Genomic DNA, 113,603 nt, shown 5'->3' with positions numbered 1-113,603 from the left:
AGACCACGGAGAAGACCGCCTGGAGCATGCCCACGTTCCGGGTCGCGGGCAAGATGTTCGCCACCCTGCCCGAGGACGAGACCTCGATCGCCGTGCGCTGTCCCGCGCAGGAGCGGGACGAACTGGTCCTCGCCGAACCGGAGAAGTTCTGGATCGCGGACCACGAGGCGAAGTTCGCGTGGGTCCGTGCCCGGCTGGCGGCCCTGGAGGACGAGGACGAACTGCGCGTCATCCTCGCCGACTCGTGGCGCCAGGCCGCCCCGCCGCGGCTCATCGAGGCGCACCCCCGTCTGGGGCTGCCGCCCGGGACGTGACCGCCCGGGGCCGCCACCGGGGACGGCGTGCCGGGCGGCGCCGGCCCGGGCCGTACCGTCCGCACGGGCGGCACGGGAAAGGCGTGCGCGATCACCGTCCCGAGTGCGGTATTGTTTCCGTGCGCGTCCGGCCGGGGGAAGCCCAGGTCAGACGGGCAACGGGACGTGGCGCAGCTTGGTAGCGCACTTGACTGGGGGTCAAGGGGTCGCAGGTTCAAATCCTGTCGTCCCGACCAGCTTCACGCAGGTCGCAGGCCGTCTTCTCAGCGATGGGAAGGCGGCCTTCTTCGTGTCCGGACGTCCGGCAGGATCCACCCGGAACAGGGTGAATGCCCGATACGCAACTTCCGGCGGCGAATGTCCTTGATGTTGCCCCTTGTGCTGCTTAATGTTCCCCGGGACACAGACCATCGCGGGCCGCAGACCCGCGCCACCGTCCCGGAAGCGAGGTGTGCAGCGCGTGCGCGTGACGTGCGGGTGCCGACCGGTTTCGGCGAGCACCAGGAAGCGCCGGCGCCCCCGGGGAGCGCGGCGGACGCGGGCGGTGGTCGCGCTGGCGCTGCTGGCGTCGACGCTGGCCGCCTGCGGCGACGACGGCGGCTCCGGCCGCCCCACGCTCAACTGGTACAACTTCCCCGACGACTCCGGCGCCCTGCAGTCGGCCGCCGACCGGTGCAGCGAGGCCTCGGGCGGCCGCTACCGGATCAACTACAGCAAGCTGCCCCGCGGCGCCGACGACCAGCGCCAGCAGCTCGTGCGCCGGCTCGCCGCCGAGGACGAGTCCATCGACATCATGGGCCTCGACGTCACCTGGGCCGCCGAGTTCGCCGAAGCCCGCTGGATCCGCGAGTGGACGGGCGAGAACAAGCGCCGCGCCACCGAGGGCACCCTGGACGTGCCGCTGCAGACGGCCACGTGGAAGGACAAGCTCTACGCGGTCCCGTACAACACCAACACCCAGCTGCTGTGGTACCGCACGGACCTGGTGCCCACCCCGCCGAAGACCTGGGCGGAGATGCTGGAGATGGCGGGCGAGCTGGCCCGGCAGGGCAAGCCGCACTACGTGGAGATCCAGGGCGCCCAGTACGAAGGGCTCACCGTCTGGTTCAACTCGCTGGTCAACAGCGCGGGCGGCTCCATCCTCAACGAGAGCGCCACCGAACCCTCCCTCGGCCCGCCCGCCGTCCGGGCCGCCACGATCATGCGCGACCTCGCCAACTCCCCGGCGGCGGACCCCTCCCTGCCCAACCAGATGGAGGACCAGAACCGCCTCGCCATGGAGTCCGGGGTGGCCGCCTTCGAGATCAACTACCCGTTCGTCTATCCGTCGATGAAGGCGAACAACCCCGAGCTGTTCAAGAACTTCCGCTGGGCGCCCTACCCGCGCGTCGACGCCGACCGGCCCTCCCGGCCGACCATCGGCGGCATCGACCTCGCCGTCAGCGCCCACTCCCGCCACCCCGACCTCGCGTTCGAGGCGGCCCTGTGCCTGCGCAACCGGGAGAACCAGCTCACCGCCGCGATCGACGGCGGACTGCCCCCCACCCTGCGCTCGATCTACGACGACCCGGCCTTCATGAAGGAGTACCCCTTCTCCAAGGAGGTGCTGGCGGCGCTGGAGTCCGCGAGCGTCCGGCCGGTCACCCCGGCCTACCAGAACGTGTCGATCGTCGTCTCCCACACGCTGTCCCCGCCGGCCGACATCGAGCCGGAGAGCTCGGTCGCCACCATCGAGGGTCAGATCCACGATGCCCTGGAATCCGAGGGTGTGATCCCGTGAACCACCGCCCCCCGCAGCACTCCACCGCCCCGCGCCCCGCCGCGCCGGCCCGCCGGCCGGGTGGTTCCGCATGAGCACCATGGCCGGCCCGGACGGGGCCCCGCCGCCCGCCGGCGGCACCAGGACCGCACCGGACGACAAGGGCAAGGCGGCCCTCTCGGCCGGCGCCCGGCAGGAGAGACGGCTGGGCTGGCTGCTGTGCGCGCCCGCCGTCGTCGTGATGATCGCGGTGACCGCCTACCCCATCGGGTACGCCATCTACCTGTCCCTCCAGCGCTACGACCTGCGCTTCCCCGCCCAGGCCGAATTCGTGGGCCTGAGCAACTACGGGGCGGTCCTGTCCTCCCCGTACTGGTGGGAGGCGTTCTGGGTCACCCTGTTCATCACCGCGGTGTCCGTCACCATCGAACTCGTGCTGGGCATGGGTCTCGCCCTGGTCATGCACCGCACCCTCTTCTGGCGCGGCACGGTGCGCACCGCGGTGCTCATCCCCTACGGCATCGTCACCGTCGTCGCCGCGTTCTCCTGGCAGTACGCCTGGACACCCAACCTCGGCTACCTCGCCGAACTGCTGCCCGCCGGGGACGCCCCGCTCACCGAGCAGTGGCCGGCGCTCTGGCTGATCATCCTCGCCGAGGTGTGGAAGACCACCCCGTTCATGGCCCTGCTGCTGCTCGCCGGCCTCGCCCTGGTCCCCGAGGAGACCCTGAAGGCGGCCATGGTGGACGGTGCGAGCGCCTGGCAGCGGTTCGTCCGGGTGGTGCTGCCGCTGATGAAGCCGGCCATCCTCGTCGCGCTGCTGTTCCGCACCCTGGACGCGTTCCGGATCTTCGACAACATCTACATCCTGACCTCGGGCGCCCAGGGCACCGGCTCGGTGTCGATCCTCGGCTACCACAACCTGTTCACGGCGCTGAACCTCGGCATCGGGTCGGCGATCTCGGTCCTGATCTTCATCTGCGTCGGGATCATCGCCTTCACCTTCGTCAAACTGTTCGGTGCCGCCGCACCCGGCGCGGAGGTGAAGCGCTGATGGCCGCCGCAGGCAGCACGCACGCGACCCGATGGGGCGTCATCAACATCGTGGTGGTGCTCTACGCCCTGTTCCCGGTGTGGTGGATCGCCGCACTGTCGTTCAAGGACCCCAGCACCCTCACCGACGGCAACTACATCCCCACGGACTGGACCTGGGAGAACTACAAGGGGATCTTCGCGACCTCCGAGTTCACCCGGGCGCTGATCAACTCCATCGGCATCGCCCTGATCTCCACCGCGATCGCGGTGGCGCTGGGAACCATGGCGGCCTACGCGGTCGCCCGGCTGCGGTTCCCCGGCAAGCGCCTGCTCATCGGGATGTCGCTGCTGATCGCGATGTTCCCGCCGATCTCGCTGGTGTCGCCGCTGTTCAACATCGAGCGGATCATCGGCATCTTCGACACCTGGCCCGGCCTGATCGTGCCGTACATGACCTTCTCACTGCCGCTGGCGATCTACACCCTGTCGGCGTTCTTCCGGGAGATCCCCTGGGACCTGGAGAAGGCCGCCAAGGTCGACGGGGCGACCCCCGCGCAGGCCTTCCGGATGGTCATCGTCCCGCTCGCCGCACCCGGCGTGTTCACCACCGCCATCCTCGTCTTCATCTTCTGCTGGAACGACTTCCTGTTCGCGATCTCGCTGACCTCCACGGAGTCGGCGCGGACGGTGCCCGCCGCCATCGCGTTCTTCACCGGCAGCTCCCAGTTCCAGCAGCCCACCGGGTCGATCGCCGCCGCAGCCGTGGTGATCACCGTCCCGATCATCATTTTCGTCCTGCTCTTCCAGCGGCGCATCGTCGCCGGACTGACCTCCGGGGCGGTCAAGGGATGAGCGCGGACGCACCGCGCCGCCCGCGCCGCGGCCGGACCCGGCAGGCCTGAGGCAAGGAGGAACCACCCATGGCCGAGATCGTCCTCGAGGGCGTCACCAAGCGTTTTCCCGACGGGTCCGTCGCCGTGCGGGACGTGGACCTCGCCATCGCCGACGGCGAGTTCGTGATCCTCGTCGGCCCGTCCGGATGCGGCAAGTCCACCACCCTCAACATGATCGCCGGGCTGGAGGACATCACCGAGGGAACCCTGCGCATCGGGGGTAAGGTCGTCAACGACCTCGCGCCCAAGGAGCGGGACGTCGCCATGGTGTTCCAGAGCTACGCCCTGTACCCGCACATGAGCGTGCGCGAGAACATGGGCTTCCCGCTGCGGCTCGCCAAGGTCGACAAGGAGACCATCGACTCCAAGGTCGAGGAGGCGGCCCGGGTCCTGGACCTCACCGAGTACCTGGAGCGCAAGCCCGCCAACCTCTCCGGCGGGCAGCGCCAGCGGGTCGCCATGGGCCGGGCCATCGTCCGCGACCCCAAGGCGTTCCTGATGGACGAGCCGCTGTCCAACCTCGACGCCAAGCTGCGCGTGCAGATGCGCACCCAGATCTCCCGGATCCAGCGCCGTCTGGGCACCACCACCGTGTACGTCACCCACGACCAGGTGGAGGCCATGACCCTCGGCGACCGGGTGGTGGTCATGCGGCAGGGGCTGGTGCAGCAGGTGGGCTCGCCCGCCGAGCTGTACACCATGCCGCGGAACCTGTTCGTGGCCGGCTTCATCGGCTCACCGGCGATGAACTTCCTCAACGCCACCCTGGAAGGGGGCGGGCTGCGCTCGCCGTTCGGCGACCTGCCCCTGGACGACCGCACCCGGCAGGCGCTGGAGCGGCACAACGCCCCCCGCGACGTCATCATCGGGCTGCGCCCCGAGGCCTTCGAGGACGCCGAACTGGCCCGGGAGGACGGGGGCGCCGAGATCACCGTCACCGTGGACGTGCTGGAGTCGCTCGGTTCCGACGCCTACGTCTACTTCAGCGCCGAGGGAGGGCCGGCGAGCACCGCCGAACTGGAGGAACTGGCCACCGACTCGGGCCGGGGGGAGACCGGCGCCACAGACGCCCAGCAGATCGTGGCACGGCTGGACGCGGCGACCCGCGCACGCGAGGACGAACCGGTGCGGCTGCGGGTCGACATGAGCAAGGTCCATGTCTTCGACCCGTCGACGGGCAGGAACCTCACCCACCCGCAGGCGGACGACTGACCCGCCGGTCCCGTGTCCGGGCCGCAGGGACGCGGCCCGGACACGGGACCGGACGGCCGGTCAGATCACACAGCCCGCGTGGGCCAGTGCCTGCTTCAGCAGGACCCCGTGGCCGCCCGGCATCTCGCTCTGGACCGCCGCGGACAACGCCTCCTGCGGACTGAACCACACCAGGTCCAGCGCGTCCTGACGGGGCCGGCAGTCACCCGCCACCGGCACGATGTAGGCCAGCGACACCGCGTGCTGCCGGGGGTCGTGGTACGGCGTGATGCCGTGCGTCGGGAAGTACTCCGCGACCGTGAACGGCTGCAGCGACGCCGGGACGCGGGGGAGCGCCACCGCCCCGAGGTCCTTCTCCAGATGGCGCAGCAGCGCGTCACGGACCCGCTCGTGGTGCAGCACCCGGCCGGAGACCAGCGTCCGGCTGACCGTTCCGTCGGGTCCGATGCGCAGCAGCAGGCCGACGCTGGTGACTTCGCCGCTGTCGTCGACCCGCACGGGAACGGCCTCGACGTACAGGATCGGCATGCGGGCGCGGGCCATCTCCAGGTCGTCCGTGGAGAGCCAGCCGGGCGTGGTCTCGGTCATGTCTGACATTGCTTGATCATACTTTCAACCGTGCGGGCGGGGGGAGGAGCCGCACCGGACGGCTCCGGCCGCGGCCACGCCCGCGGCCCGTCCGGCCGTCCGCCGCTCATCCCTTGAGCGGGTCGTGCCCCAGCGTCATCAGCCGGTGCCGCCTGCGGGTGTCACCGGCCGCGGGCTCGTTCTCCAGGTCGGTCTGCGCGCCGACGGCCTCCACCACCTCGCTCATCACCCGCAGGTCGTCCTCGGTGAGGTCGGTGCGGCGCTTCTGCAGGATGGCGAGGACGTGCTGCCCGGTGGCGGTGCCCGCCTGCTCGGGCAGCGGTTCGCTCTCCTCCTCGGCGTCGCGGACCCGCAGCCAGGCCGAGAGTTCCGCGGAGGTCATGTTCACCGCACGGTGGAAGTCCTCCCACAGCGCGTCGAGTTCGAGGGGATCCGTCATCGTGTGGCCTCTTGCGTACGTCGGGTGCGGCCGGATCCGGCGGGCGCCGGGGCCGCCGTGCTCGGGTGCCGCGCCGGGCGCGGCAAAGGCGCGGTCAGGACTCGGGGTAGTTCTCCGCCTCGAACATCCAGCGCTGCTTCTCCAGCTCCGCCGTGATGGCGATCAGCAGGTCCTGGGTGACCGGGTCCGCCGTCTCCGTCGCCTCGATGCGCCCGCGCAGCCGCTCGACCGCCGCGCCCAGCGCTTCGGTCAGAACCCGCACGGCCTCCGTGTCGCGCAGCCAGCCCTCCTGCGGGGCCGGCAGCGAGAAGGTCTTGGCGACCGTCTCCGGGCGGCCGTCCGGGGAGATCCCCAGGGCGGCGGCCCGCTCCGCGACCGTGTCGGCGTGGCCGCGCGTGGCCGAGACGACCTCGTCCAGCTGGAGGTGGACCGAGCGGAACCGCGGGCCCACGACGTTCCAGTGCGCCTGCTTGGCGATCAGCGACAGGCCGAGAAGATCCACCAGCGTGTCCTGGAGCGCCTCGCCGGCGGTCTTGCGGGCGTCGTCGGGCAGGGGGCTCTTCACAACGGTCATGGGTGACTGCTCCTTCTCGGGTTCGTCGTGTCACGGAGGGGGAGGCGCGGGGCGCGGGGGCGCTCCGGGCCGCTTCCCCAGACGCGCGGGTGCCCCGGCCGCCCTGCGGCAAACGCCCTCGTCAAGGTCCCCGCGGACCCGCCGGTTCTGCTTCCCAGCGGACCGCGCGGCGGTCTATAGTCCCGAAACTAGCGGTGCTAATCAGCGGTGCCCATCCCAGAGGCCGCCGGTGACCCGGCAGGGGCCGGCGTCCGGACAGGAGTTCTCTCGTGCGTCCCGTCCACTTCGCGGCCGCCCGCCGCACCCCCATCGGCCGGCTCCGCGGAGCCCTCTCCACGGTGCGGCCCGACGACCTGGCCGCGGCCGTCATCCGCGGCCTGGTCACCGACGTGCCGGCGCTGGACCCGGCGCGCGTGGACGACGTCTACTGGGGTGCCGCGAACCAGGCCGGTGAGGACAACCGCAACGTCGCCCGCATGGCCGCGCTGCTCGCCGGGCTCCCCGAGTCCGTCCCCGGCGCCACCGTCAACCGGCTGTGCGCCTCCGGCCTCGAGGCGGTCACCACCGCCGCCCGCACCATCGCGGCCGGCGAGGCCGACATCGTCGTCGCGGGCGGCTCCGAGTCGATGAGCCGTGCCCCCTTCGTCCTGCCCCGCCCCGACGAGGCGCTCCCGCACCGCATCGAGACCGTCGACACCCGCCTCGGCTGGCGGCTGGTCAACCCCGCGATGAAGGAGCTGCACGGCCTGCTGTCCATGGGGGAGACCGCCGAGGAGGTCGCCGAGCGGCACGGCGTCACCCGCGAACGCCAGGACGCGTTCGCCCTGCGCAGCCACCAGCGGGCCGCCGACGCCCGCAAGAACGGCCACTTCGACGACGAACTGCTGCCGGTGCGCCGTCCGGACGGCGTGGTCGTCGACACCGACGAGTGCGTCCGCGAGGACACCTCGCTGGAGAAGCTGGCCCGGCTGAAGCCGGTCTTCCGCGCCGGCGGCTCCGTCACCGCCGGCAACGCCTCCCCGATGAACGACGGTGCCGCCGGACTGCTCCTCGTCAGCGAGGAGGCACTCAACGAGCTCGGCCTGGAGTCGCTGGGCCGCTACGTCGCCGGGGCGTCGGCGGGCGTCCACCCGGACGTCATGGGCCTCGGCCCGGTCCCCGCCACCCGCAAGGTGCTGGCCCGCGCGGACTGGACCGTCGAGGACCTCCAGGAGGCCGAGTTCAACGAGGCCTTCGCGGCGCAGGTGCTGGCCTGCGTGGACCAGCTCGGCATCGACGAGGACCTGGTCAACCCCAGCGGCGGCGCCATCGCCCTCGGCCACCCCCTGGGCTGCTCCGGTGCCCGCATCCTGACCACGCTGCTCCACCGCATGCGGCGCACCGGCGCGGAACGCGGGCTGGCGACCATGTGCGTCGGCGTGGGACAGGGCAGCGCGCTGCTGGTGGAGCGGCACTAGAGGTCCTGTCGTCACATTCCCGTCGTCCGCCCGCAGGGCGGCGCACGGCAGACGGGAATGTGACGACAGGGCCTGGACCCCCCGGCCGCCGGAGGGCCGGCGCCCCGCCGCCCCGGGCCCGGTGTCTCGGGCGGGCGGCGCCCCGGAGCGCCCCCGCGGCCGGCCGGGCCTTGTCCGGACATAGCATCGGTTCCCTGATGAACACGATGACGCTCTGGCACCTCACCGGCTGGGAGTTCGCCGCGCTCGCCTTCGCCGCGCTGCTCGTCGGCTTCTCCAAGACCGCCGTGAGCGGCGCCAACACGGTCAGCCTGGCGGTGTTCGCCGCGGTGCGGCCCGCCCGCGCCTCCACCGGCGTCCTGCTGCCCATCCTGATCGCCGGGGACGTGATCGCCGTCCTGGTCTACCGCCGGCACGCCCACTGGCCCACCCTGTGGCGGCTGTTCCCGGCCGTCGCGGTGGGCGTCGTCGTCGGCACCGTCTTCCTGATGTGGGCGGACGACACGATCGTCCGGACGTCCATCGGGGCGATCCTGCTGCTGATGACCGCGATCACCGTCGTCCGGCGGCGGAAGGCGGCGGCGGAGGACGAACCGCCCCCGGTCACCACCCGGGCCGGCCGCGTCAAAGCCCGCTCCTACGGGGTGCTCGGCGGGTTCACCACCATGGTCGCCAACGCGGGCGGCCCGGTGATGTCGCTCTACCTGCTCTCCGCGGGCTTCCGCAAGCTGGGCTTCCTCGGCACCTCGGCGTTCTTCTTCCTCATCGTCAACGTCGCCAAGGTGCCGTTCAGCGCCGGCCTGGGCCTGATCGACGCCGACTCCCTGCTGCTCGACGCGGCGCTGGTGCTGTTCGTGGTGCCCGGGGCCCTCCTCGGCAAGTGGGCCGTGGACCGGATCAACCAGCGCCTGTTCGAGCAGATCGTCATCGTGGCAACTGTGGTGGGAGCACTGCAGTTGCTTCTGCGCTAGGACGGAACCGGCTCGGTGCCGCGGTGCGGCCGACGGTCGCCGCCAGCTTGCGCAGCCGCCGCCAGTCCAGGCGCGGCGGTGCCTGCGCCACCCCGGGCCGCTTGCGCGGCACCCGGACCCGCAGCGCGCCCGGCGCGATGCGGCAGCGCACCGGGGCCGGCAGCACCAGCGCCTCCCCGTCGACCCCGGCCTCGACCTCGTCGCGGTCCGCCTCGACGACCGCCTCCCGGGCGGTGAGGATGGTGAGGCCGCTCGGCTCCGGCCCGAGCAGCAGGGCCGCGGCGTCCACCGCGCCCTCCACCTTCACCCCGAGCACCCCGAGCACCCCGGTGTCGATCCGGTCGCGGCGGCCGAGTCCGAAGGGGTCGTCGGTGCGGTACGGGTTGTTGCTGATCAGCACGGCCTGGGGCGCGGTGATCGTCGTGTCACCGGCCCGGGCCACCAGCCGCGGGCCCTGCTGGCCGGTGAGCAGGTCGGGCAGCAGCTCCAGGCTGGTGCCGATCTTGTCCTCGCGGTAGGCGGGGCTCTGCACGATCGCCGCGTAGGCGCCGAACGAGGCGTTGTTCACGAACGGCCGGTCCCCGGCGAACCCGAGGTCCACCCGGATCTCCACCCCGTCCGTCAGCGCGTCCAGACAGGAGGCCGGGTCGTCGCGGTCCAGCCCGAGGTCCAGCGCGAAGTGGTTGCGGGTGCCCGCGCTGATCACCAGGAACGGCAGGCCGTGCTCCGCCGCGACGGCGGCCACCAGGGCCTGCGTCCCGTCGCCCCCGGCGGCCCCCAGCAGGTCCGCGCCGTCGGCCACGGCGCGCCGGGCCAGCTCGGTGACGTCCACCGGCCGGTCCGGGTCGAGCAGGATCACCCGCGCCCCCAGCCGCTCGGCCTTCTCCCGCAGCCCGAAGCGGTCCACCTTGCCGCCCCCCGAGCGGGGATTCATGATCAGCACCGGCTGCCGGGGCGGCGGGGTCCGGCGTTCCCGCTCCCGCCGGGGCTGCCGGCCGTCCGCGGTGCCCCGCAGCGCGTACCGGCCGCTCCACACGGCCAGGCCCCACAGGGCCAGCGACACCGGCAGCGACCAGAACAGGGTGACCGCGAACAGGACGAGCACCGCCACCGGGACGCCGACCGCCACCAGCGCGGCCATCCAGCGCAACGGGCCGCGCAGCGTCAGCGTCCACCAGATCGCCGCCGCGCTCACCGCCAGGGCCGCGGCGCCGCACAGGAGCAGCAGCAGGCCGCGCAGCCCGCCGTCGAGCAGCGGGACCAGCACGGCGGACGTGGCCGCGGCCAGTGCGGCGCGCGCGGCCCACCGCTGGGCACGGTAGGCCCGCCTGCTGAGGTCCACGGCCATCTCTCCTCCACTCGACCGCGTCATCGTAGGGTCTGTGGGAGTGGCGCGGCGGCATCCACGGGTGCCGGCCGTCACGCCGGAGGCCGGGGGCGACGCGCAGCCGGCCGCGGCACGCAGGCGTGGGCGGACCGGAGCGCGGTCGTCACCCCGCCGGTGTCGGGGCCGTGCCGTCCGCGGACCGTCCCGGAGCACGGTGCACCGGTCAGGCGGCGCCGCGCAGCCGGGGTGCCCGTGCCCGCGGATCGACCGGCTCGCCGGACTCACAGCCGGAGTCACCCTCCACCTCCGTGGCCAGCTCGCGGGCCCAGGCGGTCACACCGGCCAGGTCCAGCCCATGGGGGCGGGGACCGCCGCCCGGTCCCGCCGCCCACTCCTCCACCGCGCCGGCGCCGCGTCGCAGCAGCCGGGCGCCGCCGGTGCGGTTGCCGCGGGCCGCGTGGGTCAGGCCCACGGCGAGCTGGGCGAGCCCGCGCCACAGCTCGCGCTCCTCGTCCGGGCCCGACTTCCAGGCGTCCTCGAACACCTCGTGCGCGTGGAAGGGCTTGCCCTCGTCCAGCAGCCGCTGGGCCTCGGCGACACTCTGCGCCGGCGGCCGCACGATGCCCTCCGGCTGCCGCGGCACCCCCTCGGTGCCGTACGGCAGGGGGCGTCCGAGCCCGTCCCGCGGCCGCGCGTTGCGCGCCCGTCCCTCGCTGTCGCGGTCCCGCGCGGTGTCCGTCCGGCCGGTCGCCGCGCCGTCCGTGCCGATCTCCCTGCCCGTTCCGTCCATGGTGCCCATGCGGCCATTGTCCCGCGCCGGTGCCGTCTTCGGTCCGGTGCCGGGTGTGGGGTAAAGTGCTGTCGGCGCGATCACGTGGCAGGGCCACAGGATCGCGCACCGGGACGTGGCGCAGCTTGGTAGCGCACTTGACTGGGGGTCAAGGGGTCGCAGGTTCAAATCCTGTCGTCCCGACGGTACATGGGGCTCATCGCCCCCGAGAGGGCTGTGCGCCATCGCGAGATGGAGCGCGGCCCTCTCGGCATGCGGTCCGTCTCCGCGAGCGGTGCGCGGGGGCCGGGGTTACTCTGATGGTCATCGCCTGAACGGGCCCGCAACGGAAGATCCGGCGTGCTCACCCCAGATTTCCGTGATGTCTGTTTCCTGTGGTGCCCGGTGCGCAGGTTCCTTTTCCCTGACGGAGGGAGCAGCCATGCGGCGCAGGCTTTCCGGAACACTTCTCTCCGTCGTCCTCCTCGCCGCTGCCCCGGTGTTCGCGGGGTGCAGCTCTTTGGACGACGGCGGCGGCAGCGGGGCGAGTTCCGAGCCCGCACGGACGACGGGAACCCCCCAGAAGCAGGTGGATCAGGGGGAAAGTCCCCAGGGCGGCCGCGAGGAGAAGAGCGAACGCGACGACCTGGTCGACTTCGGAATCGACGACCGTTCGCAGAGCGGGATCACCGACATCTGGGTGACGTGGACGATCAAGAACAACAGCACCGAGAAGTCCAACTACACCTGGGAATGGGAAGCGGTGGACGCGAACGGTACCCGGGTCGCCAATTCCACGGAGTTCGTGACCGACGTACAGCCGGGACAGACCACGACCGGCGAGATGTTCACGACCCTCAAGGACGCGGACGTGATCCTCACGGTCACCGAGTTCGACCGCACGAAGTCCTACTGACCGCACGCTCCCGCCCCGGTCTGGTAGAAGCGAGCATGACCACCGTGCCGCTGTGTCCTCCCGCCCCCGTCCACCTCGTCCGCCCGGGCGGTCCCCGGTGACCGCCGGGATCGACACCCCCGACCGCCGGGGGCGCACCGGGCTCGACCGCACCGGCCGGGACCTCACCGGCAACCCGCGGGTGAAGGTGCGGGACGTGCGGCTGCTGTCCAGCCACTGGTACGTCGAGCGGACCACCACCTTCGACTTCCGGCACGCCGACGGGACGTGGACCACCCAGGAACGCGAGACGCACGACCGCGGCAACGGCGCGACGATGCTGCTGTACGACCCGGAGCGCGAAACCGTGCTGCTGACCCGCCAGTTCCGCTTCCCGGTGTACGTCAACGGCCACCCCGACGGGATGCTCATCGAGACCCCGGGCGGCCTGCTCGACGACGAGGACGAGCACCCGGAGCTCGCCGTGCGGCGGGAAGTGGTGGAGGAGACCGGGCACACCATCGGCGCCGTCCGGCACGTCTTCGACGTCTACATGAGCCCCGGATCGGTCACCGAACGCGTCAGTTTCTACGCGGCCGTCTACGGCTCCGCCACGCGCACGCACGCGGGCGGCGGCCTCGGAGAGGAGGGAGAGGACATCGAGATCCTCGAACTGCCTTTCCGCCGGGCCCTGGAGATGATCCGGACCGGGGAGATCAACGACGCGAAGACCATCATGCTGCTGCAATGGGCGGCCCTGGACGGTCCGTTCGCGCGCTGACCCCGCGTCAGGCGAAGCGGTCCAGCAGCGCGTCCAGCCCGGCCGCGAGCCCCTCCGGTCCGCCCCGCTCCGCCAGCGCGGGGGCGGTCTCCCGCAGCCGCGGCAACTCCTGGGCCGGCATGCGGTGCAGGCCGAGCCGGAACGCCGGGTCGGGCTCGTCCGGCGCGTCGACCACGGGCTGCACCTCCACGGACACGTAGCCCAGGAGCCAGGCGGTGAAGGCCCGGAAGACCACGGCCGCGCGCGTCTCGTCGAGGCCGGACCCGCGCAGCAGGGCGAGGACCCGTTCGTGGTTGCGCAGGACGGCGAGCGGCCTGCGGGCCAGCGGGACCGCGAGCATCCGGGTGGCGAGCAGCGGCACGGCGCGGGGGTGGTCGAGGCAGACGTCGTAGGTCGCCCTCGCGATCCGGTGCAGCCGTTCCCGGACCGCCGCGCCGTCCGCCGCCGGTTCGCCGGACGCCGGCCTCGCGGCCCCGGAGCCGCCCGCTTCCTGCCCCACGCCCTCCGTGCCGGGGGCCGGTGCGGAGTCCAGGCGCTCCTCCAGCTCCAGGTACAGCGCTTCCACCAGGCCGTCCAGCAGGGCGTCCTTGCTCGCCGCGTACCGGTACAGCGCCATGGCCTCCACGCCCAGCTCCGCGCCCAGGCGGCGCATGCTCAGCGCCGAGAGCCCCTCCTCGTCCACCAGGGCGAGGGCCGCGGCCAGCACCCGCTCCCGGCTGAGTCTGCCGTAGCGCCCCCGGTCGCTGGCGCGCCGTGCGGGGCCGGTACCCGAGCTGTTCGCCATGCCGCCTCTCCTCCTCACCGCGCGGCCGCCCTGTCGCGCCACCGCACCGCCGCAGCGCACCCGGAGTCCCGGACGCGCCGCGTATACGAGGTAAACACGGGCGGGGCCTCCTGGCTCCGGGGACGCGCTTGAACGTACGCCCTTCCGGGTCAACACTGTACGTGTACATCGTAAATATCGTGTCCGGTCCTTCACCGAGGCCCCGGCCGCGGTTCCGTTCGCGGGTGCTGCGGCCGGGGCCGCCGCCGTCCGCCGGGCGGCTGGATGCCGGATCCGGTTCCGGCGGTCCGGCCAGCGGGAACGCGGCGACCCGCGCGTCTTGACCATTCGGACATATGGGTGCAATCTGGTGTCCGTATACGTCGTAAGTTTACGTACTTTCGGCACCGGTGACGGGCTTCACGCCCACGACGCACGGGATGTCCGATGAGGCCGACCGCACAGACCCTCACGCCACGCGGCCCGCTGGTTCTCCTCGCCCTGGCGGTCGTGGGGATCATCCCGCTGCTCATCACCCTCGGTGTGGCGCCCCCGGGAACCGGCCGCCAGGCCGCCCTGGCGGAGAACGCCGTTCCGCCGCAGCCGACCGTCCCGGCCAAGCAGCTGGTGCCGGTCCGCGGTGAGGCTCCCGCCGACCGGCCCGCGCGCCCGGGGGAGCAGGTCGCGCTGCGGCAGCTGGTCGTCGCCACGGACGAGAAGGACTTCGGCCTGGCGGCCTGGCGTTCCGTGCTGGACCGGATCGGCACCCCCTACGACGTCCTGCTGACCCGCGACGACCCGATCGACCGGGACGCCCTGGTGCGCGACGACGGCACGGGCAAGTACAACGCGATCCTCCTGAGCAACGGCACCCTGACCGACGCCTCCGGTTCGTCGAGCGGCGTCAGCCAGGCCGAATGGGACCGGCTGTGGCAGTACGAACGCACCTACCGGGTGCGGCAGGTGTCGCTGGACGCCTCCCCGGACGGCGTGCCGTGCCTGCGGGCCGGGTCCGGCGAACCCGTGGGCGAACGGCCCGTCGACGTCCGGCTGACGGCCGAGGGACGGCAGATCTTCGACTACCTCGCCCCCGGAGCGAAGCTCCCCCTGTCGGAGAGCTACGTGTACCGCTCCCGGCCGGAGGCCGGATGCCGCGCCGAGCCCCTGCTGACGCTCGGCTCGTCGGTGGTCGGCCACGTCGACCCGGACGGGGGCCGGGAGGAACTGGACGTGGGCTTCTCCGTCGGCCCGGACGACATGATGAGCAAGCTGCTCGGCTTCGGCCTGGTCCGCTGGGCCACCCGGGGCGTCTTCCTCGGCGAGCAGCGGCACTGGCTCAACGTCGACGTCGACGACTGGTTCCTCACCACGCAGCGCGGCCCGACCCCGGAGACCGGGCCGGTCCCGGGCTACCGGGTCACCGGGCCCGAGGCGCTGGCGCTGAGCCGGGAGCAGCGGGCCTTCCGCGAGCGGTACCCCCTGGCCGGGGACTTCCGGCTCAACCTCGCCTACAACGGCAGCCTGCTCCACCCCGACGCGCCCGCGACCTGCGACCCGGACGGCTCGCCGGACGGCCTGACCAGCTACAGCCTGTGCCTCAAGGACGAGTTCCGGTGGATCAACCACACCCTGACCCACCCCCAGATGAACACCACGCCGTACGAGCGCGACTACGACGAGATCAACGACAACCTCGCGCGCGCGGCGGAGGTCGGCCTGCCGGTGCCGACGACGGTGCTCAAGACCCCCGAGTACTCGGGGCTGGGCGTCTACGCCGACCGGCCGGACACCCTCGACCCCCCGGTCGACCACGGCCTGGAGGCGTCCAACAAGGACCTGCTCCGCGCGGCCTCCGACCTCGGCGTCGACTACGTGCACGGCAACCTCGGCTTCCCGAGCCACCGGCCCTCCTGCTTCAACTGCGGCATCCGCCATCCGTTGCAGCGCGACGTGATGGTGGTGCCGGACTGGCCGACCATGGTGGCCTTCCAGGCGACCGATCCGGCCGAACAGGTGGCGCTGTACCGCGACGCCGCCACGGTGCCGGAGGACAGCCCGTCCGTCCGCGCCGCGTACCGCCGCACCATCGGCCAGGAGGCGGACCTCGCCCTGGCCCACCTGATGAGCGGCTCGGTCTACAGCCACACCCTGCACCAGGGCAACGCGCACGCCTACGAGCCCGGCCACAGCCTCACCTTCGACTGGCTCGACGCCCTGCTCGCCCGGTACAGCCGCTACTACGACGTGCCGCTGCGGAACGTCGACTGGGTCACCCTCGCGGCCTACGTCGACGACCGGACGCGGCACTTCGCCGAACTCGACCACGACGAGGACGCGGTGTGGAACCGGGTCACCGGCGCCGTCACCTACACCCCGAGCGGCGACGGGTCCCTGTTCGTCACCGGCGTCGAGACCAGGCCGGCGACCGACGCCGACCGGGACGGGCCGGACGAGGCGGAGCGCTACGGCTCCGACGCCGTGTCCCGGCTCGGTCTGACCGAGGGAGAGACCGTGACCCTGACGGCGAGGCCGCGATGACCGGCCGGGTGGACCTGCGCACCGGCGGGCAGCCGCCCGCCACCGGCCCCGGCGTGCGGGCCGGCGGCCCCCCGCGGCCCGGCGCGCCGGGTCACGACGTGGTGCCGGCCGCCGTCCGCAGGCCGCTGCGCGTGCTGCTGGTGTCCGAGGGCGCCTACCCCTTCCACCCGGGCGGGGTCAGCCTCTGGTGCGACCAGATCATCCGCGGCATGCCCGAGCACGCGTTCACCGTCGTCGCGCTCACCGTCGACGGCACCGAGCCGGTGGTCTGGCCCGCCCCCGGCAACCTCGCCGGGGTCGTCGGCATACCGCTGTGGGGCGCACCGCCCCGGCGTTCCCGGCGCGCCCGGCGGGCCCGGCCGTCGCAGGCGTTCACCGAGGCCCACGAGCGGATCCTGCGGACCCTGGCACGGCCCCCCGAGCACGACACCGCCGCCCGCCGGGCGGCCGGGTCCTTCGTGCCCGCCCTGCGCGCCCTCCACGACCACGCCCGCACCGGCGACCTGCGCGCGGCACTGACCAGCGACGAGGCCCTGGACCGGATGACCCGCGTCTGGCGGGAGGCCGGCGACCGGGAGGCGGCCGGGGCCGGACCGCTGGGCCTGCACGACGCCTTCACGGCGGCCGACCTCATGGAACACACGCTGCGCCCGCTCTCCCACCCCCCGGTCGACGCCGACGTGTGCCACCTCGCGATGAACGGCCCCAGCGCCCTGGTCGGGCTGGCCGCCAAGTGGGCCCACGGCACGCCTCTGGTGATGTCCGAGCACGGCGTGTACCTCAGGGAGCGGTACCAGGACGCCCTCGGCGGCGACGTGTCCCCGGGCGCCCTGCTGATGCTGCGCTTCCACCGCGCGCTGGCCGAAGCCGCCTACCACTGCGCCGACGTGCTGGCACCGCACTCCCGGCACAACCGCCGGTGGCAGCTCTACGGCGGGGCCGACCCGGACCGGATCCGGACCATGTACAACGGGATCGACCCGGCCGACTACCCGGTGGCCGCCGGCGAACCCGACGTCCCGACGGTCGTCTACGTCGGGCGGGTCGACCCGATGAAGGACCTGCACACGCTGATCAGGGCGTTCGCCCTGGTGCGCCGCGAGGTGCCGGACGCCAGGCTGCGCATGTTCGGCCCCGTCTCGGCCGACCACCGCGCCTACCACGCGAGCTGCCTGGCGCTCATCGACGAACTGGGCCTGACGGGGACCGCGGTCTTCAAGGGCCGGGTGCCGCGCCAGGTGGACGCCTACCAGGCCGGCCACCTCACCGCGCTGACCAGCGTCTCCGAGGGCTTCCCCTACACCGTTGTGGAGTCGATGTCGACGGCACGGCCCCAGGTCTGCACGAAGGTCGGCGGGGTGCCGGAGGCGGTCGGCGACGCCGGGATCCTCGTCCCGCCCGGCGACCACCAGGCGGTCGCCGGGGCGTGCGTGCGGCTGCTCCGCGACGCCGGACTGCGCCGCCGCCTCGGGGACGCGGCACGGGCCCGGGTGCTGGAACGGTTCACCCTGGCCCAGTGGAACGACGGCTACCGCGCCCTCTACGACGACCTGGTGCCGCACCCGTCGGCGCCCGCCCGCGAAGCCGCGGGGCTGGAGAGGGTGACGGCACCATGAACTCCGTCGACCGGACCGGCCCGCCGCACGGACCCGACGCGGTCGGGACGCTGCTCACCACCCTGGAACCCGACCTGCCGTCCGCGGTGGACGAACTGCAGATCGCCACCCTGCTCGAACGGCGCGGCCTGACCGACGAGGAGGCCCGAAGCCGCTACGGGCAGGACGTGTTCGACCTGTCGCGCGAGCTGTTCCTGCGCCTGCCCGCCCGCCCGCACCGGGCCCCGGCCGCGACCGCGCCGCCCACGCCCCGCGCGGCGAAGCTGCTCGCCCACGGGCCGCTCTACGCCGTGCCCAGCCTGGTCTACCCGGCGGTGCTCGTCGCGCTCGGCGGGCCCGCCATGGTGCGGGGCATGCTCCTCGCCACCACCCTCGGCTGGGTCTGGGGCATGGGCACCAGCGTGGCCGCCTACCGGCTGCTCGGGCAGGGCCGGCCGCGGGCGGCGGCACGCCTGTGGCGGCGGCTCACCCTGCTGGGGCTGGGCCTGGCCGTGGCGGACGCCGCCCTCCTCGCCACCACCGGCGACGGCGGGAGGGGCCTGGTCGCCTTCGTCGTGGCCCAGGTGGGCTACCAACTCGCCTCCGGAACCCTGCTGTTCTACGGCATGGAGGCCCGCCTCGCCCTGATCGCCCTGCCCGCGGCGGTCCTGGGCGTGACCTACATCCTGCTCGGCTTCGACGCCGACCGGGCCACCCCCACCCTGATCGCCGGAGCCGCCACCAGCGCCCTGGCCCTCGGTGCCGCCTGGTGGGCCACCCGGGCCCGCGGCGAACCCGCCGGCCAGGCCCGGCCGGACACCTTGCGGCCCACGCTGACCGGCACCCTGCCGTGCGTCGGCTACGCGATGCTGTCCGCGCTGTTCCTGATGTTCAACAGCGCCCGGTTCATCACCGCTCCCCTGGAACTGGCCATCACGGTCGCCCCCCTGGTGCTGGGCATGGGCGTCCTGGAATGGCGCTCGCACCGCTTCCACGCCCGGGCCGTCGCCCTGCTGCACCGCACCGCGGCGACCGCCGACTTCCGCCGCGGCGCCTGGCGGCTGCTGCTGCGGGAACTGGGCATCGCCCTGCTGGCCCTGGCCGTCCTCGGCGCCCTCCTGGTGGGCGTCCTGGCCGCCGCCGGGATCCTCACCTCCCGGTCGGTGGTGCTGCTCGTCGCCTACCTGCTGCTCGGCGGCGCCTACTTCGCCGGCTACATCCTGGTGAACCACGGCGAGTTCCGCTGGGTCCTCACCGCCGTCGGCACGGTGGTCGTCCTCGACATCGCCGCCACGCTCTCACTGTCGTCCCGTCTCGCACCGTACGGAGAGGTGCCCGTGTTCCTAGCGGGCTGCCTCGCGCTGCTCGCCCTGTTCCTGACGGCGCTGCGGCTGAACATCGGACGGGTCGCCCCCTACCGGTGACCCGGAACCACTCGCAAGGGAGCTGAAGTCATGCACGTCGCCATACTCGCCGGAGGACGCGGTGTCCGGCTGCGGCCCTACACGACGGCCCTGCCCAAACCGCTGATGCCGATCGGCGGGGAGTACGCCATCATCGACATCATCCTCCAGCAGCTCGCCTCCCAGGGCTTCACCCGCGTGACCCTCGCGGTGGGCCATCTCAGCTCGCTGGTCAAGGCCTTCGTCGGGGACGGTTCCCGCTGGGGCCTGCGGGTGGACTACGCCGAGGAGGACCGGCCGCTGTCCACCATCGGCCCGCTGTTCAACTTCCTCGACCGGCTGCCCGAGCACTTCCTCGTGATGAACGGCGACGTGCTCACCGACCTCGACTACGCGGACCTCCTGAACGTCCACCGGGCGTCGGGCGCGCCGCTGACCATCGCCGGCTACCGGCGCCAGGTCAAGATCGAGTTCGGCACCCTGGAGACGGCCGGCGGCCGGCTCGTGGCCTTCACCGAGAAGCCCACCCTGTCCTACGGCGTCAGCATGGGCGTCTACGCGGTCTCCGGCCGGGCGCTCGCCCGCTACCCGAGGAACACCCCGCTGGGCTTCGACCAGCTGGTGCTCGACCTGCTGGCGCGGGACGACAGGCCGCTGGTCTACGACTTCGACGGCTACTGGATGGACATCGGCAGCCCGGAGGACTACGAGCGGGCCAACCTGGCCTTCCCGAGCATGCGGTCCACCCTGCTGCCCGCCGCCCGGGACACCACCCGGAAGGTGGTCGCCTGATGACCTCCACCGTCCTGCTGTTCGGCGCGTCGGGATTCCTCGGCACCCCGGTCGCGGACCTCCTGGACCGGGACCGCCGCGTCGGCGCCCTGGTGCGCGTCAGCCGCCGGGACCGGCCGGACGGGCCCTGCCGGACGTGGCTGCGGCACGACCTCGTCGCGGACGGCACCGACGCCCTGGCGCGGCTGCTGCACCGGGTCGCGCCCGACGCCGTCGTCAACTGCGCCGGCCGCCTGTCCGGCGGTCCGGTCGCGCTGGTCGAGGCGAACGTCCTGGTCACCGCCCGGCTGCTGGAGGCCATGCGGGTGGCGGCCCCGTCCGCCCGGCTGGTGGTGCTCGGCTCCGCCGCCGAGTACGGCACGACCGTCCCCGGCGTCCCCGTCCGCGAGGACGCCCCGACGGCCCCGCTCAGTGCGTACGGGGTGACGCGGCTGGCGAGCACCCGGCTGGCCGAACTGACCGCCCGGGAGGGCGCCCTGGACGCCGTGGCGCTGCGGGTGTTCAACCCGGTCGGCCCCGGCCTGCCGCCCGAGAACCTGCTCGGCCGCGCCGCGCAGGCACTGCGCGAGGCCGCCCGCACCGGCGCCGGCCGCATCACCCTCGGACCGCTGGACGCCCACCGGGACTTCGTCGACGTCCGGGACGTGGCGGCGGCGGTCGTGGCGGCCGCGCTCGCCCGGCACGTGCCGCAGCCGGTGCTCAACGTCGGCAGCGGAGAGGCCGTCGGAGCACGCGACGCGGTCGCGCTGCTCGCCCGGACCGCCGGTTTCCGCGGCCGGGTCGCCGAGACCGCCCCGGCGCCGTCCCGCTCCCGGGACGTCCCCTGGATCGCCGCGGACGTGGAGCGGACCCGCTCCGCCCTGGACTGGAAGCCGGAGCACGACCTCGCCTCCTCGGTCCGCGCCTGCTGGGAGGGCTGAACAGCCGTGGGAACGCCGTGGAGGACAGCGCTGCTGGCCTGTTGCCTCGCCGTGCTCGCCGGATGCGTCGCCTCCGGCGGGACGGGCAAGCAGACCCCCGCACCCGTCGGCGCGCCGGTCCCCGCCGGCACCGACGGCATCACCGGCGCGGTGGTCCAGCTGCAGGCGTACCGGGACGGGAAGCTGGACGAACTGGCCCGCAGCGCCCACCCGCTGGCCGTCGTCGACCTGGCGCGGGACGCGTCGGCGTCCTACTTCTCCGCGGACGAGATCGGCCGGCTCAAGCGGTCCGGCAAGACGGTGCTCGCCTACTTCGAGATCGGCGCCCTGGAATGGTTCCGCCCCGACTACCCGGGCCTGCGGGAACGCCACCCCGGCCTGTTCCTCCAGGAGTGGGCGGAGTGGCCCGGCGAGTACTTCGTGCGGTACTGGGAGGAACGGTGGTGGCGGGAGGCGGTCCGGCCGCGCGTGGACCGGGCGCTCGCCGCCGGATTCGACGGGGTCTACCTCGACGCCGTGGTCGCCTACGAGGAGATCGCCCAGGACCGGGTGCCGGGCCTGACCACCGGGGAACGCGGCGCGCTGATGGCCGGACTGATCCGCCGGATCAGCGCCTACGCCAAGCGCGCCGAACCGGACTTCCTGGTCTTCCCGCAGAACGCGCCCGAACTGCGGCACCACCCCGGATACGTCGACGCCGTGGACGGCATCGGCATCGAGGAGCTCTTCTACCGGGCCACCGACCTCCCCTGCGACCTGGACTACTGCGCCCCCAACCTGCGCGAGACGCGGGCCCTGCGCAGGGCGGGCAAGACCGTGATCGCCATCGACTACGCCATCCGCCCCGAGAACATCGCCGACGCCTGCCGCAGGTACCGCGAGGAGGGCTTCGCCGGCTATGTGACCGTCCGCGACCTGGACGTGGTCTCGCCGCCATGTCCCTGACCGACTGACCGACTGACCGACAGGAGAAGCACACCATGACGCAGCAGACGCAGGCCTTCCGCCGGATCGGCGTGATCGGGATGGGCTACGTCGGCCTCACCCTCACCGCGGCCCTGGCCCGCAAGGGCTTCGAGGTCCACGGGGTGGACGTGCAGCCGGCCGTCCTGGAGTCCCTGGGGCGCGGCCGGCCCCACGTCTACGAACCGGGTGTCGACGAGACGTTCGCCGAACACACCGGCACCCGGATCCACATCGGGCCCGAACTGCCCGACGACCCGGTGGACGCCGCCATCCTGTGCGTGTCGACCCCCGTCGACGAACAGACGCACGAGCCGTACCTGAAGAACCTGGCCGTGGCCGCCGAACACGTCGCCCGGCGCTGCACGCCCGACACCCTGGTCGTCGTCCGCAGCACCGTGCCCGTCGGGACGAGCCGCGACGTGGTCCTGCCCCGGCTACTGGACGCCTGGGGCCGGGCCCGCCTGGTCATGGCGCCCGAACGCACCATCCAGGGACGGGCCCTGCGGGAACTGACCGGCCTGCCCCAGGTCGTGGGCGGACTCGACGAGGACAGCCTGCACCGCGGACGCGCCCTCTTCGAAGGGCTGGCCGACCGGGTCCTGACGGTGTCCAGCCTGGAGGCCGCCGAGCTGGTGAAGCTCACCAACAACTGCCACACCGACGTGATCTACGCCTTCGGCAACGAACTGGCCCTGCTCAGCGAACGGTTCGGCCTGGACCCGCTGGAGGTGATCCGCGCGACGAACCTGGACTATCCGCGCCCGGACATCGCCAAACCCGGCTACGTGGGCGGCGGCTGCCTGTCCAAGGACCCGTACATCATGGCCTTCGCCGGTGAACACGCGGGCCACCGGCCCGGGTTGATCGGCACGGCGCGGAAACTGAACGAGGAGCTGCCGGTGCACGTGGCGCACCGTGTGGCCGACTCCCTGCGCACGCTCGGCGGCACCACGCTGTACGTGCTCGGCTGGGCCTACAAGGGCTGGCCGCCCACCGACGACATGCGGGGCACCCCGATCGCCGCCATGATGCCGGTCTTCGACGCGGCCGGCGTGCGGGTGCTCGGCCACGACCCGCTGGTCGACGCCGAGGTGATCCGCGCCCACGGCGGCGAACCCGTGGACGACGTGTACGCCGGCTTCCGCGACGCCGACGCCGTCCTGGTGATCACCGACCACCCCGACTACCGCGGCCTCGACGTCGCCCGCGCCCTGGACGGCTCCCGCGCCCGCCTGGTCTTCGACTCCTGGCGGATCCTCGACGCGGCCGCCGTCACCGAGCGGGGCGTGCGCTACGAGGGTCTCGGCTACACCTCGGCGGCCCCGGCCGCCCCGGTCCCGGTGGTGACGGCATGAAGGCGCTCATCCTGGGCGGCGCGGGCTTCATCGGCCTGCACCTGGCCCGCAGTCTGCTGGCCGACGGCCACCGGGTGACCCTGGTGGACGACTTCTCCCGCGGCCGGGACGACACGGACCTCGCGTCCGTCGACGCCGAGGTGCTGCACGCCGACCTCACCGTGCCCGCCGACTACCGGGACATCCCGCACGGGTGGGACCAGGTGTACCTGCTCGCCGCCGTCGTCGGCGTGCGCAACGTCGAACGCGACCCCGCGCGCGTCATCCGCGTCAACAGCCTGGCCGTGCTCAACGCGCTGGACTGGATCCGGCCCGGCGAACGCCTCTTCTTCGCCTCCACCAGCGAGGTGTACGCGGGCGGCGTCAGCGCCGGCACGGTACCGGTGCCCACCCCCGAGAACGTCCCCCTGACCGTCCGGGACGTCACCGCGCCCCGCTTCGCCTACGGGGTGAGCAAGATGCTCGGCGAGGCGGCCGTCGTGCACACCGCACGCGCCCGCGGCATCCCCTGCGTCATCGGCCGCTTCCACAACGTCTACGGCCCGCGCATGGGCGAGGCGCACGTCATCCCCGAGGTGGCCCTGCGGGCGCTGCGCGGCGAGGACCCGTTCCGGGTGTACGGCGCCGAGCAGTCCCGGGCCTTCTGCCACGTCGCCGACGCCGTCGACGCGGTCCGCCGGCTGATGGTGCCCGGCGTCGCCGACGGCAGGATCGTCCACATCGGCAACGACCGCGAGGAGACCGCCGTCGCCGACCTCACCGGGCTGATCCTGCGCGTCGTCGGCCACGACCCCGAGATCACGTACGCCCCGGCCCCGCCGGGCTCCGTGGCGCGCCGCTGCCCGGACCTGCGGCTGCTGCGGTCCCTCACCGGGTACGAGCCCGCCGTGTCCCTGGAGGACGGCGTGCGGGACACCGTCGCCTGGTACGCCGGCAGCGGTGCCGGGACGCCCGCACGGGCCGGGTGAGCCGCTCACCCGTGCCCAGCCCGCCCACGAAGGGGGCGAAGGCCATGGAACCCCATCCGCTTCCCGGGCCGCACGGCCGCACGCCGGACCCGCCACACGGCACACCGGCGCGGGGTGCCCGTCATGACGCCGCGCATTGAGGACTACGCGCTGATCAGCGACCTGGAGACGGCCGCGATGGTGAGCCGGCACGGCTCCATCGACTGGCTGTGCCTGCCCCGCTTCGACTCCCCGGCCTGCCTGGCCGCGCTGCTGGGGACGCCGGAGCACGGGTTCTGGCGGGTGGCGCCCGTCGCCCGCGGCGCCTGCAACCGGCGCGCCTACCGGCCGGACACCCTGGTGCTGGAGTCCGTCTGGGAGAGCGGCCAGGGGGCCGTCCGCGTCACCGACTTCATGCCGCCCCGGACCCGGTGGCCCTGTGTCGTCCGGGTGATCGAGGGACTGTCCGGCAGCGTCGCCATGCGCAGCGAGCTGCGGCTGAGGTTCCACCACGGACGCGTCGTGCCGTGGATCCGCCGGGAGGGCTCCCGCACCCTCGCGGTGGCCGGCCCGGACGCCGTCTGGCTGGACGCCGACGCGTCCGCGCCGGTCGGCGAGCACGGCGACGCCGGCGTCCTGGACTTCACCGTGCGGGCCGGCCGCCGCCTCGCCCTGACGCTGGCCTGGTCGCCCTCGCACCGCGACGTGCCGCCCGAACCGCTGTCCGTCCCGGCGGGGGCGGCGCTGGAGCAGACCACCGGCTTCTGGCGGGACTGGGCCGCCCAGTGCCGCTACCGGGGGCCCTGGCGCGAGGCCGTCGTCCGGTCCCTGATCACCCTCAAGGCCCTCACCTACGCCCCCACCGGCGGCATCGTCGCGGCGCCCACCACCTCGCTGCCCGACCGCATCGGCGGCGCGGAGAACTGGGACCACCGCTACTGCTGGCTGCGGGACTCCAGCCTCACCCTGTCCTGCCTGCTGCGCAGCGGCTACCGGGAGGAGGCCACCGCCTGGCTGGACTGGCTCGTCAGAGCCGTCGCCGGAGACCCCGCCGACCTGCAGACCGTGTACGGCGTCCAGGGGCAGCGGCTGCTGCCGGAGACCGAGGCGCCCTGGCTGCCCGGCTACGAGGGGTCGCGGCCGGTACGGTTCGGCAACTCCGCGGTGGGCCAGTTCCAGCTCGACGTGTACGGCGAGGTCGTCGACGCGCTGTGGCTCTCGCTGCGCGCCGGGATCGCGATCCCCGCGCACCTGTGGCACCTCGTCGAGACGCTGATGGCGTTCCTCCAGGACCACTGGCGCGAACCCGACCAGGGCCTGTGGCAACTGCGGGGCGTGCGGCGGCAGTTCGTGCACTCCAAGGTGATGGCGTGGCTGGCGGCCGACCGCGCCCTGCGGATGGGCGAGCTGCTCGGCCGCAACGGCTCCTGTGCCGGCTGGCGGGCCATGCGCGCACAGGTGCACCGGGAGGTGTGCCGGGAGGGCTGGGACCCGGCCCGGCACACCTTCGTGCAGTCCTACGGATCGTCCGCCCTGGACGCCTCCGCCCTGCTCATCCCGCGGCTCGGCTTCCTGCCGCCCGGCGACCCGCGGGTGCGGGGCACGGTGCGGGCGATGGAGCGGCTGCGGTACGGCGGGTTCGTCCGCCGCTACGGACCCGGCGGCGACGGCGCCCCGGAGGGCACGTTCGTGTCGTGCTCCCTGTGGTACGCCGACGCCCTGGCCGCCACCGGGCGCCCGCGCCGGGCCCGGGAGGAGTTCGAGCGGGTCCTCGGCATCCGCAACGACGTGGGCCTCCTCGCCGAGCAGTGGGACCCCGACACCGGCCGCCAGCTCGGCAACGCCCCGCAGGCGGTCAGCCACCTCGCCCTGGTGAAGACGGCCTTCGCCCTGTCCCCGGACCACGCCCGCCCGGCCCGTCGGCCCGCCGCGGCGGCGCACCGGACCTGAGGAGCCGGGCCGCCGCGCGCGGCGCCGGGTTCTCGGACGCGGACGGGCCGCCACGCACGCCGCGAACGCCGCGCCCGTCACGCACGCCGCGCCCGCCGCGTCCGGTGCGGCGTCCGCGTGCTACGCGTTCTCCCCGGTGCGGGGCGCCGGGTCCCGGTAGCCGTGCGGGTTCAGGCACTGGAAGTGCCAGGTGTCGCGGCAGACGTCCGCCAGGTCCCGGGCGGGGCGCCAGCCCCAGGCGCGCGTCAGCGCGGTCGAGTCGGCCACCAGCTCGGGGACCGCGCCCGGGTCGCCGGGCAGCACGTCGTACGGCACCGGCCGCCCGGTCGCCGCGGTGAAGGCGGAGATCACGTCGTGGACCGAACTGCCCCTGTTGCGGGCGAGGTTGTACACCGTCATGCCGGGCCGGTCGACGAGGTGGTCGAGAGCCACCCGGTGTGCCTCCACGGCGTCCATGACGTGCAGGTAGTCGCGGACGAGGGTGCCGTCACGGGTGGGGTGGTCGTCGCCGCGCACGTCGAGCCTCGGCCGCCGCCCGTCGGCCACCAGCGCCATCCGCGGGAGCAGCGAGTCGGGGGCGTTGCGCTGGTCCTCGCCGAGCAGGCCGCTGGGATGGGCGCCGGCCGGGGTGGAGCACCGCAACGCCACCACGGTGCACTGGGGGCAGTGCCGGCAGATGTCCTCCAGGATGCGTTCGCACACCCACTTCGACATCGCGTACGGCGTGACGGGACGCGGCGGCGTCCGCTCGTCCAGCGGGCCGCGCCCGGCGTCGCCGTAGACCGCGTAGGAGGAGTGGTACACGAGGTGGTGCACCCCGTGCTCGTGCATGGTGCGCAGCAGGGAGGTGGTGCCGCCGACATTGGCGTCGTAGTAGCCGACCGGGGTGCGGGTGGAGCGGTCCTCGGACTTGTGCGACGCGAAGTGCACGACGGCGTCCACGGAGTGCCGCTCGAAGACGGCGGACAGGGCGGGCCGGTCGCGGATGTCCAGCTGGTAGACCGCGCCGACGAAGCGCCCGGCGACGCGTTCCACCCGGGAGAAGACGCGGGGCGTGCTGTTGGAGTAGTCGTCGACCACGATCACCTCGTAGCCGTGGTCCAGGAGGTCGGTGCACGTGAGGCTGCCGACGAAACCGGCGCCGCCGGTGACCAGGACGGTCGACGCGGCCCAGCCGCCTGCCTCGGCGCCCGGCCCCGGCCGGCGACGGCCGGCGGGACGGGGCGCTCGGGGGGACTGCGGCCGGTTGCGCGCCATGAGCGGTTCCCTAGCGAGGCTGACACCATATGTTTACGGTGTATATGTCCGATGGTCCTGCACGGACGCCGACGAGTCAAGGGAGCCGGGGCACGCCGGACCACCCCCTCGGGCGGGACGGGCAGGGGTCGGACGCCGGCCGCGCGGCGGAACTGGCCACGGTACGGGGGCGGCACCGCGGCCGGCCCGGAGCTCAGGACCTGACCAGCAGCTGGAAGTCGAAGGTGTACCGCGAGGCCCGGTAGATGTGGGTGCCGAACTCCACCGCGCGGCCGGTGTCGTCGTAGGCCGTGCGCTGCATGGTGAGCAGGGCGGCGCCGGGCCGCTCGTCCAGGCGGCCGGCCTCCTCCGCCGTGGCCGAGCGGGCGCCCACGGTCTGCCGGGCGCTGTGCAGGGTGATCCCGGCCGCGCGCATCATCCGGTACAGGCCGGTCGACTCCAGCCGGGCGTCGTCCAGGTCCAGCAGGTCCGGTGGGAGGTAGTTGCTGAGCAAGGCGACCGGCTGGCCGTGCGTGCTGCGCAGGCGCTCCAGGTGGACCACCTCGGCGCCCTCCGTCAGGCCCAGCGCGGCGGCCACGTCCGCGGAGGCGGGCACCGTCAGGTTGCTGACCACCCGGGTCGCCGGTCCCTGCCCGGCCGCCTCCATGTCGTCGTAGAGGCTGCTGAGCTCCAGGGGGCGTCTGACCTGGCTGTGCACCACCTGGGTGCCCACCCCGCGCCGCCGGACCAGCAGCCCCTTGTCGACGAGGGACTGGATGGCCTGGCGGACGGTGGGGCGGGACAGGCCGAGGCGGACCGAGAGGTCGACCTCGTTGCCCAGCAGGTTGCCCGGGGCGAGCACCCCCTGGTCGATGGCGCCCTCCAGCTGCTGGGCGAGCTGGTGGTACAACGGCACCGGACTGCTCCGGTCCAGGGCGAAGTCGACTGAGCTGAGCGCGGAGCCGGCCTCGGCGCGTGCGGGATCGCCGGTCTTCGCCATGGGCGGACCTTCCTGGTGGGGGAGCGGGCGGGTGGTCAGGAGTTGCTGGGGAAACCGAGGTTGATGCCGGCGTCCGACGGGTCCGGCCAGCGGGTGGTGACGACCTTGCCGCGGGTGTAGAAGGCGATGCCGTCGTTGCCGTAGATGTGCAGGTCGCCGAAGAGGGAGTCCTTCCAGCCGCCGAAGGAGTGGTAGCCGACGGGGACCGGGATGGGGACGTTGACGCCGACCATGCCGGCCTTGACCTCCAGCTGGAAGCGGCGGGCGGCGCCGCCGTCCCGGGTGAAGATCGCGGTGCCGTTGCCCCAGCGGGAGGAGTTGATCAGCTCGATGGCCTCGTCGTAGGTCTCCGCCCGGACCACGCACAGCACCGGGCCGAAGATCTCGTCCCGGTAGGCGTCCGCCGTCACCGGCACCCGGTCCAGCAGGGAGACCCCGAGGAAGAACCCGTCCTCGTGGCCCTCGACCGTGAGGCCGGTGCCGTCCACGACGACTTCGGCGCCCTGCGCCGCCGCGCCCGCCACGTACGAGGCCACCTTGTCACGGTGCTCGCGGGTGATCAGCGGGCCCATCTCGGACGCCGGGTCGTCCCCGGGCCCGATGCGCAGCGCCCGCGCCCGCTCGGCGATCCGGCCGACCAGCTCGTCGCCGGTGTCGCCGACCGCGACGACCACCGACACCGCCATGCAGCGTTCGCCGGCCGACCCGTAGGCCGCGTTGATCGCCTGGTCGGCGGCCAGGTCCAGGTCGGCGTCGGGCAGCACCAGCATGTGGTTCTTGGCGCCGCCGAGCGCCTGCACCCGCTTGCCGTGCTCCACGGCCTTCAGCTGGATGTGCCGGGCGATGGGCGTGGAGCCGACGAAGGACACCGCCTCGACGTCGGGGTGCTCCAGGAGCCGGTCCACCGCCTCGCGGTCGCCCTGCACCACGTTCAGCACGCCGTCGGGCAGACCGGCTTCGGCGGCCAGTTCGGCCAGCCGCAGCGACGCCGACGGGTCCTTCTCGGACGGCTTCAGGACGAAGGTGTTGCCGCAGGCGATGGCCAGCGGGAACATCCACATCGGCACCATCGCCGGGAAGTTGAACGGGGTGATGCCGGCCACCACGCCCAGCGGCTGGCGGATCGAGGCGACGTCGACCCGGGTGGAGACCTGGGTGGACAGCTCGCCCTTGAGCTGCACGCTGATGCCGCAGGCCAGCTCCACGATCTCCATGCCCCGCGCGACCTCGCCGAGGGCGTCGGAGTGCACCTTGCCGTGCTCGGCGGTGATCAGGGTGGCGATCTCGTCGCGGTGGGCGTCCAGCAGTTCCCGGTACTTGAACAGGATCGCCGTGCGCTGGGCGAGCGAGGAGGCGCCCCAGGTGGTGAACGCGTCCTTCGCGGCGGCGACGGCGGCGTCCACCTCGTCGGCGGTCGCGAACGCGACCTGCTTCTCCTGGACGCCCGTGGCCGGGTTCCATACCGGGCCGAAGCGGCCGGAGGTGCCGTCGACGGGCTTGCCGCCGATGAAGTGGCTGATGGTCTTCATGTGCGCAACGGACCTTTCGTAAGGGGGGAGTTCTACAGGTGGCGGCGGCGGACGGCGACCTCGCGGTCGTAGACCTTGCGGGCCCGCACGGCCGCCTCGCGGTCCGCCACCTCGGCCACCGGCACGTCCCACCAGGCCTCGGCCGGGGGAGCGGTGGGCGACGGGTCGGTCTCCACGTACACGCACGTGGGACGGTCCGAGGCGCGGGCCTCGGCGAGCGCGGACCGCAGTTCGCCCACCGTCTTCGCGCGCAGCACGTCCATGCCGAGGCTGGCCGCGTTGGCCGCCAGGTCGACGGGCAGCGGGGCGCCGGTGAAGGTGCCGTCCTCGGCCCGGTGGCGGTAGGCGGTGCCGTAGCGCTCGCCGCCCACCGACTCCGACAGACCGCCGATGGAGGCGTAGCCGTGGTTCTGGATCAGCACGACGTTGACCGGCAGGCGTTCCTGCACGGCGGTGACGATCTCCGTCGGCATCATCAGGTAGGTGCCGTCGCCCACCAGCGCCCACACCGGCGTACCGGGCGCCGCCTGCTGGACGCCCAGGGCGGCGGGGATCTCGTAGCCCATGCAGGAGTAGCCGTACTCCAGGTGGTACTGGCGGGGGCTGCGCGCGCGCCACAGCTTGTGCAGGTCGCCGGGGAGCGACCCGGCCGCGTTGATCACCACGTCCTCGTCGCCCACCACCGCGTCCAGCGCGCCCAGCACCTGCGTCTGCGTCGGCACCGCACTGTCGTGGTCCGCCCGGTAGGCGTCGGCGACGATCCCGTCCCAGCGCTCCTTGCCGGCCCGGTACTCGGCGGCGTACTCCTCGCCGACCCGGTACCCGTCGAGTGTCGCGGTGAGCTGCTCCAGGCCGGTGCGGGCGTCGCAGACCAGGGTGCGGGCGGCCATCTTGTGGGCGTCGAAGCCGGTGACGTTGAGGTTGAGGAAGCGCACGTCCGGGTTCTGGAAGAGGGTGCCGGAGGCGGTGGTGAAGTCGGTGTAGCGGGTGCCCACCCCGATCACCAGGTCGGCGGTGCGGGCCAGGTCGTTGCTGACCGCGGTGCCGGTGTGGCCGATGCCGCCGAGGTCGGCGGGGTCGTCGTGGCGCAGGGAGCCCTTGCCGGCCTGGGTGGAGGCGACGGGGATCCCGGTCGCGTCCGTGAACGCCTTCAGCGCCTCCTCGGCCTCGCTGTGGTGGACGCCGCCGCCCGCGACGAGCAGCGGGCGGCGCGCGGACCGGACCGCCTCGGCCGCCGCGGCCAGTTCGACCGGGTCCGGCGCGGTCCGCCGTACGTACCAGACGCGGTCGGCGAAGAACTCCTCCGGCCAGTCGTACGCCTCCGCCTGCACGTCCTGGGGGAGGGCCAGGGTGACCGCGCCGGTCTCGGCGGGGTCGGCGAGCACCCGCATCGCCTGGAGCGCGGACGGGATCAGGGCCTCGGGGCGGGTGATCCGGTCGAAGAAGCGGGACACCGGGCGCAGGGTGTCGTTGACGGACACGTCGGGGCCGGCCGGGTGCTCCAGCTGCTGCAGCAGCGGGTCGGCGGCCCGGCCGGCGAAGTAGTCGCCGGGCAGCAGCAGGACCGGCAGCCGGTTGATGGTGGCCAGCGCGGCGCCGGTCACCAGGTTGGTCGCGCCGGGGCCGATCGACGTGGTGACCGCCTGCGCGGAGAGCCGGTTGAGCTGGCGGGCGTGGCCGACGGCCGCGTGCACCATGGACTGCTCGTTGCGGCCCTGGTGGTAGGGCATGACGTCGGCGTACTCGACGAGTGCCTGCCCGATGCCCGCCACGTTGCCGTGGCCGAAGATGCCCCACGTTCCGGAGATGAGCCGGCGGCGTACGCCGTCCCGCTCGGTGTACTGGGCGGACAGGAACCGCACCAGGGCCTGCGCGGTCGTCAGTCGGCGGGTGGCGGCGCTCATGCGGACCTCTCCGGGGCGGTGTAGAGGGGCAGTCGGGGGTCGACGGGCTGGTCCGGCCAGGTGTCGCGGATCCAGGCGTGGTCGGGGTGGTCGCAGATCAGCCAGGCGCGCTCGTCCTCGGGCCCGGCCATCACGTTGAGGTAGTACATGTGGTGGCCGGGCACCGCCATGGACGGCCCGTGCCAGCCGTCCGGGATGAGGACCACGTCGCCGTCGCGCACCTCGGCCAGCACGTCGGTGTCCCGGCCCGGTCCGGAGGGCGAGACCCGCTGGTAGCCCAGGCCCGGGGTGCCGTCGTGGGCGGCGAACTCGAAGTAGTAGATCTCCTCCAGCACGGACTCCTCGCCGGGCCGGTGCTCGTCGTGCTTGTGCGGCGGGAAGGACGACCAGTTGCCGCCCGGGGTGAGCACCTCGACGGCGATCAGCTTGTCGCACTCGAAGACCCCGGCGGCGCCGAAGTTGTTGACCTGGCGGGAGCAGTTGCCGGTGCCGCGCAGCTCCACGGGCACGTCGGAGGCGGGCCCGTAGCGGGCGGGCAGCCGGCGGGTGCAGCGGGCGCCGGTGAGCGCGAACCGTCCGCCGGCGGCGCTGGTGACGCTCGCCCGGGCGTCGCGCGGGACGTAGGCGAAGTCGGTGACGCCGTCGAACACACTGGTGCGGCCGGTGAGTTCGAAGGTCTCGTGGCCGAAGTCGTCGTCCGCGGTGACCGTGCAGCCGCCGCTCAGCGGCAGCACGATCCACTCGCTGTCGCCGGTGTCGAAGGTGTGGCTGCCGCCGGGCGGCAGTTCGAGCACGCGCAGACTGGAGTATCCCCAGCCGGCGCTCTCCGGGCTGATGTCGACCAGGTGGGGGCCGGCCGAGGCGCGGCCCGCGGGGAGGTGATGCGTCATGGCAGCCTTTCGTCTCACAACAGGCCGACGGCGGTGTCCACCGCCGCCTCCACGGTGCCGGAGGCCGGGTACAGCAGTGAGCGGCCGACGACCATCCCCTGCACCGAGGGCAGCCGCAGGGCCTTGCCCCACCGTTCGTACGCCGCGTCCTGGTCGCCGACCTCGCCGCCGAGGAGCACCACGGGCAGGGTGGAGGTGCGGAGCACCTCGGCCATGTCGTCGGCGTTCTCGGTGACCGGCAGCTTCAGCCAGGTGTAGGCGGAGGTGCCGCCGAGGCCGGAGGCGATGGCGACGGACCGGGTGACCGCCTCGGCGGAGAGGTCGTTGCGGACCCGGCCGTCGACGCGGCGGGATATGAACGGCTCGACGAACACCGGCAGGCGGCGCTCGGCCATCGCGTCGATCGCGCGGGCGGTGGACTCCAGGGTGGTCAGCGAGCCCGGGTCGTCGTAGTCGACGCGGACCAGCAGCTTGCCCGCGTCGAAGCCGAGGCGTTCGATGTCCTCGGGCCGGTGGCCGGTGAAGCGGTCGTCCATCTCGAACGCGGCGCCGGCCAGGCCGCCGCGGTTCATCGACCCCATGACCACCTTGTTCTCCAGCGCCCCGAGCAGGAGCAGGTCCTCCAGGACGTCCGCGGTGGCCAGCACCCCGTCGACGCCCGGCCGGGACAGCGCGACGCACAGGCGTTCCAGCAGGTCGGCCCGGTCGGCCATGGCCAGGGGCCGGCCGCCGACGCCGAGCGCGCCGCGGGCCGGGTGGTCGGCGGCCACGATCATGAGCCGTCCGCTGTCGCCGATCAGCGGGCGGCGGGACCGGCGCGCGGCCGCCTCCGCGACGGCCTCGGGGTGACGGGCCCGGACCGTGGTGAGGTCGGGAATGCTGAGATTCAAGACAGGGGCTCCGTTTCAGGGCTGGCCCGGCCGGCCGGCCGCGGTCGGCGACTCGGCCCGGGCGAGGAGGTCCGCGACCTCCGGTGCGGTCGGCATGGCGGACGAACAAGCGAGGCGCGAGGCGACCAGCGCGCCGGCGGCGTTGGCGTGCCGCATGGTCTTCTCCAGGTCCCAGCCGGCCAGCAGCCCGTGGCAGAGCGAGCCGCCGAAGGCGTCGCCCGCGCCGAGCCCGTTGACCACGTCGACCGGCACCGGCGGCACCTCGGCCCGGGTGCCGTCGCGGTGCACCGCGAGGACGCCCTTGGGGCCCTGCTTGACCACGGCCAGCTCCACGCCGGCCGCGAGCAGCGCCTCGGCGCAGGCGGCGGGCTCGCGCACGCCGGTGGCGACCTCGCACTCGTCGAGGTTGCCGACCGCGACGGTCGTGTGGCGCAGGGCCTCGCGGTAGTACGGGCGGGCCTCGTCGGGGTCGCGCCAGAACATCGGGCGCCAGTCGAGGTCGAAGACGGTGGGCCCGGACTTGGCGCGGGCCTCCAGAGCGGCGAGCGTGGCCGAGCGGCTGGGCTCCTCGCTGAGCCCGGTGCCGGTGACCCAGAAGATGCCGGCGGCGCGCACCGCCCCGAGGTCCAGCTCCTCGGCGTGGATCTCCAGGTCGGGGGCCTTGGGCCGGCGGTAGAAGTACAGCGGGAAGTCGTCCGGCGGGAAGATCTCGCAGAACGTCACCGGCGTCGGGTACGCGGCGACCGGGGTGACCCAGCGGTCGTCGACGCCGAAGTCCTTCAGCGCCTCGTGCAGGTAGGTGCCGAAGGGGTCGTCGCCGGTGCGGCTGACGAGCGCGGTGGAGCGGCCCAGCCGGGCCGCGGCGACGGCGACGTTGGCGGCCGAGCCGCCCAGGAACTTCCCGAACGTCTCCACCTTCGGCAGCGGCACTCCGGTCTGCAGGGGGTAGAGGTCGACCCCGATGCGGCCCATCGTGATCAGGTCGAAATACTGTGGTGAGACGGTCATTGAGCGACGCTCCTCGAGCTGCTGGGGATGCGGGTCCCAAGGCGCCCTGAAACGGTGGGGGCGTGGTTTCCGGGGGCCTGCCGCCTCTCAGGTGTAGGTCGCGGAGGGCGGCGGTGTCAAGGGTTTGTACTTACATTCGGACTAGCTCGTGAAATGATGTCTTAACAAAGTATTGACAGCGGGCGCGACACGGGATTTGATCCGGTCCCAGCACACCAGCCGTTTCCACGGCACACACCCCGGACTCCCGAGGATCCGGGCCGGATCCTCGGACTCCCGCCCTTTCCCCCGTGTAGCACAGTGAGGTGCAGGCAACGATGGACCGCTCTTCGCACACCCGCTCCCGCAGAATCGCCCCGTACGTCGCGGTGGCCGCGGCAGCCGCCCTGACCCTCGCCGGCTGCTCCAGCGGCTCCGGCGGCAAGAAGTCGGAGGAGGGCGGCGCCGAGGCGTCGGCGGGCAAGGCCTCCACGCCCCGCATGACCGTCGCCCTCGTCACCCACCAGGCCCCCGGCGACACCTTCTGGGACATCGTCCGCAAGGGCGCCGAGGCCGCGGCGGCCAAGGACAACATCAAGCTGGTCTACTCCGCCGACCCGAACGCGGGCAACCAGGCCAACCTGGTGCAGAACGCGATCGACCAGAAGGTCGACGGCATCGCCGTCACCCTCGCCAAGCCCGACGCGCTCAAGGGCGTCATCGCCAAGGCGGAGGCGGCCGGCATCCCGGTCGTCGGCCTGAACTCCGGTCTCAGCGACTGGAAGGAGCTCGGCCTGCTGGAGTTCTTCGGCCAGGACGAGTCCGTCGCCGGTGAGGCCTTCGGCAAGAAGCTCAACGAGGTCGGCGCCAAGAACGCCGTCTGCGTCATCCAGGAACAGGGCAACGTCGGGCTCACCCAGCGGTGCGCCGGCCTGGAGAAGACCTTCGAGGGCAAGACCCAGGTCCTGAACGTCAACGGCACCGACATGCCGTCGGTGAAGTCGACGATCACCGCCAAGCTGAAGCAGGACTCCTCGATCGACTACGTCGCCACCCTCGGCGCCCCCTTCGCCGCGACCGCGGTGCAGTCGGTCGCCGACGCCGGCAGCAAGGCGAAGGTCGCCACCTTCGACCTCAACAAGGACCTGACCAAGGCCATCAAGGCCGGCGACATCGAGTTCGCCGTCGACCAGCAGCCCTACCTCCAGGGCTACCTCGCGGTGGACGGCCTGTGGCTGTACAAGAACAACGGCAACTACAGCGGCGGCGGCGAGCAGCCGGTCCTCACCGGCCCGGCCTTCGTCGACGAGTCCAACGTCGACGTGATCGACGGCTTCGCCGCGAAGGGCACCCGGTGATGAGCATGGCGCAGCAGGCTGAGCCGGCGGTGACCCCACCGCCGGCCCCCGGCCCCAAGGAGAGCGACGGACGTACCGTGCGGCGCCCGCTGGCGCTGCGCCTCCTGGCCCGTCCCGAGGTGGGTGTCTTCCTCGGGGCCCTGGCCATCCTGGTCTTCTTCCTGATCATGGCGCCGACCTTGCGTCAGGGCAGTTCGATGTCGACGGTCCTCTACCAGTCGTCGACCATCGGGATCATGGCGCTGCCCGTGGCGCTGCTGATGATCGGCGGCGAGTTCGACCTCTCCGCAGGCGTCGCCGTCGTCACCTCGGCGCTCACCGCGAGCATGCTCAGCTACCAGCTGACCATGAACGTCTGGGTCGGTGTGATCGTCGCCCTCGTGGTGTCCCTGGCGGTCGGCATGTTCAACGGCTGGATGCTGGTCAAGACCGGACTGCCCAGCTTCCTGATCACCCTGGGCACCTTCCTGATGCTCCAGGGACTCAACCTCGCGGTGACCAAACTCGTCACCACCAACGTCGCCACCGACGACATCAGCGACATGGACGGCTTCGACCAGGCCAAGGCCCTGTTCGCGTCCTCCTTCGACGTCGGCGGTGTCCAGGTCAAGATCACGGTGGTGTGGTGGCTGGTCTTCGCCGCGCTCGCCACCTGGGTCCTGCTGCGCACCAAGTACGGCAACTGGATCTTCGCCGTCGGAGGCAACAAGGAGAGCGCCCGCGCGGTGGGCGTCCCCGTCACCTTCACCAAGATCTCGCTGTTCATGCTGGTCGGCTTCGGCGCCTGGTTCGTCGGCATGCACAACCTGTTCTCCTTCAACACCGTGCAGTCCGGCGAGGGCGTGGGCCAGGAGCTCATCTACATCGCCGCGGCGGTCATCGGCGGCTGTCTGATGACCGGCGGCTACGGCTCCGCCATCGGCCCGGTGTTCGGCGCCTTCATGTTCGGCATGGTGCAGCAGGGCATCGTCTTCGCCGGGTGGAACCCCGACTGGTTCAAGGCCTTCCTCGGCGTGATGCTCCTCGGCGCCGTCCTCATCAACCTGTACGTCCAGCGCACGGCGACCCGGAGGTGACCGCAATGACCGACAAGACCACCGGCACCCACGGTGCCGTCCTGAAGGACACCCCGCCCGCCGGCGACCACCCCCTGGTGGAGCTTCGCGGGGCCGGCAAGTCCTACGGCAACATCCGCGCCCTGCACGGCGTCGACCTCAGCGTCCACCCCGGCAAGGTGACCTGCGTCCTCGGCGACAACGGCGCCGGCAAGTCCACCCTCATCAAGATCATCTCCGGGCTGCACCAGCACACCGAGGGCGAGTTCCTCGTCGACGGCGAGCCGGTGCGCTTCTCCACCCCCCGTGAGGCCCTCGACCGGGGCATCGCCACCGTCTACCAGGACCTCGCGGTCGTCCCGCTGATGCCGGTCTGGCGGAACTTCTTCCTCGGCTCCGAGATGACCAAGGGCCCCTGGCCCGTGCGCCGCCTCGACATCGAGCGGATGAAGAAGACCGCGGACGAGGAACTGCGCAACATGGGCATCGTCCTGGACGACCTGGAGCAGCCCATCGGCACGCTCTCCGGCGGACAGCGCCAGTGCGTCGCCATCGCCCGCGCGGTCTACTTCGGCGCCCGCGTCCTCATCCTGGACGAGCCCACCGCCGCCCTCGGCGTCAAGCAGTCCGGCGTCGTCCTGAAGTACATCGCCATGGCCCGCGACCGCGGCCTCGGCGTCATCTTCATCACCCACAACCCGCACCACGCCTACATGGTGGGCGACCACTTCAACGTGCTGCGTCTGGGCACGCTGGAACTCTCCGCGTCCCGCGGCGAGGTCGGCCTGGAGGAACTCACCAACCACATGGCGGGCGGCGCCGAACTGGCCGCCCTCAAGCACGAGCTGGCGCAGGTCCGCGGCGTCGACACCGAGGAACTGCCCGGGGACGGCGCCGTCCCGTCCCCCGCCGCCGCAACACCGGAAGGAAAGTCCTGACATGGCAGTCGCGCTCGACCGCATCAGGGTGGGCTCCGCCCCCGACTCCTGGGGCGTCTGGTTCCCCGACGACCCGCAGCAGGTGCCCTGGCAGCGCTTCCTCGACGAGGTCGCCGAGGCCGGCTACTCCTGGATCGAACTCGGCCCCTACGGCTACCTCCCCACCGACCCCGCCCGCCTCAACGACGAGGTGCAGCGCCGCGGCCTGAAGGTCTCCGCCGGCACCATCTTCTGCGGGCTGCACCGCGGGCCGTCCGAGTGGGACGCCACCTGGGAGCAGGTCAGCCGGGTGGCCGCCCTCACCCGCGACATGGGTGCCGAGCACCTCGTCGTCATCCCCTCCTTCTGGCGCGACGACAAGACCGCCGAGATCCTGGAGGCCCCCGAACTCACCACCGAGCAGTGGCGCCACCTGAGTACCGGCATGGAGCGGCTGGGCCGCGAGGTCCGCGACACCTACGGCCTCGACATCGTGGTCCACCCGCACGCCGACACCCACATCGACACCGAGGAGCACGTCGAGCGCTTCCTCGACTCCACCGACTCCGACGTGGTCAACCTCTGCCTCGACACTGGCCACTACGCCTACTGCGGCGGCGACAGCGTCAAGCTGATCGAGACCTACGGCGAACGCATCGGCTACCTGCACCTCAAGCAGGTCGACCCGGACATCCTCGCCGACGTCGTCAAGAACGAGATCCCCTTCGGGCCCGCCGTGCAGCGCGGCGTGATGTGCGAGCCGCCCGGCGGCGTGCCCGAGCTGGAGCCGGTCCTGGTGGCCGCCCAGAAGCTGGGCGTGGACCTGTTCGCCATCGTCGAGCAGGACATGTACCCCTGCGAGCCCGACAAGCCGCTGCCGATCGCCGTCCGCACCCGCAAGTTCCTCCGCTCCTGCGGCGCCTGACGAACCGACAGGAAGGCGGTACGCCATGAACCGGCGCGAACCCCTGGGCATCGCCGTCATCGGGGCCGGCCGGATGGGCGCCGACCACGTGCGCCGCATCGACCGGACCATCGGCGGTGCCCGGGTCGCCGCCGTGGCCGACGTGGACGCGGCGCGGGCCGAGGCCGTCGCCGCGGACATCGAGGGCTGCACCGCCCACACCGACCCGGCCGCCGCGATGGCCGCCCCCGGCGTCGACGCCGTCCTCGTCGCCTCGCCCGGCCCGGCCCACGAGGCCACCCTCCTCGCCGCGATCGAGCACGACCTGCCCGTCCTGTGCGAGAAGCCGCTCACCCCCGACGCGGCCTCCGCCCTGCGCGTCATGGAGGCCGAACAGGCCCTCGGCCACCGCCGGGTCCAGGTCGGCTTCATGCGCCGCTACGACGCGGAGTACGTGCGGCTGAAGGCCCTGCTGGACAGCGGGCAGCTCGGCCGCCCCCTGATGCTGCACAACCGCCACCGCAACGTGGCCAGCCCGCCCTTCTTCACCAGCTCCATGCTCATCACCGACTCCGTGGCCCACGAGGTCGACGCCACCCGCTGGCTGCTCGGTCACGAGATCACCGCGGTGACCGTGCTGCGGCCCGCCGCGTCGGCCGGCGCCCCGGAGGGACTGCGCGACCCGCAGTTCGTCGTGCTGGAGACCGACGGCGGCGCCCTCTCCGACGTGGAGATCTTCGTCAACTGCGGCTTCGGCTACCAGGTCCAGGCCGAGGCGGTCTGCGAACGCGGCACCGCCCGCATCGGCGACGGCCACGCCCTGGTGACCAACATGGCCGGGCGCTGGGGCGGCACCATCACCCAGGACTGGAGCGAGCGCTTCGCCCAGGCCTACGACGACGAGGTCCGGGCCTGGGTGGACTCCACCCGGCGCGGCGAGGTCACCGGCCCCGGCGTCTGGGACGGTTACGCGGCGGCCGCGGTCTGCGAGGCGGGCGTGCGCGCCCTGGAGAACGGCGGCCGGGTCGAGGTCGACCTGGTGGACCGGCCCGCCCTGTACCGGTGACCCATGACGTGTGGGGCGGCCCCCTCGGAGGGGGCCGCCCCACACGTCGTCGCCGTTCCGGCCGGTCAGTGCCCGGGCGCGGTGCGCGGCCGGACGGGAAGACCGGCCGCGCGGTAGCAGGCGTCCGCCAGCGTCATGGTCGCCGGCGCGTCGTCCGCGGCCGGCGGCAGCCGGGTGCCGCGGAGCACCGCGTCGGCGAACGCCTCCAGCTGGTACGCGTACGACGAGCGGGTGCCCAGGCGCTCCGTCCGGGATCCCGCGCCGGTGCGGACCACGACCCAGTCGTCCAGGTGCGGCAGGACGAAGTTCGCGGCCCGCGCCTCGCCCCGGGTGCCGACGATCCGCGGGCTCGTCTCCAGCCCGCCGTACGCCATGTGGCAGCGGGCGGTGCCGGTGGCGCCGCCGGGGTACGCCAGGTCGGCGTCCAGCCACTCGTCCACGCCCGGCGCGCCCGCCGGTTCGGCGGCCCGGGCCGCCACCGGGTGCGGGGCACCGCCGGCCCACGGGGCGAGCCCGCGCAGCGCGTGCAGGCCGTAGCAGCCGAGGTCCATCAGGGCGCCCCCGGCCAGCGACAGCGACCAGCGCGGGTCACCGGCGTCCGGAGCGGGGATCGCCACCAGGGCCTCGGCGTGGCGCAGCGCGCCGAGCGCGCCGGAGGCCGGCAGCTCGTGCACGCGCCGGGTGACCGGGTGGAAGAGGTAGCGGAACGCCTCCATGAACACCGTCCCCGCCCGCGCGGCCGCCTCCCGCACCTCCCGCGCCTCCTCGGCGTTGCTCGCCGACGACTTCTCCGTCAGCACGTGCTTCCCGGCGGCGAGCGCGGCCAGGTGGTACGGCCCGTGCAGGCCGTTGGCCAGGGGGTTGCAGACGACCTCGACCTCCGGGTCGGCCGGCAGCTCCGCGTAGGAGGCGAGGACCCGTTCCACACCGTGCGCGGCGGCGAACGCCTCCGCCCGGAAACGGTCGCGGGCGGTCACCGTCACTTCGACGGTGACCGCCCACGTGGGCCGGACCGCTCAGAGCACGCTGGATGTTCCGAGCCGCTCCCGGGACCCGATGCGCAGGGGCCGTGAGGCCCGGCCCGGTCCGCTCATGCCCGGCGTACCTCCTCCAGGGTGACGGGGCGGTGCTCGTGCAGCGACAGGGTGCACGCCTCGGCGATCCAGCCGGCCTCCAGCGCGTCCTCGATGGTGCACGGAGAGGGCCGGGAACCGGCCACCACCTCGGTGAACGCCGCCAGTTCGGCCCGGTAGGCGTCGGCGAAGCGGTCCATGAAGAAGTCGTGCGGGGTGCCGGCGGGGAAGGTGACGCCCGGCTCCACCGACCGCAGCGGCAGCTTGTCCTCCAGGCCGACCGCGATGGAGTCCCGGAAGCCGTGGATCTCCATGCGCACGTCGTAACCGCGGGCGTTGTGACGGCTGTTGGAGACGACGGCGAGGGTGCCGTCGTCCAGGGTGAGGACCGCGCCGGTGGTGTCGGCGTCGCCCGCCTCCCGGATGTGGTCGGCACCCCGGTTGGCGCCGGCCGCGTAGACCTCGGTCACCTCCCGGCCGGTCACCCAGCGGATGATGTCGAAGTCGTGCACCGAGCAGTCCCGGAAGATGCCGCCGGAGGCGGCGATGTACGCGGCCGGCGGCGGCGCCGGGTCCAGCGTCGTCGACCGCACGGTGTGCAGGGTGCCCAGCTCCCCGCCGGCCACGGCCTCCCGGGCGGCGACGAACCCGGCGTCGAAGCGGCGGTTGTAGCCGATCTGCACCGGCACGCCGCTGCCCGCGACCCGCTCCAGCACCGAGACGCCCTCGGCCATGGTGCGGGCCACCGGCTTCTCGCAGAAGACCGGGACGCCCGCCTCCACACAGGCCAGGATCAGCCCCGGGTGGGCGTCGGTCGCGGCGGCCACCACCACGCCGTCCACCCCGGCCGCGAGCACGGCCTCGGGCGAGTCGGCGACCTGGGCGCCGAACCGCTCGGCGGCGGCCTTCGCGGCCTGGGCGTACGGGTCGGACACGACGAGCGACTCGACGGCGTCGAGTCCGGACAGGGTCTCGGCGTGGAAGGCGCCGATCCGGCCGAGGCCGAGGATTCCGATGCGCATGGGGTGGTGCTCCTTGGGTGCGGGGTGCGGGGTGCGGGGTGCGGGGACGGGTGCGGTCAGTCGAGGCCGCCGAGGACGTTCTGGTCCCAGTCGATGACGGACCCGGTGACGACTCCGGAACGGTCGGACAGCAGCAGGACCACGAAGTCGGCGATCTCGTCCGGCTGGCCCAGCTTGCCCATCGGCAGCCGCTCGGCGGCCCGGTCGCGCCAGTCGTCACCGGCTCCGTGGAAGGCGCGCTGGGTGGCGTCCTCGCCCTCGGTGGCGGTCCAGCCGATGTTCAGGCCGTTGATCCGGATGCGGTCCCACCGGTGGGCGTGGGCCGCGTTCCGGGTCAGACCCGCCAGCCCGGCCTTCGCGGCGACGTACGGCGCGAGGAACGGCTGCCCGCCGTGCGCCGACGAGGTGATGATGTTGACGACCGTCCCCGGCGCCTCCCGCCGCACCATGTCCGCGACCGCGGCCTGCATGGCGAAGAACGGCGCCTTCAGATTGATCGCGATGTGCTGGTCGAACAGCTCGGGCGTGGTGTCCAGCAGGGTCCCGCGGGTGGTCAGTCCGGCCGAGTTCACCAGGCAGTCGACCCGGCCGTACTCCCGGACCACCTGGGCGACGGCGTCCTTCGCCTGCCCGGCGTCGGCCAGGTCGGCGCGGACGAACGACGCCTTGCCGCCCGCCGCGGCCAGCTCGGCCACCAGGGCCTCACCGGGTTCCTGGCGCCGCCCGGTGACGGCCACGACCGCCCCCTCGCGGACGGCGGCCCGTGCGATGGCGGCACCGACGCCCTGACTGCCGCCGTTGACGAGGACGACCTTGTCGTCGAGAAGTCCCATTGACGTTCCGGTTCCTTTCAGCTCGCGCGCCGCCGGGCACCGGCCCGCAGCTCGTCCCGCAGGGTGCGCGCGGTCCACCCCTCGCGCAGCGCCCGCCGTACCACGTCCGCCTGCGAGGGCGGGGCCAGACCCTCGACCGGCGGGTCGTTGTCGAGGTTGGTGGGGAAGGGGTAGCCCTCGGCGCTCGCGGCGATCACGTTCTCCAGCCACTGCTCCCCGGCGCCCTCCTCCCGGCGCCGCAGCAGCACCGGGTAGACCGCGCCGGCCACCGCCTCGCGGTCGACCGACTCCATCGCCCGGCCGAACGCGGACGAGACCTGGAGCAGGTTCGCCATCCGCCGGATGTCCGCGGAGCGGTTGGCGCCGGCGGCGTGGAACAGCGCCGGGTTGAAGAACACGGCGTCGCCCTTGGCCAGCGGGAGCTGCACGTGGTGTTCCTCGAAGTACGCCTGGAACGCGGGCAGCCGCCAGGCGAGGTAGCCGGGCTCGAACTTCTGTGAGTGCGGCAGGTAGAGGGTGGGCCCGGACTCCACCGGCATGTCGCAGTGCGCGACCGCGCCCTGGAGGGTGAGGACGGGGGACAGGCGGTGCACGTGCGCCGGGTAGCCGGCGGCGGCCTCGTCCGACAGGAAGCCGAGGTGGTAGTCGCGGTGCACGGTCTGCGCGGCGCCGCCCGGGTTGACCACGTTGACCTGCGAGGTGACCTGGTAGCCGGGGCCCAGCCAGGCGGTGGAGACCAGTGCGATCACGTCGTTGGCGTAGTAGTCGGCGAACACCTCCGGGTCGTGCAGGGCGGCCTTCTCCAGGGCGTTCCACACCCGGTCGTTGGCGCCCGGCTTGGCGAAGTGGTCACCGGCGGCAGCACCCGAGGCGCGCTGCGCCGCGATCAGCGCGTCGAAGACGGCGGTGGCCCGGTCGACGACCTCCGCATCGGCGAAGGCGCCGCGGATCACCACGATGCCGGGGCCGTCGGCGAGGGCGCGGACCAGTTCGGACTGCACCGCGCGGCGGTCGGCGAGCGCCAGCCGGTCGGCGTCGTACAGCAGGACGTTCCGCTCGGTGCCGGAGGCGTGCGGATAGGCGGCGGCGTCGGTCGTCCGTTCGACCAGTGCGCGGAAGGCGTCCAGGTCGCAGTCCTGCTCGGAGAACCAGGCGGCGGCCGGCGCGGAAGCGGCGGGGGCGGACGCGGGGGAGGGGGTGGAAGCGGCGGAGATGGACATCTTCGTCCCTTCGGGTCACGGGGCGACTCGGTTCTGCCATTCTTGTCAGTACAAAGCCTTCGAACAACCAGCAGCGAGCCATCAAAAACCCCTCAACGGCCGGAGGAGCGGAACGCATGGGCCACCCCTTCCCGATCCGGGAAATCGCACGTCAGGCAGGTCTGAGCGAGGCCACCGTGGACCGGGTGCTCAACGGGCGGGGCGGAGTGCGGGAGAGCACCGCGCAGGAGGTGCACCGGGCCATCGCCGACCTGGACCGCCAGCGCACCCAGGTCCGGCTGGTCGGCCGGACCTTCATGGTGGACATCGTCATGCAGTCGCCGGAGCGCTTCTCCACCGCGGTGCGCGCCGCGCTGGAGGCCGAACTGCCCGCCCTGCACCCGGCCGTGGTCCGCTCCCGCTTCCACTTCCGGGAGACCGGACCGGTCACGGAACTGGTCGCCCTCCTGGACCGGATCGGCCGGCGCGGCTCGCAGGGCGTGATCCTCAAGGCGCCCGACGTCCCCGAGATCACCGCCGCCGTGGGCCGGCTCGCGGCGGCCGGCGTCCCGGTGGTGACCCTGGTGACCGACCTCCCGGCGAGCGCCCGGGTCGGCTACGTCGGCAGCGACAACCGCGCCGCCGGCGCCACCGCCGCCTACCTGATGGGCCAGTGGCTCGGCGACCGCCCCGGCAACGTCCTCACCAGCCTCAGCAGCGGCTTCTTCCGCAACGAGGAGGAGCGCGAGATGGGTTTCCGCAGCGCCATGCGGGCCCGGCACCCCGAGCGCGCGCTCGTCGAGATCGCCGAGGGCCAGGGCCTGGACGCCACCCAGTACGACCTCGTCCGGGCCGCCCTCGACCGCGATCCGGAGATCCGCGCGGTGTACTCGATCGGCGGCGGCAACATCGCCACCCTGCGCGCCTTCGAGGACGCCGGGCGCGAGTGCGCCGTCTTCGTCGCCCACGACCTCGACCAGGACAACACCCGGCTGCTGCGCGAGCACCGGCTGTCCGCCGTGCTCCACCACGACCTGCGCCAGGACCTCCGCGAGGCGTGCCACATCGTGATGCGCGCCCACGGCGCCCTGCCGCCCGCGGGGCCCAGCCTGCCGTCGGCGATACAGGTGGTCACGCCGTACAACATGCCGTTGCGAAGCCTGGGGTGACGGGCTGACCGGGTGACCCGGTGACGGGGTGACGGGCTGACCGGGTGACCCGGTGACGGGGTGACGGGGTGACGGGGTGACGGGCCGGCGGCGGGACGGCCGTCGGGCCGGTGGACGTCTGCCCCCGGGGGAAGCCGGCTCGGGGCAAGAGTGCGCCGGTGGACGGGCGGGGGCCGACGGGCGGGCGGGCCGCGGCCCGCGCGCGTACCGGGTGAACCGCCGGCGGGGCGGGCGTGTATCCCGGGCCCGCCCGGCCCGGTTGCCTACCGTCGGCGCATGAAGAAGCCGAACCCGGAGGGCGACCCCGACCGTCTGCTGACCCTCGCCGACGGGGTGTTCGCCATCGCCATCACCCTGCTCGTCCTGGACCTCTCCGTGCCGCAGGGACTCAGCGCCGACGACTACCACCAGCAACTGCGCGACCAGCTGCCCAACCTGGGCGCGTACGTCGTCAGCCTGCTGGTGCTGGCGAGCTTCTGGCGCGACCACCGGGCGATGTTCCGCACGGTCCGGCAGGTGGACGGCCACGTCATCTCGCTGACCGTCGTCGGTCTGGGCCTCGCGGCCCTGCTCCCGTTCCCCACCTCGCTCATCTCGGAGTACGGCGGGGAGACCGTCTCGGTCGTCGTCTACTCGGTGGCGGTCGCCGCGCTCGGTCTCGTCCACCTCGCGCTGGCCGCCGTCATCTCCCGGCGTCCCTGGCTGCGCGACGACACCGGCCCGGTGCGCGACGAACGGATCTCCGCCGTCGACCTGGGCGCCACGGTGGCGGTGTTCCTGGTCACCATCCCGCTCGCCCTGCTGATCGGTCCGGCCGCCATGTGGTGGTGGCTGGTGCTGGTCCCGGTCAAGGTGTGGCTGGGCAACAAGGCGGAGGCGGCGGCCGGATGACACCGGCCCACGGCCTCAGGGCCCCGTGCCGCTCGGCGGACGGAGCAGCGAACTGCTGCCGTCTCCGGTGCGCTCAGCCGCCCGAAGCGTCCTCCCCGCCCACCGGCACCCACGTCCCCCGCTCCACCGAGAGGGCCATCGCGTCCAGCACCCCCGCGCTGTGGACCGCGTCCGCCAGGGTCGCGCCGTGGGGGGTGCCCTCGGCGACCGAACGGAGGAAGCGGTACGCCTCGATCACCTTGAGGTCGTCGTAGCCCATGGCGTTGGCGGCGCCCGGCTGGAACGCGGCGAACTCCCCGTCGCCCGGGCCGACGTGGACCGTGCTCACCGGCTGGTCCTGGTAGGAGGTGCCGCGGCTGACGCCCAGCTCGTTCATCCGGCGGAAGTCCCAGAAGACCGCGCCCCGGGTGCCGTGGACCTCGAAACCGTAGTTGTTCTGCTCGCCGACGGAGACCCGGCAGGCCTCCAGCACGCCCCGGGCTCCGGAGGCGAAGCGCAGCAGGCAGCTCACGTAGTCCTCGTTCTCCACCGGTCCGAGTTCACCGCCCGACGCCCGGGAGTGGCCGGCCGTCGCCCCGGTCGGACGGGCCCGCTCCGGCACGAAGACGGCCGTGTCGGCGGTGAGGGAGGCGATGTCCCCGAGCAGGAAGCGGGCCAGGTCCGCGCCGTGCGAGGCGAGGTCGCCCAGCACGCCGCTGCCGCCCCGCTCCCGCTCGTAACGCCAGGTCAGCGCGCCCTCGGGGTGGGCGGCGTAGTCACTGAACAGCCGGATGCGCAGGTGCGTGACGGTGCCGATGCCGCCGGAGGCGATCAGCTCGCGAGCGGCCTCCACGGCGGGGGCGTTGCGGTAGTTGAAGCCGACCGCACCCTGCACGCCCGCCCGCGCCACCGCGTCGGCCACCGCGCGGGCGTCCCCGGAGGTGAGGCCGACCGGCTTCTCGATCCAGATGTGCTTGCCCGCCTCCGCCATGGCGACACCGATCTCGCGGTGCAGGAAGTTGGGCGCCGTGATGCTGACGGCCCGCACCCGCGGGTCGGCGGCCACCTCGCGCCAGTCGCGGGTCGCGGAGGCGAAACCGAAGCGCTCGGCGGCCTCCTCGGCCCGGCCGGGCACCTCCTCCGCCACCGCGACCAGTTCCGGGCGCAGAGCGAGCTGCGGATAGTGGTGCGCCACGCGCGCGTACGCCTGGGTGTGCACCCGCCCCATCCAGCCGAATCCGACGACGGCGACGCCCAGCGCATCCACCATGAGAGCCTCTTCTTTGGACCGATCCAGAACGTGTCCCGGTCACCCTGAACGCCACGTCACAGCGGTGTCAAGAGCTTGACGGCGGATCCACCGCATGGAACGGTCCAACCCATGAGAGCGCCGACGATCCGCGATGTGGCCGAACGGGCCGGTGTGTCCAAGTCCTTGGTCTCGCTGGTGCTGCGCGGCGCCGGCCCGGTGCGGCCGGAGAAACGGGACGCCGTGCTGCGGGCGGCGCGGGAACTCGGCTACCGGCCCAACACCGCGGCCCGCAGCCTCAGCGAGCGCCGCGGGCAGCCGGATCTCGCCCACCCGGGGCCGGACGGCCCGCGGACCGTCCCGCTGGTCGGGGTGATCCTCAACGACCTGCGCAATCCCTGGTTCGTCGACCTCCTGGAAGGGCTCGACTCCGTGCTCCGTGCGAGCGGGCTGCGGATGGTGCTCACCGACGCCCGCCTCAACCGCCGCACCGGCCAGGACCCCGTGGACCCCTTCCGGGACCTGGGCGTCGACGGCCTGGTCGTGGTGGGCACGCTGCCCGACCCGGACGGCCTCCGGGCGGTCGCCGAGCGGATCCCGGTGGTCCTGGCCGGCGCCCGCGAACCCGTGCCCCCGGAGGTGGACGTGGTCGCGGGCGACGACGAACGCGGCACCCGCCTGGTCATCGAGCACCTGATCGGCCTCGGCCACCGGCGCATCGCGCACCTCGCCGGATACGGCGCCGTGGGCGCCCTGCGGCAGCGCGCGTTCGAGGAGACGATGCGCCGCCACGGCCTGGCCGACGAGGGCCGCGTCGAGCCCGGCGACATGACCGAGGAGGGCGGCTACCGCGCCGCCGTCCGCCTGCTCAGCCGCCCCGGCCGGCCCACCGCGATCCTCGCCGTGAACGACATCACCGGCGTCGGCGCCCTCTCGGCGGCCGAGGAACTGGGGCTGCGCGTCCCCCACGACGTGTCCGTCACCGGCTACGACAACACGAGCATCTCCCGGCTGCGCCACCTGTGGCTGACCACCGTCGACAGCGCCGGCCACGAGGTGGGCCGCCGCGCCGCGCGCCGGCTCCTCGACCGGCTGGAGCACCCGGGCGGCCCCGGCGGCGTGCGGCTCGTGACGCCGGCCCTGGAGATCCGGGGCACCAGCGGCCCCCCACCGACCGGGTCGGGAGGCGTCACTCCGGGAGCGTGATGCAGTACGCCTTGCGCAGCGTCTCGTGCACGGTCCACGTCGTCCGGTCGCCCTCCCGCAGCACGGCCAGGTCGCCCGGCCCGACGCGCAGGGTCGGCCCGCCCTCCACCTCGACGGTCGCGGAGCCGCTGATCACCACGAACATCTCGTCGGCCTCCGTGTCGGTGACGACGCCCGGGGTGATCTGCCAGATCCCGCGGATCCGACGCCCGTCCGCCGACTCCCACACCACCCTGCCGGTCACCTCGGGGGTCCCGGACACGATCTGCTCGGGGGCGAGCGGCTCGGGCGCGAGGTCGGCGTCGGCGATCCGGAGGGCGAAGCTGCTGTCGGTCATGCACCGACGCTAGACCGCCCCGGCCCGCCCGCGGGAGCGACAGGATGTGCGACTTCGGGCCGCGGCCCCGACACTTCGTCGCGGGACGGCCGCACCTCGCGCATGGGGTAGGGTTGACCTGCGTGATCACGCGGTTCGCCGCGCGGAACGCATCGGGACGTGGCGCAGCTTGGTAGCGCACTTGACTGGGGGTCAAGGGGTCGCAGGTTCAAATCCTGTCGTCCCGACTCGCTGGAGTCGTGGGGAAGGGCCGGTTTCGGAGGCATCCGAAACCGGCCCTTCCTCGTTCCCCGGCACCCTCAGGTACCCGCGCCCGGCAGCCGCCGGGCCACGTCGATCGGACACGGCGGGGGAGCGGGCCGCGCGGGCGGGCATCGTACCGGACCGGGGCGGTGGGAGGCCGGACAGGCATGACCTGCGCCTTCCCCCGAAGTCGTTGCAATATAAAGTATCTCTCGGGAGGGACGGCTCCACCGGGAGCCGTGACCACGGTCCGGACCCGGGGAGAACCGAGTGGCGAGAAAACGCAGGACACCCGTGTGGGTACGCGGCCACAAGCGCCGCCTGCCCAGCGGGAGAACGACCTACGTACGTCGGCACACCCGGACCTACTGGACCGGACGCAAACCCCCGCCCCCCGTGCGCCGGCCCGGACGTTCCCCGGGGCCGGTCCGACGCCCCCCGGCACAGGCGACGCGGGACAGGAAGCGGCCCCCGGCGCCGAAGGCTTCGGCCGGCACCTCGGCCCCGCCTGCGGAGGGGAGCGCGGCCTGCGGTGCCTGGGGATGCTTCGGTCTCCTGGCGACCGGCATGATCGTCGCCTCGCTGGTCTCGGAACACGGTGAGCGGCCGTACCTGTCCGTCATCGTTCCGGTTTTCGTCGCGGCGGTGCTCACGGGCTGGCTGTGCGGCCGCGCCTTCTCGCCCGGCACGGCCCGGGGGCGGAGACGGCTGACGACGGCCCGGCGGATCGCGCTGGTCTCGGGCGTCGTCGTCGCGGTGGTGCCGATGCTCGTGTGGGAGGCGGTGACCGACACCGCGGACCTGGCGCCCCTGTGGCTCAACATCCCCCGGAACGCCGGCATGGGCTTCCTCCTGTCCTGGGCCGCCGGCGCGCGCAGGGGAGCCCGCCCCGCCGCTTCGCCGCAGAGCGTGTCCCCCGCGTCGTACTCGCCCCACGGGACCGCGCGGCACGACGGGCCCGCCGAGCAGCTGGGGGCACCACCGCCTCCGGCCGGGCGGGACGAACGGTCCGCGTCCTGGCGTCCGGGCGGGGACGGGACGAGCTGAGCCGCTGCCTCCGTCGGCAGAACACCGAAGGGCCGCGCACGCCCGGGGCCTGGTCCGTTCGGCGTGTGCCGCGTGGGGGCCCGGACGGCCGGACGGCTGGACGGCCGGGCGGAGAAGGGCGCCCCGTTGGTCTCCGACCCGGTGCGGAGGCGTTGCGGCACGCGCGTGGGGGCTCGGCCATCGGCACCGGCACCTGCCTGACCGCCCCCGGGTCGCAGCGACACCGGCCCGCCCGCCCGTCAGCCGGACGCCGCGTCGACCAGGGCGGCCAGGGCCGTGGCGAGGGGGTCCAGACCGAGGCCCGCCGGGCCGCCCGGCTCGGTCATGTAGGTGTCGCGGCGAATCTCGACCATGAGGGCTGACACCTCCGGCCTCTTTTCGAAGAACTCCAGCGGCACGTACGTCCCGGCGAACGGGGTGTCCAGCCCCGTCTCTCCGCACGGCGCGAACGCCTCGCGGGCCGAGTCCAGCAGGGCGGGCGGGGTGTGGAAGGCGTCGGTGCCCAGGCAGACCGCCGGCCGTGGGCCGTCGCCGTGCAGCTCGTAGGGGAGCGGGGCGCTGGGGTAGGAGTGCACGTCGATGATCACGGCGCGGCCGGTCGCGGCGAGGCGGTCCGCGACCGCGTCGGTCATCGCCCGCGCGTAGGGGTGGAAGTACCGCTCGATCAGCGGGGCCGGGTCGAAGCCGTCGGGGCGGAGGGCCTCGCGGTGCGTGGTCCGGGTGTACACGGCGCCCATGCCGACGGCCAGCATCTCCTCCCGGTCGTCCGGGAAGCGTTCGGGGTCGACCACCAACCGGGACAGCCCGTTCACGAACCGCCACGGTCTCCGCCCGGCGAGGCCGGCCGCCGCCCCGGCCAGCGCGGCCGTGTGGGCGTCGGTGATGTGGTCCAGCTCCCGCTCCAGGGCGGTGTCGTCCAGCACGATGGCCGAGCGCACGTCGGCGGGTATCTCCCGTGAGGAGTGCGGCACATGGAGGATGACGGGCGAGTCCGCGTCGCCGGGGAGGAACGCGAACGGCGGCGGGACCTCGGTCACGGGGGTGCCTCCAGGGGGTTGTCGGTGCGGTACGGCACGACCACGGTGCCACACGCCACCGACAACGCCCCTGGCCCAGGGGTTCCGCAGCCTGCGGATCCACCGCCTCCGGCCTTCGACGGACCTCCGGCCCTCGTCGGATGTCCGCCTCCCGTCGGCCCTCCGCCCTCCGCGCCTACGCCAGCAACTCCCGCACGAGTGCGCCGACCTGCTCGTCCTCCAGTAGGAAACCGTCGTGCCCGTAGGGCGACTCCAGCAGCCTGAGCCGGTCGGCGCCGGGGATGTGTGCCGCGAGCTCGTCCTGCTGGGCCGGCGGGTAGAGGCGGTCGGAGTCGATGCCCGCCACCAGCGTGCGCGCGGTCACCCGGCGCAGCGCGTCGCGCACACCGCCCCGGCCGCGCCCCACGTCGTGGCCGTTCATCGCCTCCGTCAGGACCACGTAGCTGCCCGCGTCGAAGCGGCGGACCAGCTTGGCGGCGTGGTGGTCCAGGTACGACTCGACCTGGTACCGGCCGCCCTTCCACGGGTCCTCCGTGCCCTGCGGCTGACGCCCGAACCGGGCCGCCAGTTCGGGTTCGCTGCGGTAGGTGACGTGCGCGATGCGACGGGCGAGGCCCAGTCCCGCGTGCGGGCCGCCGCCCGGGGCCGCGCCGTGGTAGTCGCCGTCCCGCCAGTGCGGGTCGGAGCGGATCGCGTGCAGCTGGAGCGAGGCCCAGGCGATCTGCTCCGCGCTCGCCGCCGCCGACGTGGCGAGCAGCAGCAGCCCCGCCACCCGCTCCGGGTACGACACCGCCCACTCCGCCGCCCGCATGCCGCCCATGGAGCCGCCGACCACCAGCGCCCACCGGTCGATGCCGAGGGCGTCGGCCAGCAGCGCCTCGGCGGCGACCTGGTCCCGCACGGTCAGGTACGGGAAGGCGCCGCCCCAGGGGCGTCCCCCGCCGGGGCGCGGCGAGGCCGGCCCGGTGCTGCCCTGGCAGCCGCCCAGCACGTTCGGGGCGACCACGAACCAGCGGTCGGTGTCGAGCGCCCGCCCGGGGCCGATGAGGCCGTCCCACCAGCCCGGCGAGGGGTGCCCGGGCCCGGCGGGTCCCGCCGCGTGGCTGTCACCGGTGAGGGCGTGCAGCACCAGCACGGCGTTCGAGCCGTCCGGAGCCATCCGGCCCCACGTCTCGAACGCCAGCCGGACGCCGGGGAGTTCACCGCCCGCCTCCAGCGGCAGCGGCTCGCCCAGGGCGTGCCAGCGGCGCCGGCCGGGCGGGTCCCCCTCCCGCCAGGCCCCGGAGGCCGGCGGGAGGGGGACCTGGGTCCCGGAGCGGAGCACGGTGCTCAGGAGGCCTCCTTCGCCGCGCGGAACCCGGCCTCCAGGTCGGCCTTGAGGTCGGCGAGGTTCTCGATGCCGACCGACAGCCGCACCAGGCCGGGCTTCGTCCCGGTCGCCTCCAGCTGCTCCTCGTCGAGCTGGCTGTGGGTGGTGGACGCCGGGTGGATGATCAGGCTGCGCACGTCGCCGATGTTGGCGAGGTGGCTGAACAGCTCCACCCCGTCGACGAACCGCTTGCCCGCCTCGACGCCGTCCCGCAGCTCGAAGGAGACGATGGCGCCCGCACCGTTCGCAAGGTACTTCCGCGCCGCCTCGTACCAGGGGCTGGACGGCAGGCCCGGATAGTGGACGACGGAGACCTCGTCGCGCTGCTCCAGCCATTCGGCCAGCGCCAGCGCGTTGGACGAGTGCCGCTCCAGGCGCAGGCTCAGCGTCTCCACGCCCTGGAGCAGCAGGAACGCCGAGTGCGGGGCGATCGCGGGGCCGAGGTCGCGCAGCAGCTGCACCCGCAGCTTCACGGCGAACGCGCCCGGTCCGAGCGCGGGCCAGTACTGCAGCCCGTGGTAGCTGGGGTCGGGCTCGGTGAAGTCCGGGAAGCGCTCGGCGTGCGCGCCGAAGTCGAAGGTGCCACCGTCCACGACGACGCCGCCGATCGTGGTGCCGTGCCCGCCGAGGAACTTGGTCGCCGAGTGCACCACGACGTCCGCGCCGTGCTCCAGCGGCCGCAGCAGGTAGGGGGTGGGCACCGTGTTGTCCGCGATCAGCGGGACACCGGCGTCGTGCGCCACGTCCGCGACGCCGCGTACGTCGAGGACGTTGCCGCGCGGGTTGCCCAGCGTCTCGGCGAACAGGGCCTTGGTGTTCGGCCGGATCGCCGCCCGCCAGGCGTCGAGGTCCTCGGGGTTGTCGACGAACGAGACCTCGATGCCGAACTTGGGCAGCGTGTGGCGGAACAGGTTGTAGGTGCCGCCGTAGAGGGAGGCGGACGAGACGATGTGGTCGCCGGCCCCGGCGAGGGTCAGCAGGGCCAGCGTCTGGGCCGCCTGGCCCGAGGCCAGGGCCACCGCGGCCACCCCGCCCTCCAGGGCGGCGACGCGCTGCTCGAAGACGTCCTGGGTGGGGTTGTGGATACGGGTGTAGATGTTCCCCGGCTCCGCCAGGGAGAACAGGTCCGCCGCGTGCTGCGTGTCCCGGAAGGCGAACGAGGACGTCTGGTAGATCGGGGTCGCCCGGGCGCCGGTCGTGGGGTCGGGTTCGGCACCCGAGTGGACCTGCTTGGTCTCGAAGGACCAGGCCGCCGTGGCGGGGGCATCGCCCTCGGGCGTGTGGCCGGCGGATTCGGTGGACTGGCTCATGGTGCTCCTCGGGCGAAGTGGCGACGCGTGGCCGTGGGGGGTTCGCGGACGTTCCGGTGGGGCGCCGGGCGCGACCGGGCGTTCCCGGACCGGATGCCGGGGACGACGTGCCGACGCGGCCGTCGGCTTCCGGTGCGGCGCACCGGCGGTGCGGTGACACGTGCCCGACCGGGGTGTCGGCAGGTGACACGCTCGATGATAGGCCGCGTCCCGACGAAAATGAGACGGCATCTCAACTGGTGGAAGTTCTCTTCACATGGTGTTCATGAACACCGTGGGAACTCCCCGCGGACACGGCTCCGCCCCGGCCGGAAGCCCGGCCGGGGCGGAGTGCGCGTGCTCGCGGGGGAGCGGTGGCGTCAGCTGCTCAGGGACGCCAGCGCCTCGTTCCAGGTGGCGGACGGCCGCATCACGGCGGCGGCCTTCACCGGGTCGGGCTGGAAGTAGCCGCCGATGTCGGCGGGCTTGCCCTGGACCGCGATCAGCTCGTCGACGATCTTCTGCTCGTTCGCCGCGAGCGTCTCGGCGAGCGGGGCGAAAGCCTTCGCCAGGTCGGCGTCGTCGGTCTGCGCGGCCAGCTCCTGCGCCCAGTACAGGGACAGGTAGAAGTGGCTGCCGCGGTTGTCGATGCCGCCGACGCGACGGGTCGGGGACTTGTCCTCGTTGAGGAAGGTCGCCGTGGCGCGGTCCAGGGTGTCGGCGAGGACCTTGGCGCGGGTGTTGCCCGTGGCCGCCGCGTACTGCTCCAGCGACGGCACCAGCGCGAAGAACTCACCGAGCGAGTCCCAGCGCAGGTAGTTCTCCTTGACCAACTGCTGCACGTGCTTCGGGGCGGAGCCGCCCGCGCCGGTCTCGAACAGGCCGCCGCCCGCCATCAGCGGGACGACCGACAGCATCTTGGCGCTGGTGCCCAGCTCCAGGATCGGGAACAGGTCGGTCAGGTAGTCGCGCAGCACGTTGCCGGTGACGGAGATGGTGTTCTCGCCGCGGCGGATGCGCTCCACCGACAGCTTCGTCGCCTCGACGGGGGGCAGGATGCGGATGTCCAGGCCCTCGGTGTCGTGCTCGGTGAGGTACTGCTTCACCTTGGCGATCAGGTTGGCGTCGTGCGCGCGGTCCTCGTCCAGCCAGAACACGGCCGGGTCGCCGGTGGCGCGGGCGCGGGTCACGGCCAGCTTCACCCAGTCGCGGATCGGCGCGTCCTTGGTCTGGCAGGCGCGGAAGATGTCACCGGTGGAGACGGCCTGCTCCAGGACGACGTTGCCGGCCTGGTCGACGAGGCGGACGGTGCCCGTGGTGGGGATCTCGAACGTCTTGTCGTGGCTGCCGTACTCCTCGGCCTTCTGCGCCATGAGACCCACGTTGGGCACCGAGCCCATGGTGGACGGGTCGAAGGCGCCGTTGGCGCGGCAGTCGTCGATCACGGCCTGGTAGACGCCGGAGTAGCTGGAGTCCGGCAGGACCGCCAGCGTGTCGGCCTCCTGGCCGTCCGGGCCCCACATGTGGCCGGAGGTGCGGATCATGGCCGGCATGGAGGCGTCCACGATCACGTCGGAGGGGACGTGCAGGTTGGTGATGCCCTTGTCGGAGTCGACCATGGCCAGCTCCGGGCCCTCGGCCAGCTCGGCGTCGAAGGACGCCTTGATCTCGGCACCCTCCGGCAGGGCGTCCAGGCCCTTGTAGATGCCGCCGAGGCCGTCGTTCGGGCTGAGGCCGGCCGCGGCCAGCTTCTCGCCGTACCGCGCGAACGTCTTCGGGAAGAAGGCGCGCACCACGTGGCCGAAGACGATCGGGTCGGAGACCTTCATCATCGTGGCCTTCAGGTGCACCGAGAACAGCACACCCTCCTGCTTGGCGCGGGCGACCTGCGCGGTCAGGAACTCGCGCAGCGCGGCGACGCGCATCACGGAGGCGTCGACGACCTCGTCCTTGAGGACGGGCACCGACTCGCGCAGCACGGTGGTGGTGCCGTCGTCACCGACCAGCTCGATGCGCAGCGCGCCGTCCTCGGCGATGACGGCCGACTTCTCGGTGGAGCGGAAGTCGTTCTCGCCCATGGTCGCCACGTTGGTCTTGGACTCGGGGGTCCAGGCGCCCATGCGGTGCGGGTGCGACTTGGCGTAGTTCTTCACGGAGGCCGGGGCGCGGCGGTCGGAGTTGCCCTCGCGCAGCACCGGGTTCACGGCCGAACCCTTGATCTTGTCGTAACGGGCGCGGATCTCGCGCTCCTCGTCCGTCTTCGGGTCGTCCGGGTAGTCCGGAAGCGCGTAGCCCTGGCCCTGCAGCTCGGCGATCGCGGCCTTGAGCTGCGGGATCGACGCCGAGATGTTGGGCAGCTTGATGATGTTGGCGGCGGGCGTCTTGGCCAGCTCACCGAGCTCGGCGAGGGCGTCCGGGATGCGCTGGTCCTCGGTCAGGTACTCCGGGAAGACGGCGATGATGCGGCCGGCCAGCGAGATGTCACGCGTCTCCACGGCGACACCCGCCTGAGAGGCGTACGCCCGGACCACCGGCAGGAAGGAATACGTCGCGAGGGCCGGGGCCTCGTCAGTGTGCGTATAGATGATGGTCGAGTCAGTCACCGGGTGCTCCGCTCCACGTCTGCAACATTGCTCGACATCAAGATATCTTGTGGGCGCTCCGGGCTCGACAGGGGTCCACGCCGAGTCGCGGCGGGTTCCGGCCGGTCACCCGCCACGCGGCACGGCCGGCGTGGCGGGGACCGGGCGGGCGGCCGGTCAGACGGGCCTGGTCAGTGTCATGTCGTCCGGCGCGAGCTCCGGCTCGCGCTGCTGCGGGATCATGACCGTACCCTGCTGGATCGCGACGGTCCGCGCCGGGGACGGGATGCGGATGCCCTCCTCGCGGTAGCGCCGGTGCAGGCGCTTGATGAACTCGTGCTTGATCCGGTACTGGTCGCTGAACTCACCGACCCCGAGGATGATCGTGAAGCCGATCCGCGAGTCGCCGAAGGTGTGGAAGCGCACCGCGGGCTCGTGCTCGGGCACCGCGCCGGTGATCTCCGTCATCACCTCGGCGACGACCTCCACGGTCACCCGCTCGACGTGCTCCAGGTCGCTGTCGTACGACACCCCGGCCTGCACCAGGATGGTCAGCTTCTGCTCGGGGCGCATGAAGTTGGTCATGTTCGTCTTGGCGAGCTGGCCGTTGGGGACGACCACCAGGTTGTTGGACAGTTCCCGCACGGTGGTCTGCCGCCAGTTGATGTCCTCCACGTAGCCCTCCTCACCGCTGCTCAGCCGGATGTAGTCGCCGGGCTGGACGGTCTTGGAGGCCAGGATGTGGATGCCCGCGAACAGGTTGGCGAGCGTGTCCTGCAGCGCGAGCGCGACGGCCAGACCGCCCACCCCGAGGGCGGTGAGCAGCGGGGCGATCGAGATGCCCAGGGTCTGCAGCCCCACCAGGAAGCCGATCGCGAGGACCAGGATCCGGGTGATGTTCATGAAGATCGTCGCCGACCCGGCGACCCCGGAGCGGGACTGGGTGACCGACCGCACCAGTCCGGCCACCACCCGGGCGGCCGACACCGTGGCGGCGAAGATCACCAGCAGCGTCAGCACCTGGTTGACGTTGTGCTGCACCGTCCGGGTCAGGGGCAGGGCAGCCGCCGCGGAGGCGACACCGCCCGCGATCGCCGCCCACGGCGCGATCATGTGCAGCGCGTCCACGAGGACGTCGTCCCCGCGCCAGGTGGTGCGCTCCGCCAGCCGCGCCAGCCGGCGCAGCAGGAGCCGCAGCAGGAAGGCCGCCAGCAGACCGGCCGCCAGGGCGATGCCCGCGTACAGCAGGTCATCGACGGTGAGGGCGCGGGTCACCGCACCGCTCCGGCGAACGCGCGGTTCGACGACGGTATGTGAAGGTGTGTCACGTTGTTCACCTGTTCGGGATTCCGGGAGGTCCCCGGAAGGGTCCGGTGGGAAGAGGACGGCGCGCCGGGCGGCGGACCCGCGACCGGCACGACCGCTCATCCTGCCGTATCGCCAAGGGAGTTCGTGCCGGACCCGGCGGCATCGCGCCGCCCGGCGCGGGAGCGGGCGGCCGGACGGGCGGCGGTGTCGTGCGGATCACTCCGGCGCGGCGCCGCTCCCGCCGCCCCCGCCGCGCTCAGATCACCTTCGACCGCACCAGCACGCCCAGCGTCAGGGCGCCCGGCAGCAGGGGCAGCCACACGGTGATCACGCGGAAGGCCAGCACCACCGCCGTGGCCACCGCGGCGGCGCCGCCCACCGCGACCAGCGCCACCACCAGCGCCGCCTCCACCGACCCCAGGCCGCCGGGGGTGGGCACCAGCGCGACCGCGACCGTGGCCGCCAGGTACGCCAGCGCCAGGTGCGCCACCGGCACGTCCAGCGCCAGGGCCCGCGCCACCAGCACCAACGCCGCCGTCTGCAGCGCGGGGAAGACCAGCGCACCGCCCCACAGCGCCACCGCGCGGGCGGGCCGGGCGTGCACCGACCGGGCCTCGCCCAGCGCCGTCCGCAGGAACGACGACGCGCCCCTCCGCAGCCGCCGTACGCACAGCAGCGCGCCCACCGCGAGCACCGCCACCCCGCCCACCGCGACCAGCAGCGGCCCGAACGCCCCTGGGGGCAGCAGCTCACCCGGGCGCAGCGCGCCGGGGCACGCGAGCAGCAGCGCGCCCAGCAGGGCCACCCGGCCGGCCGACTCCGCCAGCAGGTACAGCGCGAGGGCCGCCGAGGAGCGCGCCGCGGACAGCCCGCACACCGTCATGAACCGCAGGTTGACCGCGCTCGCCCCCAGCCCGGTCGGCAGCAGGTGGTTCGCCGCGCCGGCCGCGAACTGGGTGGCCACCAGCCGCCGCGCGGGCAGCCGTTCGAGCACCGCGCCCTGCCGGGTGCACGCGGCGGCCGGCCAGGTCAGGCAGGTCGCCCCCACCGCGGCCAGCAGCCAGGTCCAGCGGGCCTGGCCGAGGTGCGCGAACCCCTCGGCGAGCACCGACCGGTGCCGCACCGCAACCACGGTCACCAGCAGCAGCGGCAGCACACACAGGATCCGGCGGATCGTCCGTGGCACGGTGCCGGAGCGTGGCGGCCGCACGTCGACGGAGGGTTGCGGCGAAGTGGACGGCGGCCGACGGACGGAGAGCTGCTGGGAGAGCGTCATGCGGACCTTCGCTTCACACGGGGAGGAGGCACCGGCCGGGGCGGGACCGGCGCCCGGGGGAGGGGGCGGCGAGCGCGGCGGGGACGGGAACGGGGCACCGGACGAGAGGGGCACCGGGCAGCGGGCGGCTACGGGGGACGGGCGGGGGGCGCGCGGGGGACGGGGCCGGGGCGGGCGGGTGTTGACCTCAATGATGCTTGAGGTCGTACCGTCTCGCCCATGAGCATGGAGACAACGGCCTGGACACAATTGCACAGCGTCATGACCGCCCAGGAGGAACGGCGCCCCTTCGCCCGGGAGACCCTCCGGCGCATCGGCGCGTTCGCCCGCCCGCACCGCCGCCGCATGATCCTGTTCGTGCTGCTCGGCACGGCGACGGCCCTGCTGGCCGTGGCGACCCCCGTCCTGGCCGGCCGGGTGGTGGACACCATCGTGTCCGGCGGCGACGAGGGCACCGTCGTGCGGCTGGCCCTGCTGATCGCGCTGATCGCCCTGGCCGAGGCGGCGCTCGGCATCCTCGGCCGGCGGCTGTCGGCGACGCTGGGCGAGGGACTCATCCTCGACCTGCGCACCGCCGTCTTCGACCATGTGCAGCGGATGCCGGTGGCGTTCTTCACACGCACGCGTACGGGCGCGCTCGTCTCCCGTCTCAACAACGACGTCATCGGCGCCCAACGGGCCTTCAGCAACACGCTGTCCACCGTGGTCGGCAACGTGGTCACCCTGGTGCTCGCCCTCGCCGTGATGCTCACGCTGTCCTGGCAGATCACGCTGCTCGCCCTCGTCCTGCTGCCCGTCTTCGTCGTCCCCGCCCGCCGCATGGGCAGCAGGATGGCCCGGATGCAGCGCGAGGCCGCCGCGCTGAACGCCGCCATGGGCACCCGGATGACCGAGCGCTTCTCCGCGCCCGGCGCCACCCTCGTCAAACTGTTCGGGCGCCCGGAGGAGGAATCGGCCCAGTTCGCCGAACGGGCCCGCCGGGTACGGGACATCGGCGTGCGCACGGCCACCGCCCAGACGGTGTTCATCACCGCCCTCACCCTCGTCTCCGCCCTCGCCCTGGCCCTGGTGTACGGGCTCGGCGGCTGGTTCGCGCTGCGCGGCGCCCTGGAACCCGGGGCGGTCGTCGCCCTCGCCCTGCTGCTGACCCGGCTCTACGCCCCGCTCACCTCACTGGCCGGGGCCCGCGTCGAGGTGATGAGCGCGCTGGTCAGCTTCGAGCGGGTCTTCGAGGTCCTGGACCTGCGCCCGCTCATCGAGGAGAAGCCCGGCGCGCGCGAGGTGCCGGACGGCCCGGTGGCCGTCGAGTTCGAGGACGTACGCTTCGGCTATCCGTCCGCCGACCGGGTGTCCCTGGCCTCCCTGGAGGAGGTCGCCGCGCTGGACACGCGCGGCGGCGCCGAGGTCCTGCACGGTGTCTCCTTCCGGGCGGAACCGGGCCGGACCGTCGCCCTCGTCGGCTCCTCCGGCGCGGGCAAGTCGACGATCGCGCAGCTCCTGCCGCGCCTGTACGACGTGGACGCGGGCGCCGTGCGGGTGGGCGGCGTCGACGTCCGGGACCTGTCCACCGCCTCGCTGCGCGCCACCGTCGGCATGGTCACCCAGGACGGCCACCTCTTCCACGACACGGTCCGCGCCAACCTGCTGCTCGCCCGTCCCGACGCCACGGAGCCGGACCTCTTCGACGCCCTGCGCCGGGCCCGCCTGGACGACCTCGTGCGCTCCCTGCCCGACGGCCTGGACACCGTGGTCGGCGAACGCGGCTACCGCCTCTCCGGCGGGGAGCGTCAGCGCATGACGATCGCCCGGCTGCTGCTGGCCCGCCAGCGCGTCGTCGTCCTCGACGAGGCCACCGCCCACCTGGACAACACCTCCGAGGCGGCCGTGCAGGAGGCGCTCACCGAAGCCCTGGCGGACCGGACGGCCCTCGTGATCGCGCACCGGCTGTCCACGGTCCGGGCGGCGGACCTGATCCTGGTGCTGGAGGACGGCCGGATCGTGGAACGCGGCACCCACCGGTCCCTGCTGGCGGCCGAGGGACGCTATGCGGAGCTGTACCGCACACAGTTCGCGTCCGACGGCCCGTCCGGTGCCGCCGACGGCCCGTCCGGTGACGGTGCGGGCCCGTCCGACGGCGATGTCGGCCTGTCCGACGACGGTGCGGGCCCGTCCGGCGATGGTGTCGGCCCGTCCGATGACGGTGACGACCTGTCCGACCACAGTGCCGGCCCGTCCGGCCGCAGGGACCCTTCGTCCCGCCACGGGGACGACCCGGCCCACCAGGGGAACGACCCTGCCCACCACGGGAACGACCCGGCCGGGGACGACGACCCGTCCGCCACCGGTGCCCCTTCCTCCGCCCCCACCCCGGTGTGAGGCCTCCGGGCGACGTGCCCCGGATACAGGGCCCGGAGGCGGGCGCCCAGCACGCCCCCGAGAGCCCCGCACACGACGACGGCGCCGCCGCCCGCTCCCGGGCCGGGGCGGGCGACGGCGCCGTGCTGCCGTCCGGAGGCCCTCACGGACCTCCCGGGGTCACTTCCCCTGGCTGACGGCCTTCGTCCGGCCGTCCGTCCGGGAGTCGCCGGCACCGGCCTTCGCCGGCGCCGAGCCGCCGCGGCTACGGCTCCTGCCACGCCCACGGGACCTGCCGCCCTTGCCGCCACGGGAGTGGGCGTCCAGCTCGACGGCGAGCGGCGAGGCGGTCAGCACCGACGAGTAGGTGCCGACCAGCATGCCGATCAGCAGGGCGAGCGCGAAGTCGGTGAGCGAGTCACCGCCCAGCAGCGCCAGCGCGAACAGGATGAACAGCACACCGATACCGGTGTTGACCGTGCGCGGCACGGTCTGCAGGATCGCCGTGTTGGTCACGTCGCCCAGCGGTGCCTTGCCGTCCTTGCGCCACAGCTCGCGGATGCGGTCGAAGACCACGACGGAGTCGTTCACCGAGTAACCGATCACGGTGAGCAGCGCCGCCAGGAACACGCCGTCGATCGGCTTGCCCAGCCAGGCGAAGATACCGGTGAGGATGATCACGTCGTGCGCCAGCGCGCTCACCGCGCCGGTGCCGAACACCCAACGGAACCGGAACGCCAGGTAGACCAGCTGGGCGGCGAGGGCCAGACCGAGCGCGATGAGCGCGTTGCGGCGCAGTTCGTCGCCCAGGCTCGGGCCGATCAGCTCGTCGCGGACCTTCTCGGCGCCGCCGCCGACCTTGTCGACGGCCTCCTGGACCTTGACGGCTTCCTGGTTGGTCAGCTCCTCGGTGCGCACCGTGAGCTGCTTGTCGCCCGACTCCTGCACCACGGCCTGCGGGAACCCGGCGTCGGCCAGGGCGGACCGGGCGTCGTCGGGGTCGACGCTCTGGGTGGTGGAGTACTCGATGAGCCGGCCGCCGGTGAACTCCACACCGAAGTTCAGCCCGCGCACCACGATGCCGGAACCGGCGACGACGAGCACGACCGCGGACACCGCCAGCCAGCGGCGCGGGGTGCTCATCATCTGCGGGTTGCGGCGGGTGAGGTATTCACGGACCCGGCCGATGGACGCCAGACCGGTGATCTGGGGACGCCGGTGCACCCACTGGCGGCGGACCGCGAAGTCGGCCAGCACCCGGGTGATCACCAGGGCGCTGATCATGGACGCGAGGACACCGATGCCCAGTGTGACGCCGAAGCCCTTGACCGGGCCGGAGGCGAGGAAGAACAGCAGGGCGGCCGCGATCAGCGTGGTGACGTTGGAGTCGGCGATGGCGCTGAAGGCGCCCTTGAAACCGGCGGTGAGCGCGGACCGACTGCTGGCCCGGTTCCGGTTGTGGTACTCCTCACGGGCCCGTTCGAAGACGAGCACGTTGGCGTCCACGGCCATACCGATGGCCAGCACGAAACCGGCGAGGCCGGGCAGCGTCAGGGTGGCGCCGAGCGCCGCCAGACCGGCGTAGGAGATGACGCCGTAGCAGGCCAGGGCGACCGTCGCCAGCAGACCCATGAGCCGGTAGACGACGATGATGAACAGCGCGGTCAGCGCGGTGCCGACCAGGGCGGCCCAGGCGCTGGCCTCGATGGCCTCGGCACCCAGCGTGGGGCCGACCGTCCGCTGCTCGACCGTCTCGACCGGCACCGGCAGGGCGCCGCCCTTGATGAGCAGGGCGAGTTCCTTGGCGTCGTCGCTGCTGAAGGAACCGGTGATCTGGGTGCTGCCGCCGGTGATGCCGGCCTTGCACGCGACGGTCGGGGAGACCTGCGGCGACGAGATGATCTTGTTGTCGAGGACGATCGCGACCCGGCGCTTGGGGTCGCCCTCGGGGTTGCACGCGGCCTCCCCGGTCAGGTTGGCCCAGTCCTTGTCGTTCTTGAAGTCCACGGTGACGAACCAGCCCGCGGCGTTCTGCTGGTCGAAGCCGGCCTCGGCGTCCTTGACGTCCTCACCGGTCATCTTCGCGGGCGCGAGCCGCAGCCGCTGGCCGTCCTCGTCGGCCAGGACGCGCTCGCCCTTGTCGTCCGGCTTGTCCTGCGCCTCGCCGGTCTCCGCGCCCAGCACCGGGTGCACGGTCAGCTGGGCCGTCTGGCCCAGGACCTCGGCGGCCTTGCGCGGGTCCTGCAGACCCGGCAGCTCGACGATGATCCGGTTCTCGCCGGAGCGGACGATGGACGGCTCGGCCACGCCGAGCGCGTCGACCCGGCCGCGCAGGACCTCGAGCGCGCGGTCGGTCGCCGCGGCGTCGGCCTTCGTGGTCTCGGTGGAGCGGGTCTCCAGCACGATCTGGGTGCCGCCCCGCAGGTCCAGCCCGAGACGGACCGGAACGGTGGCGGCGATGAACACGGCCAGGGCGACCACGGCGAACGCGAAGAACGCCCTGAGCCGGTTGGAGCTCTTCGCCGAGGAGCTCTTCGATGTGGAACTTTTCACTGGTGCCTCCAGCGGGCACACCGCGGCCGACGACGGGCGCGGCGGGGGAGAGAGGGAAGAACGGGGACTCTCATGTGCTGGAGGACGGCGGCGGCGCCCGGCCGAGGTCCGACGGCACGAACGCGGCGACGGGCGGCCCGTGCCCGGCCGCCGGAGCGGGCCGGGCCGGCCCGTTCGGCAGCCGCGGCGTGTACGGGGGAGTGAACAGGAGCTGGCCGGACGGCGTGGTGCGCTCCCCGGCGTCGCGCAGCGACCGCAGCAGGACGGTGCCGCTGCCGGCGTACGCCTCGTCGGTGTGCGCATGGCTGTCGTACGGCTCGAAGGAGGCCGCCGGGACCGCCGGCGCGTCCGGGGACGCGGGCTGCCCGGCGGGCACCAGCCGGGCACCGTCGGTGAAGGCGAGGGTCAGCAGGGCCGCCGTCAGGGCCAGCAGGGCGGCGACGGCGCGGTGCGGAAGGCGGGCGGCATGTCCCGGCCGGTCGGTGATCAAGGCTCGACGAGTCCCGCGCGGATGGCGTACCGGGTCAGGTCCAGGCGGTCCCGGAGCCCCAGCTTGCTCAGCAGGTTCTCCCGGTGCCGCTGGACCGTCTTGACGCTGATGAACAGCAGCTCGGCGATCTCCTTCGAGGAGTGCCCCTCGGCGACCAGCTTCAGGACCTCCTCCTCGCGCGGCGTCAGCAGCTGCTCGGGCGCCTCCTCGCCGTGGCGGACCCGGTCGAGGTAGTTGCGGATCAGGGCGGTGACCGCCCCGGGGTACAGGAACGGCTCGTCCCGCATCGCCGCCCGGCAGGCGGCGACCAGATCCCGGTCGGCGACGGACTTCAGCACGTATCCGCCCGCGCCCGCCTTGAGCGCCTGGAACAGGTACTGCTCGTTGTCGTGCATCGTCAGCATCAGGATGCGCAGGCCGGGTTTGAGCGCGGACAGTTCACGCGCCGCCTGCAGACCGGTCAGCCGCGGCATGGCGATGTCCAGCACGGCCAGGTCGATGTCGTGGGTGCGGGCCATCGCGATGGCCTCGGCGCCGTCCCCGGCCTCGGCGACCACCTGCAGGTCCGGCTCCCGGTCCAGGATGAGCCGGACCCCCCGACGGACCAGGGCGTGGTCGTCGGCGAGCAGAATCCGGATCCTGTCCGGGTCTTCCTGGTGGTTCATGACTGCTTCCTGACGGCGGGCACGGTGAGCCGGATCCGGGTACCGGACGGTGACACGGGGCTGATGTCCAGTGTGGCCCCGAGCAGCAGCGCGCGTTCCCGCATTCCGCGGATCCCCGCGCCCTCGCGGGCCACACCGATGCCGCGGCCGTCGTCGCTCACTTCCAGCACGACCGAGTGGTCCCCCTTGCGCAGGCTCACCCGGACAGTACTGGCATCGGCGTGCCGGGCGGCGTTGGTCAGTCCTTCCTGCGCCACACGGTAGATCACCAACTCGGTCTCCTGGTCCAGTGCGGGCAGGTCGGCATCGTAACCGCGCAGCACGCGCAGACCGGTATGGGTGGCGAATTCGGTGGCCAGCGAGGCGATGGCGCTGACCAGGCCGAGGTCCTCCAGCACCCCCGGGCGCAGCCGGCGCACGAGCCGGCGGACCTCGTCCAGGCTGAGCCGGGTGATCTCCTGCGCCTGCTGCAGTTCCTCGCGCAGCGGGTCGGACGCCTCGTCGGCGGCGCGCTTGAGGGCCAGCAGGATCGCCGTCATGCTCTGCCCGACCTCGTCGTGCAGCTCCTGCGCGATACGGCGCCGCTCCGCCTCCTGCGCGAGGATCGCGCGGGCACTGCTCGCCGCCCGCTCCTTCTCCAGCCGGTCGAGCATCGCGTTGAAGGTGCTGACCAGGTCGGAGACCTCTCCGCCGCCGTGCACGGGCAGACGCTGACCGGGCCGCAGCAGGTCGACCGTGGCCATCAGCCGGGTCACCCGGTCCAGCGGGGCCAGCCCGATGCGCAGCAGGGTGGCGTTGGCGACCAGCATGACGGCGAGGCCGCCGACCAGGATGACCGCCTCGGTCAGCAGGATGGGCACCGACACCGTCACCGGGGCCCACAGCAGCAGGGCCGTGGCGAGTCCGAGCACCACCGCGTTCAGGCCGAAGATCCGCCAGTACAGGGACACCGAGGTATCGCCTTCCTCTTCCTTGTCCGGCTTCACTGTCGACATCACCGCGCCGTGCCGGCGGCGGCCGTGGCCTCCCGCCCCGTCGGGCAGCGGCCGGAGTGGAGGGCCTCACCCCCGCGTCCATGGGCTCCCCGGCCCATTTTCCCCCCGGCACACTACCCCGGCCGGGCGGGGTGGGTCCTGCGACCCCGCACAGATGGGCTCCAGGCCCGATGGGCGCCGGACGGACTTGCGGCCATGGTGAAGACACCACCCCCTTTTCCTTCTTCAGAGAGGACTTCTTCGTGTCGCTGGACCTGCCCCGGACCGAAGCGCGTACCGACAACCCGGCCTCGGACGAGATCCGTCGCCGCCTGGAGCACGCCCGATCAACGCGCCTCGCCCAGCTCAAGGCCCTGGACGAATCGGGGCAAAGTGCCGACGACCACTTGATGTCGAACCAGAAGGAATCGATCCAGCGCGTTCTCACCGAGATCGAGGAGGCCTTCGCGCGCGTCGAGGACGGCACCTACGGCACCTGCCTGGGCTGCTCCAAGCCCGTGCCGCCGGAGCGCCTGGAGATCCTGCCGCACACCCGGCACTGCGTCGCCTGCCAGCGCCGCGCGGCCTGACACCGGCCGCCGGGTCCGTCGTCCTCCTCTCCACTGAGCGCAAGGGGTGCAGTGGTGACCCACCAGACCATCGGTGAGCACAACACGGTCCTCACACCCGAGGACCTCGCAGCGCTGCGCGAGAACCTGCTGGAGCAACGGCTGTTCCGTCAGGAACAGCTGCGGCAGTTCGCCGCGGACCCGCAGCCGCGGGCCGAGCGGCTGCCGGAGCGGGACGCCGGCGAGATCGAGGTCGGCGTCCGGCTGGCCGCGTCCGCCCGCATGGTGCTCGCCGACGTCGAGGCGGCCCTCGACCGCATGGCCGCGGACACCTACGGCAGGTGCCACCTGTGCCGCCGCCCGGTGGAGCGGGAGCGCCTGCTGATAGTGCCCCAGGCCCGCTACTGCGCCCGCTGCCAGCAGGTGCGGGAGGCCGCACGATGACCACTGCGCACCGGCCGCGCCCCCTCGCACCGGCGCGGCCCCCGGCCCGGGCGGCCACCTCCCGCCCGGGCCGGCCCCGCACGCAGGGCCACCGCACGCAGGGTCACCGCACCGAACGGAGGACCGTCCCGTGACCGTCACCCGGCGGACCCGGCCGGTCTCCGGGCGGCACGCGCACTGGCCGCTGTGCCGGCGCTGCGCCGGCATCGCCCTCGACCTCGGCAGCGCCCGCACCCGCGCCTGGATCGCCGGCCGGGGCATGGTCCTGGACGTCCCCACGGTCACCTTCCCCGGCAACGGAGCCATCCACCCGATCCAGCGCGGCACCATCGTCGACACCGCCGGCGCGGCCCGCATGCTCGACCGGCTGCTGGGCCACCGCATGCCGCGGTTCGGCCGCCCCCTGGTCGTCGTCACGGCCCCGGTCCTGGACGGCCTCGCCTTCCGGACCGAGGCCCGTACGGCGGTCGAGATCCTCCGCCCGCGCGCCGTCATCACCGTCCCGGGCGCGCGGGCGGTGGCCCTGGCGGCGGGCGCCGACGACGCCAGGCCGCTGCTCGTGGCCGACATCGGGGCCCACCTCACCGAGGTGGTGCTGCTCTCCGGGGGCGCGGTGACCGACGCCCGCCGCACCGCGCTGGGCACCGACGACCTCGGCGACGGCACGCCCCCCGAACGCATCACCGACGCCGTGGTCGAGATGGTGACCGCCATGCTGCGGCAGGACCGCACCTCGGTGACCCGTACCGCCCTGCGCCGGGGCGTCCTGCTGTCGGGCGGCGGCGCCCTGCGCCCCGACGTCACCCACGGCCTGCCCGGCCGGCTCGGCTGCCCCGTTCAGCCGGTGACGTCACCGCACACCGCTGCGGTGCGGGGAGCGGCCGGCCTGCTCGCCGCCGAGCACCACCACCCGTCGGCCTCCGGCGCCGTCTGAGCCGGGCCCTGCCCCGGCCCGGCGCCCGTCCTCCGCCTGCCCGGCCGGGCCGCCGTCCTTCCGTTCCCCCTGTCCCTTTCCGTTCCCCCTGTTCCCCCTGTTCCTCGTGTTTCTCCACCTGCGCCCCTCCGGAAGGAGCCCACGTGGCGGGCGAGACACCTCCCGCAGAGCGCCCCGGCCGGCCCCGCGGGCGCACGCCCCGGCGGCGCAACCCCCTGCGCCGCCGCACGGACGCGCTGCGCCTCTGGTTCGGGCTGGGGGTGCCGGCGGCCGTGCTGGTCGTCACCCCGGTGACCGCCGTGGTGGCGGCCGACCTCGCGCACCGGCACTACGACTCCGTCGCCCGGCACCAGGCGCAGACCCGCCACGAGACGACCGCGACCCTTCTCCGCGACGCCCCGCGCCGCCCGGAAGCCGGGTCGGACGAGGACGAGGAGACCCGCCGTCCGGCTCAGGTCCGCGTCGTCACCCGGGAGGGGCGCACCCGGATCACGACCGCCGACGTCCCCCCGGGCATGCCCGCCGGCAGTCCGCTGCGGATCTGGGTCACCGCCGAGGGCGAGGCCACCGAAGCACCGCTGACCGGCCGGGACGTCCGCAGCCGCAGCATGGGCTGGGCGCTGCTGGCCGCCCTCGGCGTCGTCCTCGCCGGAGCGGCCACCCACGCGGCGGTCCGCCACGGGCTGAGCCGCCGGGACCTCGCCGCCTGGGAGGCCGCCTGGGCCAGGACGGCACCGGACTGGACGCCGCCCACCTGAGCCCGCGCCGCACGCGTCAGCGGGCCCCGGTGGTGAGGGACTTCCACCGGCGCCCGAACGCCGATGTGCCACACCTTCCGGCCGTCCCGGCGACCGCCCCGGCCGGGGACTGCCGGGCCCGGGCAACGGTTCCGGCGGGTCGGCCCCGACCCGTGCTCCGTGCCCCGGTGGCCGGCACCCCGCGGCGGGCGTTCCCCGCTCCACGTGACGCGACGCGGGCCGCCGTCCGCGGCCGGAACGGGCAGCTCCGGGGCAAGGCGGCATCAAGAACGCGTAAAGACTGCCGGAATCAGGCAATGAACGGTTCGCGCGGTCCATGACACCATGGAGAGGCGGGAGGTCGTCGAGTGGAAGCGGGGCCCGGATGAACTGGTTTGTGGGTCTCGGCATCGCGGGCCTGGTCGTGCTGCTGTTCTCGCTGATCTTCGACGGGGTCCTGGAGGGCCTGTTCGGCGGTGTGCTGGACGGGATGCTCGACGGGTTCCTGTCGTTGCCGGTGATCGCCGGATTCGTGTCCATGCTCGGCTTCGGCGGGGCCATCACCCTGGGGACGACGGGCCTGGGCGTCACCGGCGCCACGGCCGTCGGCGTCCTCACCGGGGTGGCCGCCGGCTGGCTGACCTGGCGCTTCAGCCGCGCCCTGATGAGTGATCAGGACGCCGCCGCACCGCGCGGCGGGGACCTCGTCGGGTCCTCGGCCTCGGTGGTGACCGCCATCCCGGCAGGAGGGTACGGCGAGGTGATGGTGTACCTCGCCGGGCAGCCGCTGAAGCTGGCGGCCAAGTGCCCGGTGCCGGTGGCGCGGGGCGCCGAGGTCTGGGTCGAATCGGCCCTGTCGGCCACCTCCGTCTCCGTCCGCCCGGTCGAACGCTGACCCGCCGCGGGCCGGCGCCCGCACCCTGGGTACCCGTCCGTCCGCCGTGGGCCCACCGCCCGCGGCCGTCCCTCCGCACCCCGTCCCTCGTCACCGTCCGCCGCGGGCCACCGCCCGCACCGTCCGTCCCGGCCGGCACGCCTCGTCCGTACCCGGCCGTCCCTGTCCGCCGCAGATTCGATTCGCCGTCCCCCCGGGAAGGCTGAGGGGATCCACAGTCACATGAGCCCTGTACTGATCGCCGTGATCGGAGTCGTCGTACTCCTGGTCCTGCTGGCCCTCGTGGTCGTCACCCGCTACAAGGTCGCCGGTCCGAGCGAGGCGTTCATCGTCACCGGACGACGCGGCAAGAAGTCCACCGACCCCGACACCGGCCGCATCTTCACCGACAACAGCGGTCAGAAGGTCGTGGTCGGCGGCGGCGTCTTCGTGGTGCCGTTCGTGCAGCAGAAGTTCACCCTCGACCTCTCCAGCCGGCACATCCCCGTGGCCGTCCGGGGCGCGGTCACGCTGCGCGGCGTGAAGGCCAACCTGGAGGGCGTCGCCATCGTCAAGGTCGGCGGCACCGAGGACTCGATCCGCGCCGCCGCCCAGCGGTTCCTGATGCAGCAGAACGGCATCGTCGGGTTCACCCAGGAGGTCCTGTCCGGCGCGCTGCGCTCGATCGTGGGCCGGATGTCCGTGGAGGACATCATCCGGGACCGGGCCGCCTTCGCCGGCCAGGTCGCCGAGGAGGCCGAGGCCAGCCTGTCCGGCCAGGGCCTGGTCCTGGACGCCTTCCAGATCCAGGACATCACCACCGAGGGCTCCTACCTGGAGGACCTGGGGCGCCCCGAGGCCGCCCGCGCCAAGCAGGAGGCCGACATCGCCGAGGCCGTCGCCCGGCGCGCCTCCGAGCAGGCCCGGCTCAAGGCCGAGGAGGAGATCGCGATCGCGCAGCGCACCTTCGCGCTGAAGCAGGCCGAGATCAAGGCCGAGACCGACGAGGCCGCCGCCCGCGCCGCCGCAGCCGGACCGCTCGCCGAGGCCGCCCGCCAGCAGGAGGTCCTGGGGGAGCAGGAGAAGGTCGCCACCCGGCAGGCCGCCCTGACCGACCGCGAACTGGACACCAAGGTCCGCAAGCCCGCCGACGCCGCCCGCTACCAGGCCGAGCAGGAGGCCGAGGCCCGGCGCATCGCGCTCGTCAAGGAGGCCGAGGCGGCCGCCGAGCGGGCCCGGCTCACCGGTGAGGGCGAGAAGGCGCAGCGCGCCGCGCTCGCCGACGCCGTCCGCATCGAGGGTGACGCCGACGCCGCCGCCATCGCCGCGAAGGGCGCGGCGGAGGCCGAGGCGATGCACAAGAAGGCCGACGCCTTCGAGCGGTACGGCGACGCGGCCGTGCTGCAGATGCTGGTCGAGGTGCTGCCGCAGGTCGTCGGCAAGGCCGCCGAGCCGCTGTCCGCGGTCGACAAGCTGACGGTGATCTCCACCGACGGTGCCGGCCAGCTGCCGCGCACGGTCGCCGACAACGTCGCCCAGGGCATGGAACTGCTCAGCTCCACCACCGGCGTGGACCTCGGGCAGCTGCTCCAGGGACTCGCCCAGCGCGGGAAGGCCGCACCGGCGGCGGCTCCGGCCGCGGCCGCCCCGGCCTCCGACGCCGGCCACGGCAAGGTCGACATCACCGAGTGACGTTCCGCCCGCGGTGCCCCGGACGCCCCACGGCGTCCGGGGCACCGCGCGTTCTCAGTCCGACAGGTCGAACCGCACGTCCACGACGCCTTCGACGGCCCGGGTCAGCCGGGCGGCCACCGGGACCAGGGACGTGTCCCGGATCCGCCCGCCGAGGGTCACGACCCCCTCCCGCACCGTCACCCGCACCGAGTCCCCGGCGTCCTCGCGGAACAGGTGGGGCAGCACGTCCCGGCGCACCTCCGCCGCGATCTCCTCGTCGTCCCGCAGGAACACCTTCAGCAGGTCGGCACGGCTCACGATGCCGCACAGCACTCCCGCGCCGTCCACGACCGGCAGCCGTTTCACCCCGGTCCGCGCCATGATCCGCGCGGCCCGCGCGAGGGTGGCGTCGGCGCCGACGGTGACGGCCGGCGCGCTCATCAGCTCCCCGGCCGTCAGCGCGCCCGCCTTGGCCAGGTCGGGCAGACGGCGCAGCTGGGTGTGCCGGTCGGGGTCGCTGTCCCGGAACTCCTCCTTCGGCAGCAGGTCCGCCTCGGACACGATCCCCGCCACCCTCCCCTCGCCCGTCACCACGGGCAGGGCGCTGACCCGCCGTTCCTGCAGGGTGCGGACGATTTCCTTGAAGGCGGCGTCACGGCCGACGGAGGCGACGGACCGCGTCATCACGTCGCTCACGGTGTACGGGGTGGCGTGCATGGTGCCTCCTCGGGCTGCGTCGCCCCGGTCTGCCGGGCGGATCACCGGACCCTACCGCCGCAACCGGTGCCGGTGCCCGGGTCAGGTGCCGGCGCCCGGGGCCGGGAAGGCCGGGCGCGGACCGCACGCCGTCCGCGGGACGGACCCTGCGGCCGGTGCGGGCCCCACGACCACCGTGAGTGAGAGGCCGGTCGGAGGGGAAGGGCCGGTCGGTCCCCGGCCGGGGACCTCGGGGCCGCCGGACGGCCTCCGCCCGGCGGGGGACCCCGGTGACAGGAGCGCCTCCCGTACGGACGTGTTCGACACGGAGTGAAGGGGGAATTCAGGGAGACCTGGGTGAAGGGAGTGTCCCCCGGGAGATCTGCCCCTCAGGTCACCCGCGGGACGCGGGCGACCGGAGAGGGGCGGGGACCGCCGGGCGCCCACCGGCCGTGGGGGCATGAGCCCCCGGGGGCGCCCCCGCGCGGCCGGGGTTCACAGCGCGGCGGCCGACGCGTTCAGCTCCCGGCCGGTGACCATCTCCGGTGCGATCCGCACGTAGACCCCGTCCAGCATCGGCATCCACGAGGTGTGGCCCAGCAGCGCCAGCCGGTCCCGCTCGGCGGGATCGGTCACCACGGCCGCCCGGCCGGTGACGACGACGCTCCAGCCCGACCGCGTCTCCGCGTGGAACTCGTCCGCCTCGAACGCCACGACCACCCCGTCGATGGCGCGCACCAGGTCCGAGGAGGCGGAGGTGCACAGGATGACGGAGGAGTCGGCGTCCAGGGAGAAGTTGACCGGGAGCACGGCCGGCAGGGCGTGCCGGGTGTAGACCACCCGCCCGACCGGCGCTCCGGCCAGCAGGCGCAGGCACTCCTGCCGTCCGAGGGCACGGAAGACATCGTTCTGGAACATCTGCCCATGGTCGCCGCCGGGCCCCCGCCGCGACTAGGGCCGACCGGCCCCGTTCCCCCTCGCCCCGCCCCGCCCCGCCGTGCCGCGTCGCGCCGTGCCCCGCCCCCGGGTGCCGCTGCCGGCCACCGGCGCCGGCCACCGCCCGGCGGCCGCCGTCCGCCACCGCCGGCGACGCCGCCGCCGCATTCCGGCTCCCTCGCGTCCCTGCCGGCCCCCGCCCGGCCGGAACCGGCGGACCGCCATCCCGCCACGGCAGCACCGGCCCCGTCGCTCCGCTGCACCCCGCGCACCCGCCCCGGGGGCCGTTCCGCGTCACGTCCGGGACCTTCGGCCCCCTCTGCGCACGGGCCCCGGCCGGGAGACTGCTCACGGACACCGCGGCCGGGCACCCCGGCCGGACGGTGCCGGACCCGGACGCCGACCACCTCGGGAGGTGCGCGATGTGCGAGTACTGCGGCTGCCAGTCCCTGACGTCGATCGCCGAGCTGACCCGCGAGCACGACGAAGTGGTCCGTCTCATCAGCCACGTGCGCCCCGCGTACCGGGCGGGCGACACGGCCCGGATGGCACGGACCGCCCGCCGGATCGCCGCGGTGCTCGGTCCGCACACGCAGGTCGAGGAACGCGGCCTGTTCCCCGCCCTCGCCGCCGCCTTCCCCGACCGGATCGCGGTCCTGGAGGCTGAACACCGCCGGATCGACGCCGTCCTGGCCGAGGCGGCCGACGGCACCGTCCCCGCCGACCCCTCCTGGCCCGGCCGGCTGATGGAGGCCGTGGACCTGCTCCGCGACCACATCCTCAAGGAACAGGACGGGGTCTTCCCGGCCGCCCTGGCCCTCCTCGGCACCGAGGAGTGGGAGGCCGTCGAGGCCGAGCGGGCCAGGGCGGGCGGCGCCCCGGCCCGGTCGGCCGGCTGACCGCCCGGTGTCCCGCGACGGGGCGTGCCCGCCCGCCCCCGGCCGCCACGGACCGCCGGGGTCCCGGCGCGCGAATCACCGGCCGTGCCGGGCGTGGTGGTCGGCCTCAGGACGGAGGGCGGTCATAGAGTCGGGCTGCCGGACCGAACACCAGACCACGGGCGGTGCGCCCGGGAGCGGAGTGCCGCGGTGAGTACGGAGACGAATCCCGAGCGGAGCCGGAATGCCGGGCGGACCCGTGCGGGTCTGGACGGCGAGCTGACCCGGGCGCTGGTCCGCTCGCGCCGGTTCTTCACCCGGGCGCAGGTCTCCCCGGACCTGCGCACCCTGCACCGCAAGGGCGGCCGCGAGGCCGACGAGTTCTACCGGGACCGGTGGTCCCACGACAAGGTGGTGCGCTCCACCCACGGTGTGAACTGCACCGGCTCCTGCTCCTGGAAGGTGTACGTCAAGGACGGCATCATCACCTGGGAGGCGCAGCAGACCGACTACCCCTCCGTCGGCCCCGACCGGCCCGAGTACGAGCCGCGCGGCTGCCCGCGCGGCGCCGCCTTCTCCTGGTACACGTACTCGCCGACCCGGGTGCGCTATCCCTACGTGCGGGGCGTCCTGCTGGAGATGTACCGGGAGGCCAAGGCACGGCTCGGCGACCCGGTGGCCGCCTGGGAGGACGTCGTCTCCGACCCGGAACGCGCCCGCCGCTACAAACGGGCCCGGGGCAAGGGCGGCCTGGTGCGGGCGAGTTGGGCGGAGGCCGCGGAACTGGTCGCCGCCGCCCATGTGCACACCATCCGGCGCTGGGGCCCCGACCGGCTCGCCGGGTTCTCCCCGATCCCCGCGATGTCGATGGTCTCCCACGCGGCCGGGGCCCGCTTCTACTCCCTGCTCGGCGGGGTCATGCTCTCCTTCTACGACTGGTACGCCGATCTGCCCGTCGCCTCCCCGCAGGTGTTCGGCGACCAGACCGACGTGCCGGAGTCCGGCGACTGGTGGGACGCCGGCTACCTGATCATGTGGGGCTCCAACGTGCCGGTGACACGGACCCCGGACGCCCACTGGATGGCGGAGGCCCGCTACCGCGGCCAGAAGGTCGTCGCGGTCTCCCCGGACTACGCGGACAACGTGAAGTTCGCCGACGAGTGGCTCTCCGCCCAGCCCGGCACCGACGGCGCCCTGGCCATGGCGATGGGCCACGTCGTCCTGAAGGAGTTCTTCGTCGAGCGGGACACCCCGTACTTCACCGACTACGTCAAACGCTACACGGACCTGCCGTTCCTGATCACCCTGGACGAGCGGGAGGACGAGCCCGGTGTCCTGGCCCCCGGCAAGTTCCTCACCGCGGCCGACCTCGGCGGCGAGCACGCCGAGGCCGAACACGCCGCGTTCCGCACGGTGTTGCTGGACGCGGCCGACGGGCGGCCGGTGGTGCCCGGCGGCACCCTCGGTGACCGCTTCGCCGAGTCCGGGGCCGGCCGGTGGAACCTCGACCTCGGCGACACCGACCCGCTGCTGTCCGCCGACGGCGACGGCGCGACCCCCGTCGTCGTGGAACTGCCCCGCTTCGACGCCCCCGGCGGCGGTGCCGGCCGGCTGCTGCGCGGTGTCCCGGCGCGCCGGATCGGCGGGCGTCTGGTGACCACCGTCTACGACCTGCTCCTCGCCCAGTACGGGGTGGCGCGGCCGGGCCTGCCCGGCACCTGGCCCACCGGCTACGACGACCCGGACGAGCCGTACACGCCCGCCTGGCAGCAGGCCGTCACCGGTGTCGACGCGGGCCGCGCCGCCCGCATCGCCCGGGAGTTCGCGGCCAACGCCGAGGAGTCCCGCGGCCGTTCGATGATCATCATGGGGGCGGGCACCAACCACTGGTTCCACTCCGACACCATCTACCGGGCCTTCCTCACCCTCACCACGCTGACCGGCTGCCAGGGCGTGAACGGCGGCGGCTGGGCGCACTACGTCGGGCAGGAGAAGGTCCGCCCGATCACCGGCTACTCGGCGATCGCGACCGCAGCGGACTGGAACCGGCCCGCCCGGCAGATGATCCAGACCGCCTACTGGTACCTGCACAGCGACCAGTACCGCTACGACCCGTTCTCCGCGGACACCCTCGCGGCCCGGGGCGCGGGCGGCGCGGGCGGCCCGTTCGCCGACCGGAGCACGGCGGACGTCATCGCGCAGTCCGCGCGGCTCGGCTGGATGCCGTCCTACCCGACCTTCGACCGCAACCCGCTCGACCTGGCCGACGAGGCGGACGCGGCGGGCCGCAGCCCGGCCGACCACGTGGTGGCCGAACTCAAGGCGGGACGGCTGGGGTTCGCGGGCGAGGACCCCGACGCGCCGGAGAACTTCCCGCGGGTGCTCACCGTGTGGCGGGCCAACCTCCTGGGCTCCTCCGCCAAGGGCAACGAGTACTTCCTCAAGCACCTGCTGGGCACCGACTCCTCGGTGCGCGCCACCGAGGCACCGCCCGGGGCCCGGCCCCGCGACGTGCGCTGGCGGGAGGAGGCCCCCGAGGGCAAGCTGGACCTACTGCTCACCCTGGACTTCCGGATGACCAGCACCACCGTCTTCTCCGACGTGGTGCTGCCCGCGGCGACCTGGTACGAGAAGCACGACCTGTCCAGCACCGACATGCACCCCTTCGTGCACGCCTTCAACCCGGCCATCGCCCCGCCCTGGCAGACCCGCACCGACTGGGACACCTTCCGCACCCTCGCGCGGGAGTTCAGCCGCCAGGCCGCCGTTCACCTCGGGGTGCGCAAGGACGTGGTCGCCGCCCCGCTGCTGCACGACACCCCCGACGAACTGGCCACCCCGCACGGCAGGGTGCGTGACTGGCGGGCGGGGGAGTGCGAACCGGTGCCCGGCCGCACCCTGCCGAAGCTGGTCACCGTCGAACGCGACTACGGCGCCGTCGCCGACCGGATGGAGGCCCTCGGCCCGCTCCTGGACACCCTCGGCGCCACCACCAAGGGCGTCACCTTCACGGTCGGCCCGGAGCTGGAGTACCTGCGGCACAAGAACGGCACCGTGCGCGGCGGGGCGGCCGACGGGCGGCCCAGCATCGCCCGCGACGCCCAGGCCTGCGAGGCGATCCTCGCCCTGTCCGGCACCACCAACGGGCATCTGGCCACGCAGGGTTTCCGCACCCTGGAGGCGCGCACCGGCCGGCCGCTCGCCGACCTGGCCGCCGAGCACGAGGGCAAGCGGATCACCTTCGCCGACACCCAGGCCGCACCGGTGCCCGTGATCACCTCCCCCGAGTGGTCCGGTTCGGAGTCCGGCGGGCGCCGCTACTCGCCGTTCACCGTCAACGTCGAGCGGCTCAAGCCCTGGCACACCCTGACCGGCCGCCAGCACTTCTACCTCGACCACGACTGGATGAGCGCCCTCGGCGAACAACTCCCGGTCTACCGGCCCCCGTTGAACATGGACGCGCTGTTCGGCGAACCCCGGCTCGGAGAGGTCGGCGAACTCGGGGTGACCGTGCGCTACCTCACCCCGCACAACAAGTGGTCCATCCACTCCGAGTACCAGGACAACCTGTTCATGCTGTCCCTCTCCCGGGGCGGGCCCGTCATCTGGATGAGCACCCTGGACGCGGCCAAGGTCGGCGTGCGGGACAACGACTGGGTGGAGGCCGTCAACCGCAACGGCGTCGTCGCCGCCCGCGCCGTCGTCTCGCACCGCATGCCCGAGGGCACCGTCTACATGCACCACGCCCAGGACCGGCTCATCGACGTGCCCCGCACCGAGACCACCGGCCGGCGCGGCGGCATCCACAACTCGCTGACCCGGCTGCTGATCAAACCCAGCCACCTCATCGGCGGCTACGCCCAGCTCTCCTACGCCTTCAACTACCTCGGCCCGACCGGCAACCAGCGCGACGAGGTCACCGTCATCCGCCGCCGCGGCAACCAGGAGGTGACGTACTGATGCGCGTGATGGCCCAGATGGCGATGGTGATGAACCTCGACAAGTGCATCGGCTGCCACACCTGTTCGGTCACCTGCAAACAGGCGTGGACCAACCGCACCGGCGTCGAGTACGTCTGGTTCAACAACGTCGAGACCCGGCCCGGCCAGGGCTACCCCCGCCGCTACGAGGACCAGGACACCTGGCGCGGCGGCTGGGAACTGAACAAGCGCGGACGGCTCGCCCTCAAGGCCGGCGGCCGGTTCAAGAAGCTGATCACCATCTTCTCCAACCCCGTCCTGCCGTCCCTGGACGACTACTACGAACCCTGGACCTACGACTACGAGACCCTCATCAACGCCCCCCTGCAGGAACACACCCCGGTCGCCCGCCCCAAGTCCCTCATCACCGGCAAGGACCTGAAGATCACCTGGTCGGCGAACTGGGACGACAACCTCGGCGGTTCGGACCGCCACGGCGACAAGGACGTGCTGCTCGGCCAGGTCTCCGAGAAGATCAAGCTGGAATTCGAGCAGACCTTCATGTTCTACCTGCCGCGCATCTGCGAGCACTGCCTCAACCCCTCCTGCGCGGCCTCCTGCCCCTCCGGCGCGATCTACAAGCGCGAGGAGGACGGCATCGTCCTCGTCGACCAGGACCGCTGCCGCGGCTGGCGGATGTGCGTCACCGGCTGCCCGTACAAGAAGGTCTACTTCAACCACCGCACCGGCAAGGCCGAGAAGTGCACCTTCTGCTTCCCCCGCGTCGAGGTCGGCCTGCCCACCGTCTGCTCCGAGACCTGCGTCGGCCGCCTGCGCTACATCGGCCTCGTCCTCTACGACGCCGACCGCGTGCTCGAAGCCGCCTCCACGCCCGAGGACACCGACCTCTACGAGGCGCAGCGGCAGGTCTTCCTCGACCCCCACGACCCGCGCGTGGTCGCCGCCGCCGAACGCTCCGGCATCCCGCACGACTGGGTCGAGGCCGCCCAGCGCTCGCCGGTCCACGCCCTGATCAACACCTACCGGGTGGCCCTGCCGCTGCACCCGGAGTACCGCACCCTGCCCATGGTCTGGTACATCCCGCCGCTGTCCCCGGTCGTCGACGCGGTCCGTGACACCGGCCGGGACGCGGAGGACCACCGCACCCTCTTCGCCGCCGTGGACGCCCTGCGCATCCCCGTCGACTACCTGGCCCAGCTGTTCACCGCCGGCGACCCCGCCCCCGTCGACGCCGTGCTGCGCCGGCTGGCCGCCATGCGCTCCTACATGCGCGACATCAACCTCGGCCGCGAACCCGACGCCTCCGTCCCGGAGTCCGTCGGCATGGGCGAGGAGCAGATGTACGACATGTACCGGTTGCTCGCCCTCGCCAAGTACGACGAGCGGTACGTCATCCCGGCCGCCCACGCCGAACAGGCCCACAGTCTCGAGGAACTGGCCACCGAGTGCAGCCTCGACTACGAGGGCGGCCCCGGCATGGGCGGCTCCGGCCCCTTCGGCGAGACGTCCGGCGGCGCCGCCCCCATCGCCGTGGAGAACTACCGGGCGCTGCGTGACCGCCAGACCTCCGACAGCCCGGCCGCACCCACCGACAAGGAGACCCGCGTCAACCTCCTGAACTGGGACGGCAGAAGCGCCCCACCGGGCATGTTCCCGCCCCGGCCCGGACCGGACGACGCCCCCGGCGGCGAAGGCGAGGTGGACCCCAGGCCATGAGGAGACGCATCCGTCCCGCCACCCGCACCCGCCCCTGGCACCCCGTCGCCTGGCAGGCCCAGTCCCTCCTCCTCGCCTACCCCGACGACGACTTCCCCGCCCGGCTCGACCTGGCCCGCCGCGCCGCCGCGACCCTGCCCCGCGACGTCGCCCACCCGCTGCTGGACTTCACCGCCCACGCGGACCGCACGGGCCCCGCCGCCCTCGCGGAGGCCTACGTCGACACCTTCGACCACCGCCGACGCTGCAGCCCCTACCTGACGTACTACGCGCACGGCGACACCCGGAAACGCGGCCTCGCCCTGGTGCGCCTGAAGCAGACCTACGCCCGGGCCGGCTGGCGGCTCGGCGACGACGAACTGCCCGACCACCTCGCCGTCGTCCTGGAGTTCGCGGGCGCCGAACCGGCCGCCGGACACCGCCTGCTCACCGAGCACCGCGCCGGCTGCGAGCTGCTGCGTCTCTCCCTGCGCGACGCCGGCTCGCCCTGGGTCGGCGTCCTGGCCTCCGTCTCGGCCACCCTGCCCGCCCTCGCCGGGGACGAACGCGAGGCCGTCGCCCGCCTGGCCGCCGAGGGCCCGCCCGAGGAACAGGTCGGCCTCGACCCCTACGCACCGCCGCAGTTCCCGCCCGTCCCGCCGGCCGGAGGCCCCCGATGACCGCTCCCGCCCACCCGCTGCCCCTGGCCGTCGAGTCCGGCACCGGCGGCATCCTGCTGTGGGTCGTCCTGCCGTACGTCAGCCTCGCCGTGTTCGTCCTCGGCCACGTCTGGCGCTACCGCTACGACAAGTTCGGCTGGACCACCCGCTCCTCCCAGCTCTACGAGCGGCGGCTGCTGCGCATCGGCAGCCCCCTGTTCCACTTCGGCATCCTGCTGGTCCTGCTGGGCCACATCGGCGGGCTGCTCGTCCCGGAGAGCTGGACCGAGGCCGCCGGCATCAGCGAGCACACCTACCACGTCCTCGCGGTCGTCCTCGGCGTGGCCGCCGGGGTCGCCACCGTCGGCGGCATGATCATCCTGATCTACCGGCGCCGCACCGTCGGCCCCGTCTTCTCCGCCACCACCGTCAACGACAAGGCGATGTACCTGTCGCTGGCCGTGACCATCGGACTGGGCCTGGCCGCCACCGTGGTCGCGAACGTCGTCGGCGGCGGCTACAACTACCGCGAGACCATCTCCCCCTGGTTCCGCTCCGTGTTCTACCTCCAGCCGGACCCCGACCTGATGACCGGCACCCCCCTCCTGTTCCAGCTGCACGCCCTCAGCGCCCTGCTGCTGTTCGCGTTCTGGCCCTTCACCCGCCTCGTCCACATGCTCACCGCCCCCCTCGGCTACCTCACCCGCCCCTACATCGTCTACCGCAGCCGCGACGAACGCCTCGGCACCCGGCCCCCGCACCGCGGGTGGGAACGCACCGGCTGACCGGCACCGGACGGCGCCGAGCGGGCCCCGACCCGGCCGGCGGCGGGCGGCCGGCCACCCCGTAGAGTGCCTATCCGATGCCCTCCGGACCCCGAGGAACCCGCACGTGACGCCCGCCCGACCCGCCCCGACCGCCCCGGTGACCGTCGTCGGGATCGGCGCCGACGGCTGGCAGGGACTGCCGCCCGCCGCACAGGCCGCACTCCTCGACGCCGAGACCGTGATCGGCGGCCCGCGCCAACTCGCGCTGCTGCCCCCCGAGTGCCGCGCCGAGCGGGTCCCCTGGCCGTCACCGCTGCGGCCCGCCGTCCCCGGCCTGCTCGACGCGCACGCCGGCCGCCGCATCGCCGTCCTCGCCAGCGGCGACCCCATGTTTCACGGAATCGGACGCACCCTCACCGACCTCCTCGGACCCGGCGCCGTCCACGTCCTGCCGCACCCCTCCTCCGTCACCCTCGCCTGCGCCCGCCTCGCCTGGCCGGTGGAGGACACCCACGTCGTCACCCTCGTCGGCCGCCCCACCGCCCGCCTCGCCGCCGCCCTGCACGACCGGCGGCGCCTGCTCGTGCTCAGCGCCGACGCCACCACGCCCGCCGACGTCGCCGCCCTGCTGCGCGACCGCGGCTTCGGACCGAGCCGGATGCGCGTCCTGGAGCAGCTCGGCGGCCCCCGCGAACGCACCACCGGCTGGACGGCCGCCGACGACTGGCCCGGCCGGGAGAAGCCCGGCGACCCGCTCAACGTCGTCGCCGTCGACTGCCGGCGCGCCCCCGGCACCCCGCGCCTCGGCGCCGTCCCCGGACTCCCCGACGCGGCCTACGAACACGACGGCCAGCTCACCAAACGGCACGTCCGCGCCGCCACCCTCGCCGCCCTCGCCCCCGCCCCCGGGGAACTGCTGTGGGACGTGGGGGGCGGTTCCGGGTCCATCGCCGTCGAGTGGATGCGCACCCACCCCGCGTGCCGCGCGGTCACCGTCGAACGCGACCCCGTCCGCGCCGCGCGCATCGCCCGCAACGCCGACCGGCTCGGCGTGCCGGCCCTCGACGTGGTGACCGGCTCCGCGCCCGCCGCCCTCGCGCAACTCCCTTCCCCTGACGCGGTGTTCATCGGCGGCGGCCTCACCGCCCCGGGGCTCCTCGACGCCTGCTGGAACGCGCTCCCCGAGGGCGGGCGACTGGTCGCCAACACCGTGACCCTGGAGTCCGAGGCGCTGCTGGCCGACGCCCGCCGCCGTCTCGGCGGCGAACTGGTGCGCCTGTCCGTCGCGCACGCCGTGCCCGTGGGGGGCTTCACCGGATGGCGGCAGGCGATGCCGGTCACCCAGTGGGCCGTGGAGAAGACGTCCGGACCGACCGGCCCCGACGCGGCAGGACCAGGAGCAGACGCATGACCGTGTACTTCATCGGCGCCGGACCCGGCGCCGCCGACCTCATCACCCTGCGCGGCGCCCGCACCCTGGCCGCCTGCCGGGTCTGCCTCTACGCGGGCAGCCTGGTGCCCGGCGAACTCCTCGCCGAATGCCCGCCCGGCGCCCGGCTGGTGGACACCGCCCGGCTCACCCTGGACGAGATCACGGGCGAACTGGTCCGTGCGCACGAGGAGGGCCACGACGTGGCCCGGCTCCACTCGGGCGACCCGTCCGTCTTCAGCGCCGTCGCCGAGCAGATGCGCCGCCTCGACGCGGCCGGAGTGCCCTACGAGGTCGTCCCGGGCGTGCCCGCCTTCGCCGCGGCGGCCGCCGCCCTGAAGCGCGAACTGACCGTGCCGACGGTCGGGCAGACCGTCATCCTCACCCGCGTCGCCCAGCAGGCCACCCCCATGCCCGAGGGGGAGGACCTCGCCACCCTCGGCCGCAGCGGCGCCCTGATCGTGCTCCACCTGGCCGCCCGGTACGTCGACCGCGTGGTCGCCGAACTGCTCCCGCACTACGGCCCGGACTGCCCCAGCGCCGTGGTCGCCCACGCCTCCCGGCCCGAGGAACTGGTGCTGCGCGGGACGCTCGACGAGATCGCCGGGAAGGTGAAGGAGGCGGGCGTGCTGCGGACGGCCGTCATCATGGTCGGCCGCACCCTGGGCGCCGAGCAGTTCCGCGACAGCCACCTGTACTCCCCGGACCGTGACCGGCATGTCTGCTGAACGGGCCGTCCCGGTCCTGCGGGTGCGGGACATGGACACCTCGCTGCCCTGGTACGCCCGGCTCGGCTTCGGCGCGCGCTGGGAGCACCGGTTCGGGCCCGGCTTCCCCCGCTACGCGGAACTGGCCCGCGGCCCGGTCCGCCTGCACCTGTCGGAGCACGAGGGCGACGCCCCGCCGGACGGACTGGTGTACCTCCGGCTCGCCGATCCCCGCGCGGTGGCCGCCGAGTTCGGTGCCGAGCTGCGGGACCAGCCGTGGGGGCCCGAGGCGGAACTCCGGGACCCCGACGGCAACCGCCTGCGGGTGGGCCCCCTCGACGACCGAACCCGGCCGCCGCCGGCTCAGGCCACCGTGCTGCGGCCCACCACGTTTCCCGCCCGGTCGATGCAGATCACGTCCACCGCGACCGGTGCCCCGCGCAGCACCGCCAGCGCCTGGTCCCGGGCGGCCGTCGCGACCAGGTCGCCCAGCGGCACCCCGGCCGCCCGGCAGAGCTGGAGCGCGGCCAGCCCCGTGTTGGCGTCCGCCACCTCGGCGGCCAGCGCCTCGCCGGCGCCGCCGCGCCGGGCCAGACCGGCGAGGAAGCCCTTGTCGACCTGGGAGCGCGCCGAATGCAGGTCCAGGTGCCCCGCGGCCAGCTTGGACAGCTTGGCGAAGCCGCCGCACACCGTCAGGCGGTCCACCGGGTGGCGCCGGACGTACTTCAGCACCGCGCCCGCGAAGTCGCCCATGTCGAGCAGGGCGTCCTCGGGCAGCCCGTACTCGGCGACCACCGTCTTCTCGGACGTGGAGCCGGTGCACCCGGCGACATGCGTGCGGCCGGCCGCCCGGGCCACGTCCACCCCGCGCCGGATCGAGTCGATCCACGCCGAACACGAGTACGGCACCACGATGCCCGTCGTACCGAGGATCGACAGCCCGCCCAGGATGCCCAGCCGGGGGTTCCAGGTGGACCGGGCGATCTCCTCGCCGTGGTCGACGGACAGCGTGATCTCGACGTCCCCGGTGCCGCCGTGGCGCGCGGCGACCTCGGCGACGTGCTCACGCATCATCTGCCGCGGCACGGGGTTCACCGCCGGTTCACCCACCTCCAGCGGCAGGCCCGGCCGGGTCACGGTGCCCACCCCCGGCCCCGCCCGGAACACCACTCCCCGCCCGGCGGGCAGGACGCGCACCGTCGCCCGCACCAGCGCCCCGTGCGTGACGTCGGGATCGTCGCCCGCGTCCTTCACGATGCCCGCCATCGCCCGGTCGCCGGTCAGCTCCTCCGCCGCCAGCGCGAACGACGGGGTCTGCCCCCGGGGCAGCGTGATCGTCACCGGGTCGGGGAAGTCCCCGGTCAGCAGCGCGGTGTACGCGGCCGTCGTCGCGGCGGTCGCGCAGGCGCCGGTGGTCCAGCCGGGCCGCAGACCGGTGTGCTTGAGTTGGGCGCTGCGGCCGCCCCTGGCCTCGCTGCTCATGACGCGTTCTCCCGACGGGAACCGAGAAAGGACGAACCTGCCGTGCACCTGCTGATCCTGGGCGGCACCACCGAGGCCCGCCGTCTCGCCGAACTGCTGGCGGACGCCCCCACGCCCGGCCTACGGGTGACGACCTCCCTGGCCGGACGGGTGGCGGCACCCCGGCTGCCGCCCGGCGAGGTGCGCGTCGGCGGCTTCGGCGGCGCCGACGGGCTCGCCGCCTGGCTCCGGGAGCACGCGGTGGACCTGCTCATCGACGCCACCCACCCTTTCGCCGGCACCATCAGCTTCAACGCGGCGCGGGCCGCCGCCACCGCCCATGTTCCTCTCCTGGCCCTGCGGCGGCCCGGCTGGACACCCGCCGAGGGCGACACCTGGCACGAGGCGGCCTCCCTGCGGGACGCGGCCCGGCTGCTGCCCCGGCTCGGCCGGCGGGTGTTCCTCACCACCGGCCGCATGGGCCTGGCCGCCTTCGCGGACCTGGACGGCCTGTGGTTCCTCGTCCGTTCCGTGGACCCGCCCGCCGCCCCGCACCCGGCGCGCATGGAGACGCTGCTGGACCGCGGCCCGTTCACCCTGGACGGCGAGCGGGAGGTGCTGCGGCGGCACCGGATCGACGTGGTCGTCACCAAGGACAGCGGGGGAGCGGCCACCGCCCCGAAGCTGACGGCCGCCCGGGAGGCGGGCCTGCCGGTGGTGGTGGTCCGCAGACCCGCCGCCCCCGCCGGGGTGCCGGTGGTGCCCGGCCCGGAGGAGGCGGCCCGGTGGGTCGGCGAGGCATGCGCCGCCCGGCGGGCCGGGCAGGCCGCCGGGGCCCCACCCGCCGGGGGCGGGGCCTGACCGGACGGCGCTGGGCTCACGCCTCCGGGTAACTGCGAGGCGTCCAGACGACCTCTTCGCCGTCCCCGCGCCGCACGACCCGGGTCCGGGAGGAGCCCACCAGCAGGATCGTGCGCATGTCGACCTCGGCCGGGTCCAGATCGGCCAGCCGGACGATCCGGACCCGCTCACCGGGCCCGCCCACGTCCCGGGCGACCACGACCGGCGTGTCCGGCGCCCGGTGCTCCAGCAGCAGTTCCCGCGCCTTGCCGACCTGCCAGGTGCGGCTGCGCGACCCGGGGTTGTACAGCGCCAGCACCAGGTCCGCCGACGCGGCCGCGCCGAGCCGTTCCGCGATGACCTCCCACGGCTTGAGCCGGTCGGACAGGGAGATCGCGGCGTAGTCGTGGCCGAGCGGGGCGCCGGCCCGGGCGGCGGCCGCGTTGGCGGCGGTCACCCCCGGCAGCACCCGCACCGGGACGTCCGCGTACTCCGGCGCGGAGGCCACCTCCAGGACCGCCGTCGCCATGGCGAACACCCCCGGGTCACCGCCCGACACCACGGCCACCCGGCGTCCCCGCTGGGCGAGTTGGAGGGCGAACTCGGCGCGTTCGGCCTCCACCCGGTTGTCCGAGCCGTGCCGGCGCTGGCCGGGGCGGACGGGGACCCGGTCCAGGTACGTGGTGTAGCCGACGAGGTCGTCGGCGGCGGCGAGGGCGCCGCGCGTCTCGGGCGTCAGCCACGACGGACCGGCCGGGCCCGTCCCCACCACGACCACCTCGCCGGCCGCAGCGGGCCGTTCCCCGGGGCGCTCCGCGCCGGCCCGGCTGGGCAGCACGGCCACCGAGAAGTACGGCACGGACCCGGCGTCGACGTCGGCGAGCGGGGCGAGACGCTCCCCGTCCATGGTGGCCCGCTCCACGTACCGCGCCTCGGCGAGCCGCCCCGCATCCTCCAGGGCCCGCCGCACCTTGGGGAAGGTGCGGCCCAGCTTCATCACCACGGCCACGTCGGTCGCGGCCAGCCGCGCGGTCAGCTCCTCCTCGGGCAGCGTGCCCGGCAGGACGGTGAGCACCTCCTCGCCCTCGGCGAGCGGCGCGCCGAGGCGGGCCGCGGCGGCGGACACCGAGGTGACCCCGGGGATGACCTCGGTGTCGTAGCGGTCCGCGAGCCGCTTGTGCATGTGCATGTAGGAGCCGTAGAAGAGCGGGTCGCCCTCCGCGAGGACGGCGACCGTGCGGCCCGCGTCCAGGTGGGCGGCGAGCCGGGCCGACGCCTCGGCGTAGAAGTCGTCCATGGCGCCCTGGTAGCCGCCCGGGTGGTCGGTGGTCTCCGTGGTCACCGGGTAGACCAGGCGCTCCTCGATGTGGTCGGCGCGCAGGTGGCGGGCCGCGATCGAGCGGGCGATGGACCGGCCGTGCCGGGCACTGTGGTAGGCGACGACGTCGGCCTCGGCGATGACCTCGACGGCCCGCACGGTCATCAGGGACGGGTCGCCGGGCCCCAGCCCGACCCCGTACAGCTTGCCGCTCACTCTTCCTCGCTCGCGATCGCGTTGAGCGCGGCCGCCGCGATGGCGCTGCCGCCGCGCCGGCCCCGCACCACCAGGTGCTCCAGGCCCGACGGGTGGGCGGCCAGGGCGTCCTTGGACTCGGCCGCGCCGACGAAACCGACCGGCACACCGATGACCGCGGCCGGCCTCGGCGCGCCCTCGTCGATCATCTCCAGCAGCCGGAACAGCGCGGTCGGCGCGTTGCCGACGGCCACCACGGAGCCCTCCAGCCGGTCCCGCCACAGTTCCAGGGCGGCGGCGCTGCGCGTGGTGCCCAGCCGGGCAGCGAGCTCCGGCACGGCCGGGTCGGACAGGGTGCACAGCACCTCGTTGCCGGCCGGCAGCCGCTTGCGGGTGACGCCGCTGGCGACCATCTGCACATCGCACAGGACGGGCGCCCCGGCGCGCAGCGCCTGCCGGGCGCGGGCCACCACCTGAGGGCTGAAGGAGAGGTCGCGGACCAGGTCGACCATGCCGCAGGCGTGGATCATCCGGACCGCGACCCGGCTGACGTCGGCGGGCAGGGCCGCGAGGTCGGCCTCCGCGCGAATGGTGGCGAAGGACTCGCGGTAGATCGCCGCGCCGTCCTTCTCGTAGGCGTACGTGGTCACGGTGTCGTTCTCGCTGCTCTCGGTCGTCGTACGGCTCATGGAAGGGTCCTCGCCAGGGCGGCGGCGAAGCCCGAGGGGTCGTCCAGCAGGGTGCCGCGCGGGTCCCGGCCCCGCACGGCGGTGGTGACGCGGTAGCCGCCCCCGGGCGCGGCCACCACGTCGACGTGGTCGCCGCGCGGGTGCCCGCAGCGCCGCTCGCAGCCCGACCAGTACACCGGCAGCGGGGTCCGGCCGGCCGCGGTGAGCGCCCGGGCCGCGTCCGCCCGCACGTCCGCACGGGACGTGGCGCAGCCGGGGCGGCCGGTACAGGCACCGACCCGCGGCCAGGGCGAGCCGGCGTCGGTGACCAGCCCGGCCGCGGCGAGCCGGGCGAGCACGCTCGCCGCCCGGTCCGGCTCCGCGTCCGGGGCGGGGACGACGACGCCGCGCCACGGCGTCAGCCGCAGCTCGCCGGGCGGGAACGCGGCGGCGGCCCGCGTCAGCTCCCGCCACTGGCCGGCGGTGAACCGGCCGAACGGCGCGTGCACGCACAGGGCGGAACCGACGGGCCCGGGGGCCGGTCCCTCCGCCTCGCCGGTGTCCCGCGCCGCCGGGGCGCAGCCGACGCCCGCCCGCGTCAGCGCGCGTTCCACCGCCGCCGTCAACTCGGCCACCGGTACGGGCAGTTCGTCCACCCGCCAGGCTCCCGAGCCGGAGGCCCGGGAGATCTCCAGGAAGACCTCCGCCGCCAGCAGGGCGGCCCGCGGCGCGTCCTCGCCGGACACCCGCAGCGCCTCCCGCGCCCCGCCCAGGGTGAGCAGCGCGGCGCCGCCGGCCGTCGCCCGCACGGTCACGTCGGCGCCGAGCGCGGCGACGTCCCCGCGCCCGTCGTCCAGCGCGAACAGGAAGCGCCCCGACAGGGTCACCGCCGCCGTACTCGCGCACAGCGCCGCGTCCAGGGCCGTCAGCCACGGCCGGACGTCCCGCACGCCGTGCCCGTCCAGGCCGGACAGCGGGGACGCGACGACGTTCCGCACCCGTTCGTGCGCCGGTGACGGCAACAGCCCGGCAGGCTCCAGCAGTCCGGCGAGCTCCGCCCCGCACGCGGGGCGCAGGCCCCGCAGCTGGACGTTGCCCCGTGAGGTCAGATGCAGTTCGCCGTCGCCCAGCCGCCGGGCCGCGTCACCGAGCGACGTCGCCTGCCGCACGGTGAGCACACCGCCCGGGATCCGGACCCGGGCGAGCGCCCCGTCGTCCGCCGCGTGCAGTCTCAACGCACCCGGGCAGGCGTCGCCGCCGTCCCGGGAGACCGCTGTGGCCTGGGACGACGAGGGGTGGGGTGCCGTGGACATGGCGGCGAGCATACCCACCATCACACCGGGTGCACGCCCTGCCGCCCTCGCCGGGGGCCTACTATGCTCCTCGGCGGATCATCCGATCCGCCACCGCCACGACGGCGACAGGGGAGGAAGCCCGGTGCGAACCCGGCGCGGTCCCGCCACTGTGAATCCGGCCACTGAGGCCGGGTGAGCCAGGAACTCCCGCCGTCTACACCGCCCGGGGCGCGGACCCCGAGGAAGGCCAGACGACGCATGCCGTTCTCGTCCGGGGACCACCCCCAGCACGCCGGGCAGCCCCACGTCCTGCTGCTGTCGACCTCCGACACCGACCTGCTCAGTGCCCGCGCGGCCGACGGCCCCGTGCCCTACCGGTTCGCCAACCCCGCCCGGCTCCCGCTCGACGACCTGCCCGCCCTCCTCGACGGCGTCTCCCTCGTCGTCGTCCGCCTGCTCGGCGGCCTGCGCGCCTGGCAGGAGGGCCTGGACCTGCTGCTCGCCGACGGCCGCCCCGTCGTCGTCCTCACCGGCGAACAGGCCCCCGACGCCCAGCTGATGGCCGCCTCCACCGTCCCCGTCGGCATCGCCGCCGAGGCCCACGCCTACCTCGCCCACGGCGGCCCCGCCAACCTGGAACAGCTCGCCCGCTTCCTGTCCGACACGGTGCTGCTCACCGGCCACGGCTTCGACCCGCCCGCGCCCGCCCCCACCTGGGGCCCGCTGGACCGCGTGTCCCGCGGCGAGGGCCCGCTCGTCGCGGTGCTCTACTACCGCGCCCACCACATGAGCGGCAACACCGCCTTCGTCGACGCGCTGTGCTCGGCCATCGAGGACGCGGGCGGACGCGCCCTGCCGCTGTACGTGGCCTCGCTGCGCGCCCCCGAACCCGAGCTGATCGACGCGCTCGGGGCCGCGGACGCGATCGTCACCACCGTCCTCGCGGCCGGCGGCACGCGGCCCGCGGAAGCCTCCGCGGGCGGCGACGACGAGTCCTGGGACGCGGGCGCCCTCGCCGCCCTGGACGTGCCCATCCTCCAGGCGCTGTGCCTGACCGGCTCCCGCACCGCCTGGGAGGACAACGACGAGGGCGTCTCCCCGCTGGACGCGGCCAGCCAGATCGCCGTGCCCGAGTTCGACGGCCGCCTGATCACCGTGCCGTTCTCCTTCAAGGAGATCGACGCCGACGGCCTGCCCGCCTACGTCGCCGACCCCGAACGCGCCGCCCGCGTCGCCGGCATCGCCGTGCGCCACGCCCGCCTGCGGCACATCCCCGCCGCCCGCAAGCGCCTCGCCCTGGTGCTGTCCGCCTACCCGACCAAGCACTCCCGCATCGGCAACGCCGTCGGCCTGGACACCCCCGCCAGCGCGGTCGCCCTGCTGCGCCGACTGCGCGAGGAGGGCTACGACTTCGGCGACGGCGCCGACGTGCCCGGCCTGGCCTCCGGCGACGGCGACGAACTCATCCGCGCCCTCATCGAGGCCGGCGGCCACGACCAGGAATGGCTCACCGAGGACCAGCTCGCCCGCAACCCGGTGCGCATCCCGGCCGCCGACTACCGCCGCTGGTACGCCACCCTGCCCGAGGAACTGCGCACCGCCGTCGAACGGCACTGGGGCCCGCCGCCGGGCGAGATGTTCGTCGACCGCAGCCGCGACCCGGAGGGCGACATCGTCCTGGCCGCCCTGCGCTTCGGCAACCTGCTGATCCTCATCCAGCCCCCGCGCGGCTTCGGCGAGAACCCCATCGCGATCTACCACGACCCCGACCTGCCGCCCTCCCACCATTACCTGGCCGCCTACCGCTGGATCGCCGCCCCCGCCGACGACGGCGGCTTCGGCGCCGACGCGATGATCCACCTCGGCAAGCACGGCAACCTGGAGTGGCTGCCCGGCAAGAACGCCGGCCTGTCCGCCGCCTGCGGCCCCGACGCCGCCCTCGGCGACCTCCCCCTGATCTACCCGTTCCTCGTCAACGACCCCGGCGAGGGCACCCAGGCCAAGCGCCGCGTCCACGCCACCCTCGTCGACCACCTCGTCCCGCCGATGGCCCGCGCCGACTCCTACGGCGACATCGCCCGGCTGGAGCAACTCCTCGACGAACACGCCCAGATCGCGGCCATGGACCCGGCCAAGCTGCCCGCGATCCGCGCCCAGATCTGGACCCTCATCCAGGCCGCCCGCCTCGACCACGACCTCGGCCTCGACGACCGCCCCGACGACGACGGCTTCGACGACTTCCTGCTGCACGTCGACGGCTGGCTGTGCGAGGTCAAGGACGCCCAGATCCGCGACGGACTGCACGTCCTCGGCACCCCGCCGGACGGCGCCGACCGCGTCAACCTCGTGCTGGCCGTGCTGCGCGCCCGCCAGATCTGGGGCGGCACCACCGCCCTGCCCGGCCTGCGCGAAGCCCTCGGCCTCGACGAGTCCGCCGCCACCCGCACCACCGCCGACGCCGCCGAGGAGGAGGCCCGGGCCCTGGTCCAGGCGATGGAGGACGCCGGCTGGGACCCCGCGGCCGTCCCCTCCGACCGCGGTGAACAGGTCGCCGCGATCCTGGAGTTCGCCGCCCGCGAGGTCGTGCCCCGCCTCGCCGCCACCACCGCCGAACTCGACCACGCCGTGCACGCCCTGAACGGCGGCTTCGTCCCGGCGGGCCCCTCCGGGTCGCCGCTGCGCGGCCTGGTCAACGTGCTGCCGACCGGCCGCAACTTCTACTCCGTCGACCCCAAGGCCGTCCCCTCCCGGCTCGCCTGGGAGACCGGCCAGGCCCTCGCCGACAGTCTCCTTCAGCGCTACCGCGCCGACCACGGCGACTGGCCCACCTCCGTCGGCCTGTCCCTGTGGGGCACCAGCGCCATGCGCACCGCCGGCGACGACGTCGCCGAGGCGCTCGCCCTGCTCGGCGTCCGCCCCGTCTGGGACGAGGCGTCCCGCCGCGTCACCGGCCTCGAAGCCATCCCCCACGAGGAGCTGGGCCGGCCCCGCATCGACGTCACCCTGCGCATCTCCGGCTTCTTCCGCGACGCCTTCCCGCACGCCGTCGGCCTCCTCGACGACGCGGTCCGCCTCGCGGCCGGACTGGACGAACCCGCCCACGTCAACCACGTCCGCGCGCACGTCCAGCAGGACCTGGCCGCCCACGGCGACGAACGCCGCGCCACCACCCGCATCTTCGGCTCCCGCCCCGGCACCTACGGCGCCGGACTGCTCCAGCTCATCGACTCCCGCGACTGGCGCACCGACGCCGACCTCGCCGAGGTCTACACCGTGTGGGGCGGCTACGCCTACGGCCGCGAACTCGACGGCCGGCCCGCCCGGGACGAGATGGAGGCCGCCTACCGGCGGATCGCCGTCGCCGCCAAGAACACCGACACCCGCGAACACGACATCGCCGACTCCGACGACTACTTCCAGTACCACGGCGGCATGGTCGCCACCGTCCGCGCGCTGCGCGGCACCGCCCCCGAGGCGTACATCGGCGACTCCACCCGCCCCGAGACGGTCCGCACCCGCACCCTCGTCGAGGAGACCTCCCGCGTCTTCCGCGCCCGGGTCGTCAACCCCAAGTGGATCGAGGCGATGCGCCGCCACGGCTACAAGGGCGCCTTCGAACTCGCCGCCACCGTCGACTACCTCTTCGGCTACGACGCCACCACCGGCGTCCTCGCCGACTGGATGTACGACAAGCTCACCGAGACCTACGTCCTGGACCCCGCCAACCGCGAGTTCCTCCAGCAGGCCAACCCGTGGGCGCTGCACGGCATCGCCGAACGCCTGCTGGAGGCCGAGTCGCGCGGCATGTGGGAGAAGCCGGACCCCGCGGTGCTCGAACAGCTGCGGCAGGTGTTCCTGGAGACGGAGGGCGACCTGGAGGGCGAGGACTGAACCGCCCGCCCGGGCCGCTCGCGAGGGCCGGTGCCGGGCGGACCGGGCTGCCGGTCCGCCCGGCGGCCCCTCACGGGCGGCCCCTCACGGGTGGCCCCTCACGGGTGGCCCCTCACGGGCGGGCCCTCGCGGGCGGGCCCGGATCAGCGGTGCTCCGCGGCGGCCCCGGCGGCCGTCCGCCCCGGCAGGAACGTCACGTGCGGCGCCCCCGTCTCCGGGTGCGCGCCGACGTCCGCCGCGACCCCGTACACCTCGGCCAGCAGCCGGGGGGTGAGGACCTCCGCGGGCGTACCGGCGGCGGCCACCGCGCCGTCGTGCAGCACGTACAGCCGGTCGCAGAAGTACGCGGCCAGGTTCAGGTCGTGCAGCGCGAGCAGCACCGTCGGGGACAGCCGGCGCAGGACGCTCAGGATGCCCAACTGGTGCCGGACGTCCAGGTGGTTGGTGGGTTCGTCCAGGACGAGCAGGGCGGGCCGCTGGGCGAGCGCACGAGCGATGAGCACCCGCTGCCGCTCACCGCCGGACAGCCGGTCGAAGGAGCGGTCCGCCAGGTGCGCCGCGTCGACCGCGGCGAGGGCGTCGCCGATCAGCGCGGCGTCCTCCGCGGTGTCCCCGTCGAGGAACCGCTTGTGCGGGGTGCGGCCCATCGCGACGACCTCACGCACCGTCAGCGCGAAGTCCGCGCCGCCGTCCTGCACCACCGCCGCGACGGTCCGCGCCAGTTGCCGCACCGGCACCGCCCAGGCGTCACCGCCGTCCACCCGCACCCGGCCCGTGTCCGGGCGCAGCACCCGGTACACGGCGCGCAACAGGGTCGACTTGCCACTGCCGTTCGGCCCGACCAGCCCGATGGTCTCGCCCGCGCGGGCGGACAGGGACACGTCCCGCACCAGGCGCCGCGCCCCCGCCGAGAGGGACACGTCCTCGACGGACAGACCGACGGCGGGCCGGCCGGACAGCCCACCGCTGCCGGTGTGAGCCCTCACGCCGGACCCCCCTCCGCGCCGCGCCGGGCGTCGCGGCGCATCAGCCACAGGAAGAACGGCCCCCCGCACAGCGCCGTCAGCACACCGACGGGAATCTCCCTGGGCGCCGCCACGACGCGCGCGCCGATGTCCGCCCAGGTCAGGAACACCGCCCCGCCGAGCGCGGCCGTCGGCAGCACCCGGCGGTGGTCGGAGCCCACGAACAGCCGCACGATGTGCGGCATCATCAGGCCGACGAAACCGATCGGACCGGCCGCCGCCACCAGGATCCCGGTGACCAGGGAGACCAGGACGAACAGGCGGGCCCGGAAACGGGCCACGTCCAGCCCCAGGGTGGTCGCCGCCTCCTCGCCGGCCAGCAGCAGGTTCAGGTTGCGGGCCTGCGCCAGCAGGACACCGATGCCCACCGCCAGCCCCAGCCCGGGCAGCCACAGCGCGTCCCAGCCGACCCCGCCGAGACCGCCGAGCGTCCAGGCGAGGACCGCGCGGGCCTCGTTGCCCCGGTCCGTGGAGAGCAGCAGCAGGTCCAGCACCGCCGTGAGCACCGCCGCGACCGCCACGCCGGCCAGGACCAGCCGGGCCGACGTGATCCTGCCGCCCGCCCGGGCGGTGGCGTACACGACCAGCAGCGCCCCCATCGCCCCCGTGAAGGCGGCGGCCGGCAACGACACCGGCCCGAACACGCTCACCCCGAACACGATCACCGAGACCGCGCCCAGCGACGCCCCGGAGGAGACGCCCAGCAGATACGGCTCGGCGAGCGGGTTGCGCAGCAGGGCCTGCAGCGCGGTACCGACGACGGCCAGCCCGGCACCGGTCACCGCGCCGAGCAGCACCCGCGGCGCCCGCACGTCCAGCACGATCGTCTCGCGCGCCCGGGACCAGCCGGGCTCCGTCCACTCCACGCCCCACGCGTGGGTGACGATGCCCCACACCTGCCCGGGCGGGACGCGTACCGACCCGATCGCCAGCCCGGCCGTCGCGGACGCCACGAGCAGGACGGCGAGGACGAGCAGCACCAGCCCGGGGCGCACGCGCTGCGGGCCGGAGGTCTTCCCCGGCGCAGCACTCACCAGGGTGCCGGCGCCGCTCACCGGAAGCTCTCGGGATGCAGCCCGCGCGCCAGGTCGCCCACCGCGTGCGCCGACCGGACGCCGACCAGCGTGGCGGTCAACGGCAGCACGACGAACCGCTTGTTCCGGATCGCCGGTACGTCCTTCAGGGCGGGCTGCGCCAGCAGGAACCGCTTCTTCTCCTCGACGCTCCCGGCCCCCGCGTAGTCGTACACGGCGATCACCTCGGGGCGGCGCTCGACGACCTGCTCCCAGGACACGTCACCGAAGACGTCGTCGAGGTCGGCGAACACGTTCTCCCCGCCCGCCAGCCGGATCAGCTCCGTGCCCAGGCTCTTGCCGCCCGCGGTGAACGGCGCCTTGTCCCCGCTGTCGTAGACGAACACCGGCACCCGCCGCTCGCCCCCGACGGCCTTCACCGCCTTCCCGACCCGGCTCCGCAGGTCGGCGACCAGCGCGTCCGCCCGCTCGGACACCCCGAAGATCCGGCCGACGGTGCGGATCTCGTCGTAGGTGTCCCGCATCGTCACCCGCTTCTTCCCGCAGTACTCGCGGTTGAGGTGGGTGTCGATCCCGGCGGCCGCGAACGCCTCCCGGCTGCGCCCCTGCTTCTCGTCGAAGGCGCTGCCGTACCCGCCGTAGACGAGGTCGGGCTCCACGTCGAGCACCTTCTCGAAGGACGGTTCCCGCTCGGCCAGTTCAGGGATCGCCTCGAAGTCCGCCTTCAGCTCCGGCAGGACCGCGGAGTCGGGGAAGGCGGTGCCGACCATGCGGTCCCCCAGACCGAGGGAGAGCATCAGCTCCGCCGGGTGCTGGTGGATGGTCACGACGCGCTCCGGGGGCCGCTCGTACGTCGTGGTCACACCGCAGTTGTCGACGGTGACCGGGAACCCTTCCGGCGCCGGCGCGCCGGCCTTCGCGTCACGGCCGGAGCCGCTGCCGGAGGTACCGCAGCCGGCGCTCAGCAGCACCGCCGAGAGGACGAGGGCGACCGCGGCCCGGGTGCGGGGGGAACGGGGTGCCGTGCGTGAGCGGTGCGGGGGGTGCGGCCGGCGGGGACGGTGCGGCCGGCCGGGGTGGTGCCTGCGCTGTGTGCGGGCAGGGGGGAACAAGGGGGACACGTGAGCCTCCTGGAGTCCGCGCTCCTCGGGACGGGCCCGCGACAGGCCAGTGTCCTGACTCCCGGATCGCTGTTCCCCCTCGCCTTCCCGCGCGGCGCGCAGTGGCATGCAGCAGGGGTGCACTCCCCGGTCACAGTGGCGGGACCGTGCCGGATTCGCACCGGCTTCCTGTCTCCCGTCGCGGCGATGACCCGTTGATCCTACTGGCTCCCGGGGAGCTCCCGCCCTCGGCGACGACGACGGGGGCGGCACTGCGGGACAGCAGGAGCAGCGGGCCGCGCGTGCTGCGCTCCGAATCGGCCCCGCGCCGGGCCTGTGCCGGGCCTCACGTGCCGTCGATCCGTTCCAGCAGCGCGCGGGCCTCCCGGGTGCGGCGGTGGTCGGGTCCGAAGGAGGCCAGGCAGGCGTCGTGCGCGGCTGCGGCCCGCTGCCGGGCATCGGCGGCACGGCCCAGCCCCAGCAGGGCGTCGGCGACGACCAGGTCCACGGCGCCGGTGTCCGGGAGGCACAGGTGGCCGGGCAGGGCGCGGTACAGCGTGTCGGCGGTCCGCGCCTCGCGGAGGGCGTCGTCGTGGCGGGCCTGGCCGTTGAGGCTGCGCGCCAGATTGAGGCGCAGCACCAGTGCCTGCCGGTCACGTTCCCGATGGGCGGCCAGGGCCTCGACGGCGACCGCCTCGGCCTCCTGGTGCCGTCCCTGCGCGTTCAGGGCGAAGACCAGCCCGTTGCGGGCGGCGGCGGCCAGGCGCGTCATCTCCGGCTCCGTGCCCCGCCCGGCGGCCTCCACGACCGCCGCGCATTCCGCCTCGCACTCGGCGTGCCGGCCGAGGGAGGTCATCTGCTGGGCGCGGTCCGAGCGCAGCTTCAGGGTCAGCCAGTGGTCGGCTCCGAAGAACCGGCGGAACGCGGCCAGCGCCTCGTCGTAGGTGGCGAGCGCCTCGGCGTGCCTGCCCTGCGCGCCCGCCGCCAGGGCGGCGAGGTTCAGCGCCACGGCCGCGTACTCGTCGTCGCGCGCCCGGGCCACGGCCCGCGCCCCGGCCTCCGCCTCGGCGTAACGCCCGGCCTCGTACAGGGCCTTGGCCTCGGCAACGGGCGTGCCCGTCATCTTCTCGGCGTCGCTTCGGCGTCGTGCTCGGAAGAACCTCATGGCGGGCGAGCATACGGGTCCGTGTGACGGCCCGTCCGATGCGCACCCCCGGGCCGCCCCGTGCACCGAGCGGCCGCGGCCGGCCCCGGGCCCGCAGCGGCCGCTCGGTGCACGGGACCGGACCGCGGCGGGGCGCGAACCGGGAGCGGTCACCGGGGGCGTCACCGGCCGCCCCCGCAGGGGCCGTCCCGCGCCCGCTGCTCAGCGCGTGTTCGTCAGGCCGCCCGTCACGGCGATGATCTCCCCCACGGTGTAGCTCGAGTCGGCGTCCGAGGCGAGGTACACGTACGTGGGGGCGATCTCCTCGGGCTGCGCGACGCGGCCGAGCGGGCCCTCGCTGCCGAGCTGGGCCAGACCGTCCTGGGGCATGTGCTGGTCGGCGACGTTGAGCACCGTCCAGGTGGGGCCGGGGGCGACCACGTTGGCACGGATGCCGTCCTTGGCCAGGTGCGGGGCGATCGACTTGGTGAAGTTCACCAGCGCGGCCTTGGCGGCGGCGTAGTCGATCATGGTGTTGCTGCCCTTGAGCGCCTCCTCCGACGCGGTCGCGATGACCGCGTCGCCCGCCTCGAGATGGGGGCGGGCCGCCTGGACCAGGTGGAAATAGGCGTACACGTTCACCTTGAAGGAGCGGTCCCAGTCCTGGAAGTCGAGCTGGGAGAGGTCGGTCTGGCTGTTCAGGTGGGCCGCGTTGTTCACCAGGACGTTCAGGCCGCCCAGCTCGCGCACCGTCCGCTCGACCACCGCGCGGCAGTGGGACGCCTCGGCCAGATCACCGGAGAGCAGCAGGCACCGCCGTCCCTCGGCCTCCACCGCGCGCCGGGTCTCCTCGGCGTCCTCCCGCTCCTCGGGGAGGTGGGCGATCGCGACGTCGGCGCCCTCGCGGGCGTACAGCACCGCGACCGCGCGGCCGATGCCCGAGTCCCCGCCGGTGATCAGGGCGACCTTGCCGCGCAGCTTGTCGGCCGCGCGGTAGCGTCCGGCCAGGTAGTGGGGCTTCAGCTCCATGTCCGACTCGCGCCCCGGGGGCTGCTGACGCTGCTGGGGGTAGGGCGGCGCGGGCTCACCGGTCACCTGCGGCTCGCCGGCGGGGGCGCGGGCGTCGTCCTGCTGCATGGGGAACCAACCTCCTGACGTTCCGGGGGTGGGTGCCGGGTTCCCCGGGGCGACGGGTCGACACGGCCCGCTGCCAGGGGGTGGTCCGTCCCCCTCCCGTCCGCTCGCCTCCTACGCCCCCGCGAGCCTGCCGTGCCGGGGCGCCGCCGCCCGTGACGTCCCGCCAAGCCCCCCGTGCCCTGCCGTCCCGCCGCTCCCGGTGGTGGCGACGACCGGGTCCGTGGTGGTCATGCGGTGCGCTCCCTGGTGTTGAGGACGCAGTCGCCGCAGGTGTTCGCGCCGGGGACGCGGTAGTAGAGGCAGCAGTTGTGGCGGTGGAAGGTGAGGGTGTCCCAGCCGCCGGTGTGCAGGGTCCCCCCGCCGGCGAGGGGCGGCCGCTCCAGGAGGGCGCGGACCAGGGGGAGGACGGGGTGGGGCGCGTCCGGGGCACGGCCGGTCAGGACGCGTGCGGCGCCGACGAGGGCGGAGGCCGCGTTGCCGCGCAGGGTGTGCGGGGACACGCCGTAGAAGCGCCGGACGGTGTCGGCCAGCGGGACCAGGTTCTGCTCGACGACCGTGCGGTGCAGCGCCGTGTCCGTTGGCGCGGCGAGCATGTGCGGTGCGGGCAGCCACAGTTCGAGCGGCCCGGTGGGCGTCCGGCGCCACCACAGCCCCTCGGGGCCGAGGTCGGGGACGGCGCCGGTGAGGGCCGCCGAGGCGAGGGCCACCGACCACAGCCGTGAGGCCGTGCCCAGGTGCAGGGTGGAGGCCGCCACCCGGGCTTCCTCGGTGCCGATCCGACGGCCCACCAGAGCGACCGACGCGTCCAGCGGGTCACGGCCGCCGTGCAGTTCGGCCATCGGGCGGAAGCCCGCCGTGCCGGCCCGTGGTCCGGCCGTCACCTCGAAGTAGGGGCCGACGGCGGACACCCGGTCCCATGTCGTGGCGTTCACCCTGTGCGTACCGTCCTGGTCGGCTTGTGGAAGGACCGGGTGCGCAGGGTCCCCCCGGGGTGGCACAGCGTCCGGTTGCCCTCCTCGTCCGCGGTGATCCCGGCCCGCTCACCCGGTGCCGCCGGACGCGGAGTGGACTCCGGTCGGCCCAGAGCGCGTTCGAGCAGCGGGAGCAGCGCGGGCGGGGCGGCGACGGGCAGGGCGGTGCGGGGCGCCCGGCGCCGCCCGGCGCTGCCCGCGAGCGGGCCGAAGTCCGGCCGGTCCGGGTCGGACGCGGCGGTGGCATCGCCACCGCCGACCAGGTCCTCCGGCGCCGGGAAGTCGTGCAGAGGGCCGGGAAGCCGCTCACCGTCGACGTCCCGTGCTGGACCGAGGCCGGTGCGGGGGTGAGCGGGCATAGAGACTCCTGGCATGCGTGAGCGGCCCGCGGCACGGCCGGGGGCCCGGGAGCGGGCACGGGGCGGTGGTGGTGCGGTGCGCCGGACGGTGAGCGGTGCGCAGAGCCGGGAAGGGCGGGAGCGGAGAGCGGGGGAGGGGAGGAACGGCGCTGGCAGGGGTGTCTAGGAGCGGTCGTCCGGCCCCGAGGACGCGGCGGACACGAAGGATGCGACGGGCTGCCGGCTCGTCCGCGCGCCGGGGCCCGTCCGGGCGGCCGGGGGCGGGGACGTCTCACGAACGTGCGAGCACATGGTGCCACGGTCCTCTCTCGGGGAGATCCGCCCCGGTACGGCGAGGTACGACGGCGTGAGTCTCCTGACTCGGGATCCCTGCTTCCCCGGCCTTCCCGCCTGGTCGGGCGGTGGCATCGGCGGGGTCGCTCCCCCTTCACAGTGGCGGTACCGTGCCGGATTCACACCGGCTTCCTCGTTCCGCCGTCGCTCGGTCGAACGGAAGCATGGCAGACCCGTACCGGTCCCCGCCAGCCCGCGAACTGTGCCGCGAGCCACACGGCGGGGGCGCGCCGGAGCATGCCGGGGACGTGCCGGGTGCCCCCCGGCACCGGCGTCCGGTCGGTGAGTTGGCGGCCTCCGGGTCCACCCGGCCCCGTGGCGCGGTGCGGGCTCCGCCGCGCCACCGGGCCCGGGTCAGGTGGCGGGCCGCGCCGCCGTGCTCTGCCGGACCACCAGGTGCGTCGCGAGTTCGATGCGCTGGGCGGCCTTGCCCGAGTCGTCGGGGGTGAGCAGCATGCGGGTGGCCTCCTCGGCCATGTTCCGCAGGGGCTGGTGGACCGTGGTGAGGGGCGGGCTGGACCACTGGGCGAGGGGGACGTCGTCGTAGCCGACCACGGACAGGTCCTCGGGGACGCGCAGGCCCTTGAGCCGGGCGGCCTCCAGGACGCCCAGGGCCTGCAGGTCGCTGCCGGCGAAGATCGCCGTGGGCCGGCCGGGACCCTCCAGGAGGGCCAGGGCGTGCTCGAAGCCGCTCTGCACGTGGAAGTCGCCGAACCGGGTGAGGCGGGGGTCGGGTTCCAGGCCGGCCATGGCCATGGCCGAGCGGTAGCCGTCGAGGCGGGCGAGGGAGCAGAGCATGTCCTCGGGGCCGGTGACGATGGCGACGCGTTCGTGACCGAGGTCGGTGAGGTGGCGGGTGGCGGCGAGCCCGCCGGCCCAGTTGGCGGAGCCGACCGAGGGCACGTCGGGGTCGGGGTCGCCGGCCGGGTCGATGACGACGAACGGGATGCCGGCGGCCCGCAGTCGCCGTTTGACGCTCTCGGGGAGCAGTGAGAAGACCAGGACGACGCCCAGCGGCCTGCGGCGCAGCACGCCGTCGAGCCAGTCCGGGGCGGGGGCGTGCCGGGTGCCGCTCTCGGTGAGCACCACCGTCGCCCGGTTCTGCCGGGCGACACCGTCCACCCCTCGGATGAGTTCCATCGCCCAGACGCTCTCCAGCTCGTGGAAGACGAGTTCGATCAGCGGGGAGCGGGGCGGGGACGAGGCGCGCCGGCGGTAGCCGCGGTCCTGCAGGAGGCGTTCGACCCGGTCCCGGGTCGTCCGGGAGACATCCGAACGACCGTTGAGGACCTTCGAAACTGTCGGCATCGAGACGCCGGCCTCTTTCGCGACCGCCGCCAGCGTGACCCTGCCGCTCACCTCGTCGTCATCGTGCATGGCCGCCAATATAGGCCACGGCTTGTCCATAACGGTTGGATGAACAGGCGTACGACCGTTGACCGGGCATCAGCGCTGACCTACTGTCCCAGCGCATGGACTTTCGGCGATGACGCCGAAACTTTCGAAAGGCGGACGATGAAGACACGCGCGCGCTTGCCCCGACTGGTCGCCTGCGGGGCGACGCTCGCCCTCGCCCTGGGCCTGACGGCCTGCGGTGGTGGCGGCGGTGCCTCGGCGGACGACGACACGATCCATGTGCTGGTCTACGGCGACGCCACCAACAAGGTCGAGAAGCGGTTCGTCGACGAGTTCAACAAGACGTCCGACGTCAAGGTGGTCCTGGACACCATCCCCGGTGCCGACTACCAGAAGAAGCTGCAGACCATCCTGAGCACCCCGCAGGCCCCCGACATCTTCTTCAACTGGGGCGGCGGCAGCATCCGGCCGTTCGTCAAGGCGGACCTGCTGATGCCGCTGGACGACCTCATCAAGAAGAACCCGGACCTGGAGAACAAGTTCCTGCCCGCCGTCTTCGAGAACGCCGTCGTCGACGGCAAGCCCTACGGCATCCCGATGCGCGGCACCCAGCCGGTCCTGCTCTTCCACAACAAGGACGTCCTCGACAAGGCCGGCGTGAAGCCGCCGAAGACCTGGGACGAACTCCTCGACGCCGTAGGAAAGCTGAAGGACGAGGGCGTCACGCCGATCGCGCTGGGCGCCGGTGACATCTGGACGACCCAGATGTGGTTCCAGTACCTCTTCGACCGCGTCGCCGGCCCCGAACTGCTGCAGAAGGCCCTCGGCGGCGACCCGAGCGCCTGGGAGAGCCCCGACGCCAAGAAGGCCCTCGGCATGATCCGGGAGCTCGTCGACGCGGGCGCCTTCGGCAAGAACTACGACTCCGTCAAGTACACCAACGGCGGCTCGGTCCAGCTGGTGGCCTCCGGCAAGGCGGGCTTCGAGCTGATGGGCTCCTGGTACTACTCCCAGCAGCTCACGGACCACCCGGACTTCGCCGAGAAGGGCCTCGGCTACTCCGTCTTCCCGTCCGTCGAGGGCGGCAAGGGCGACCCGAAGAACGTCGCCGGCAACACCAACAACTACTACTCGGTGACGAAGAAGACCAAGCACCCCGAGGCCGTCGCCGAGTTCCTCGAGCTGATGTACTCGGACGACTTCGTCAAGGCGCAGCTGGAGATCGGCAACCTGCCGACCACCACCAACACCGCCCAGTTCATCGACGACTCCGAGAACGCCGAGTACACCCGCTTCCAGTACGACCTGGTCAGCGACACCCCCTCGTTCCAGCTCTCCTGGGACCAGGCGTACCCGCAGAAGGCCAGCTCGTCGCTGTACCAGGCCATCCAGCAGTTCTTCAACGGACAGCTCGACGCGGACGGCTTCATCAAGGCCATGCAGGCCCTCCCCACCGAGTGACGAACGGCTCATGACCACCAAGACACTGAGCGCCCCGCCCGCCGCCGGACCCCGCAAGGGGACCCGGCGGCGGCCGGCCGCATCCTCCGCGGCGGGGGTCGGCCGCCCCGGCTTCGGCTGGGCCGTGCCCGCCGCCGTCTTCTTCATCCTCTTCGCGATCACGCCGCTGGTGATGGTGGCCGTGCTGTCCCTGATGACCTGGGACGGGCTCGGCTCACCCGAGTTCGTCGGCTTCGACAACTGGTCGAAGCTGTGGGACGACCCGGTGATGTTCCAGAGCATCTGGCTGACCCTGCTGCTGACCGCGCTCGGCGTGGTCGTCCAGACGCCGCTGAGCATCGTGCTCGGCGTCTGGGCCGCCGGACACCAGCGCAACCGCGCGGTGCTGTCGGTGATCTACTTCATCCCGCTGCTGCTGTCCGCCACCGCCGTCTCCGTGCTGTGGCGGGCGCTCCTCGACCCGAACTTCGGCATCCCCGCCGAGGCGACGTGGCTGTTCGGCGACGGCAACCTGTTCGGTGAACAGGCCACCGCCCTCGGTGTGCTGGCCTTCGTCAGCACCTGGCAGTTCACGCCGTTCCACACACTGATCTACCAGGGCGCCGCCCGCGCCGTCCCGCAGGTGCTGTACCAGGCGGCGGAGATCGACGGTGCCGGCCGCTACCGGCAGTTCTTCCACATCACCCTGCCGCAGCTGCGGAACTCGATGATCACCTCGATGATCCTGATGATCGTCGGCGGTCTGACCACCTTCGAGACGGTCCTCATCCTGACCCAGGGCGGCCCCGGCACCGACACCACCATCAGCGCCTACTACATGTACGACAAGGCCTTCAAGAGCTTCGACTACGGCACCGGTTCCGCCATCGCCCTGACCCTGGTCGTCGCCGCGACCGTCATCTCGCTGATCGTCGTCCGGGTCTCCGGCTACGACAAGATGCGCAGCACCATGGAGGGTGTGTCATGAGGCGCCGCCCGAACTACCTGGCCGGCGCCGGCTCCCTGCTCTGGCTGTTCGTCATCGGCCTGCCGCTGTACGTCATGTTCGCGGCGACCGTGCGCACCCGCCAGGACTACGCCGAGAACGGCCCCGTCTCCCTCCCGGACAGCTTCACCCTGGACAACTACACCGGGGCCTTCAACGCGGGGTTCGGCCAGTACTTCCTCAACACCCTGGTCGTCACCGGGGCGGTCATCGGCATCGTGCTGCTGCTCGTCCCGCCGCTCGCCTACGCCATCGTGCGCAGCCGGGGCCGGACCACGTCGGCGGTCTTCCGGCTGTTCCTGCTCGGGCTGGCCATCCCGGCGCAGGCCGTGATCGTGCCGATGTTCTACCTGATCAGCCAGGCCGGGCTGTACGACAACCTGCTCGGCGTCATCCTGCCCACGGCGGCGTTCTGCCTGCCGATGTCGGCCCTCATCCTCAGCGGCGCGATGCGCGACATCTCCCCGGAGCTGTACGAGGCCATGGCCATGGACGGCGCCTCCCCGCGGCGCATGTTCTTCCAGCTCGTGCTGCCGCTGTCCCGCGGCGGACTGTCCACGATCGTGGTCTTCTCCGCACTCCAGGCGTGGAACGGCTTCCTGTTCCCGCTCGTCCTGACCCAGTCCGACTCCAGCAAGGTGATCACCCTGGGTCTGTACAACTTCCAGACCGAGCACGGCATCGACATCCCCGGTCTGCTGGGCGCCGTGGTGCTGTCCATGGTTCCCATCCTTCTCGTCTACCTGTTCGCCCGTCGCGCCCTGGTCCAGGGCCTGATGGGCGTCGGAGGAAAGTGACCGCCAACGTGGCCGTAGAGACCACCTCCCAAGCCCCCCTCTGGAACGACCCCGCCCGTCCCGTGTCCGACCGGGTCGACGCCCTCGTCGAGGCGATGACCCTGCGCGAGAAGATCGCCCAGCTGTACGGCGTGTGGGTCGGCGCGTCCGACCAGGGCGGTGAAGTCGCCCCCCACCAGCACGACATGGAGGAGGCCGTCGACCTCGACGCCCTCCTGCCCGCCGGCCTGGGCCAGCTGACCCGCCCCTTCGGCACCGTCCCCGTCGACCCCGCGCTCGGCGCCCTGTCCCTGGCCCGCACCCAGGCCCGGATCGCGGCCACGAACCGCTTCGGCATCCCCGCCCTGGCCCACGACGAGTGCCTGGCCGGGTTCGCCGCCTGGGGCGCCACCGCCTACCCGGTGCCGCTGTCCTGGGGCGCCACCTTCGACCCCGACGCGGTCCGCCGGATGGCGGCCGCCATCGGCCGGGACATGCGCTCCGTCGGCGTCCACCAGGGCCTGGCCCCGGTGCTGGACGTCGTCCGCGACGCCCGCTGGGGCCGGGTGGAGGAGACCATCGGGGAGGACCCCTACCTCGTCGGCACCGTCGGCACCGCCTACGTCCAGGGCCTGGAGTCCGCCGGGATCGTCGCCACACTGAAGCACTTCGTCGGCTACTCCGCCTCCCGCGCCGGACGCAACCTCGCCCCCGCCCCCCTCGGCTCCCGCGAGCGCGCCGACGTGCTGCTGCCCCCCTTCGAGATGGCGGTCCGCGAGGGCGGGGCCCGCTCCGTCATGCACGCCTACAACGACCTGGACGGCATCCCCGTCGCCGCCGACGAGACCCTGCTCACCGGACTGCTCCGGGACACCTGGGGCTTCGACGGCACCGTCGTCGCCGACTACTTCGGCATCGCCTTCCTCAAGATCCTCCACGGAGTGGCCGCCGACTGGGCCGAGGCCGCCGGCGCCGCCCTCACCGCCGGCGTCGACGTGGAACTCCCCACCGTCAAGACCTTCGGCGAACCGCTCGCCGAGGCCGTCGCCGACGGACGCGTACCGGAGTCCCTCATCGACCGCGCCCTGCGCCGCGTCCTGACCCAGAAGGCCGAACTGGGGCTGCTCGACCCGGACTGGAACCCGGTACCCCCGGCCCTCGACGGCACCGACCCCGAGGCCCCCGACGACCCCGACGCCCTGCGCGGCACCGTCGACCTGGACCGGCCCGAGAACCGCGCACTCGCCCGCGAGATCGCCGAGAAGGCCGTCGTCCTGCTCACCAACGACGGCACCCTGCCCCTCACCCGCCCCCGCCGGATCGCCCTGATCGGCCCCAACGCCGACGAACCGACCGCCGTCCTGGGCTGCTACTCCTTCCCCCAGCACGTAGGGGTGCAGCACCCGGACGTCCCCGTGGGCATCGACCTGCCGACCCTGGCCGAGACGATGACCGAGGAGTTCCCCGACGCCGAGATCACGGTCGTGCGGGGCACCGGCGTCGACGACGGGGACCTGACCGGCCTCGACGCCGCCCTGGCGGCCGCCCGGGACGCCGACGTGGTCGTCGCCGCCCTCGGCGACCGGGCCGGACTGTTCGGCCGGGGCACCAGCGGCGAGGGCTGCGACGTGGAGTCCCTCGCCCTGCCCGGCGCCCAGCAGCACCTCCTCGACGCCCTCCTCGACACCGGCCGCCCGGTCGTGACCGTCCTGCTCACCGGCCGCCCCTACGCGCTGGGGCGGGCCGCGGAGGACTCCGCCGCCATCGTGCAGTCGTTCTTCCCCGGCGAAGAGGGCACCCGCGCGATCGCCGGAGTGCTCAGCGGACGCACCGAGCCCTCCGGACGCCTCCCGGTCGGCGTGCCGCGCGGCACCGGGGCCCAGCCCTCCACCTACCTCGGGGCGCGCCTCGCCCAGGCCAGCGACGTCTCCAGCATCGACCCGACCCCGGCCTTCGGCTTCGGCCACGGCCTCACCTACACCACCTTCGAGTGGACCGACCTCGCCGTGGACACCGGGGAAGCGGCCACGGACGGCGAGTTCACCCTCGCCCTCACCGTCCGCAACACCGGCGCGCGCCCCGGCACCGAGGTCGTCCAGCTCTACCTGCACGACCCCGTCGCCTCCGTCGTCCAGCCGGTGCAGCGCCTGGTCGGCTACACCCGGGTCGCGCTGGAGCCGGGGCAGTCCCGTCGCGTGCACGTCATGGTGCCGGCCGACGTGGCCTCCTTCACCGGACGCGACGGCCGCCGCATCGTCGAACCGGGCGTCCTGCACCTGCGCCTGGCCGCGTCGAGCACCGACGCCCGCCTGACGGCGACGGTCACCCTGACCGGCCCGGAGCGCGAGGTGGACCACACCCGCCGGTTCCACGCGGAGTTCACCCTGGAGGGGTGACCCGCCCCCGCCCATGTCCCGGCCGGCCCGAACCGCACCCGTGCGGTCCGGGCCGGCCATGCGTCGGCTCGGGGCCTGCCTCAGCGGAACGTGGCGGCGTTCTCGGCCCCGCACTGCCCGAAAGCTCTGATGGGGGAGCCGTTGACCAACCGGACCGCTTGTGCACCTCGAGCAGTCCGTCGTGACGTCCCCACCCGGCCGACCTCCTCGACGGACACCTCGCGCCCCAGGGCCGTCCCGATGGCTCGAGCCTGCTGACGGGGTGCACGCGTTCCGGTCGGTCAGCGCGCGCGTACGTCCGCCCGCGGTGATGCGGCTCGGTCAGCGCCGCGTGGGCCGCCGCCGCGATGTCGGCGGGGTGGACGGTGGGAAGCTCGATGTCGGCATGAGGCACTCGGACCGACCAGGTGCTCCCGGACCGACTCCGCCCACCACAGGGCGTTCGACGCGAGCTGCGTCGGACACAGGACCGTCCAGCCCGTCCCGTTGTCCCGCAACAGCCGCTCGGCGCACAGGTTGTCAGCAGCGGCGGGGGCAGGTGCGGACGGGTGCGCACGGTGATGGCTGACACGAGCACCACATGCTCCGCATCCGCCCACTGCCCGTTGTGGCACCCACTTCGGAAAATCCGTCGAGCTACGCGGGGCCGCCGCCTACCCTGATCGCATGGGCCACGCGAAGAGTTCGTACGTCTGCCTGCCGTGCCGGGCTTCGTACAAGCAGCCGTACGACAGAGAACGGCCGCACCGGATCTGCCCTCGTTGCGCGGAGCCGCTGATCCACGTGGGATCGGCCTTCGCGGCGCCGCCGCGTCGGGACACCGCCGCCTGGCGCACGCTGTCCGTTCTCCTCCACGCCGGCATCCGCTTTCACAAGAGCTGTTGCGGTGGGCCCGGATACCGTCCGCGTACCTTGACGGAGGTCCGCGAGCGCATGGCGTACGCCCGCCGCACGGGCGAGCCCTTCGCCCGGTCCCTGATTCGCCCGGAAGTGTCTTGAGGGACACGGCACTTCATCACCGCTGAGGCCGCTGACGAGGCGGCCGGGATGCCCCAGCGTAAACGGCGATGCCGTTGGCCCGCCAGGGCAACTGGACGGTGTTGTTGCGGAAGTGGTTGTCGTGGCCGACGTCCACGGCGGGGTCCTTGACGTACTTGCTGGCCCACACGGCCAGGGAGTCGTCACCGGTGTTGCGGAAGGACGAGTCGAAGACGGTCGAGTTGCGGGTGCCGTTGGCGAAGTTGATGCCGTCGGCGTACGTGTTGCAGATCCGCATGCCGGTGAACTCCAGCCCGTCGCCCGGCCCCCACAGCTCGGGGATGTTCGAGTGGTCCCGGCCTACCCAGACGCCGACGTTGGCGTGCTCGATCCACACGTTGCTGATCCGGGTGTTCCGGCCGAACCGGCCGTTGAGGCCGACGCCCCCTTCCGCGTTGCCGTCCCCGCCCCGGATTGTGCCGGAGCCGAAGACGGCCAGGTCGGAGATCCTCGTGTTGTCGTCGATGTCGAAGCCGAAGTTCCCCTCGTGCGGGTGGTTGATGCCGCCGGCCTCGTGGGGCGGGGTGAGGGTGTACAGCTGGGAGTGCCACATGCCCGCGCCGCGGATGGTGACGTCCCGGATGCCGACCTGGTTGAACTGCCCGCGGTTCAGCGGGTCGTCGGTGAGGATCTTCTGCTCCTGGCGCCACTGCCCGGCCGGGATCCACACGCAGGGGATCTCGCCCTTCTGGTCGGCGGTGACCGCCCGCTGGAGGGCGTCGGTGTCGTCGATGCCGTCGTTGGGGACAGCACCGTACTCGGTGATGGAGACGCATCCGGCCGGCTTGTCCTTGGGCGGGGCGACCTGCTCCAGGTCGATCAGGTCGACGACGTAGAAGGCGGCGTCGTCACCGGCGTCCCGATGGAGGCGGAACGTGGTGCCCGCCGGGTAGCTGCGGTCGAGCAGCGCGTGGGACTCGTCGAACAGCCGCCGCGCGTCGCCGCCGGGACGGTTGGTGAGCCCCTCCGGGTCGTCGGTGTTCCCGTACAGCCAGCTGTGCTTGGACGACAGCGTCAGCTTGCGGACGAAGGTGCCGTCGGCGTACAGGCTGAGCGTCGCCTCGCGCCCGCCGCCGCCCGGGGCGTCGGGAATGGAGTTGCGCACCACGACGGAGTTGGCGGCGTCGGTGGAGGTGAACTCCACGTGGTCGCCCGTGCCGTCGAGGCGTACGGACTTCCGGCCGGAGGACTCGGTGGCGAAGTTGGTGTGCCCGAAGGTGCGCTTCTTGTCGGCGGTGAGCAGCGTGCCGGTGTAGCGGCCGTCCTCGGCCTCGTACTCGGTGTACGGGACCGCGGCGCCGCGTCCGACGACGAGGGTGCGGACGAAGACGTGGTTGTCCTCGTCGGTCTCGGTGAGCCGGTCGGTGGCGTCGGCGGTGGCGGTGAGGGTGGCGCCGCCGCCGGTGGCCTTCCAGGTCCCGGTGAGGGCCACGGCGGTGCTCCGCCCGGCGGCGATCGAGCCGGTCGTGCCGTCCAGGGTGGTGTCGCCGACGGTCAGCCGGGTGACGGTCCCGGCGGGGGCCGTGGTGGTGCCGCGGTTCTGCACCGTGACGGTGAACGAGACGGAGGCGCCCACGGGGGGTGACGCCGGGTCGGGGGTGATGCCGGTGACCCGCAGATCCGGGCCCGGGCGCTGCGAGACGGTCAGCTTCGTCGCCGCCGTACGGCTGTTGTTGCTGTTGTCCAGCTCGACGCGGACGGCACCGGTGCGCCGGACCGCGGGAGCGGCGACGACACCGGTGCCGTGCGGTGAGATGACTCAACGTCAGAAACAGTTCGAGCGCCCGCTGTTGTCAACCGGCGGGCGGCGGGGGCGCGGTCGACGCCCGAACCACCAGCTCCGGCTCGAAGAGGAGTTCGCCGGGATGGGGCTGGGTGCCCTGGATCTGGGCGCACAGCAGGTCGACGGCCGCGCGGCCCATCGCCTCGATGGGCTGGCGCACGGTCGACAACGGTGGCTCCGTGCAGGTCATGAACGCCGAGTCGTCGAAACCGACGACCGACACGTCGGCCGGGACGCGGAGCCCCTTGCGGCGGGCGGCCCGGACGGCCCCGAGGGCGAGCGGGTCACTGCCGCACACGAACCCGGTGACGCCCCGCTCCAGCAGCCGCGTCGTGGCGGCCTGGCCCCCCTCCAGCGAGAAGATCGACCGCTCCACGAACGCGTCCGACCACTGGGTGCCGGTGCTCTCGGCCGCCACCCGGGCGGCCGCCAGTTTGCGGCGCGAGGGGACGTGGTCGGAGGGGCCGAGGACCAGGCCGATCCGCTGGTGGCCCAGGGAGGCGAGGTGACGCCACGCCTGCTCGACCGCCACGGCGCCGTCGCAGGCGACGCAGGGGAAGTCGAGCCCCTCGATCGACGCGTTGACGAGTACCACCGGGATCTTCCGCTCGGCCAGCCGCCGGTAGTGCCCGTGCGGCGCGTCGGCCTGCGCGAACAGGCCGCCCGCGAAGATGACCCCGGAGACCTGCTGCTGGAGCAGCAGGTCCACGTAGTCGGCCTCGGAGACACCGCCCCGGGTCTGGGTGCACAGCACCGGGGTGAGGCCCTGCTGGGCCAGAGCGCCTCCGATGACCTCGGCGAACGCCGGGAAGATGGGGTTCTGCAACTCCGGCAGGACCAGACCGACGAGCCGGGCGCGCTCCCCGCGCAGCTGGGTGGGCCGCTCGTACCCCAGCACGTCGAGAGCGGTGAGCACCGACTGGCGGGTCCCCTCGGACACCCCGGGCTTGCCGTTGAGGACACGACTGACCGTGGCCTCGCTGACCCCCACCTTCTTGGCCACCAGCGCAAGTCGTCGCGTCATGCGTGCAAGGTTAACGCAAGCCACGCAAGCGAGTTGCGTACCCGCACTGCTCGTTCACCGCCCTCCTCCACCGCGGGACTCATCCGCGCAGCCACACCGCCGTGTCCGGGGGCAGCCGCCCCTCGGCGTCCAGTGGTTCGCTGGCCAGGAGCAGCCGCTCGTGCGGGGGCAGAGCGGCAGGCGCGTCGGAGAGGTTGACGACGCACAGCAGCCCGTGCGGGCGCGCGAAGGCGAGCACGTCCCGCGGGGCGGGGAGCCAGGTCAACGGACCGTCCCCGAAGCCGTCCTCGGACCGGCGCAGCCGCAGGGCCCGACGGTAGAGCGTGAGCATCGACCCCGGGTCGGCGCTCTGCCGGTCGACCGCGTACGACGCCCAGGTGGCGGGCTGCGGCAGCCACGGCTTGTCCCCGGCGCCGAAGCCGTACCACCGCGCCCCCGCCTCCCACGGCAGGGGCACCCGGCAGCCGTCGCGCCCCGGATCGGTCCCCCGGGAACGGAAGTGCATGGGGTCCTGGATCCGGTCGAGCGGTATGTCCGCCTCGGGCAGGCCCAGTTCCTCCCCCTGGTAGACGTAGACCGACCCGGGCAGGGCCAGGGTGAGCAGGGCCGCCGCACGGGCCCGCCGGGTGCCGAGCTCCGGGTCGGCCGGGGTGCCGAAGCGCTTCGCGGCGAAGTCGAAGCCGGTGTCGGCCCGTAGCGGGTGACGGTGCGGGTGACGTCGTGGTTGCACAGCACCCAGGTGGCGGGCGCGCCGACCGGGGCGTGTTCGGCGAGGGTGCCGTCGATGGCACGGCGGAGCCGCCCGGCCTCCCACGGGCAGGTCAGGAAGGTGAAGTTGAACGCGGTGTGCAGTTCGTCGGGACGCAGGTAGCGGGCGAAGCGTTCGGCGTCGGGCAGCCAGACCTCGCCGACGAAGACGCCGCCGTACTCGTCGGCGACGGCCCGCCAGGAGCGGTAGACGTCGTGCAGGTCGTCGCGGTCGATGTACGGGTGCGGGTCGGCGCCCTCCACGAAGTCGGGAAGGGCGGGATCCTTGGTGAGCAGCGCGGCCGAGTCGATCCGTACGCCGGCGACACCCCGCTCGAACCAGAAGCGCAGGATGTCCTCGTGCTCGCGCCGCACCGCGGGGTGGGCCCAGTTGAGGTCGGGCTGCTCGGGACTGAACAGGTGCAGGTACCATTCCCCGTCCGGGACGCGGGTCCAGGTCGCGCCGGAGAACTGCGACGGCCAGTCGTTGGGCGGCCGTGCGCCGTCGGGTCCGCGGCCCGGCCGGAAGTGGAACAGTTCGCGCTCCGGGCTGCCGGGCCCGGCGGCCAGGGCCGCCCGGAACCACGGGTGCTGGTCGGAGACGTGGTTGGGCACGATGCCGACGATGGTGCGGATGCCGAGCGCGCGGGCCTCCGCGATCAGCTTCTCGGCCTCGGCCAGGGTGCCGAACGCGGGATCGACGGTGCGGTAGTCGGCGACGTCGTAGCCGCCGTCGACCAGGGGCGAGAGGTACCAGGGGGTGAACCAGACGGCGTCGACGCCGAGGTCGGCGAGGTACGGCAGCCGGGCGCGGACACCCGCGAGGTCTCCGGTGCCGTTGCCGTCGCTGTCCGCGAAACTGCGCGGGTACACCTGGTAGATGACGGCGTCGCGCCACCAGTCGTCGGTGTCGTGCGGGGTGGGGGCAGCCACGGTGGGATCCTTCCGGGCCGGGTGGTTCCCGCCGCCGGCCCGGACGGCGGGGCGTCGGGTCGGACGGGCCGGCGGCGGGGGCGGGGGAGAGAGACGGGCGGTGGGGGCGTCACCCCTTGAGACCGCCGGCGGTGAGGCCGCTCATGATGTTGCGCTGGAACACCAGGAAGATGATCAGGGCGGGCAGCGACGCGATGGTGAGGGCGGCGATGAGCACGTTGAGGAGCAGGGTGGCCAGGTCCATGACCTCCCAGGCCCGCGCGTAGTTCTCCGGTTGACAAAGGAGCGTAATATCTCGCGCTGATTCTGCAATTCATTGACAGGAGCGCGTCGTTGAGGCGTGAACCCGCCTACCCGCAGGCGTCCGGGGAACCGGGGGACGCCACCGTCACTCCTGGCCCCGTCACTCGACGACGCGGCTGACGGTCTGCGCGACGCACACCGGCTTGTCCGACCCCTCCCGTTCCACCACGGCGTCCCAGCCGATCTGGGCGGTGTCGGGGGCGATCCGGTCGAACGACCGGAGGGTGGCGCGCACCCGGACGCGGGAACCGACCGGGAGCGGGGCGGGAAAACGGACACGGAGGAAAGACCCGCAAGAACTGAGTCGTAGGAGTTCTCCAGCGCGTGCTACTGTGACGCGTTTGCGTGGTCGTCGCGGTGGGACGATACCGCCCGTACGCATCCGCCGGTGCGGGGGCCGGGTCGTGCGCCGGGCCTTCCTCGGTACGCCCCCTGCGGAAGGCCCCCTTCATGAAGCACCCCGACGACTCCGGCACCTTCGCCGCCCTGGGACTGCCCGGCGCGGTGCTCCGCACCCTGGACGAGCAGGGCGTGCGCGCGCCCTTCCCGATCCAGGCCGCCACGCTGCCCGACGCCCTGCGAGGACGGGACGTCCTGGGGCGCGGGCGCACCGGCTCCGGCAAGACGCTCGCCTTCGGCCTCCCCCTGCTGGCCCGCACGGCCGGGCGGCGCGCCGAACCGAAGCAGCCGCTCGCCCTGATCCTGGTGCCCACCCGGGAGCTGGCCCAGCAGGTCACCCAGGCGCTTCAGCCGTACGCCGAGGCGCTGCGGCTGCGCATGGCCACGGTCGTCGGCGGCATGTCCATCGGCCGGCAGATCACCGCGCTCCGGCAGGGAGCCGAGGTCGTCGTCGCCACCCCCGGACGCCTGCACGACCTGGTCGAGCGGAACGCCTGCCGGCTGGGGCGGGTGCGGATCACCGTGCTGGACGAGGCCGACCAGATGTGCGACCTGGGCTTCCTGCC

The 113,603-nt window shown here is 73.6% G+C and carries 93 protein-coding genes, 3 tRNA genes, 6 pseudogenes and 3 riboswitches (2 of these 105 only partly in view); of the genes and pseudogenes, 53 read left to right on the top strand and 49 right to left on the bottom strand.

Going from position 1 to position 113,603, the window contains the following annotated elements:
* The 6 genes from ACSU53_RS03295 to ACSU53_RS03270 form a co-directional block, all read left to right on the top strand.
* Positions 1 to 314, top strand: partial view of an MmcQ/YjbR family DNA-binding protein gene (locus ACSU53_RS03295; protein WP_437024646.1) — the 3' portion only. It extends 46 nt beyond the left edge of the window; 314 of the gene's 360 nt are visible here — the last part of the coding sequence; its start codon lies beyond the left edge, outside the window; the stop codon is at positions 312 to 314.
* A gap of 159 nt (positions 315 to 473) precedes the next feature.
* Positions 474 to 550, top strand: a tRNA-Pro gene (locus tag ACSU53_RS03290).
* A gap of 308 nt (positions 551 to 858) precedes the next feature.
* Positions 859 to 2,094: an ABC transporter substrate-binding protein gene (locus tag ACSU53_RS03285; RefSeq protein ID WP_437024645.1), complete on the top strand. Its 1,236-nt coding sequence runs from the start codon at positions 859 to 861 to the stop codon at positions 2,092 to 2,094.
* A gap of 70 nt (positions 2,095 to 2,164) precedes the next feature.
* Positions 2,165 to 3,127 carry a carbohydrate ABC transporter permease gene (locus ACSU53_RS03280; protein WP_437024644.1) on the top strand — a complete coding sequence of 321 codons (963 nt, stop codon included), beginning with the start codon at positions 2,165 to 2,167 and terminating at the stop codon, positions 3,125 to 3,127.
* Entirely contained in the window at positions 3,127 to 3,960 is an 834-nt protein-coding gene (locus ACSU53_RS03275; RefSeq protein WP_437024643.1) for a carbohydrate ABC transporter permease, read from the top strand. The genes ACSU53_RS03280 and ACSU53_RS03275 overlap by 1 nt, the downstream gene beginning before the upstream one ends.
* A gap of 68 nt (positions 3,961 to 4,028) precedes the next feature.
* Complete coding sequence (locus ACSU53_RS03270; RefSeq protein WP_437024642.1) at positions 4,029 to 5,213, top strand: ABC transporter ATP-binding protein; 1,185 nt, start codon at positions 4,029 to 4,031, stop codon at positions 5,211 to 5,213.
* 60 nt (positions 5,214 to 5,273) lie between these two features.
* Here ACSU53_RS03270 and ACSU53_RS03265 read toward each other — a convergent pair whose 3' ends face one another.
* The 3 genes from ACSU53_RS03265 to ACSU53_RS03255 all read right to left on the bottom strand — a co-directional run bounded on the left by ACSU53_RS03265 (position 5,274) and on the right by ACSU53_RS03255 (position 6,814).
* Entirely contained in the window at positions 5,274 to 5,801 is a 528-nt protein-coding gene (locus ACSU53_RS03265; RefSeq protein ID WP_437033000.1) for an NUDIX hydrolase family protein, read from the bottom strand.
* Positions 5,802 to 5,907: 106 nt separating this feature from the next.
* Entirely contained in the window at positions 5,908 to 6,240 is a 333-nt protein-coding gene (locus tag ACSU53_RS03260; protein ID WP_437024641.1) for a DUF3140 domain-containing protein, read from the bottom strand.
* Between the two features lie 94 nt (positions 6,241 to 6,334).
* Positions 6,335 to 6,814, bottom strand: a complete 480-nt coding sequence (locus ACSU53_RS03255) for a Dps family protein (RefSeq protein WP_437024640.1) — start codon at positions 6,812 to 6,814, stop codon at positions 6,335 to 6,337.
* Positions 6,815 to 7,083: 269 nt separating this feature from the next.
* Between ACSU53_RS03255 and ACSU53_RS03250 the strand changes: the two genes are divergently transcribed.
* Together ACSU53_RS03250 and ACSU53_RS03245 are read left to right on the top strand one after the other, a co-directional pair.
* A complete protein-coding gene (locus tag ACSU53_RS03250; protein WP_437024639.1) occupies positions 7,084 to 8,271 on the top strand; it encodes a thiolase family protein in 1,188 nt (395 codons plus the stop codon).
* A gap of 197 nt (positions 8,272 to 8,468) precedes the next feature.
* The gene (locus tag ACSU53_RS03245) at positions 8,469 to 9,242 is read left to right on the top strand and encodes a sulfite exporter TauE/SafE family protein (RefSeq protein WP_437024638.1); all 774 of its coding nucleotides are present in this window, start codon (positions 8,469 to 8,471) and stop codon (positions 9,240 to 9,242) included.
* Here ACSU53_RS03245 and ACSU53_RS03240 read toward each other — a convergent pair.
* A complete protein-coding gene (locus ACSU53_RS03240; RefSeq protein ID WP_437024637.1) occupies positions 9,196 to 10,590 on the bottom strand; it encodes a diacylglycerol/lipid kinase family protein in 1,395 nt (464 codons plus the stop codon). The two genes, ACSU53_RS03245 and ACSU53_RS03240, sit on opposite strands and share 47 nt — an antisense overlap.
* Before the next feature lie 202 nt (positions 10,591 to 10,792).
* Positions 10,793 to 11,368 (bottom strand): DUF309 domain-containing protein, encoded by a 576-nt coding sequence (locus ACSU53_RS03235; protein WP_437024636.1) that lies wholly within the window; start codon positions 11,366 to 11,368, stop codon positions 10,793 to 10,795.
* Between the two features lie 100 nt (positions 11,369 to 11,468).
* Here ACSU53_RS03235 and ACSU53_RS03230 point away from each other — a divergent pair.
* The 3 genes from ACSU53_RS03230 (at position 11,469) to ACSU53_RS03220 (ending at position 13,014) form a co-directional block, all read left to right on the top strand.
* A tRNA-Pro gene (locus tag ACSU53_RS03230) sits at positions 11,469 to 11,542 on the top strand.
* A gap of 385 nt (positions 11,543 to 11,927) precedes the next feature.
* Complete coding sequence (locus ACSU53_RS03225) at positions 11,928 to 12,254, top strand: hypothetical protein (protein WP_437024635.1); 327 nt, start codon at positions 11,928 to 11,930, stop codon at positions 12,252 to 12,254.
* Positions 12,255 to 12,351: 97 nt separating this feature from the next.
* Entirely contained in the window at positions 12,352 to 13,014 is a 663-nt protein-coding gene (locus ACSU53_RS03220) for an NUDIX domain-containing protein (RefSeq protein ID WP_437024634.1), read from the top strand.
* 7 nt (positions 13,015 to 13,021) lie between these two features.
* Here ACSU53_RS03220 and ACSU53_RS03215 read toward each other — a convergent pair whose 3' ends face one another.
* Positions 13,022 to 13,798, bottom strand: coding sequence for a TetR/AcrR family transcriptional regulator (locus ACSU53_RS03215; RefSeq protein ID WP_437024633.1), 777 nt, complete (start codon positions 13,796 to 13,798; stop codon positions 13,022 to 13,024).
* A 426-nt stretch (positions 13,799 to 14,224) separates the two neighbouring features.
* Here ACSU53_RS03215 and ACSU53_RS03210 point away from each other — a divergent pair, with 426 nt between their 5' ends.
* From ACSU53_RS03210 to ACSU53_RS03170, 9 genes are all read left to right on the top strand, one after another.
* Positions 14,225 to 16,315 (top strand): hypothetical protein, encoded by a 2,091-nt coding sequence (locus tag ACSU53_RS03210; protein WP_437024632.1) that lies wholly within the window; start codon positions 14,225 to 14,227, stop codon positions 16,313 to 16,315.
* Positions 16,312 to 17,931, top strand: a complete 1,620-nt coding sequence (pelF, locus tag ACSU53_RS03205; RefSeq protein ID WP_437024631.1) for a GT4 family glycosyltransferase PelF — start codon at positions 16,312 to 16,314, stop codon at positions 17,929 to 17,931. The genes ACSU53_RS03210 and pelF overlap by 4 nt, the downstream gene beginning before the upstream one ends.
* Complete coding sequence (locus ACSU53_RS03200) at positions 17,928 to 19,334, top strand: hypothetical protein (RefSeq protein WP_437024630.1); 1,407 nt, start codon at positions 17,928 to 17,930, stop codon at positions 19,332 to 19,334. The genes pelF and ACSU53_RS03200 overlap by 4 nt, the downstream gene beginning before the upstream one ends.
* 30 nt (positions 19,335 to 19,364) lie before the next feature.
* On the top strand, positions 19,365 to 20,105 hold the full coding sequence (locus tag ACSU53_RS03195) for a nucleotidyltransferase family protein (RefSeq protein ID WP_437024629.1): 741 nt from the start codon (positions 19,365 to 19,367) through the stop codon (positions 20,103 to 20,105).
* On the top strand, positions 20,105 to 21,025 hold the full coding sequence (locus ACSU53_RS03190) for an NAD-dependent epimerase/dehydratase family protein (protein ID WP_437024628.1): 921 nt from the start codon (positions 20,105 to 20,107) through the stop codon (positions 21,023 to 21,025). Before ACSU53_RS03195 ends, ACSU53_RS03190 begins: the two co-directional genes overlap by 1 nt.
* Positions 21,026 to 21,031: 6 nt before the next feature.
* Positions 21,032 to 21,970 (top strand): endo alpha-1,4 polygalactosaminidase, encoded by a 939-nt coding sequence (locus tag ACSU53_RS03185; protein WP_437024627.1) that lies wholly within the window; start codon positions 21,032 to 21,034, stop codon positions 21,968 to 21,970.
* A 35-nt stretch (positions 21,971 to 22,005) separates the two neighbouring features.
* Positions 22,006 to 23,346: a nucleotide sugar dehydrogenase gene (locus ACSU53_RS03180; RefSeq protein WP_437024626.1), complete on the top strand. Its 1,341-nt coding sequence runs from the start codon at positions 22,006 to 22,008 to the stop codon at positions 23,344 to 23,346.
* Positions 23,343 to 24,314 carry an NAD-dependent epimerase/dehydratase family protein gene (locus ACSU53_RS03175; RefSeq protein ID WP_437024625.1) on the top strand — a complete coding sequence of 324 codons (972 nt, stop codon included), beginning with the start codon at positions 23,343 to 23,345 and terminating at the stop codon, positions 24,312 to 24,314. Before ACSU53_RS03180 ends, ACSU53_RS03175 begins: the two co-directional genes overlap by 4 nt.
* Positions 24,315 to 24,437: 123 nt before the next feature.
* Positions 24,438 to 26,243: a glycoside hydrolase family 15 protein gene (locus ACSU53_RS03170; RefSeq protein ID WP_437024624.1), complete on the top strand. Its 1,806-nt coding sequence runs from the start codon at positions 24,438 to 24,440 to the stop codon at positions 26,241 to 26,243.
* Between the two features lie 120 nt (positions 26,244 to 26,363).
* Here the strand turns inward: ACSU53_RS03170 and galE are convergent, their stop codons facing one another.
* The 7 genes from galE to iolC form a co-directional block, all read right to left on the bottom strand.
* Entirely contained in the window at positions 26,364 to 27,500 is a 1,137-nt protein-coding gene (gene galE, locus ACSU53_RS03165) for a UDP-glucose 4-epimerase GalE (RefSeq protein WP_437024623.1), read from the bottom strand.
* Positions 27,501 to 27,693: 193 nt separating this feature from the next.
* Positions 27,694 to 28,479 (bottom strand): GntR family transcriptional regulator, encoded by a 786-nt coding sequence (locus ACSU53_RS03160; RefSeq protein WP_437024622.1) that lies wholly within the window; start codon positions 28,477 to 28,479, stop codon positions 27,694 to 27,696.
* A gap of 35 nt (positions 28,480 to 28,514) precedes the next feature.
* On the bottom strand, positions 28,515 to 30,008 hold the full coding sequence (locus ACSU53_RS03155) for a CoA-acylating methylmalonate-semialdehyde dehydrogenase (RefSeq protein ID WP_437024621.1): 1,494 nt from the start codon (positions 30,006 to 30,008) through the stop codon (positions 28,515 to 28,517).
* Between the two features lie 32 nt (positions 30,009 to 30,040).
* The gene (gene iolD / locus ACSU53_RS03150; RefSeq protein ID WP_437024620.1) at positions 30,041 to 31,912 is read right to left on the bottom strand and encodes a 3D-(3,5/4)-trihydroxycyclohexane-1,2-dione acylhydrolase (decyclizing); all 1,872 of its coding nucleotides are present in this window, start codon (positions 31,910 to 31,912) and stop codon (positions 30,041 to 30,043) included.
* Positions 31,909 to 32,802 carry a 5-deoxy-glucuronate isomerase gene (gene iolB, locus ACSU53_RS03145; protein ID WP_437024619.1) on the bottom strand — a complete coding sequence of 298 codons (894 nt, stop codon included), beginning with the start codon at positions 32,800 to 32,802 and terminating at the stop codon, positions 31,909 to 31,911. Before iolB ends, iolD begins: the two co-directional genes overlap by 4 nt.
* Before the next feature lie 14 nt (positions 32,803 to 32,816).
* Complete coding sequence (locus ACSU53_RS03140; protein WP_437024618.1) at positions 32,817 to 33,692, bottom strand: Cgl0159 family (beta/alpha)8-fold protein; 876 nt, start codon at positions 33,690 to 33,692, stop codon at positions 32,817 to 32,819.
* A 15-nt stretch (positions 33,693 to 33,707) separates the two neighbouring features.
* Positions 33,708 to 34,700 (bottom strand): 5-dehydro-2-deoxygluconokinase, encoded by a 993-nt coding sequence (gene iolC, locus ACSU53_RS03135; RefSeq protein ID WP_437024617.1) that lies wholly within the window; start codon positions 34,698 to 34,700, stop codon positions 33,708 to 33,710.
* Between the two features lie 317 nt (positions 34,701 to 35,017).
* Between iolC and ACSU53_RS03130 the strand changes: the two genes are divergently transcribed.
* The 5 genes from ACSU53_RS03130 to ACSU53_RS03110 are packed head-to-tail and all read left to right on the top strand — an operon-like array spanning position 35,018 to position 39,979.
* A complete protein-coding gene (locus ACSU53_RS03130; RefSeq protein WP_437024616.1) occupies positions 35,018 to 36,037 on the top strand; it encodes a sugar ABC transporter substrate-binding protein in 1,020 nt (339 codons plus the stop codon).
* Positions 36,037 to 37,113 carry an ABC transporter permease gene (locus tag ACSU53_RS03125; RefSeq protein ID WP_437024615.1) on the top strand — a complete coding sequence of 359 codons (1,077 nt, stop codon included), beginning with the start codon at positions 36,037 to 36,039 and terminating at the stop codon, positions 37,111 to 37,113. The genes ACSU53_RS03130 and ACSU53_RS03125 overlap by 1 nt, the downstream gene beginning before the upstream one ends.
* Positions 37,114 to 37,118: 5 nt before the next feature.
* Complete coding sequence (locus ACSU53_RS03120) at positions 37,119 to 38,030, top strand: ATP-binding cassette domain-containing protein (RefSeq protein ID WP_437024614.1); 912 nt, start codon at positions 37,119 to 37,121, stop codon at positions 38,028 to 38,030.
* Position 38,031: 1 nt separating this feature from the next.
* A complete protein-coding gene (locus tag ACSU53_RS03115) occupies positions 38,032 to 38,934 on the top strand; it encodes a sugar phosphate isomerase/epimerase family protein (RefSeq protein ID WP_164337364.1) in 903 nt (300 codons plus the stop codon).
* Between the two features lie 25 nt (positions 38,935 to 38,959).
* Positions 38,960 to 39,979 (top strand): Gfo/Idh/MocA family protein, encoded by a 1,020-nt coding sequence (locus ACSU53_RS03110; protein ID WP_437024613.1) that lies wholly within the window; start codon positions 38,960 to 38,962, stop codon positions 39,977 to 39,979.
* Positions 39,980 to 40,044: 65 nt separating this feature from the next.
* Here ACSU53_RS03110 and ACSU53_RS03105 read toward each other — a convergent pair.
* From ACSU53_RS03105 to ACSU53_RS03090, 4 genes and pseudogenes are all read right to left on the bottom strand, one after another.
* A pseudogene (locus ACSU53_RS03105) lies at positions 40,045 to 41,073 on the bottom strand (Gfo/Idh/MocA family protein).
* Positions 41,070 to 42,074 carry a Gfo/Idh/MocA family protein gene (locus tag ACSU53_RS03100; protein WP_437024612.1) on the bottom strand — a complete coding sequence of 335 codons (1,005 nt, stop codon included), beginning with the start codon at positions 42,072 to 42,074 and terminating at the stop codon, positions 41,070 to 41,072. Before ACSU53_RS03100 ends, ACSU53_RS03105 begins: the two are co-directional and overlap by 4 nt.
* A gap of 56 nt (positions 42,075 to 42,130) precedes the next feature.
* Positions 42,131 to 42,907, bottom strand: a complete 777-nt coding sequence (locus ACSU53_RS03095) for an SDR family oxidoreductase (protein WP_437024611.1) — start codon at positions 42,905 to 42,907, stop codon at positions 42,131 to 42,133.
* Between the two features lie 17 nt (positions 42,908 to 42,924).
* Positions 42,925 to 44,127: a phytanoyl-CoA dioxygenase family protein gene (locus ACSU53_RS03090; RefSeq protein ID WP_437024610.1), complete on the bottom strand. Its 1,203-nt coding sequence runs from the start codon at positions 44,125 to 44,127 to the stop codon at positions 42,925 to 42,927.
* 116 nt (positions 44,128 to 44,243) lie between these two features.
* Here ACSU53_RS03090 and ACSU53_RS03085 point away from each other — a divergent pair, with 116 nt between their 5' ends.
* Positions 44,244 to 45,275: a LacI family DNA-binding transcriptional regulator gene (locus ACSU53_RS03085; protein ID WP_437024609.1), complete on the top strand. Its 1,032-nt coding sequence runs from the start codon at positions 44,244 to 44,246 to the stop codon at positions 45,273 to 45,275.
* 276 nt (positions 45,276 to 45,551) lie between these two features.
* Positions 45,552 to 46,166 carry a TMEM175 family protein gene (locus ACSU53_RS03080; RefSeq protein WP_437024608.1) on the top strand — a complete coding sequence of 205 codons (615 nt, stop codon included), beginning with the start codon at positions 45,552 to 45,554 and terminating at the stop codon, positions 46,164 to 46,166.
* Between the two features lie 73 nt (positions 46,167 to 46,239).
* Here ACSU53_RS03080 and ACSU53_RS03075 read toward each other — a convergent pair whose 3' ends face one another.
* Positions 46,240 to 47,415, bottom strand: a complete 1,176-nt coding sequence (locus ACSU53_RS03075) for a Gfo/Idh/MocA family protein (protein WP_437024607.1) — start codon at positions 47,413 to 47,415, stop codon at positions 46,240 to 46,242.
* 111 nt (positions 47,416 to 47,526) lie between these two features.
* On the opposite strand from ACSU53_RS03075, the gene ACSU53_RS03070 reads away from it, so the two are divergent.
* Complete coding sequence (locus tag ACSU53_RS03070) at positions 47,527 to 48,600, top strand: LacI family DNA-binding transcriptional regulator (protein WP_437024606.1); 1,074 nt, start codon at positions 47,527 to 47,529, stop codon at positions 48,598 to 48,600.
* Here ACSU53_RS03070 and ACSU53_RS03065 read toward each other — a convergent pair.
* Positions 48,584 to 48,937 (bottom strand): cupin domain-containing protein, encoded by a 354-nt coding sequence (locus ACSU53_RS03065; RefSeq protein WP_437024605.1) that lies wholly within the window; start codon positions 48,935 to 48,937, stop codon positions 48,584 to 48,586. The genes ACSU53_RS03070 and ACSU53_RS03065 overlap by 17 nt on opposite strands.
* Positions 48,938 to 49,090: 153 nt before the next feature.
* Here ACSU53_RS03065 and ACSU53_RS03060 point away from each other — a divergent pair.
* Together ACSU53_RS03060 and ACSU53_RS03055 are read left to right on the top strand one after the other, a co-directional pair.
* Positions 49,091 to 49,164, top strand: a tRNA-Pro gene (locus ACSU53_RS03060).
* 583 nt (positions 49,165 to 49,747) lie between these two features.
* Positions 49,748 to 50,227 (top strand): hypothetical protein, encoded by a 480-nt coding sequence (locus ACSU53_RS03055; protein ID WP_437024604.1) that lies wholly within the window; start codon positions 49,748 to 49,750, stop codon positions 50,225 to 50,227.
* 239 nt (positions 50,228 to 50,466) lie between these two features.
* Here the strand turns inward: ACSU53_RS03055 and ACSU53_RS03050 are convergent, their stop codons facing one another.
* The 6 genes from ACSU53_RS03050 to ACSU53_RS03025 form a co-directional block, all read right to left on the bottom strand.
* Positions 50,467 to 51,264, bottom strand: coding sequence for an N-formylglutamate amidohydrolase (locus tag ACSU53_RS03050; RefSeq protein ID WP_437024603.1), 798 nt, complete (start codon positions 51,262 to 51,264; stop codon positions 50,467 to 50,469).
* Positions 51,265 to 51,439: 175 nt separating this feature from the next.
* Complete coding sequence (gene metX, locus ACSU53_RS03045) at positions 51,440 to 52,597, bottom strand: homoserine O-acetyltransferase MetX (RefSeq protein ID WP_437032998.1); 1,158 nt, start codon at positions 52,595 to 52,597, stop codon at positions 51,440 to 51,442.
* Complete coding sequence (locus ACSU53_RS03040; RefSeq protein WP_437024602.1) at positions 52,594 to 53,943, bottom strand: bifunctional o-acetylhomoserine/o-acetylserine sulfhydrylase; 1,350 nt, start codon at positions 53,941 to 53,943, stop codon at positions 52,594 to 52,596. The genes metX and ACSU53_RS03040 overlap by 4 nt, the downstream gene beginning before the upstream one ends.
* Before the next feature lie 359 nt (positions 53,944 to 54,302).
* On the bottom strand, positions 54,303 to 56,525 hold the full coding sequence (locus ACSU53_RS03035) for an NADP-dependent isocitrate dehydrogenase (protein ID WP_437024601.1): 2,223 nt from the start codon (positions 56,523 to 56,525) through the stop codon (positions 54,303 to 54,305).
* A gap of 156 nt (positions 56,526 to 56,681) precedes the next feature.
* Complete coding sequence (locus ACSU53_RS03030; RefSeq protein WP_437024600.1) at positions 56,682 to 57,779, bottom strand: mechanosensitive ion channel family protein; 1,098 nt, start codon at positions 57,777 to 57,779, stop codon at positions 56,682 to 56,684.
* Between the two features lie 289 nt (positions 57,780 to 58,068).
* A complete protein-coding gene (locus tag ACSU53_RS03025; RefSeq protein WP_437032996.1) occupies positions 58,069 to 58,968 on the bottom strand; it encodes a lysylphosphatidylglycerol synthase transmembrane domain-containing protein in 900 nt (299 codons plus the stop codon).
* Between the two features lie 339 nt (positions 58,969 to 59,307).
* On the opposite strand from ACSU53_RS03025, the gene ACSU53_RS03020 reads away from it, so the two are divergent.
* The gene (locus tag ACSU53_RS03020; RefSeq protein ID WP_437024599.1) at positions 59,308 to 61,464 is read left to right on the top strand and encodes an ABC transporter transmembrane domain-containing protein; all 2,157 of its coding nucleotides are present in this window, start codon (positions 59,308 to 59,310) and stop codon (positions 61,462 to 61,464) included.
* Between the two features lie 159 nt (positions 61,465 to 61,623).
* Here ACSU53_RS03020 and secD read toward each other — a convergent pair whose 3' ends face one another.
* From secD to ACSU53_RS03000, 4 genes are all read right to left on the bottom strand, one after another.
* A complete protein-coding gene (gene secD, locus ACSU53_RS03015; RefSeq protein ID WP_437024598.1) occupies positions 61,624 to 63,996 on the bottom strand; it encodes a protein translocase subunit SecD in 2,373 nt (790 codons plus the stop codon).
* Positions 63,997 to 64,066: 70 nt separating this feature from the next.
* Positions 64,067 to 64,486, bottom strand: a complete 420-nt coding sequence (locus tag ACSU53_RS03010) for a hypothetical protein (protein WP_437024597.1) — start codon at positions 64,484 to 64,486, stop codon at positions 64,067 to 64,069.
* Positions 64,483 to 65,151 (bottom strand): response regulator, encoded by a 669-nt coding sequence (locus ACSU53_RS03005; protein ID WP_437024596.1) that lies wholly within the window; start codon positions 65,149 to 65,151, stop codon positions 64,483 to 64,485. The genes ACSU53_RS03010 and ACSU53_RS03005 overlap by 4 nt, the downstream gene beginning before the upstream one ends.
* Positions 65,148 to 66,146 (bottom strand): HAMP domain-containing sensor histidine kinase, encoded by a 999-nt coding sequence (locus ACSU53_RS03000; protein ID WP_437024595.1) that lies wholly within the window; start codon positions 66,144 to 66,146, stop codon positions 65,148 to 65,150. Before ACSU53_RS03000 ends, ACSU53_RS03005 begins: the two co-directional genes overlap by 4 nt.
* Before the next feature lie 242 nt (positions 66,147 to 66,388).
* Between ACSU53_RS03000 and ACSU53_RS02995 the strand changes: the two genes are divergently transcribed.
* The 6 genes from ACSU53_RS02995 (at position 66,389) to ACSU53_RS02970 (ending at position 71,375) form a co-directional block, all read left to right on the top strand.
* On the top strand, positions 66,389 to 66,715 hold the full coding sequence (locus ACSU53_RS02995) for a TraR/DksA family transcriptional regulator (RefSeq protein WP_432058016.1): 327 nt from the start codon (positions 66,389 to 66,391) through the stop codon (positions 66,713 to 66,715).
* 51 nt (positions 66,716 to 66,766) lie between these two features.
* A complete protein-coding gene (locus tag ACSU53_RS02990; protein WP_437024594.1) occupies positions 66,767 to 67,138 on the top strand; it encodes a TraR/DksA family transcriptional regulator in 372 nt (123 codons plus the stop codon).
* Between the two features lie 130 nt (positions 67,139 to 67,268).
* Positions 67,269 to 68,072, top strand: coding sequence for a rod shape-determining protein (locus tag ACSU53_RS02985; protein ID WP_437024593.1), 804 nt, complete (start codon positions 67,269 to 67,271; stop codon positions 68,070 to 68,072).
* Positions 68,073 to 68,215: 143 nt separating this feature from the next.
* A complete protein-coding gene (locus tag ACSU53_RS02980) occupies positions 68,216 to 68,830 on the top strand; it encodes an Rv1733c family protein (RefSeq protein WP_437024592.1) in 615 nt (204 codons plus the stop codon).
* 364 nt (positions 68,831 to 69,194) lie between these two features.
* Positions 69,195 to 69,704, top strand: a complete 510-nt coding sequence (locus ACSU53_RS02975) for a hypothetical protein (RefSeq protein ID WP_437024591.1) — start codon at positions 69,195 to 69,197, stop codon at positions 69,702 to 69,704.
* A gap of 222 nt (positions 69,705 to 69,926) precedes the next feature.
* Positions 69,927 to 71,375, top strand: coding sequence for a flotillin family protein (locus ACSU53_RS02970; RefSeq protein ID WP_437024590.1), 1,449 nt, complete (start codon positions 69,927 to 69,929; stop codon positions 71,373 to 71,375).
* Between the two features lie 54 nt (positions 71,376 to 71,429).
* On the opposite strand, the gene ACSU53_RS02965 is transcribed toward ACSU53_RS02970, so the two are convergent.
* Positions 71,430 to 72,074 carry a CBS domain-containing protein gene (locus ACSU53_RS02965; RefSeq protein WP_437024589.1) on the bottom strand — a complete coding sequence of 215 codons (645 nt, stop codon included), beginning with the start codon at positions 72,072 to 72,074 and terminating at the stop codon, positions 71,430 to 71,432.
* 474 nt (positions 72,075 to 72,548) lie between these two features.
* Positions 72,549 to 72,971 (bottom strand): pyridoxamine 5'-phosphate oxidase family protein, encoded by a 423-nt coding sequence (locus ACSU53_RS02960; protein WP_437024588.1) that lies wholly within the window; start codon positions 72,969 to 72,971, stop codon positions 72,549 to 72,551.
* A 440-nt stretch (positions 72,972 to 73,411) separates the two neighbouring features.
* Between ACSU53_RS02960 and ACSU53_RS02955 the strand changes: the two genes are divergently transcribed.
* The 8 genes and pseudogenes from ACSU53_RS02955 to ACSU53_RS02920 all read left to right on the top strand — a co-directional run.
* Complete coding sequence (locus tag ACSU53_RS02955; protein WP_437024587.1) at positions 73,412 to 73,888, top strand: hemerythrin domain-containing protein; 477 nt, start codon at positions 73,412 to 73,414, stop codon at positions 73,886 to 73,888.
* 246 nt (positions 73,889 to 74,134) lie between these two features.
* Positions 74,135 to 77,827: a nitrate reductase subunit alpha gene (locus tag ACSU53_RS02950; RefSeq protein ID WP_437032994.1), complete on the top strand. Its 3,693-nt coding sequence runs from the start codon at positions 74,135 to 74,137 to the stop codon at positions 77,825 to 77,827.
* The gene (narH, locus tag ACSU53_RS02945; RefSeq protein ID WP_437024586.1) at positions 77,827 to 79,524 is read left to right on the top strand and encodes a nitrate reductase subunit beta; all 1,698 of its coding nucleotides are present in this window, start codon (positions 77,827 to 77,829) and stop codon (positions 79,522 to 79,524) included. The genes ACSU53_RS02950 and narH overlap by 1 nt, the downstream gene beginning before the upstream one ends.
* Positions 79,521 to 80,183, top strand: coding sequence for a nitrate reductase molybdenum cofactor assembly chaperone (narJ, locus tag ACSU53_RS02940; RefSeq protein ID WP_437024585.1), 663 nt, complete (start codon positions 79,521 to 79,523; stop codon positions 80,181 to 80,183). The genes narH and narJ overlap by 4 nt, the downstream gene beginning before the upstream one ends.
* Entirely contained in the window at positions 80,180 to 80,947 is a 768-nt protein-coding gene (gene narI, locus ACSU53_RS02935; protein WP_437024584.1) for a respiratory nitrate reductase subunit gamma, read from the top strand. The genes narJ and narI overlap by 4 nt, the downstream gene beginning before the upstream one ends.
* A 106-nt stretch (positions 80,948 to 81,053) precedes the next feature.
* The gene (cbiE, locus tag ACSU53_RS02930) at positions 81,054 to 82,340 is read left to right on the top strand and encodes a precorrin-6y C5,15-methyltransferase (decarboxylating) subunit CbiE (protein WP_437024583.1); all 1,287 of its coding nucleotides are present in this window, start codon (positions 81,054 to 81,056) and stop codon (positions 82,338 to 82,340) included.
* On the top strand, positions 82,337 to 83,086 hold the full coding sequence (gene cobM / locus ACSU53_RS02925; protein WP_164336564.1) for a precorrin-4 C(11)-methyltransferase: 750 nt from the start codon (positions 82,337 to 82,339) through the stop codon (positions 83,084 to 83,086). The genes cbiE and cobM overlap by 4 nt, the downstream gene beginning before the upstream one ends.
* Positions 83,076 to 83,396: pseudogene (locus tag ACSU53_RS02920) on the top strand (glyoxalase superfamily protein); the annotation flags it as partial. The gene cobM and the pseudogene ACSU53_RS02920, both read left to right, overlap by 11 nt.
* Positions 83,397 to 83,428: 32 nt before the next feature.
* Here the strand turns inward: ACSU53_RS02920 and ACSU53_RS02915 are convergent.
* Positions 83,429 to 84,547, bottom strand: coding sequence for a cobalt-precorrin-5B (C(1))-methyltransferase (locus tag ACSU53_RS02915; protein ID WP_437024582.1), 1,119 nt, complete (start codon positions 84,545 to 84,547; stop codon positions 83,429 to 83,431).
* Between the two features lie 42 nt (positions 84,548 to 84,589).
* Between ACSU53_RS02915 and ACSU53_RS02910 the strand changes: the two genes are divergently transcribed.
* On the top strand, positions 84,590 to 85,387 hold the full coding sequence (locus ACSU53_RS02910) for a cobalt-precorrin-6A reductase (RefSeq protein ID WP_437024581.1): 798 nt from the start codon (positions 84,590 to 84,592) through the stop codon (positions 85,385 to 85,387).
* A gap of 16 nt (positions 85,388 to 85,403) precedes the next feature.
* Here ACSU53_RS02910 and ACSU53_RS02905 read toward each other — a convergent pair whose 3' ends face one another.
* The 3 genes from ACSU53_RS02905 to cobG are packed head-to-tail and all read right to left on the bottom strand — an operon-like array spanning position 85,404 to position 88,872.
* Positions 85,404 to 86,900 (bottom strand): precorrin-2 C(20)-methyltransferase, encoded by a 1,497-nt coding sequence (locus tag ACSU53_RS02905; RefSeq protein WP_437024580.1) that lies wholly within the window; start codon positions 86,898 to 86,900, stop codon positions 85,404 to 85,406.
* Positions 86,897 to 87,568 carry a precorrin-8X methylmutase gene (locus tag ACSU53_RS02900; protein WP_203592099.1) on the bottom strand — a complete coding sequence of 224 codons (672 nt, stop codon included), beginning with the start codon at positions 87,566 to 87,568 and terminating at the stop codon, positions 86,897 to 86,899. The genes ACSU53_RS02905 and ACSU53_RS02900 overlap by 4 nt, the downstream gene beginning before the upstream one ends.
* Positions 87,565 to 88,872 (bottom strand): precorrin-3B synthase, encoded by a 1,308-nt coding sequence (cobG, locus tag ACSU53_RS02895; protein ID WP_437024579.1) that lies wholly within the window; start codon positions 88,870 to 88,872, stop codon positions 87,565 to 87,567. The genes ACSU53_RS02900 and cobG overlap by 4 nt, the downstream gene beginning before the upstream one ends.
* 101 nt (positions 88,873 to 88,973) lie before the next feature.
* Positions 88,974 to 89,049: riboswitch (cobalamin riboswitch) on the top strand.
* Positions 89,050 to 89,100: 51 nt separating this feature from the next.
* Between cobG and cobN the strand changes: the two genes are divergently transcribed.
* Positions 89,101 to 92,733, top strand: coding sequence for a cobaltochelatase subunit CobN (gene cobN, locus ACSU53_RS02890; protein WP_437024578.1), 3,633 nt, complete (start codon positions 89,101 to 89,103; stop codon positions 92,731 to 92,733).
* Positions 92,734 to 92,876: 143 nt separating this feature from the next.
* On the opposite strand, the gene ACSU53_RS02885 is transcribed toward cobN, so the two are convergent.
* The 8 genes from ACSU53_RS02885 to ACSU53_RS02850 form a co-directional block, all read right to left on the bottom strand.
* Positions 92,877 to 93,719: an ABC transporter ATP-binding protein gene (locus ACSU53_RS02885; protein ID WP_437024577.1), complete on the bottom strand. Its 843-nt coding sequence runs from the start codon at positions 93,717 to 93,719 to the stop codon at positions 92,877 to 92,879.
* Positions 93,716 to 94,753 carry a FecCD family ABC transporter permease gene (locus ACSU53_RS02880; RefSeq protein WP_437032992.1) on the bottom strand — a complete coding sequence of 346 codons (1,038 nt, stop codon included), beginning with the start codon at positions 94,751 to 94,753 and terminating at the stop codon, positions 93,716 to 93,718. The genes ACSU53_RS02885 and ACSU53_RS02880 overlap by 4 nt, the downstream gene beginning before the upstream one ends.
* A gap of 56 nt (positions 94,754 to 94,809) precedes the next feature.
* A complete protein-coding gene (locus ACSU53_RS02875) occupies positions 94,810 to 95,904 on the bottom strand; it encodes an ABC transporter substrate-binding protein (RefSeq protein ID WP_437032990.1) in 1,095 nt (364 codons plus the stop codon).
* Between the two features lie 47 nt (positions 95,905 to 95,951).
* Positions 95,952 to 96,111, bottom strand: a riboswitch (cobalamin riboswitch).
* Between the two features lie 127 nt (positions 96,112 to 96,238).
* Positions 96,239 to 97,057, bottom strand: coding sequence for a tetratricopeptide repeat protein (locus tag ACSU53_RS02870; protein ID WP_437024576.1), 819 nt, complete (start codon positions 97,055 to 97,057; stop codon positions 96,239 to 96,241).
* Between the two features lie 201 nt (positions 97,058 to 97,258).
* Positions 97,259 to 98,173: an SDR family oxidoreductase gene (locus ACSU53_RS02865; RefSeq protein ID WP_437024575.1), complete on the bottom strand. Its 915-nt coding sequence runs from the start codon at positions 98,171 to 98,173 to the stop codon at positions 97,259 to 97,261.
* 227 nt (positions 98,174 to 98,400) lie between these two features.
* Positions 98,401 to 99,105, bottom strand: coding sequence for a (2Fe-2S)-binding protein (locus ACSU53_RS02860; RefSeq protein ID WP_437024574.1), 705 nt, complete (start codon positions 99,103 to 99,105; stop codon positions 98,401 to 98,403).
* Positions 99,102 to 99,503 carry a hypothetical protein gene (locus ACSU53_RS02855; protein WP_437024573.1) on the bottom strand — a complete coding sequence of 134 codons (402 nt, stop codon included), beginning with the start codon at positions 99,501 to 99,503 and terminating at the stop codon, positions 99,102 to 99,104. Before ACSU53_RS02855 ends, ACSU53_RS02860 begins: the two co-directional genes overlap by 4 nt.
* A 333-nt stretch (positions 99,504 to 99,836) precedes the next feature.
* Positions 99,837 to 100,008: riboswitch (cobalamin riboswitch) on the bottom strand.
* A 182-nt stretch (positions 100,009 to 100,190) separates the two neighbouring features.
* Positions 100,191 to 101,213: a LacI family DNA-binding transcriptional regulator gene (locus ACSU53_RS02850; RefSeq protein ID WP_437024572.1), complete on the bottom strand. Its 1,023-nt coding sequence runs from the start codon at positions 101,211 to 101,213 to the stop codon at positions 100,191 to 100,193.
* Positions 101,214 to 101,351: 138 nt separating this feature from the next.
* Between ACSU53_RS02850 and ACSU53_RS02845 the strand changes: the two genes are divergently transcribed.
* From ACSU53_RS02845 to ACSU53_RS02830, 4 genes are read left to right on the top strand one after another with little or no spacing between them, the layout of a single operon-like run.
* Positions 101,352 to 102,653: an ABC transporter substrate-binding protein gene (locus ACSU53_RS02845; RefSeq protein WP_437024571.1), complete on the top strand. Its 1,302-nt coding sequence runs from the start codon at positions 101,352 to 101,354 to the stop codon at positions 102,651 to 102,653.
* Positions 102,654 to 102,663: 10 nt separating this feature from the next.
* The gene (locus tag ACSU53_RS02840) at positions 102,664 to 103,620 is read left to right on the top strand and encodes a carbohydrate ABC transporter permease (protein ID WP_437024570.1); all 957 of its coding nucleotides are present in this window, start codon (positions 102,664 to 102,666) and stop codon (positions 103,618 to 103,620) included.
* Positions 103,617 to 104,435 carry a carbohydrate ABC transporter permease gene (locus tag ACSU53_RS02835; RefSeq protein WP_437024569.1) on the top strand — a complete coding sequence of 273 codons (819 nt, stop codon included), beginning with the start codon at positions 103,617 to 103,619 and terminating at the stop codon, positions 104,433 to 104,435. The genes ACSU53_RS02840 and ACSU53_RS02835 overlap by 4 nt, the downstream gene beginning before the upstream one ends.
* Positions 104,432 to 106,810 carry a beta-glucosidase family protein gene (locus ACSU53_RS02830; protein ID WP_437024568.1) on the top strand — a complete coding sequence of 793 codons (2,379 nt, stop codon included), beginning with the start codon at positions 104,432 to 104,434 and terminating at the stop codon, positions 106,808 to 106,810. The genes ACSU53_RS02835 and ACSU53_RS02830 overlap by 4 nt, the downstream gene beginning before the upstream one ends.
* A gap of 80 nt (positions 106,811 to 106,890) precedes the next feature.
* On the opposite strand, the pseudogene ACSU53_RS02825 reads toward ACSU53_RS02830, so the two are convergent.
* Positions 106,891 to 107,405, bottom strand: a pseudogene (locus ACSU53_RS02825) (SDR family oxidoreductase); the annotation flags it as partial.
* Positions 107,406 to 107,476: 71 nt separating this feature from the next.
* Here ACSU53_RS02825 and ACSU53_RS02820 point away from each other — a divergent pair.
* Positions 107,477 to 107,809: a deoxyxylulose-5-phosphate synthase gene (locus ACSU53_RS02820; protein ID WP_239064018.1), complete on the top strand. Its 333-nt coding sequence runs from the start codon at positions 107,477 to 107,479 to the stop codon at positions 107,807 to 107,809.
* 52 nt (positions 107,810 to 107,861) lie between these two features.
* On the opposite strand, the pseudogene ACSU53_RS02815 reads toward ACSU53_RS02820, so the two are convergent.
* The 5 genes and pseudogenes from ACSU53_RS02815 to ACSU53_RS02795 all read right to left on the bottom strand — a co-directional run.
* A pseudogene (locus ACSU53_RS02815) lies at positions 107,862 to 109,541 on the bottom strand (CARDB domain-containing protein); the annotation flags it as partial.
* 100 nt (positions 109,542 to 109,641) lie between these two features.
* The gene (locus ACSU53_RS02810) at positions 109,642 to 110,655 is read right to left on the bottom strand and encodes a LacI family DNA-binding transcriptional regulator (RefSeq protein ID WP_437024567.1); all 1,014 of its coding nucleotides are present in this window, start codon (positions 110,653 to 110,655) and stop codon (positions 109,642 to 109,644) included.
* A 79-nt stretch (positions 110,656 to 110,734) separates the two neighbouring features.
* Positions 110,735 to 112,335: pseudogene (locus ACSU53_RS02805) on the bottom strand (glycoside hydrolase family 13 protein).
* Between the two features lie 109 nt (positions 112,336 to 112,444).
* Positions 112,445 to 112,555, bottom strand: a pseudogene (locus ACSU53_RS02800) (carbohydrate ABC transporter permease); the annotation flags it as partial.
* Between the two features lie 183 nt (positions 112,556 to 112,738).
* Positions 112,739 to 112,873 carry a hypothetical protein gene (locus ACSU53_RS02795; RefSeq protein WP_437024566.1) on the bottom strand — a complete coding sequence of 45 codons (135 nt, stop codon included), beginning with the start codon at positions 112,871 to 112,873 and terminating at the stop codon, positions 112,739 to 112,741.
* 215 nt (positions 112,874 to 113,088) lie between these two features.
* Between ACSU53_RS02795 and ACSU53_RS02790 the strand changes: the two genes are divergently transcribed.
* Positions 113,089 to 113,603 carry the 5' end (the start) of a DEAD/DEAH box helicase gene (locus tag ACSU53_RS02790; RefSeq protein ID WP_437024565.1) on the top strand. The gene runs 841 nt beyond the window's last position, so 515 of the gene's 1,356 nt are visible here — the first part of the coding sequence; the start codon lies at positions 113,089 to 113,091; its stop codon lies off the right edge, out of view.

This window comes from Streptomyces sp. enrichment culture (assembly GCF_964273255.1).
Taxonomy (GTDB): Bacteria; Actinomycetota; Actinomycetes; order Streptomycetales; family Streptomycetaceae; genus Streptomyces.
Note: the sequence above shows the minus strand (reverse complement) of the source record. Positions and strands in the feature narration are given on the sequence as shown.

Excerpts from the sequence above, each read along its gene's own strand:
- ACSU53_RS03280 (WP_437024644.1), top strand. The coding sequence starts at position 2,165 with ATGAGCACCATGGCCGGCCCGGACGGGGCCCCGCCGCCCGCCGGCGGC.
- ACSU53_RS03275 (WP_437024643.1), top strand. The coding sequence starts at position 3,127 with ATGGCCGCCGCAGGCAGCACGCACGCGACCCGATGGGGCGTCATCAAC.
- ACSU53_RS03270 (WP_437024642.1), top strand. The coding sequence starts at position 4,029 with ATGGCCGAGATCGTCCTCGAGGGCGTCACCAAGCGTTTTCCCGACGGG.
- ACSU53_RS03265 (WP_437033000.1), bottom strand. The coding sequence starts at position 5,801 with ATGACCGAGACCACGCCCGGCTGGCTCTCCACGGACGACCTGGAGATG.
- ACSU53_RS03260 (WP_437024641.1), bottom strand. The coding sequence starts at position 6,240 with ATGACGGATCCCCTCGAACTCGACGCGCTGTGGGAGGACTTCCACCGT.
- ACSU53_RS03255 (WP_437024640.1), bottom strand. The coding sequence starts at position 6,814 with ATGACCGTTGTGAAGAGCCCCCTGCCCGACGACGCCCGCAAGACCGCC.
- ACSU53_RS03245 (WP_437024638.1), top strand. The coding sequence starts at position 8,469 with ATGAACACGATGACGCTCTGGCACCTCACCGGCTGGGAGTTCGCCGCG.
- ACSU53_RS03240 (WP_437024637.1), bottom strand. The coding sequence starts at position 10,590 with ATGGCCGTGGACCTCAGCAGGCGGGCCTACCGTGCCCAGCGGTGGGCC.
- ACSU53_RS03235 (WP_437024636.1), bottom strand. The coding sequence starts at position 11,368 with ATGGGCACCATGGACGGAACGGGCAGGGAGATCGGCACGGACGGCGCG.
- ACSU53_RS03215 (WP_437024633.1), bottom strand. The coding sequence starts at position 13,798 with ATGGCGAACAGCTCGGGTACCGGCCCCGCACGGCGCGCCAGCGACCGG.
- ACSU53_RS03210 (WP_437024632.1), top strand. The coding sequence starts at position 14,225 with ATGAGGCCGACCGCACAGACCCTCACGCCACGCGGCCCGCTGGTTCTC.
- pelF (WP_437024631.1), top strand. The coding sequence starts at position 16,312 with ATGACCGGCCGGGTGGACCTGCGCACCGGCGGGCAGCCGCCCGCCACC.
- ACSU53_RS03200 (WP_437024630.1), top strand. The coding sequence starts at position 17,928 with ATGAACTCCGTCGACCGGACCGGCCCGCCGCACGGACCCGACGCGGTC.
- ACSU53_RS03195 (WP_437024629.1), top strand. The coding sequence starts at position 19,365 with ATGCACGTCGCCATACTCGCCGGAGGACGCGGTGTCCGGCTGCGGCCC.
- ACSU53_RS03190 (WP_437024628.1), top strand. The coding sequence starts at position 20,105 with ATGACCTCCACCGTCCTGCTGTTCGGCGCGTCGGGATTCCTCGGCACC.
- ACSU53_RS03180 (WP_437024626.1), top strand. The coding sequence starts at position 22,006 with ATGACGCAGCAGACGCAGGCCTTCCGCCGGATCGGCGTGATCGGGATG.
- ACSU53_RS03175 (WP_437024625.1), top strand. The coding sequence starts at position 23,343 with ATGAAGGCGCTCATCCTGGGCGGCGCGGGCTTCATCGGCCTGCACCTG.
- ACSU53_RS03170 (WP_437024624.1), top strand. The coding sequence starts at position 24,438 with ATGACGCCGCGCATTGAGGACTACGCGCTGATCAGCGACCTGGAGACG.
- galE (WP_437024623.1), bottom strand. The coding sequence starts at position 27,500 with ATGGCGCGCAACCGGCCGCAGTCCCCCCGAGCGCCCCGTCCCGCCGGC.
- ACSU53_RS03160 (WP_437024622.1), bottom strand. The coding sequence starts at position 28,479 with ATGGCGAAGACCGGCGATCCCGCACGCGCCGAGGCCGGCTCCGCGCTC.
- ACSU53_RS03155 (WP_437024621.1), bottom strand. The coding sequence starts at position 30,008 with ATGAAGACCATCAGCCACTTCATCGGCGGCAAGCCCGTCGACGGCACC.
- iolD (WP_437024620.1), bottom strand. The coding sequence starts at position 31,912 with ATGAGCGCCGCCACCCGCCGACTGACGACCGCGCAGGCCCTGGTGCGG.
- iolB (WP_437024619.1), bottom strand. The coding sequence starts at position 32,802 with ATGACGCATCACCTCCCCGCGGGCCGCGCCTCGGCCGGCCCCCACCTG.
- iolC (WP_437024617.1), bottom strand. The coding sequence starts at position 34,700 with ATGACCGTCTCACCACAGTATTTCGACCTGATCACGATGGGCCGCATC.
- ACSU53_RS03130 (WP_437024616.1), top strand. The coding sequence starts at position 35,018 with ATGGACCGCTCTTCGCACACCCGCTCCCGCAGAATCGCCCCGTACGTC.
- ACSU53_RS03125 (WP_437024615.1), top strand. The coding sequence starts at position 36,037 with ATGAGCATGGCGCAGCAGGCTGAGCCGGCGGTGACCCCACCGCCGGCC.
- ACSU53_RS03120 (WP_437024614.1), top strand. The coding sequence starts at position 37,119 with ATGACCGACAAGACCACCGGCACCCACGGTGCCGTCCTGAAGGACACC.
- ACSU53_RS03115 (WP_164337364.1), top strand. The coding sequence starts at position 38,032 with ATGGCAGTCGCGCTCGACCGCATCAGGGTGGGCTCCGCCCCCGACTCC.
- ACSU53_RS03110 (WP_437024613.1), top strand. The coding sequence starts at position 38,960 with ATGAACCGGCGCGAACCCCTGGGCATCGCCGTCATCGGGGCCGGCCGG.
- ACSU53_RS03100 (WP_437024612.1), bottom strand. The coding sequence starts at position 42,074 with ATGCGCATCGGAATCCTCGGCCTCGGCCGGATCGGCGCCTTCCACGCC.
- ACSU53_RS03095 (WP_437024611.1), bottom strand. The coding sequence starts at position 42,907 with ATGGGACTTCTCGACGACAAGGTCGTCCTCGTCAACGGCGGCAGTCAG.
- ACSU53_RS03090 (WP_437024610.1), bottom strand. The coding sequence starts at position 44,127 with ATGTCCATCTCCGCCGCTTCCACCCCCTCCCCCGCGTCCGCCCCCGCC.
- ACSU53_RS03085 (WP_437024609.1), top strand. The coding sequence starts at position 44,244 with ATGGGCCACCCCTTCCCGATCCGGGAAATCGCACGTCAGGCAGGTCTG.
- ACSU53_RS03080 (WP_437024608.1), top strand. The coding sequence starts at position 45,552 with ATGAAGAAGCCGAACCCGGAGGGCGACCCCGACCGTCTGCTGACCCTC.
- ACSU53_RS03075 (WP_437024607.1), bottom strand. The coding sequence starts at position 47,415 with ATGGTGGATGCGCTGGGCGTCGCCGTCGTCGGATTCGGCTGGATGGGG.
- ACSU53_RS03070 (WP_437024606.1), top strand. The coding sequence starts at position 47,527 with ATGAGAGCGCCGACGATCCGCGATGTGGCCGAACGGGCCGGTGTGTCC.
- ACSU53_RS03065 (WP_437024605.1), bottom strand. The coding sequence starts at position 48,937 with ATGACCGACAGCAGCTTCGCCCTCCGGATCGCCGACGCCGACCTCGCG.
- ACSU53_RS03055 (WP_437024604.1), top strand. The coding sequence starts at position 49,748 with ATGATCGTCGCCTCGCTGGTCTCGGAACACGGTGAGCGGCCGTACCTG.
- ACSU53_RS03040 (WP_437024602.1), bottom strand. The coding sequence starts at position 53,943 with ATGAGCCAGTCCACCGAATCCGCCGGCCACACGCCCGAGGGCGATGCC.
- ACSU53_RS03020 (WP_437024599.1), top strand. The coding sequence starts at position 59,308 with ATGAGCATGGAGACAACGGCCTGGACACAATTGCACAGCGTCATGACC.
- ACSU53_RS03005 (WP_437024596.1), bottom strand. The coding sequence starts at position 65,151 with ATGAACCACCAGGAAGACCCGGACAGGATCCGGATTCTGCTCGCCGAC.
- ACSU53_RS03000 (WP_437024595.1), bottom strand. The coding sequence starts at position 66,146 with ATGTCGACAGTGAAGCCGGACAAGGAAGAGGAAGGCGATACCTCGGTG.
- ACSU53_RS02975 (WP_437024591.1), top strand. The coding sequence starts at position 69,195 with ATGAACTGGTTTGTGGGTCTCGGCATCGCGGGCCTGGTCGTGCTGCTG.
- ACSU53_RS02970 (WP_437024590.1), top strand. The coding sequence starts at position 69,927 with ATGAGCCCTGTACTGATCGCCGTGATCGGAGTCGTCGTACTCCTGGTC.
- ACSU53_RS02965 (WP_437024589.1), bottom strand. The coding sequence starts at position 72,074 with ATGCACGCCACCCCGTACACCGTGAGCGACGTGATGACGCGGTCCGTC.
- ACSU53_RS02960 (WP_437024588.1), bottom strand. The coding sequence starts at position 72,971 with ATGTTCCAGAACGATGTCTTCCGTGCCCTCGGACGGCAGGAGTGCCTG.
- ACSU53_RS02955 (WP_437024587.1), top strand. The coding sequence starts at position 73,412 with ATGTGCGAGTACTGCGGCTGCCAGTCCCTGACGTCGATCGCCGAGCTG.
- narH (WP_437024586.1), top strand. The coding sequence starts at position 77,827 with ATGCGCGTGATGGCCCAGATGGCGATGGTGATGAACCTCGACAAGTGC.
- narJ (WP_437024585.1), top strand. The coding sequence starts at position 79,521 with ATGAGGAGACGCATCCGTCCCGCCACCCGCACCCGCCCCTGGCACCCC.
- narI (WP_437024584.1), top strand. The coding sequence starts at position 80,180 with ATGACCGCTCCCGCCCACCCGCTGCCCCTGGCCGTCGAGTCCGGCACC.
- cobM (WP_164336564.1), top strand. The coding sequence starts at position 82,337 with ATGACCGTGTACTTCATCGGCGCCGGACCCGGCGCCGCCGACCTCATC.
- ACSU53_RS02915 (WP_437024582.1), bottom strand. The coding sequence starts at position 84,547 with ATGAGCAGCGAGGCCAGGGGCGGCCGCAGCGCCCAACTCAAGCACACC.
- ACSU53_RS02900 (WP_203592099.1), bottom strand. The coding sequence starts at position 87,568 with ATGAGCCGTACGACGACCGAGAGCAGCGAGAACGACACCGTGACCACG.
- cobG (WP_437024579.1), bottom strand. The coding sequence starts at position 88,872 with ATGCTCGCCGCCATGTCCACGGCACCCCACCCCTCGTCGTCCCAGGCC.
- cobN (WP_437024578.1), top strand. The coding sequence starts at position 89,101 with ATGCCGTTCTCGTCCGGGGACCACCCCCAGCACGCCGGGCAGCCCCAC.
- ACSU53_RS02870 (WP_437024576.1), bottom strand. The coding sequence starts at position 97,057 with ATGAGGTTCTTCCGAGCACGACGCCGAAGCGACGCCGAGAAGATGACG.
- ACSU53_RS02865 (WP_437024575.1), bottom strand. The coding sequence starts at position 98,173 with ATGCAGCAGGACGACGCCCGCGCCCCCGCCGGCGAGCCGCAGGTGACC.
- ACSU53_RS02855 (WP_437024573.1), bottom strand. The coding sequence starts at position 99,503 with ATGCCCGCTCACCCCCGCACCGGCCTCGGTCCAGCACGGGACGTCGAC.
- ACSU53_RS02850 (WP_437024572.1), bottom strand. The coding sequence starts at position 101,213 with ATGCACGATGACGACGAGGTGAGCGGCAGGGTCACGCTGGCGGCGGTC.
- ACSU53_RS02845 (WP_437024571.1), top strand. The coding sequence starts at position 101,352 with ATGAAGACACGCGCGCGCTTGCCCCGACTGGTCGCCTGCGGGGCGACG.
- ACSU53_RS02840 (WP_437024570.1), top strand. The coding sequence starts at position 102,664 with ATGACCACCAAGACACTGAGCGCCCCGCCCGCCGCCGGACCCCGCAAG.
- ACSU53_RS02835 (WP_437024569.1), top strand. The coding sequence starts at position 103,617 with ATGAGGCGCCGCCCGAACTACCTGGCCGGCGCCGGCTCCCTGCTCTGG.
- ACSU53_RS02820 (WP_239064018.1), top strand. The coding sequence starts at position 107,477 with ATGGGCCACGCGAAGAGTTCGTACGTCTGCCTGCCGTGCCGGGCTTCG.
- ACSU53_RS02810 (WP_437024567.1), bottom strand. The coding sequence starts at position 110,655 with ATGACGCGACGACTTGCGCTGGTGGCCAAGAAGGTGGGGGTCAGCGAG.